Annotated in this window: 115 protein-coding genes (1 of these 115 running past the window's edge); 23 read left to right on the top strand and 92 right to left on the bottom strand. The window is 57.4% G+C overall.

Translation table 11 applies throughout. The annotated features are described in order from the left end of the window. A protein-coding gene (locus tag EL26_RS07710) for a DUF4132 domain-containing protein (protein WP_038086310.1) crosses the window boundary here: on the bottom strand, positions 1-554 show its 5' end (the start). The gene continues 1,126 nt to the left of window position 1, outside the view; the window shows 554 of its 1,680 coding nt (coding positions 1-554); the start codon lies at positions 552-554; its stop codon lies off the left edge, out of view. 62 nt (positions 555-616) lie between these two features. Beyond that, entirely contained in the window at positions 617-1,456 is an 840-nt protein-coding gene (locus EL26_RS07705) for an SGNH/GDSL hydrolase family protein (protein WP_038086307.1), read from the bottom strand. Between the two features lie 64 nt (positions 1,457-1,520). Between EL26_RS07705 and EL26_RS07700 the strand changes: the two genes are divergently transcribed. Further along, positions 1,521-2,480: an ABC transporter ATP-binding protein gene (locus EL26_RS07700; RefSeq protein WP_052036115.1), complete on the top strand. Its 960-nt coding sequence runs from the start codon at positions 1,521-1,523 to the stop codon at positions 2,478-2,480. Then, on the top strand, positions 2,473-3,465 hold the full coding sequence (locus tag EL26_RS07695) for an ABC transporter permease (RefSeq protein ID WP_038086306.1): 993 nt from the start codon (positions 2,473-2,475) through the stop codon (positions 3,463-3,465). Before EL26_RS07700 ends, EL26_RS07695 begins: the two co-directional genes overlap by 8 nt. 78 nt (positions 3,466-3,543) lie before the next feature. Here the strand turns inward: EL26_RS07695 and EL26_RS07690 are convergent, their stop codons facing one another. The 3 genes from EL26_RS07690 to EL26_RS07680 form a co-directional block, all read right to left on the bottom strand. Then, on the bottom strand, positions 3,544-3,954 hold the full coding sequence (locus tag EL26_RS07690) for a hypothetical protein (protein WP_038086304.1): 411 nt from the start codon (positions 3,952-3,954) through the stop codon (positions 3,544-3,546). A gap of 93 nt (positions 3,955-4,047) precedes the next feature. After that, entirely contained in the window at positions 4,048-5,451 is a 1,404-nt protein-coding gene (locus EL26_RS07685) for a PAS domain S-box protein (RefSeq protein WP_152559199.1), read from the bottom strand. 165 nt (positions 5,452-5,616) lie between these two features. Then, positions 5,617-6,429: an HAD family hydrolase gene (locus tag EL26_RS07680; protein WP_038086303.1), complete on the bottom strand. Its 813-nt coding sequence runs from the start codon at positions 6,427-6,429 to the stop codon at positions 5,617-5,619. A gap of 310 nt (positions 6,430-6,739) precedes the next feature. On the opposite strand from EL26_RS07680, the gene pckA reads away from it, so the two are divergent. The 3 genes from pckA (at position 6,740) to EL26_RS07665 (ending at position 9,616) form a co-directional block, all read left to right on the top strand. Then, positions 6,740-8,326: a phosphoenolpyruvate carboxykinase (ATP) gene (gene pckA, locus EL26_RS07675; protein WP_052036125.1), complete on the top strand. Its 1,587-nt coding sequence runs from the start codon at positions 6,740-6,742 to the stop codon at positions 8,324-8,326. 148 nt (positions 8,327-8,474) lie between these two features. Further along, on the top strand, positions 8,475-8,918 hold the full coding sequence (gene mscL / locus EL26_RS07670) for a large conductance mechanosensitive channel protein MscL (RefSeq protein WP_038086402.1): 444 nt from the start codon (positions 8,475-8,477) through the stop codon (positions 8,916-8,918). Positions 8,919-9,061: 143 nt separating this feature from the next. Next, the gene (locus EL26_RS07665; RefSeq protein WP_038086302.1) at positions 9,062-9,616 is read left to right on the top strand and encodes a CBO0543 family protein; all 555 of its coding nucleotides are present in this window, start codon (positions 9,062-9,064) and stop codon (positions 9,614-9,616) included. 59 nt (positions 9,617-9,675) lie between these two features. Here the strand turns inward: EL26_RS07665 and EL26_RS07660 are convergent, their stop codons facing one another. Beyond that, positions 9,676-9,900, bottom strand: a complete 225-nt coding sequence (locus EL26_RS07660; RefSeq protein ID WP_038086300.1) for a carboxymuconolactone decarboxylase family protein — start codon at positions 9,898-9,900, stop codon at positions 9,676-9,678. A gap of 54 nt (positions 9,901-9,954) precedes the next feature. Then, positions 9,955-10,194, bottom strand: coding sequence for a carboxymuconolactone decarboxylase family protein (locus EL26_RS07655; protein ID WP_038086298.1), 240 nt, complete (start codon positions 10,192-10,194; stop codon positions 9,955-9,957). A gap of 122 nt (positions 10,195-10,316) precedes the next feature. Between EL26_RS07655 and EL26_RS07650 the strand changes: the two genes are divergently transcribed. Genes EL26_RS07650 through EL26_RS07640 form a run of 3 tightly spaced genes read left to right on the top strand, consistent with a single transcriptional unit; the run spans position 10,317 to position 13,352 of the window. Beyond that, the gene (locus EL26_RS07650; RefSeq protein WP_038086296.1) at positions 10,317-11,342 is read left to right on the top strand and encodes a DUF262 domain-containing protein; all 1,026 of its coding nucleotides are present in this window, start codon (positions 10,317-10,319) and stop codon (positions 11,340-11,342) included. 1 nt (position 11,343) lies between these two features. Next, complete coding sequence (locus EL26_RS07645; RefSeq protein ID WP_038086294.1) at positions 11,344-12,477, top strand: DUF3696 domain-containing protein; 1,134 nt, start codon at positions 11,344-11,346, stop codon at positions 12,475-12,477. Beyond that, complete coding sequence (locus EL26_RS07640) at positions 12,474-13,352, top strand: hypothetical protein (RefSeq protein WP_038086292.1); 879 nt, start codon at positions 12,474-12,476, stop codon at positions 13,350-13,352. The genes EL26_RS07645 and EL26_RS07640 overlap by 4 nt, the downstream gene beginning before the upstream one ends. Positions 13,353-13,373: 21 nt before the next feature. Here the strand turns inward: EL26_RS07640 and EL26_RS07635 are convergent, their stop codons facing one another. Next, positions 13,374-14,627, bottom strand: coding sequence for a glycosyltransferase family 2 protein (locus tag EL26_RS07635; protein WP_038086290.1), 1,254 nt, complete (start codon positions 14,625-14,627; stop codon positions 13,374-13,376). Between the two features lie 93 nt (positions 14,628-14,720). Between EL26_RS07635 and EL26_RS07630 the strand changes: the two genes are divergently transcribed. After that, complete coding sequence (locus tag EL26_RS07630) at positions 14,721-15,395, top strand: HAD family hydrolase (protein ID WP_038086288.1); 675 nt, start codon at positions 14,721-14,723, stop codon at positions 15,393-15,395. Positions 15,396-15,478: 83 nt separating this feature from the next. Here the strand turns inward: EL26_RS07630 and EL26_RS07625 are convergent, their stop codons facing one another. The 8 genes from EL26_RS07625 to EL26_RS07585 form a co-directional block, all read right to left on the bottom strand. Then, the gene (locus tag EL26_RS07625) at positions 15,479-15,919 is read right to left on the bottom strand and encodes a DUF350 domain-containing protein (RefSeq protein WP_238546076.1); all 441 of its coding nucleotides are present in this window, start codon (positions 15,917-15,919) and stop codon (positions 15,479-15,481) included. Positions 15,920-15,941: 22 nt separating this feature from the next. Next, positions 15,942-17,195, bottom strand: a complete 1,254-nt coding sequence (locus EL26_RS07620; RefSeq protein ID WP_038086286.1) for a glutathionylspermidine synthase family protein — start codon at positions 17,193-17,195, stop codon at positions 15,942-15,944. A 35-nt stretch (positions 17,196-17,230) separates the two neighbouring features. Then, positions 17,231-17,698 (bottom strand): hypothetical protein, encoded by a 468-nt coding sequence (locus EL26_RS07610; RefSeq protein ID WP_052036113.1) that lies wholly within the window; start codon positions 17,696-17,698, stop codon positions 17,231-17,233. A gap of 5 nt (positions 17,699-17,703) precedes the next feature. After that, positions 17,704-18,156 (bottom strand): hypothetical protein, encoded by a 453-nt coding sequence (locus EL26_RS07605; RefSeq protein ID WP_038086284.1) that lies wholly within the window; start codon positions 18,154-18,156, stop codon positions 17,704-17,706. Between the two features lie 150 nt (positions 18,157-18,306). Further along, entirely contained in the window at positions 18,307-18,825 is a 519-nt protein-coding gene (locus tag EL26_RS26425) for a methylated-DNA--[protein]-cysteine S-methyltransferase (protein ID WP_038086282.1), read from the bottom strand. Between the two features lie 388 nt (positions 18,826-19,213). Next, a complete protein-coding gene (locus EL26_RS07595) occupies positions 19,214-19,702 on the bottom strand; it encodes a DUF1453 family protein (RefSeq protein WP_038086279.1) in 489 nt (162 codons plus the stop codon). Positions 19,703-19,879: 177 nt separating this feature from the next. Beyond that, the gene (locus EL26_RS07590; protein WP_038086277.1) at positions 19,880-20,599 is read right to left on the bottom strand and encodes a response regulator; all 720 of its coding nucleotides are present in this window, start codon (positions 20,597-20,599) and stop codon (positions 19,880-19,882) included. A gap of 7 nt (positions 20,600-20,606) precedes the next feature. Next, the gene (locus EL26_RS07585; protein ID WP_052036112.1) at positions 20,607-21,821 is read right to left on the bottom strand and encodes a sensor histidine kinase; all 1,215 of its coding nucleotides are present in this window, start codon (positions 21,819-21,821) and stop codon (positions 20,607-20,609) included. A 49-nt stretch (positions 21,822-21,870) separates the two neighbouring features. Here EL26_RS07585 and EL26_RS07580 point away from each other — a divergent pair, with 49 nt between their 5' ends. Then, positions 21,871-22,095 (top strand): heavy-metal-associated domain-containing protein, encoded by a 225-nt coding sequence (locus EL26_RS07580; protein WP_038086275.1) that lies wholly within the window; start codon positions 21,871-21,873, stop codon positions 22,093-22,095. Between the two features lie 98 nt (positions 22,096-22,193). Here the strand turns inward: EL26_RS07580 and EL26_RS07575 are convergent, their stop codons facing one another. After that, positions 22,194-23,948, bottom strand: a complete 1,755-nt coding sequence (locus EL26_RS07575; protein WP_038086387.1) for a UbiD family decarboxylase — start codon at positions 23,946-23,948, stop codon at positions 22,194-22,196. Positions 23,949-24,140: 192 nt separating this feature from the next. Between EL26_RS07575 and EL26_RS07570 the strand changes: the two genes are divergently transcribed. The 4 genes from EL26_RS07570 (at position 24,141) to EL26_RS07555 (ending at position 26,192) form a co-directional block, all read left to right on the top strand. Beyond that, positions 24,141-24,425 (top strand): hypothetical protein, encoded by a 285-nt coding sequence (locus EL26_RS07570; protein ID WP_152559198.1) that lies wholly within the window; start codon positions 24,141-24,143, stop codon positions 24,423-24,425. 37 nt (positions 24,426-24,462) lie between these two features. Further along, entirely contained in the window at positions 24,463-25,209 is a 747-nt protein-coding gene (locus EL26_RS07565; protein WP_038086271.1) for an AAA family ATPase, read from the top strand. Positions 25,210-25,388: 179 nt separating this feature from the next. Then, positions 25,389-25,685 carry a hypothetical protein gene (locus tag EL26_RS07560; RefSeq protein WP_052036111.1) on the top strand — a complete coding sequence of 99 codons (297 nt, stop codon included), beginning with the start codon at positions 25,389-25,391 and terminating at the stop codon, positions 25,683-25,685. Further along, entirely contained in the window at positions 25,686-26,192 is a 507-nt protein-coding gene (locus EL26_RS07555) for a hypothetical protein (RefSeq protein ID WP_152559197.1), read from the top strand. Positions 26,193-26,359: 167 nt separating this feature from the next. Here the strand turns inward: EL26_RS07555 and EL26_RS25890 are convergent, their stop codons facing one another. The 3 genes from EL26_RS25890 to EL26_RS07550 all read right to left on the bottom strand — a co-directional run bounded on the left by EL26_RS25890 (position 26,360) and on the right by EL26_RS07550 (position 27,227). After that, positions 26,360-26,488, bottom strand: coding sequence for an FDLD family class I lanthipeptide (locus EL26_RS25890; protein ID WP_193789824.1), 129 nt, complete (start codon positions 26,486-26,488; stop codon positions 26,360-26,362). 79 nt (positions 26,489-26,567) lie between these two features. Continuing rightward, the gene (locus tag EL26_RS25885) at positions 26,568-26,684 is read right to left on the bottom strand and encodes an FDLD family class I lanthipeptide (RefSeq protein WP_193789823.1); all 117 of its coding nucleotides are present in this window, start codon (positions 26,682-26,684) and stop codon (positions 26,568-26,570) included. 252 nt (positions 26,685-26,936) lie between these two features. Then, positions 26,937-27,227, bottom strand: coding sequence for an antibiotic biosynthesis monooxygenase family protein (locus tag EL26_RS07550; protein ID WP_038086266.1), 291 nt, complete (start codon positions 27,225-27,227; stop codon positions 26,937-26,939). A gap of 133 nt (positions 27,228-27,360) precedes the next feature. Between EL26_RS07550 and EL26_RS07545 the strand changes: the two genes are divergently transcribed. Together EL26_RS07545 and asnB are read left to right on the top strand one after the other, a co-directional pair. After that, complete coding sequence (locus tag EL26_RS07545) at positions 27,361-27,921, top strand: DJ-1/PfpI family protein (RefSeq protein WP_038086264.1); 561 nt, start codon at positions 27,361-27,363, stop codon at positions 27,919-27,921. 202 nt (positions 27,922-28,123) lie between these two features. Continuing rightward, entirely contained in the window at positions 28,124-29,968 is a 1,845-nt protein-coding gene (asnB, locus tag EL26_RS07540; protein ID WP_038086262.1) for an asparagine synthase (glutamine-hydrolyzing), read from the top strand. Between the two features lie 46 nt (positions 29,969-30,014). Here the strand turns inward: asnB and trhA are convergent, their stop codons facing one another. The 20 genes from trhA to ccpN all read right to left on the bottom strand — a co-directional run bounded on the left by trhA (position 30,015) and on the right by ccpN (position 53,432). Continuing rightward, positions 30,015-30,668 carry a PAQR family membrane homeostasis protein TrhA gene (trhA, locus tag EL26_RS07535; RefSeq protein WP_038086260.1) on the bottom strand — a complete coding sequence of 218 codons (654 nt, stop codon included), beginning with the start codon at positions 30,666-30,668 and terminating at the stop codon, positions 30,015-30,017. Positions 30,669-30,730: 62 nt separating this feature from the next. Then, the gene (locus tag EL26_RS07530; protein ID WP_038086258.1) at positions 30,731-31,513 is read right to left on the bottom strand and encodes a pirin family protein; all 783 of its coding nucleotides are present in this window, start codon (positions 31,511-31,513) and stop codon (positions 30,731-30,733) included. Positions 31,514-31,603: 90 nt separating this feature from the next. Beyond that, entirely contained in the window at positions 31,604-32,698 is a 1,095-nt protein-coding gene (locus EL26_RS07525) for a Ger(x)C family spore germination protein (protein ID WP_038086257.1), read from the bottom strand. After that, positions 32,695-33,795, bottom strand: coding sequence for a GerAB/ArcD/ProY family transporter (locus EL26_RS07520; protein ID WP_038086256.1), 1,101 nt, complete (start codon positions 33,793-33,795; stop codon positions 32,695-32,697). The genes EL26_RS07525 and EL26_RS07520 overlap by 4 nt, the downstream gene beginning before the upstream one ends. Beyond that, positions 33,795-35,336 carry a spore germination protein gene (locus tag EL26_RS07515; protein WP_038086255.1) on the bottom strand — a complete coding sequence of 514 codons (1,542 nt, stop codon included), beginning with the start codon at positions 35,334-35,336 and terminating at the stop codon, positions 33,795-33,797. The genes EL26_RS07520 and EL26_RS07515 overlap by 1 nt, the downstream gene beginning before the upstream one ends. A gap of 112 nt (positions 35,337-35,448) precedes the next feature. Further along, positions 35,449-36,522 (bottom strand): DNA glycosylase AlkZ-like family protein, encoded by a 1,074-nt coding sequence (locus EL26_RS07510; RefSeq protein ID WP_038086253.1) that lies wholly within the window; start codon positions 36,520-36,522, stop codon positions 35,449-35,451. Between the two features lie 104 nt (positions 36,523-36,626). Then, positions 36,627-37,457 carry an aldo/keto reductase gene (locus EL26_RS07505; protein WP_038086251.1) on the bottom strand — a complete coding sequence of 277 codons (831 nt, stop codon included), beginning with the start codon at positions 37,455-37,457 and terminating at the stop codon, positions 36,627-36,629. Between the two features lie 118 nt (positions 37,458-37,575). After that, on the bottom strand, positions 37,576-37,833 hold the full coding sequence (locus EL26_RS07500) for a hypothetical protein (RefSeq protein ID WP_038086249.1): 258 nt from the start codon (positions 37,831-37,833) through the stop codon (positions 37,576-37,578). 69 nt (positions 37,834-37,902) lie between these two features. Further along, positions 37,903-39,042, bottom strand: coding sequence for a Nif3-like dinuclear metal center hexameric protein (locus tag EL26_RS07495; RefSeq protein WP_052036110.1), 1,140 nt, complete (start codon positions 39,040-39,042; stop codon positions 37,903-37,905). Continuing rightward, positions 39,029-39,727, bottom strand: coding sequence for a tRNA (adenine(22)-N(1))-methyltransferase (locus EL26_RS07490; protein WP_038086247.1), 699 nt, complete (start codon positions 39,725-39,727; stop codon positions 39,029-39,031). Before EL26_RS07490 ends, EL26_RS07495 begins: the two co-directional genes overlap by 14 nt. A 68-nt stretch (positions 39,728-39,795) precedes the next feature. Next, positions 39,796-40,143 carry a YkgJ family cysteine cluster protein gene (locus EL26_RS07485; RefSeq protein WP_038086245.1) on the bottom strand — a complete coding sequence of 116 codons (348 nt, stop codon included), beginning with the start codon at positions 40,141-40,143 and terminating at the stop codon, positions 39,796-39,798. Positions 40,144-40,156: 13 nt separating this feature from the next. Further along, positions 40,157-41,407, bottom strand: coding sequence for an MFS transporter (locus EL26_RS07480; protein WP_038086244.1), 1,251 nt, complete (start codon positions 41,405-41,407; stop codon positions 40,157-40,159). 290 nt (positions 41,408-41,697) lie between these two features. Continuing rightward, entirely contained in the window at positions 41,698-43,338 is a 1,641-nt protein-coding gene (locus tag EL26_RS07475) for an AMP-binding protein (RefSeq protein WP_081857047.1), read from the bottom strand. Positions 43,339-43,567: 229 nt separating this feature from the next. Beyond that, the gene (locus EL26_RS07470; RefSeq protein WP_038086242.1) at positions 43,568-44,707 is read right to left on the bottom strand and encodes an acyl-CoA dehydrogenase; all 1,140 of its coding nucleotides are present in this window, start codon (positions 44,705-44,707) and stop codon (positions 43,568-43,570) included. A gap of 154 nt (positions 44,708-44,861) precedes the next feature. Further along, positions 44,862-45,725 carry a hypothetical protein gene (locus EL26_RS07465; RefSeq protein ID WP_038086240.1) on the bottom strand — a complete coding sequence of 288 codons (864 nt, stop codon included), beginning with the start codon at positions 45,723-45,725 and terminating at the stop codon, positions 44,862-44,864. A 110-nt stretch (positions 45,726-45,835) separates the two neighbouring features. Beyond that, entirely contained in the window at positions 45,836-46,981 is a 1,146-nt protein-coding gene (gene rpoD, locus EL26_RS07460; protein WP_038086238.1) for an RNA polymerase sigma factor RpoD, read from the bottom strand. A 34-nt stretch (positions 46,982-47,015) separates the two neighbouring features. Then, positions 47,016-48,896 (bottom strand): DNA primase, encoded by a 1,881-nt coding sequence (gene dnaG / locus EL26_RS07455; protein WP_038086236.1) that lies wholly within the window; start codon positions 48,894-48,896, stop codon positions 47,016-47,018. Positions 48,897-49,303: 407 nt separating this feature from the next. After that, positions 49,304-51,946 (bottom strand): pyruvate, phosphate dikinase, encoded by a 2,643-nt coding sequence (gene ppdK / locus EL26_RS07450; protein WP_038086234.1) that lies wholly within the window; start codon positions 51,944-51,946, stop codon positions 49,304-49,306. Position 51,947: 1 nt separating this feature from the next. Then, the gene (locus EL26_RS07445) at positions 51,948-52,766 is read right to left on the bottom strand and encodes a pyruvate, water dikinase regulatory protein (protein WP_038086232.1); all 819 of its coding nucleotides are present in this window, start codon (positions 52,764-52,766) and stop codon (positions 51,948-51,950) included. A gap of 15 nt (positions 52,767-52,781) precedes the next feature. Continuing rightward, entirely contained in the window at positions 52,782-53,432 is a 651-nt protein-coding gene (ccpN, locus tag EL26_RS07440; protein WP_274518874.1) for a transcriptional regulator CcpN, read from the bottom strand. A gap of 178 nt (positions 53,433-53,610) precedes the next feature. Between ccpN and EL26_RS07435 the strand changes: the two genes are divergently transcribed. Together EL26_RS07435 and lgt are read left to right on the top strand one after the other, a co-directional pair. Beyond that, complete coding sequence (locus EL26_RS07435; RefSeq protein ID WP_038086230.1) at positions 53,611-54,030, top strand: EamA family transporter; 420 nt, start codon at positions 53,611-53,613, stop codon at positions 54,028-54,030. A gap of 76 nt (positions 54,031-54,106) precedes the next feature. Further along, positions 54,107-54,916, top strand: a complete 810-nt coding sequence (lgt, locus tag EL26_RS07430; protein ID WP_038086229.1) for a prolipoprotein diacylglyceryl transferase — start codon at positions 54,107-54,109, stop codon at positions 54,914-54,916. A 77-nt stretch (positions 54,917-54,993) separates the two neighbouring features. Here the strand turns inward: lgt and EL26_RS07425 are convergent, their stop codons facing one another. From EL26_RS07425 to EL26_RS07345, 18 genes are all read right to left on the bottom strand, one after another. After that, the gene (locus tag EL26_RS07425) at positions 54,994-56,163 is read right to left on the bottom strand and encodes a hypothetical protein (RefSeq protein WP_038086227.1); all 1,170 of its coding nucleotides are present in this window, start codon (positions 56,161-56,163) and stop codon (positions 54,994-54,996) included. An 89-nt stretch (positions 56,164-56,252) separates the two neighbouring features. Then, the gene (locus tag EL26_RS07420; protein WP_052036109.1) at positions 56,253-56,750 is read right to left on the bottom strand and encodes a DUF4342 domain-containing protein; all 498 of its coding nucleotides are present in this window, start codon (positions 56,748-56,750) and stop codon (positions 56,253-56,255) included. Positions 56,751-56,774: 24 nt separating this feature from the next. Next, on the bottom strand, positions 56,775-57,530 hold the full coding sequence (recO, locus tag EL26_RS07415) for a DNA repair protein RecO (RefSeq protein WP_038086225.1): 756 nt from the start codon (positions 57,528-57,530) through the stop codon (positions 56,775-56,777). Positions 57,531-57,551: 21 nt separating this feature from the next. Continuing rightward, positions 57,552-57,707 carry a YqzL family protein gene (locus EL26_RS26660; protein ID WP_152559202.1) on the bottom strand — a complete coding sequence of 52 codons (156 nt, stop codon included), beginning with the start codon at positions 57,705-57,707 and terminating at the stop codon, positions 57,552-57,554. Positions 57,708-57,830: 123 nt separating this feature from the next. Then, positions 57,831-58,769: a GTPase Era gene (gene era / locus EL26_RS07410; protein WP_038086223.1), complete on the bottom strand. Its 939-nt coding sequence runs from the start codon at positions 58,767-58,769 to the stop codon at positions 57,831-57,833. Then, positions 58,741-59,160 carry a cytidine deaminase gene (locus EL26_RS07405; RefSeq protein ID WP_038086221.1) on the bottom strand — a complete coding sequence of 140 codons (420 nt, stop codon included), beginning with the start codon at positions 59,158-59,160 and terminating at the stop codon, positions 58,741-58,743. Before EL26_RS07405 ends, era begins: the two co-directional genes overlap by 29 nt. Before the next feature lie 12 nt (positions 59,161-59,172). Next, positions 59,173-59,661 carry a diacylglycerol kinase gene (locus tag EL26_RS07400; RefSeq protein WP_052036108.1) on the bottom strand — a complete coding sequence of 163 codons (489 nt, stop codon included), beginning with the start codon at positions 59,659-59,661 and terminating at the stop codon, positions 59,173-59,175. 7 nt (positions 59,662-59,668) lie between these two features. Beyond that, positions 59,669-60,166 carry an rRNA maturation RNase YbeY gene (gene ybeY / locus EL26_RS07395; RefSeq protein ID WP_038086219.1) on the bottom strand — a complete coding sequence of 166 codons (498 nt, stop codon included), beginning with the start codon at positions 60,164-60,166 and terminating at the stop codon, positions 59,669-59,671. Positions 60,167-60,207: 41 nt separating this feature from the next. After that, positions 60,208-62,307, bottom strand: a complete 2,100-nt coding sequence (locus EL26_RS07390; protein ID WP_038086217.1) for an HD family phosphohydrolase — start codon at positions 62,305-62,307, stop codon at positions 60,208-60,210. A 50-nt stretch (positions 62,308-62,357) separates the two neighbouring features. Further along, positions 62,358-63,320, bottom strand: a complete 963-nt coding sequence (locus EL26_RS07385; protein ID WP_038086216.1) for a PhoH family protein — start codon at positions 63,318-63,320, stop codon at positions 62,358-62,360. Positions 63,321-63,367: 47 nt separating this feature from the next. Then, positions 63,368-64,576, bottom strand: coding sequence for a sporulation protein YqfD (gene yqfD, locus EL26_RS07380; RefSeq protein ID WP_038086214.1), 1,209 nt, complete (start codon positions 64,574-64,576; stop codon positions 63,368-63,370). A 3-nt stretch (positions 64,577-64,579) separates the two neighbouring features. Further along, positions 64,580-64,888: a sporulation protein YqfC gene (gene yqfC / locus EL26_RS07375; RefSeq protein WP_238546075.1), complete on the bottom strand. Its 309-nt coding sequence runs from the start codon at positions 64,886-64,888 to the stop codon at positions 64,580-64,582. Positions 64,889-65,032: 144 nt separating this feature from the next. Next, entirely contained in the window at positions 65,033-65,680 is a 648-nt protein-coding gene (locus EL26_RS07370; RefSeq protein ID WP_038086212.1) for a hypothetical protein, read from the bottom strand. Positions 65,681-65,690: 10 nt separating this feature from the next. Further along, entirely contained in the window at positions 65,691-66,692 is a 1,002-nt protein-coding gene (gene floA, locus EL26_RS07365) for a flotillin-like protein FloA (RefSeq protein WP_038086210.1), read from the bottom strand. A 27-nt stretch (positions 66,693-66,719) separates the two neighbouring features. After that, on the bottom strand, positions 66,720-68,066 hold the full coding sequence (locus tag EL26_RS07360) for an NfeD family protein (RefSeq protein WP_052036107.1): 1,347 nt from the start codon (positions 68,064-68,066) through the stop codon (positions 66,720-66,722). Positions 68,067-68,193: 127 nt separating this feature from the next. Beyond that, on the bottom strand, positions 68,194-68,637 hold the full coding sequence (locus EL26_RS07355; RefSeq protein ID WP_038086208.1) for a GatB/YqeY domain-containing protein: 444 nt from the start codon (positions 68,635-68,637) through the stop codon (positions 68,194-68,196). 16 nt (positions 68,638-68,653) lie between these two features. Continuing rightward, entirely contained in the window at positions 68,654-68,830 is a 177-nt protein-coding gene (gene rpsU / locus EL26_RS07350) for a 30S ribosomal protein S21 (protein WP_038086206.1), read from the bottom strand. Positions 68,831-69,081: 251 nt separating this feature from the next. After that, positions 69,082-70,293, bottom strand: coding sequence for a class I SAM-dependent rRNA methyltransferase (locus tag EL26_RS07345; protein WP_038086204.1), 1,212 nt, complete (start codon positions 70,291-70,293; stop codon positions 69,082-69,084). Positions 70,294-70,352: 59 nt separating this feature from the next. On the opposite strand from EL26_RS07345, the gene EL26_RS07340 reads away from it, so the two are divergent. Continuing rightward, positions 70,353-71,288 (top strand): Na/Pi cotransporter family protein, encoded by a 936-nt coding sequence (locus EL26_RS07340; protein ID WP_038086202.1) that lies wholly within the window; start codon positions 70,353-70,355, stop codon positions 71,286-71,288. 191 nt (positions 71,289-71,479) lie between these two features. Here the strand turns inward: EL26_RS07340 and deoC are convergent, their stop codons facing one another. After that, complete coding sequence (deoC, locus tag EL26_RS07335; RefSeq protein WP_038086365.1) at positions 71,480-72,145, bottom strand: deoxyribose-phosphate aldolase; 666 nt, start codon at positions 72,143-72,145, stop codon at positions 71,480-71,482. Positions 72,146-72,445: 300 nt separating this feature from the next. On the opposite strand from deoC, the gene EL26_RS07330 reads away from it, so the two are divergent. Further along, positions 72,446-73,240: a coiled-coil domain-containing protein gene (locus EL26_RS07330; protein WP_038086200.1), complete on the top strand. Its 795-nt coding sequence runs from the start codon at positions 72,446-72,448 to the stop codon at positions 73,238-73,240. A 108-nt stretch (positions 73,241-73,348) separates the two neighbouring features. On the opposite strand, the gene mtaB is transcribed toward EL26_RS07330, so the two are convergent. The 8 genes from mtaB to hrcA form a co-directional block, all read right to left on the bottom strand. After that, positions 73,349-74,728, bottom strand: coding sequence for a tRNA (N(6)-L-threonylcarbamoyladenosine(37)-C(2))-methylthiotransferase MtaB (gene mtaB, locus EL26_RS07325; RefSeq protein WP_038086198.1), 1,380 nt, complete (start codon positions 74,726-74,728; stop codon positions 73,349-73,351). Between the two features lie 4 nt (positions 74,729-74,732). Continuing rightward, positions 74,733-75,476 carry a 16S rRNA (uracil(1498)-N(3))-methyltransferase gene (locus tag EL26_RS07320; protein ID WP_038086196.1) on the bottom strand — a complete coding sequence of 248 codons (744 nt, stop codon included), beginning with the start codon at positions 75,474-75,476 and terminating at the stop codon, positions 74,733-74,735. Between the two features lie 18 nt (positions 75,477-75,494). Next, complete coding sequence (gene prmA, locus EL26_RS07315) at positions 75,495-76,430, bottom strand: 50S ribosomal protein L11 methyltransferase (RefSeq protein WP_038086194.1); 936 nt, start codon at positions 76,428-76,430, stop codon at positions 75,495-75,497. Between the two features lie 151 nt (positions 76,431-76,581). Further along, complete coding sequence (dnaJ, locus tag EL26_RS07310; protein WP_038086192.1) at positions 76,582-77,697, bottom strand: molecular chaperone DnaJ; 1,116 nt, start codon at positions 77,695-77,697, stop codon at positions 76,582-76,584. A gap of 17 nt (positions 77,698-77,714) precedes the next feature. Further along, positions 77,715-79,550, bottom strand: coding sequence for a molecular chaperone DnaK (gene dnaK, locus EL26_RS07305; RefSeq protein ID WP_038086191.1), 1,836 nt, complete (start codon positions 79,548-79,550; stop codon positions 77,715-77,717). Between the two features lie 88 nt (positions 79,551-79,638). Continuing rightward, entirely contained in the window at positions 79,639-80,193 is a 555-nt protein-coding gene (grpE, locus tag EL26_RS07300; protein WP_052036106.1) for a nucleotide exchange factor GrpE, read from the bottom strand. Positions 80,194-80,218: 25 nt separating this feature from the next. After that, on the bottom strand, positions 80,219-81,766 hold the full coding sequence (locus tag EL26_RS07295; protein WP_038086189.1) for a TCP-1/cpn60 chaperonin family protein: 1,548 nt from the start codon (positions 81,764-81,766) through the stop codon (positions 80,219-80,221). Between the two features lie 99 nt (positions 81,767-81,865). Then, a complete protein-coding gene (gene hrcA / locus EL26_RS07290) occupies positions 81,866-82,909 on the bottom strand; it encodes a heat-inducible transcriptional repressor HrcA (RefSeq protein ID WP_038086187.1) in 1,044 nt (347 codons plus the stop codon). A gap of 209 nt (positions 82,910-83,118) precedes the next feature. Here hrcA and EL26_RS07285 point away from each other — a divergent pair, with 209 nt between their 5' ends. Then, positions 83,119-83,322 carry a hypothetical protein gene (locus EL26_RS07285; RefSeq protein ID WP_038086184.1) on the top strand — a complete coding sequence of 68 codons (204 nt, stop codon included), beginning with the start codon at positions 83,119-83,121 and terminating at the stop codon, positions 83,320-83,322. 61 nt (positions 83,323-83,383) lie between these two features. Here the strand turns inward: EL26_RS07285 and EL26_RS07280 are convergent, their stop codons facing one another. The 9 genes from EL26_RS07280 to EL26_RS07245 all read right to left on the bottom strand — a co-directional run bounded on the left by EL26_RS07280 (position 83,384) and on the right by EL26_RS07245 (position 93,242). Continuing rightward, positions 83,384-84,361, bottom strand: coding sequence for a PD-(D/E)XK nuclease family protein (locus tag EL26_RS07280; protein WP_052036105.1), 978 nt, complete (start codon positions 84,359-84,361; stop codon positions 83,384-83,386). Positions 84,362-84,464: 103 nt separating this feature from the next. Then, positions 84,465-84,617 (bottom strand): hypothetical protein, encoded by a 153-nt coding sequence (locus tag EL26_RS25390; protein WP_161780678.1) that lies wholly within the window; start codon positions 84,615-84,617, stop codon positions 84,465-84,467. Next, complete coding sequence (locus EL26_RS07275) at positions 84,601-84,837, bottom strand: heavy-metal-associated domain-containing protein (protein ID WP_038086182.1); 237 nt, start codon at positions 84,835-84,837, stop codon at positions 84,601-84,603. The genes EL26_RS25390 and EL26_RS07275 overlap by 17 nt, the downstream gene beginning before the upstream one ends. Positions 84,838-84,852: 15 nt before the next feature. Then, complete coding sequence (locus EL26_RS07270) at positions 84,853-85,344, bottom strand: helical membrane plugin domain-containing protein (protein WP_038086180.1); 492 nt, start codon at positions 85,342-85,344, stop codon at positions 84,853-84,855. Beyond that, positions 85,319-88,300 (bottom strand): formate dehydrogenase subunit alpha, encoded by a 2,982-nt coding sequence (gene fdhF / locus EL26_RS07265; RefSeq protein WP_038086178.1) that lies wholly within the window; start codon positions 88,298-88,300, stop codon positions 85,319-85,321. The genes EL26_RS07270 and fdhF (EL26_RS07265) overlap by 26 nt, the downstream gene beginning before the upstream one ends. Positions 88,301-88,393: 93 nt before the next feature. Then, positions 88,394-89,179, bottom strand: coding sequence for a formate/nitrite transporter family protein (locus EL26_RS07260; RefSeq protein ID WP_038086176.1), 786 nt, complete (start codon positions 89,177-89,179; stop codon positions 88,394-88,396). A gap of 43 nt (positions 89,180-89,222) precedes the next feature. Beyond that, entirely contained in the window at positions 89,223-89,696 is a 474-nt protein-coding gene (locus EL26_RS07255) for a helical membrane plugin domain-containing protein (protein WP_038086175.1), read from the bottom strand. A gap of 3 nt (positions 89,697-89,699) precedes the next feature. Beyond that, a complete protein-coding gene (gene fdhF / locus EL26_RS07250; RefSeq protein WP_038086173.1) occupies positions 89,700-92,678 on the bottom strand; it encodes a formate dehydrogenase subunit alpha in 2,979 nt (992 codons plus the stop codon). A 201-nt stretch (positions 92,679-92,879) separates the two neighbouring features. Continuing rightward, a complete protein-coding gene (locus tag EL26_RS07245; protein ID WP_038086171.1) occupies positions 92,880-93,242 on the bottom strand; it encodes a Na-translocating system protein MpsC family protein in 363 nt (120 codons plus the stop codon). Between the two features lie 81 nt (positions 93,243-93,323). On the opposite strand from EL26_RS07245, the gene fdhD reads away from it, so the two are divergent. Next, positions 93,324-94,124, top strand: coding sequence for a formate dehydrogenase accessory sulfurtransferase FdhD (gene fdhD, locus EL26_RS07240; protein WP_038086357.1), 801 nt, complete (start codon positions 93,324-93,326; stop codon positions 94,122-94,124). Between the two features lie 12 nt (positions 94,125-94,136). On the opposite strand, the gene EL26_RS07235 is transcribed toward fdhD, so the two are convergent. The 9 genes from EL26_RS07235 to gpr all read right to left on the bottom strand — a co-directional run bounded on the left by EL26_RS07235 (position 94,137) and on the right by gpr (position 104,791). Then, positions 94,137-95,513, bottom strand: coding sequence for a molybdopterin molybdotransferase MoeA (locus EL26_RS07235; protein ID WP_038086169.1), 1,377 nt, complete (start codon positions 95,511-95,513; stop codon positions 94,137-94,139). A 7-nt stretch (positions 95,514-95,520) separates the two neighbouring features. Beyond that, positions 95,521-96,534 carry a GTP 3',8-cyclase MoaA gene (gene moaA, locus EL26_RS07230; RefSeq protein ID WP_038086167.1) on the bottom strand — a complete coding sequence of 338 codons (1,014 nt, stop codon included), beginning with the start codon at positions 96,532-96,534 and terminating at the stop codon, positions 95,521-95,523. A gap of 156 nt (positions 96,535-96,690) precedes the next feature. Next, positions 96,691-97,839 (bottom strand): radical SAM family heme chaperone HemW, encoded by a 1,149-nt coding sequence (gene hemW, locus EL26_RS07225; protein ID WP_052036123.1) that lies wholly within the window; start codon positions 97,837-97,839, stop codon positions 96,691-96,693. Between the two features lie 5 nt (positions 97,840-97,844). Then, entirely contained in the window at positions 97,845-99,152 is a 1,308-nt protein-coding gene (locus EL26_RS07220; RefSeq protein WP_152559195.1) for a tetratricopeptide repeat protein, read from the bottom strand. Positions 99,153-99,250: 98 nt separating this feature from the next. Beyond that, on the bottom strand, positions 99,251-101,059 hold the full coding sequence (lepA, locus tag EL26_RS07215) for a translation elongation factor 4 (RefSeq protein ID WP_152559194.1): 1,809 nt from the start codon (positions 101,057-101,059) through the stop codon (positions 99,251-99,253). An 86-nt stretch (positions 101,060-101,145) separates the two neighbouring features. Beyond that, entirely contained in the window at positions 101,146-101,517 is a 372-nt protein-coding gene (locus EL26_RS07210) for a DUF3679 domain-containing protein (RefSeq protein WP_038086161.1), read from the bottom strand. Positions 101,518-101,585: 68 nt separating this feature from the next. Next, a complete protein-coding gene (spoIIP, locus tag EL26_RS23565) occupies positions 101,586-102,842 on the bottom strand; it encodes a stage II sporulation protein P (protein WP_052036104.1) in 1,257 nt (418 codons plus the stop codon). Between the two features lie 142 nt (positions 102,843-102,984). Beyond that, positions 102,985-103,590 carry an AMP-binding protein gene (locus EL26_RS07200; protein ID WP_038086159.1) on the bottom strand — a complete coding sequence of 202 codons (606 nt, stop codon included), beginning with the start codon at positions 103,588-103,590 and terminating at the stop codon, positions 102,985-102,987. A gap of 202 nt (positions 103,591-103,792) precedes the next feature. After that, a complete protein-coding gene (gpr, locus tag EL26_RS07195; RefSeq protein ID WP_038086353.1) occupies positions 103,793-104,791 on the bottom strand; it encodes a GPR endopeptidase in 999 nt (332 codons plus the stop codon). A gap of 210 nt (positions 104,792-105,001) precedes the next feature. Between gpr and rpsT the strand changes: the two genes are divergently transcribed. Further along, positions 105,002-105,265 (top strand): 30S ribosomal protein S20, encoded by a 264-nt coding sequence (gene rpsT, locus EL26_RS07190; RefSeq protein ID WP_038086157.1) that lies wholly within the window; start codon positions 105,002-105,004, stop codon positions 105,263-105,265. Between the two features lie 115 nt (positions 105,266-105,380). Here rpsT and EL26_RS07185 read toward each other — a convergent pair whose 3' ends face one another. The 7 genes from EL26_RS07185 to EL26_RS07155 form a co-directional block, all read right to left on the bottom strand. Continuing rightward, a complete protein-coding gene (locus EL26_RS07185) occupies positions 105,381-106,166 on the bottom strand; it encodes a C1 family peptidase (RefSeq protein ID WP_038086153.1) in 786 nt (261 codons plus the stop codon). 143 nt (positions 106,167-106,309) lie between these two features. Then, positions 106,310-106,588 (bottom strand): alpha/beta-type small acid-soluble spore protein, encoded by a 279-nt coding sequence (locus EL26_RS07180; protein ID WP_038086151.1) that lies wholly within the window; start codon positions 106,586-106,588, stop codon positions 106,310-106,312. A gap of 36 nt (positions 106,589-106,624) precedes the next feature. Further along, positions 106,625-107,677, bottom strand: a complete 1,053-nt coding sequence (holA, locus tag EL26_RS07175) for a DNA polymerase III subunit delta (protein ID WP_052036103.1) — start codon at positions 107,675-107,677, stop codon at positions 106,625-106,627. Positions 107,678-107,734: 57 nt separating this feature from the next. Beyond that, positions 107,735-108,241: a hypothetical protein gene (locus EL26_RS07170; protein ID WP_038086150.1), complete on the bottom strand. Its 507-nt coding sequence runs from the start codon at positions 108,239-108,241 to the stop codon at positions 107,735-107,737. Positions 108,242-108,326: 85 nt separating this feature from the next. Next, positions 108,327-110,063 carry a SagB family peptide dehydrogenase gene (locus EL26_RS07165; protein ID WP_038086148.1) on the bottom strand — a complete coding sequence of 579 codons (1,737 nt, stop codon included), beginning with the start codon at positions 110,061-110,063 and terminating at the stop codon, positions 108,327-108,329. A gap of 35 nt (positions 110,064-110,098) precedes the next feature. Next, positions 110,099-112,126, bottom strand: coding sequence for a TOMM precursor leader peptide-binding protein (locus EL26_RS07160; protein ID WP_038086146.1), 2,028 nt, complete (start codon positions 112,124-112,126; stop codon positions 110,099-110,101). Beyond that, positions 112,123-114,021, bottom strand: a complete 1,899-nt coding sequence (locus EL26_RS07155; protein ID WP_038086144.1) for a hypothetical protein — start codon at positions 114,019-114,021, stop codon at positions 112,123-112,125. Before EL26_RS07155 ends, EL26_RS07160 begins: the two co-directional genes overlap by 4 nt. Positions 114,022-114,275 lie beyond the last annotated feature (254 nt).

Genomic DNA, 114,275 nt, shown 5'->3' with positions numbered 1-114,275 from the left:
GCGCGCTCCAACAGGTCGCGTCCTTTCTCGTCGCCCCAGAGGTAGACGGCATAGACCGCGCCGTCGCGGACATGCTTCAATCGATGGAAGATCAGCGGCCCCACTTGGGTGTCCAGTTCGCGGTGGTTGACCAGAAGCTCCGCCGCTTTCTCCCGCACGGGACGCGACTGGTCGTGCAGGTATTCAATCAAGACCGGCGCAAACGACGCCCCCTCTTGCGCGTAGATCAAATCGAGCATCTCCCCGCGGTCGCCGCGCATGATGTGCCCGAGCCGATCCAGCGCGGAATGCCCGCCCATGCGGTACAAGAGCTGAAACATCCTCTCACGCGTCGCTTTGACGAGGTGCGAGCGCAAGTAATAGTCTTGGCGGGCGACGTCTTCCCAGAGATCGTCGTGCTGCGGATCGTTCATGTCGATCTCCGGCAAGGCGGACAGCACCGTTTCACTGCCGGGTTGCAGTTGCAGATAAGATTTGCACGGCTCGATGAGCTCTGCGGGAACGCCTAACTCTTCGAGCCAGTCGAGAATTTGACTGGGAATTTTGACTTGCATGAGAACCACCTTTCACACGCTAGAAAAAAAGCATGCTCCCTGACGCGAGCATGCTTCCTCGTTTACAAAATCGACTTCGGCAACGCTTGCAGCATGCGTTCCGCCATCTGGTCATACCCAAGCTCGTTCGGGTGGAAATGGTCGCCGGAAAGCAGACGGTCGGTGTTCCACTCGAAGATGTCAAACGTCGGAACGACTTTCGCATTCGGATACTTCTGAACAATCGCCAATTCGTTCTCGTTCCAACCGTCCAGCAGTTGGTTCATCCGCGCGGGGTCCTCCACCACGCCTTCAAACGGGTTGTAGAGGCCGACGACGAGAATCGGCGCATCGGGGTTCGCTTTGCGCACGGAGGTCAAGATGCCGTCGAGGTTTTTGGAGTAGTGATCTTGCGCGGCGAGGAATTTCGCTTCGTCGACTTTGCCCGAGGTGATGATCTGCGAAACGTCGCCGACAGAGTGCGTCATGTCGTTGCCGCCGATCGAGATCAGGATCAACTTGGCGTCCTTCAAAATCGACTGCGTGCCGGCGCTTTGCACCGATTTGAGCAACTCCGGCGATTCAAGGCCGGAAACGCCGAGGTTTTGGATGGAAACTTTACGGCCAAGCTTGTCGAGCTTGTCCTTCAGGTAGCCGACATAGCCTTTGCCGTTTTTGTCCCCGACGCCCTTGGTAAGCGAGTCACCGAGGGCGACAACAGGGTAGGTTTGCGTATTCACAGCAGATGCGGCGGCGGTCGTCGCGTCCTGCGGAGTCGTGTCATTCGATGGATCGGTCAGGTCGGCGGCAGAGGACGTGCCTTGCGGGCCGACGATCGCCATCACGAATCCGCCTGCGAAAACCAGAGCGCTGAGCAAGGCCAGCGTCGAGACGATTCGCCACGACCAAGATGGTTTTTTCAAAGGTCTTGCCACCTCCTTCACCTTCCTAGTGTAGCACAAAAACGGTACAATAGGAGCAAGACTCATGAACTCTCGAACTGAGGTGTTTCTCTTGACCCGTACATCCCCCGCCGTCGCGCTCTCCGTCCAAGGATTGCAGAAGACGATCGGCAAACGCACCATCATTCGCAACGTTTCGTTCGACGTGCACCAAGGCGAAGTGTTCGGCTTTCTCGGCCCGAACGGCGCGGGCAAAACGACGACGATCCGCATGATCGTCGGCCTCATCGCACCCACCGCCGGACGGATCTGCATCGGCGGACATGATGTGCGCAGCGAATTTATTGAAGCGATGCGCAACGTCGGGTGCATCGTCGAGAACCCGGAACTCTACAAATACATGACCGGCTGGCAGAACCTCGAACATTTCGCCGCCATGCTCGGCGACGTCACCGACGAGCGCATCCAAGAAGTCGTGCAGCTCGTCAAGATGGACGCCCGCATTCATGACAAAGTCAAAACGTACTCGCTCGGCATGCGTCAACGCCTCGGCATCGCGCAAGCTTTGTTGGGCCGCCCGAAGCTGTTGATCTTGGACGAGCCCACCAACGGGCTGGACCCGGCGGGCATTCGCGAACTGCGCGAGTTCATCCGCAAACTCGCGGCAGAGGAAGGCTTGGCGGTGTTCGTCTCGTCGCACATGCTCGCGGAAGTGCAGATGATGTGCGACCGCGTGGCGATTCTCTCCGGCGGCGAGATCGTCAAAGTGACCTCTGTGGAAGAGATCGTCGCGAACGGCGTCAACCGCGTGGAATGGAACGTGGAACCGGTGGAGACGGCACGGCGCGTGCTCGCAGAAGCGCTCGGCGCGGACAACGTCCAGCAGATCGCCGCGACCAAACTGATCGCGTCGCTCACGCAAACCGAAACTGCCTCTCTCAATGAAAAACTGATCGGGGCCGGGGTCTCCATCTACAGCGTCACCGTGCAAAACCAATTGGAAGAACTGTTCTTGGAAATCACGGGAGGTGAGTCGATTGCGTAACCTCCTCGCCCTCACCCGCAATGAAACGCTGAAAGTCTTGCGCAAACGGCGATTCTTCGTGGTGATTTTGATATTGCTGATCTTGATTCCGACGTTTGTGTACGGGCAGTACACGACGGAGCAACGCCTGCTCGCCAAAGTCGGCACCACCGATTGGCGCGCACAACTTCAACAGCAAATCACCGATCAAGAACACCGCATGCAATCGCCCGCTCTGCCCGATGAGCAGAAGAAGATCATGCAACTGCAAGTTGAACAGCAGAAATACTACCTCGACCGCAACATCAACCCGAAAGCGACCGGCGCGACGACGTTCACCCGCTTCTTCATGCAGTACGGCGTCTCGCTGTTCCTGCCGTTGCTCGTCATCGTCATCGCCACCGACATCGTGTCGAGCGAGCATTCCGAAGGCACGATCAAACTGTTGCTCACCCGCCCCGTCAAGCGGTGGAAGATCTTGCTCTCGAAGTACCTGACGCTGTTGATCTACACCACGCTGACCGTCATGATCACGATGGTGGCGTGCTACGCGATCTCCGGGCTGTTCTTCGGCTTCCAAGGATGGGACGCGCCGATGTTCACCGGATTCCAGATCTCCGGCGGCACGTTTGACGCGTCGCAAGTCAAAGTCCTGCCGCACTGGCAACTGTTGCTGATGAACTACGGCCTCGGCTGGATTTCCACGATCGTCGTCGCCACGCTGTCGTTCATGGTTTCCGTGCTCGTGCGCGGCACGGCGGCCGGGATGGGCGTGATGCTCGCCGTCTTGATCGGGGGCAACATCCTCGTGCAACTCGCGGCCGATTTCCCGATTGCGAAGTACATTTTCACGTCGCACCTGCGTTTGACCGACTATGTGAACGGCACGCCGTTGCCGATTCCCGATGTCACGCTGCCGTTCTCGCTGTGCATCCTCGGCCTCTGGTTGGTCGGCGGCTTGATCGTGTCGTTCATTACGTTCACCCGCCGCGACGTGTTGGCGTAAGAGACGAAGCTCCTCAAAAAAAGGCGCATCCTCCCGCGAGGATGCGCCTGCTTTTCTTCTGCGGCGTTGCGGATTCGTTTATTCGTCCGGCAGTTCTTCGCACGTCACCGTCACGAAGCGGTTGCGCGGCGCGATCACCACAGCCCGCGTGCCGGAGATGTCGGCGGCGAATTCAACAAAGTCTTGCCCGATGCGAATCAAACTCCCGCTCTTCACGCCAAGGCCCGGCGAGAGTCCTTCCACCCGCACGATCGCCGTCACGGGCGTCACCTCAGCGGGCGGCACGATCACCGTCGCAAAAAAAGGCCGATCAAACCGCACCGTCAAATCCATCACGTAAAACTTATTCGAGCGCACTTCGCGAATCGGCGCCGCTTCAAAACTGCCGGCTTCCGATTCGACCAGCACCAAACGGCCCCGCAGTTGGGTCAAACGTTCTTGCAGGGTGATGCTCTCCGGCAACGGACAGCCGGGAATCCTGTCTGCCATACCTGGAAGACCTCCTGTGTGAGATTCCGCATTCCCTACAACATAGGCGAAACAACCGCCTCGCGTGCATGTCTCCAAACCGTTCGAAAAATACTACAACGGCAACCAAATTCCGACGGTCGTGCCTTTGCCCACTTCACTCTCCACCCGCACTTCGCCTCGGTGGTTCTCGATGATCTGTTTGCAAACCATAAACCCCAAGCCCGTGCCATTTTCCTTGGTGGTGAGAAAAGGCTCGCCCAACCGCGCCAGCACGTCCGGCTCGATCCCGCACCCAAGGTCTGCAAACGCCAAGTGCGCGCGATGACCGTCCCGGCGCAGAACAATGTCGATGCGACCGCCGCAGGGCATCGCTTCAAGGGCGTTTTTGAGGAAATTGATGAACACTTGCTTCAATTGGTTACTGTCGCAGTTCATCTCCGGCAAGCCCTGTTCGAGATCGGCGGTCAATTCCACGTTGCGCAAGTTCGCAAGTGATTCAAACAGCGTCACGACTTCCTGCACCAGCGAAGCGAGTTCGCGTCGCGTCATCTGGTTCGCCTGCGGTTTGGCGAGGACCAGCAATTCGTTGGTGATCCCCTCGATGCGGTTCAACTCCGCGCCCATCACCTGCAAATAGTGCGGGTTGAAGCTCGCACCGCCCTCCATCAGTTGCACGAAGCCTTTGAGCGCGGTCAACGGGTTGCGGATTTCGTGCGCGATCCCCGCCGCCAACTGTCCGGCAATGGAGAGTTTTTCCGCTTGGATCAAGCGTGTTTGTGTCTTCTTGGCGTCGGTGAGATCTCGGGAGATGCCGTGAATCGCCACGATGACACCGTCGCGTTTTTTGATCGGCGAGAGGGTGACCTGCACATCGAGCAAATGCCCGCTTTTGTGCAATTTGACCGTCTCGAACTCGACATACGGCACCGCTTGGTTGAGGATCGCATCAAAGTGGCGGTACACTTCTTCTTGCAGTGCCCCGGGCGGCGTCACGGGAACTTTACGTCCGATCAATTCTTCCCGCGAATATCCGAACATCGACACGAACGCATCATTCATTCGAAGAATCGTTCCGTCCACATCAAACATCCCCATCGCTTCCCGACTGTGGCGAAACACCGCTTCGAGCAGTTCTTGGGTCTCGCGCAGCTGTTCCAGCGTCTCTGCGTCAGGCGTTTCTTCCACCACCCGCACCATCAGAAAGAAAATGACCGACCCGCCGCCTTCGCTCGCCGGAATCAGCGTGCAATGCGCGTCCCCGCGACCGGGTGCCGTGCCGAGCAGCGACGCCCGTCCGTTCTGCGGCGTTTGCTCCCATTCGGCGCGCATCATCCAATCGCGCACCTTCTCCAAATCCTCGGGCACGAACAGCTCTTCCAAGCGGGCTCGTTGCCCGATCTCCGCTTGCGCCGCGCGGTTGGCTGTCAGCAAAGCACCTTGAGCGTCGACCGTCCATGTCGGGTCCGGGTGAAATTCAAACAATCTATTGGAATGTGTCGTTGTGTCTGTCGTCATGTCCGTACCCCATTCAAGGTTGATCGCAGGGAGATTCGACGTCTCCACTGCTGTTGCACAGTTTTATTATGCGTCACGCCCCCTTAAATGTCCTCTTTTTTCAACAGCTGTAACAAATAAAAAAAACCTATACAGAGAAACTCTGCATAGGTCACGTTCGTTTCCTTACGAAGCGGAAGGCTCTTGGCGGTCTTCCAGCAAGTAGTAGATCGCTTCGGCGACGCCGGCTTGGTTATCAGGCGTTGTGACATAGTCGGCGCAAGCGCGCACTTCCGGCACGGCCCAGCCCATCGCGACGCCGAATCCGGCCCACTCGATCATCGAGAGGTCGTTGAAATTGTCACCCGCCGCCATCACTTGCTCGCGCGGGACGCCCCATTGTTCGCAGAGTGCGCGCAACGCTTCGCCCTTGGTGCCCAGAGGATTGAGGATCATCACTTCCGGAATGCCGTCGGCGTACTTCGTGATGTTGAGAAGAAAGCCGTCGCCCTGTTTGCCGAATCGCTCCCGGAGCAGCGCGACATTGCGCTCGCCCTTGGTGTAGATTTGATACGGGGCTTCCGGAAGTTTCGCCGCCATGTTCCGGACGATGCGGTCTTCGGCGACCGGCGCGTTCAACAGCGGGTCGGTGTCCCGGTTGTTCCAGACCTCCTGCCCGACATAGACGCGGATGGAAATGTCCTGCTCGTCGCAAAATGCACAGACGTCGCGGGCAAAGTCCATCGGCATGCGGTGCATCCACAGGTCCTCCCCCGTCCGACCGTCGACCACCCGCGAACCGGAAGAGACGATCACAGGCGTCTGAAGCTCCAGTTCCTTATAGAAAGCCTCCGTTCGGCCCCACCCGCGCGCGGTGGCGATCACGACCCGGATGCCTCGCTCTTGGGCAAGTTGCAACGCTGCTTTGTTCTCAGCTGGAATTGACTTATCCGGTGCTAACAACGTCTCGTCTAGATCCACTGCAATCACACGAATCATACCGTCTCCTCCTCTCCCCATTCTCTCAAGTCGAACAGGGAACTTCATTATAACACAGCATTCGACTTTGTGAACACAACTTAACTTAAAAACGACATCCTTTTCGAAATAGAACAAGCCCGACAAAAAACCGCCAAACTTTTTTTCCAAAAAAGGTGTTTCCGCTTGTCAGGCATTGTGTTATACTCAAGGCAAATAGTATAGCTCATTATGCGTTGAGTGCGGAACATTCCTTGCTCAGCAAACGATTATAGGAACATACTTACGGAAACCTCGAAACGGAAAGGATTTGACTCCTCCCATGACCACCATGAAAACCGCAACTGCCGATCTGCAAACGATCTTGGACAACACCGCGACTGTGCACTACAACCTGTCTGTCCCGATGCTTGTCGAAGAAGCTGTGAAAAGCGGAGATGCGATCCTCAGCAGCACCGGCGCGCTCAGCGTGACCACCGGCAAGTACACCGGCCGTTCCCCGAAGGATAAATTCATCGTCCGCGATGCCCTCTCGGAAAACACCGTGGCATGGGGCCCGGTCAACCAAGAGTTCTCCCCGGAGAAGTTCGACGCGCTCTACAACAAAGTGACCGAGTACCTGAAAACCAAGCAGGAACTGTTTGTGTTCGACGGGTTTGCGGGAGCTGACCTCCAGTACCGCCTGCCGATCCGCGTGATCAATGAATATGCATGGCAGAATATGTTCGTGCATCAACTGTTCATCCGCCCGACGGAGGACGAGTTGAAAACCCATGCGCCGCAATTCACCGTCATCGCCGTGCCGAACTGCGTGGCGGACCCGGCTGTCGACGGCACGAATTCGGAAGCGTTCATCGTCGTTTCGTTTGAGAAGCGCGTCGTGCTGATCGGCGGCACGCACTATGCGGGCGAGATGAAGAAATCGATCTTCTCCGTCATGAACTTCCTGCTCCCGGCGCAAGGCGTCATGCCGATGCACTGCTCGGCGAACATCGGCGCAGCGGGCGACGTGGCGCTGTTCTTCGGTCTCTCCGGCACCGGCAAAACCACGCTCTCCGCAGACCCGAACCGCCGTCTGATCGGCGATGACGAGCACGGCTGGACGGACAACGGCGTGTTCAACTTCGAGGGCGGCTGCTACGCGAAGACGATCAAGCTCTCGCAGACCGGCGAACCGGAAATCTGGAACGCGATCAAGTTCGGCACCGTGTTGGAGAACGTCGTCGTGGATCAAGAGACCGGCGTGGCGGATTACGACTCGGCTGCTCTGACGGAAAACACCCGTGCGGCGTACCCGCTCGACTACATTCCGGGCGCGGTGTTCCCGTCGATCGGCGGTCATCCGAACGTGATCGTGTTCTTGACGGCGGACGCAACCGGCACCCTGCCGCCGATCGCGCAACTGACGAAGGAACAAGCGATGTACTACTTCCTCTCCGGCTACACCTCCAAACTGGCGGGCACGGAGCGCGGCGTTACCGAGCCGGAAGCGACGTTCTCCACCTGCTTCGGCGCACCGTTCCTGCCGCTGCAACCGACCGTCTACGCGGAACTGCTCGGCCAGAAGATCGAAAAGCACGACGCGAAAGTCTACCTCGTCAACACCGGCTGGACCGGCGGCGCGTACGGCACGGGTTCCCGCATGAAACTGGCGTACACCCGCGCGATGGTCACCGCTGTGATCGAGAAGCAACTGGACAGCGTGGAATGGGTGAAAGACCCGATCTTCGGTCTCTCCATCCCGACCCAAGTGCCGAACGTTCCGGCGCACGTCCTCAACCCGCGCAACACGTGGGAAGACAAAGGCGCGTACGACCAAGCGGCGCTCGCGTTGGCTGGCCGCTTCGTGAAGAACTTCGAGAAGTTCGGCTCTGTCTCGGACGACATCAAGTCGGCGGCACCGAAGACTGCGCTGTAAGTCATTTTTTGAAAAATAGTATTGAAAAAGCACCGGGCCCAAGCGGGTCGGGTGCTTTTTTTTGCTTCTACTGACATAAAAATACTAGTTTTGGCGAATGCTATGGCAACCAAAAACCAAGAAGGGGGACTCGGGTATGATGAAAACCATGCTCAAAGAGTTTAAGGAGTTTGCCCTTCGCGGCAATTTGATCGATTTGGCGATCGGTGTGATCGTCGGCGGCGCGTTTCAGAAGATCGTCACGTCGCTGGTCAACGACGTGATCATGCCGCCGATCGGGATGTTGGTGGGGCGGGTGGATTTCTCCGACCTGTTCCTGTCGCTGGACGGCGGGCATTACGGGTCGCTTGCCGAAGCGAAGAAAGCGGGCGCCGCGACGCTGAACTACGGCCAATTTCTCAACAACGTGCTCGATTTCCTGATCGTCGCGTTCGTGATCTTCCTCGTCGTCCGCCAGATCAACCGCCTCAAACGCAAAGAAGGCAAACCGGTCACCACCAAGGAGTGCCAGTATTGCCTCAGCACCATCCCGCTGAAAGCGACGCGGTGCGGGCATTGCACCTCGGAGCTGGACGAGCATCCGGTGGCATAGTGTGTTTGGCAAGTGAAAGCCCTGGCACGAAGTCAGGGTTTTTTCTTGCGATTCTTGGACAACAGTAGTAGGAAACGGCTGTGCGAGACCTCTGGTTTTCGCGGCAGCCGCACGATCGGAATCTTTCCCAGGGAGAGAGCCTCATGTACACTGCGCAATACCCGACGTTTTCCCAAGTCCAAGAAATCCGCAAACAATTGCGCGATGCCGAATACTCGCATTGGTTGCATCATGACTTGTTCTCGTTCAACTTTTGGCTGCTGCTCGTCGTGGCGTTTGCGCCTTGGTGGCTTTGGTTTCGCTTGCGGGATCGCAGCCGCTCGTTTGAATTGCTGTATTTCGGGTTGCTGCTCGGGATGATCTCCACGTTTCTCGATGCACTGGGCACCAATCTGCTGTTGTGGGGCTATAAGGACCAGATCTTCGGAGTTCCACCGCCGCTGTTTCCTGCCGATGTCACGTTGATGAGCGTGCCCTTCATGCTGATCTACGAGAAACTGCCCGCGTGGAAAAACTTCACCATCGCCGTCGTGTTGCTCTCCGCCCTGTACGCCTTCGTCAGAGAACAATTGTTGGAATGTCTTGGCATCTATGAGTTGACCCATTGGAAACACATCTACTCGTTCCCGATCTACATCGCACTGCCCTGTTTCGTGAGATGGATGACCGTCCGCCTTCGAAGCGGCACGGCGCGGTAAGCACGACCCGTCTGCAAGAAAAAATCCCTGGCACACAGCCGGGGCTTTTGCATGTTGGCTTAGAACTCCACATCGAGGAAGCGATTGACGCGCCCCGTGCCGAGGAAGAACCCGATGCACATCGTGATCTCCACCACTTCCGAGTCCGAGAGATGCGCTTGGAGAATCGCGTACACCTCGTCCCTTCCGCTCAAGTCGTTGGCGGCCATGAGATCGACGAGTTGCAGGGCGGCTTTGTGCCAATCGGGGAGGTCGGAGGCGCGGTAGTCGTTGGCTTGTTGCAATTGCTCTTCCGTGAGACCAAATTCAGTCTTGACCCAAGACGGGCGTGCCGTGCTTCAGTACACGCACTCGCCGACGGTGGCGGCTCGGTAGCGAAGCATTTCCTTAAGCACCGGATTGACCGTACCCTTGTTCCACAGCGCGCTGTAATACGCGGAGAACGCCTTGGCCAGCTCTTGGTTGTGCGCGTACGTGCGCAACATGTTCGAAGAGCCGGAGTTCGCTTCGGAACGGGCAAACGCCGCTTGCAGGTCTTGTTCTACTTGCTCGTTGGTGACAGGCTTGATGATCGACATGGCTATCCCTCACTTTCTGTTGCTCTGCTTCTAGTATTGCACGGGATGTTTTTACTATCAAACAAGGAAATGGACATGGTTTTACAGAATAACAAGGCAAGGTTATAGAAAGGGGATGCTACATGTTTTTTTTCTTTTTTCCAGAAGATAGTGTCCGATATACGAATCAACAAATCTCTATATACCATGTAATAGAGCGCATTCGCGCAAATGAAATCAACCTATACCCTCAATTTCATCGAATGCTAGTATGGAATCAGAACCAGCAATCAAAGTTAATCGAGTCACTGCTCATGGGCATTCCATTGCCTCTTTTTTACGTAAACGAAGAACGTTGGGGAGAATGGGATGTGCTCGATGGCGTGCAACGCTTAATGACTATTTTGCGTTTTGTAAATGGTGAGCTTGTATTGAGCGATGCAAATTATCTTAGCGAACTTAGAAATATTAGATTTCAGGATTTACCCGATCGACTCCAACACCGTTTCATGCACACCACATTAAACTTTGTGGTAATTGATTCACGCACAAGTGATGAACTAAAGATGGAAATGTTCCGGCGAATTAACACGGGTGGCACTCTACTTACTGAATTCGAGGTTATTTATTCCAATCTTTCATCAGAAGCACGAAACTTTCTTTATGACTTGTCTACTGATGATCTATTCATGTTCATGACACCAAATCTATCCGAAAAACATTTCAGACGAGAAGAATTAGTCTATTATTTCTTGGTTTTAATATCAAGGTATAATAACGAAACAAAGGAACTTGATCTATCAAATAACATGAATGCTGAATTGAGGATGTTTGCCGGATATATAAATGACGCTCTTTCTTTCAATCAAAATTCCTGGAGAGAACTATTTACTAATGCTCTAACTAACAGTAAAACATATCTAGGAGCCTATGCTTTTGATGACCCTATTACGAAGCGATTTCGAAAATCTCTATTTTTAATCATTTCAGTTGTTATGTCTAATTTGGATGTCCGTTACCTAAAACAGATAGGATTTAAAGAATCCTATCTACGCAAATTATCCACTGATCGACAATTTGCTGATATTATGTTGAAATGGAGCCCTCGTAGATCTCAGATTTCAAAACAAATTCTTTTATTTACTAATTTCCTAAAGGAGATGATGTAGTATGTTACGAACTTTACACATAAGTAATTTCAAATGTTTTAACGATCAGTCGATTGGGTTTGCACCTGTAACCGTCCTGGTTGGCGCGAACGGGGCTGGAAAGTCTTCAGTCGTGCAATCCTTATTAATAGCCCGTCAAACTCTCGAATCTGCCGCCAAACATGAAGATGTACTAGAAGTGGAATTAAACGGCGCTTATGAATTGCAATTGGGAAATGCTGCCAGTATTTTTACGAATCAGGCGCAACCGCTCATCCGCCTGACAATGACAGACGAAAAGCAACTCAAAACCAACTTCGAGTTCACTTTCGATGGGCATAAAGAGACTCACATTCTCCAAGCAACTCTCTCAACACAAGATAAAAATCACGTACCACTTGCGGGGTCATTTCGTTATCTTCACGCTGAACGTTTTGGACCACGTAAATCATTAAACATGGCCCCCTCGTCGCGAATTGATGTTGGTTGCCAAGGAGAGTACGTATCACATGCCATATTCTTGGCTGACAGATCAAAACGGACAATACATAACCAATTAATCCTTGCTAAACAATCTACGCAATTTTCTCATCATGTAGAATCGTGGATGCAGTTCCTGTTCCCTGATTTACAGTTATCATACCAAACACTACATGATCAGAATTTAGTTCAAACCCTATATAGCAACAGCATATTAGATCAACTCTATACCTCGCCTACGAACACTGGATTCGGAATCAGCTATACACTACCAGTTGTAGTAGCCGGTCTTTTACTTTCTACCGAAGATTCCCCTACACTTCTAGTCGAGAATCCAGAGGCACATCTTCACCCTCTTGGGCAATCTCGAATGGGAAGGTTTTTGGCTGCTCTTTCAACGGCTGGTATTCAAGTAATTGTCGAAACACACAGCGAACACGTAGTCAACGGGATGAGAATCTTTATGGCTGGTACAGACCAACATGATGATTTCAGCATCCAATTCTTCGCTAAGTCACCTAAAGGAGTTACTGTTGAAACCTTAAAACTCTTACAAAATGGAGAGCTTTCGCACTGGCCGATCGGATTTTTCGATCAAGAACAGGAAGACCTCAAAGAACTACTGCAAATTAAGCGAAATAGAAATAAGATCAAACGCGAGGAGAACCGCGAATGAGCCTAACGCTGTGTTTTGAAACCACTTCCTTTGCACAGGGAGCTAAACTGCCTGATCTTCATGCCCGATTAACTGAATTGTACGAAGTTTCAACTTCCGCTCGCCTTTACGGAGATGAATTTTTCAAATGTGAGGATATCTATGGTATACCCTTTGATGGTAAGACTGAGTTGGCAGATTGGATGTATGACAACAGCACGGGGAATAACGTAGGAGAGCGAAAACTGCTCACGCAGCTTATTGATAGGACTCCATCTATGGAGTCTTCAGAATATCAAACTTTTTGTGCAGAGGTCGGATCTGGTTCTAGTAGCCAACAAGTTGCGTTAGTATTTCTGAGGATCCCTCATCAACAATATGCTTTGCATGTAACTACGATTCATGAGCTGATCATAGCTCATAGACATTACTTGATTAATTGCCCTGATATCGAGTCATTTTTGGAAGAAGTGAAGTTATGTTTTACAAACTTGTTCTTCCATGACAACGTTGCAGACTCGTTGAAAACCCTAAGTAAGCCATTCGAAGATTACAAATATGAGATCATCCGTCACCTCACGGCATTAAACGATCAGTTCCCGTTTGTTGTTCAACAAAATCCAAAACAGAAAATGGGAGTTGTATTAAAGGCATTCCAATCACTAACACAAATCGCCGCCTCTATGGAAGGAGTGGGAAATAAAAGTTCAGCAGCTAAACGTTTTGAGTTTGAATTTAAAGACGCAGACGGAACTCCAGTAAAAATTATCTGTGAACCGCATACCAAATTCGAATTGGATATGAAACAGAGGTTTGATCGACTTTATTTCTTTCAAGGACTTCCGGAAATTGAGGAAGGAAAAATTTTAATCGCACACATCGGAAAACACCTCTAGTTGCAAAAAGGAGCAGACGCCCTATCGCGTCTGCTCCTTTTTAAGTTCCTTCAGCGAATAAAAAGTCCCCCGCCAATAAATCCCGCCCCGCCGGAGCGTCAGGTACGTAGAGCGCAGGAAGATGAACAGAAACAACAGCACCGTCAGCGGCAGTGCCACGACCTCAAGCCCGGAGTAGGACGTCATCTTGCGCGTGTACAGCAGGTAGATCGCGATGTTGCAGACGACGGAGACGAGGAACAGCCACCCCTCCCAGCCCGGCAAGAACAGCGCAAGAAACGGCAGGAAGAAAAAAACCACCTGTCCCACCGTGGCGACGAGCACCATCCAGAGCGAGTAGTTCAGCCCGGCAAACAGGTTTTTCTCCAACCCCCGCATCGCGTCGCCCACACTCGGGTACCACTCGACTTGCAGCAGTTCCGGCGAGATGCCCATGCGCTGCTTCAACCGCGCCTGCTTGATCTTCATCCCGAGCATCAAGTCGTCGTCCGGGCGCATCGCGATCGCGCGGTGCGTGCCGACTCCCTCATACGCCGAGCGCGTGAGGAAGTTGAACGCCCCGATGCCAAAGCCCTGCTTGTGCTGGCGGTCGTCGTTCGGCTTCCACGGCCACTTCAACAAACACAGCGAATACAGAAAAAACTGCACAAACGCCCGCAGCCAAAAACGGTTCGCCACCAAGAAAGGCGACACCGTCAGATGATCCAACTTCAACTCCTGAAAAAACGCCATCGCCGACCGCAGGGCAAACGGCGAAAACCGCACGTCCGCGTCGGTGAACAGAATGTAGTCGCCCCGCGCTTGCAGGTAGCCTTCGTAGAGCGCGTGGTTTTTACCGAGCCACCCGTCGGGCAGGGTTTCGATATGTACGACTTCAAAGCGCGTCACAGCCCCGCTGGATACGGAGCTTTTGGTCGATTGCCGCGTTTCAAACTCAGTTCCGACGTGCGCCTCGACAAGCTCGCCTCCACTGTGCTCTTCCTCCCATTTTCGCTTCACGTCTTCCATCCGCTCCCCCGTTGCGTCCTCCGAGCGGTCGTTGACGGCGATGATCTCCAAGCGCCCGTACTGCTGAGCGAGCAGCGTCTCCAGCGTCTTGGCAATCGACGCTTCCTCTTCCTTGCCAGCCACGATGACCGACACGAGCGGCTCGTCCGCCAGCGGGCTCAGCACTTTTTTCAAGCGCGGGACTTTGGGGAGTCCGGCGAGATGGAGGAAGAGCATCGGTACCCAATAAAAAACGACGAGAACCGCCAATATCTGGTAAACAATCATAGTAAAACTCCCTTTCCGCACCTTCTCTTCCCTTTACTATAGCATACCGGTATGGTGTAAGATGGACTCGTGAGCAAGAGAGGGGGACTCGGAGTGATCCAAGCTGTGGTATTTGACTGTGACGGATTGATCATTGATACAGAGACGCCGTGGTACCGCGTGATGGCGGAGTTGTACGAAGAGCGCGGGCAGACGCTTGGGCTCGATCTCTACGCCCGCGTGCTCGGGACAACCGATGCGGCGTTTGATCTGATTGCCTATCTGGAAGAAGTGTCCGGCGCGCCGGTCGACCGCGACGCCGCCCATGAACGCATGCGCACCCGCCATGCCGCTCTGATGCGGGAAGAAACCGTCCGCCCCGGCGTCGAGGACTACCTGCGCCATGCGAAGGAACTGGGCTTGCGCATCGGCCTCGCGTCAAGCTCCCAGCGCGTCTGGGTGGAGAAGCATCTGCGCGACCACGGGTTGTTCGACTACTTCGACGTGCTCCGCACCGCCGACGATGTGCAACACGTCAAACCCGACCCGGAATTGTACCTCAGCGCGCTGGAAGCTCTGGGCGTTGCGCCGGAGCACGCCGTCGCGTTTGAAGATTCGCCGAACGGCACCCGCGCCGCCGTCGCCGCCGGAATGTTCTGCGTCACCGTGCCGAACACGCTGACGGCGCAGATGCCGTTTGACGAGTACCACCTGCAAATCCCGTCGATGGCGGACGTACCGCTCCCCGACGTTTTGGCAAAACTCAACGAAACCAAATCCAACGCGTAACGTAGTCAAAAGGGACGGCCCAAACGGGCGCGTCCCTTTCTTCCTAAATGCCTCCGAGCAACTCAACGGAAGCGTTCTTTTTTCTAGTACGAAATCAACGCCGCCATCAACAACCCCGTCGCAATGCTCAAACGCGACGAGAAGATCCCGACCGCCACGTTGCCTTTCGGAATCTCGGCGATCACTTTAAACGGCGTGAACAACTCGAACAGATAGAACACCCCCACTTGGAACACCGTGCCGATCACGCCCCAGATGACGAGGTCGACCAGCGAGACCGAGTGATAGATCGCCGACGCCATTACGATGGCGAGGCCGATCACTTTGCCGCCGAGGTCGTTTGCAGCCGCTTTGCCGGCGTTGACTTTTTGCGGATCATCGGTTTTGGAACCGTCGGCGATCAGTTTGAATTCCTTATAAGGCGTGGTGAACGCAAACACCAACAGCCCGAACCCCATCAGGGGCAGCGTTACCACCAAGTACAGCAAAAAGTTCAAAAAGCTTTCCCATTGCATCTCCAACATTCCTCCAATTCCTCCCCGCTGTCTAGTCTGGTTGTGTCACACCCACCGGGAGATAGTACGAGAGATTTCCCGTGATCTTGCCGCCGACGCGCGCCACAATCGCCGACGCCTGCCCGTCGATCAGAAACGACCCCCACAGCAGATGCCCGTCATACGTCCCGCGCAACGTCTCCACGGAAATCGACTCCAACTCCACCCGCTGTTGATAGATCATCGGTTGCTCCCAATAATGTGCTTCTTGGTCCTGCTCTTCCGCTTGCCCGTCGCGAGTCCACAACACCACGCCGCCGCCCTCGCGCCCGAAGATCGGTTTCGTCACATACTCCGACTCGCCCAGAAAGCGGTTTTCCAGATACGTCGGCAGCATATACCGCGCAATCGCCTCATGCTCCTGTTCGGTAAAAAACTCCCCTGTCTCGTGCAGGTTCCAGATCAGCGCTTGCAGGGCTTTCGTCTGCGCGATGAACCCCTGCGGCGGGTTGATCACCGCAAGTTTCCGTCGCGCGATCAAGTCGAGGACGCGCGCGCCCGTAGGAAAACCTTCCTCATCGCACTCTTCCGCCAATTTCTCCAACGCGTGCAGACGGTACAGCACGTCGATGCGGTGCAACTCCCACTCGTCGCCGAACGTTTTGTACGCCGCCAACTGGTCATCGTAATAGCGCAGGTCGGCAAGCGGAATGAACTGTCCGCGCAAACCCGACTGCTCCAGCAGGTACTTCGTGGTGCCGGCGTCTTCGTCGTGCCAATCGAGCGCGCTGAAATAGACTTCCTCCACGGGATAGCCCAACTCCGCATAGCGTGCGAGAAGCCGCCCAAAGCCGTCGCGCAGGTGCTGCACCATCCCGCGGTTCGGGTCCTCGACGCCGAAGTGCTCGCAGACCCGGCCGTTGACGTGAAACGCTTCCACAATGGAAGTCGGCGTGTCGCTGTTGAATTCCAGCATCTTGAGCCCCTGCGAGGTCGACGCGAAGTCGAAGCGGCCGACCAGCGTGGTCACATCATCCGCGACCGTAACGCGCACGGCTCCGAGTGCCGCTTCCGGAATGCCCAGTTGCAACAGCAACTCATCGGGCGCCTGCTGGACGATGCCCGCGACTTTATGAAAAATTCGGCCCAACGCTTCCGTCGCCGCCGCCAGCTCTTGACGCTGTGCTTGTGAAATCGTATGGAACGAGGCGAGCGCATACTCCTCGCCGTACATCCAATCCCAGGTAAAAACCCCCTCTTCACGCAAGGGTCCGTAGATCAAATCCCGTCGTGCCGCGTACTCCACACCCTCACTCCTCGTCTGAAACCCGAACTGTTGGATTACGAACTGCTCGAACCGCCGGACGAGCCGACGCCCGATTTGCCGCTCGACACGCCGCCGCTGGAACTGCCGCGTCCGATGACGCTGCCGGTTCCGCTGGAACTCGACGGCGGTTTCACAGACGAGGAACTGCCGGAGCCGGACGAAGACGAGCTCGACTGCCCCGACTTGCCGGAGGACGACGAACCGCTGCTGTAGCCGGAACTTCCGTACGACTTACTGCTCGGGTAATGCCCGGAACGGTAGTACGTTTTGTGTCCGCCGATGTAGATAAAGTTCGAGTGGTCGGCCGGATAATTGTTGTCGTCGCAGTATCCGTTGTTGTCATCGTCCCGGCAGACGTCCTGTTGCGAGTACCTCGGTTGGCTGGAACATCCGCAACCGGCCGTCACCGCAACGGCCGTCGCTGCGAACAGGCCGACGAGCATGGTGGTTTTGTTGATTTTTTTCTTCTCGTTTTGCTCCATCCCCGTCACCCTCCCATTGGATTTCCTGTGGCGTACCACACGTACACTTTGCGGTCCTCGTCGATCTCCGCCGAGGTTTTTTCCCATTCTTTGCCGTAGAGGTACAGAAACTGGCTTTGCATGTGCAAAAGCGCTTCCATTTCATCCCGAAATTCATACGTGTGAATCACCGGGTAATAGTCCGTATCTTCCTTATATTCACGCAGTTCGATGCGGATCGTCTTCCACTCGGCTTTTTGCGTGGGGTCGACGATCTGTTCGTCTTCGGCGAGTTGCACATAGATCACGTACACGCCGGCGTCGATGGCGGTGGACGTTTTTTCGTAGATCTTGCCTTCCTTGACGAAGTAGTCGCAACACATGCGCGTGGCGATCTCCGCTTTGCCGATGCGGTCGTAGTAGTATACGACCGGGAAGCCGTTTGCTTCGTCGAACAGGCGGTACTCCAGACGTGCCATCCGGGAATCCCTCCTTTTTTATCATTGATAAATGAATATACGTAAAAAACGAGATAAAGTTCCAAACTATTTTATCACAGAAATGACAAAAAGCACTCCGCCTGATTCAGGGCGAAGTGCTTTTTTCTAGAAGGACGGCAGGTTGGTTTGTTACAGCAGAGCAGCATGCCCCGCTTCGAACGCCAACATGTTTTTCTTGGACTCGATGCCGCCTGCTGCGGAGAAGCCGGTCATCGCGCCCGACTTGCCGACGACGCGGTGGCAGGGGATGATCAGCGAAACCGGGTTCGCCCCGCACGCACCGCCGACGGCGCGCACCGCTTTCGGGCGGCCGATGGCGGTGGCGATGTCGAGATACGATCGGGTCTCGCCGTACGGAATGTCGTACAGCGCCTTCCACACCGCCACTTGAAACTCCGTCCCGCGCAAATCAAACTCCACGTCAAACTCGAAGCGCTTTCCCGCGAAATACTCCCGCACTTGCTGCGTCTCGCTCGCCAAGCGCTGCGGGTCATGGATCAGCACCGCCCCCGGCTCTTTCTGCCGCACGCGTTCGCTGAAATACGACTCGTCCTCGCCCGCCAGCGTCGTCACCAGCAGCCCTTTGTCCGTTTTCGCCAAATAGTACTGGTTGCCCGCGTTCTCCACGCGATCCCAATAGACGTTCATGCGCCACGCTCCCTCTCCGGTTTCACTGCCCTATTCCTTCGCCTTATGTCAAAAAGATCCCTTCCTCCAGTGGAGAACGGGATCTTTTTTCGAACATCCTCTGCTATTTGCGAGTCTTTGCGGCGGTGTTGCGTAGATTCTCCAGGTGTGCTTCGCCGAACTCAAGTTGCTCTTGCTTCGTCATACGACCTGCGCGAGACTTCTCGGTCAGCCAATCCAGACGCTTACGTTCACTTCTGGTCATGTTGGAAACACCTCTGGTTCTAGTTTGCACCGTCATGCCTCCCTTAGCCGTGTCGGCTTTTTCCTAATCGGTTTATATCCGTATTATATGAGGGTAGACGTTTGGGAGATGTCCGTTTTTTCAATTCTTCATCGAATCTTCATCTTAGTGGCTCAGCCAGGAAGACGCTTGTTTCGGGTAGCGCAGGCAAACCATGATGATGCGGCCGAGCATGAGACCTGCGATGGAGAAGAGGAACGGAACCATGAAGTTGTTGCTGTCAAACGAGAACAGATCCGGCGTTGCAATCAGAGCGGACATGCCGTATTTGAGACCGTAGCGGATCGGAATCGAGACGAGCCAGAGGCCGACAGATGCGATCGAGCCGGCGATGTACCAGACGCCGCCTTCTTGGAAGACGCGGACGAACTTGCCTTGGATCATGCCGACGATCAAGCCGAGCACGGTGCCGACGAAGAGCGTGACCCAGTCGCCGACGGCGATGCCGGGGATGCTGGCTGCCGTGTACATGCCGAACAGCAAGACGAGCAGCGGGAGGAAGAACTGGCGGGCGCTCAATTGGCGGCTGCGCAGTTGCGCCCGGATGACGACGAGGAAGATCAGCAGTGCGATGACGAGAGTTTTCATATCCATTTTGGTAACACCCCTTGGTTGTGATGGTTTGTTTTACGGATTTCGTTGATCTCTATGGCTTTATTGTAAGCGGGATCGAGAGTGGCGGAATCTACCAAGGGGTTGATCTTGCAAGTAAAAAAGCGGTCTATCCAGAGATAGAGACCGCCGATTTTTACACCTGTGGATGTATGGAGACTACTGCACGAGTCGATTGCGGAGGGCCACGACAACCGCTTGTGTCCGGTCGTCGACGCCGAACTTCTGGAGGATGCGGTGCACATGGGTTTTGACGGTGCCTTCGGAGATCGTGAGCTTTTGCGCGATTGCGTCGTTGCGCAGGCCGTACGCCATCTGTTGCAGCACGTCGAGTTCCCGCTCGGTGAGCGGTTCGAGCAGTTGGAAGTTCGACGCGATCTGCCCGGCGGGGGGTGTCGGTTCCGTTTTTCTCGAAGCAGTTTCGGTTTGCGCGGGCGGGGCGGACGATTGCGACGAAGCCAGCATCTGCCCGAGCGCTTGCGCCGCCGTCGCCGTGCGGTAGATCGCTTCGCCGCGCTGCGCCGCCCGGATGACGTCGAGCATCTCTTGCGCGTCGGAGTCTTTCAAGAGATAGCCGACCGCTCCGGCGCGGATGCCTTCGAACACGTACTCGTGCACGTCGAACGTGGTGAGGATCACGACTTTGGTCTGCGGCAGTTGCGCGATGATCTCGCGGGTCGCTTCGATGCCGGTCTTGATCGGCATCTGCACGTCCATCAGCACGACGTCCGGCTGCTGCTCCAACACGACGCGCACCGCTTCTTCTCCGTTCTCCGCTTCGCCCGCCACCTGCATGTCCGGCTGGACGTTGATCACGTAGCCGAAGCCTTGGCGGATCATCTTCTGGTCGTCGACGAGCACGACGCGGATTTTTTCCATTTTGCTGTCACTCCCCTTGCTGTGTTGGATTCGGCACGGTGCAGGTCACTTCCAAGCCGTGCGGTTCGACGGGTGTACACGCAAGCGTCCCGCCCGCCGCTCTGATGCGCTCTTGCATCCCGGTCATGCCGAATCCCGGCACGATCACGTCGCCCGGTTTCACGGTTCCGTCGTCGCGGACCGTCAGTTGCAAGGCAGGATGTGAAAGGTCGGTTTTTTCCGAAATTTCAACCGAGAGGCGGGAAGCTCCAGCGTGGCGGACGGCGTTGGTCACCGCTTCTTGCAACACCCGATAGAGCGTGACCGTCGTCTCCGTGGAGAGATCGAGCTCTTCCGGTGCTTCGAAGGTGCACGTCAAGTGCGTGTGCGCTTCGACTTGCGAGACGAACGCGCGCAGAGACGTCACGCCGGCAACCGACTTGTCATCGGCGAGCGCATGGACGGACGTGCGAATTTCGCCAAGCGAGGTGCGGGCGACGTGCAGCATGTTGCCGACCATCTCCTTGACTTCCGGCTTGGCGTCGGAAGTCAGATATTGCAACGCCTGCAGTTGAACGATCAACGACGTCAAGCTGTGCCCGAGCGAATCGTGGATGTCGCGGGCGATGCGCGTGCGCTCTTCGAGCACGGCGTGCTGCATGCCTTTGACGGTCGCTTCTTGGAGTTCGGCGTGGGCTTTTTGCAGCTCTTCCAAGTGTTGGCGGCTGACTTCGTGCGCTTCCCGGCGCAGGCGATATCCACGTAAGCCGATGTAGACCGACACGATGCCGACGAGCAGACCCAAGCGGTCTTGGAGCGTCGCGCCGTAGAGCTCTTGCAGGACCATCACTTGCAAACCGACCAGCGCGGAGAGCAGCGCGGCAAACGGTCCGGGCACGCGGATGGCGTAAAACCCGATCAAAAACAGATAGAGCATCACGCTCCACCAGCCCGCGTGAAACCCGAACACGTTAAGGTCGGTGGCGACGGAAATCACGAGAGTGACGCCCCAGATCTGCGGCTTCGTCCGCCACTTGTCGGCGAACCAGAACACCCCGTAGTACAGGAGGATCAGCACGGCGCTCATCAACTGCTGCCCGACGGTTCCGTGCACCACGTCCCGATATGCAAAAAACGCCATCGCCAACGCCACCAGCGTTCGTCCGGTCAACAAACGGTCGGTGACGGTGTCGAGAGCGAGCAAGGCGCGTTTGATCACGTTGCGGCACAACCTTTCCAGCATATTCCCCCTCATTATAGCGCATCTTAGTCCGTGAGGGGGGTGGCTTTTCATGTCCATCGCAAACATTCTGATCCGCAAAGCCGCAGCCGATGAGGTCCGCAGTGTTTCGACGGCGCTCAACGCCCTGTCCGGCGTGGAGCGTGCGGTGGTCGATTTGAGCACCAACCGCATATCTGTGGAGTTCGAAGACGACGTGGTGAACTTGAACCAACTGCGCAAGACGGTTCAAGCGCATGGGATCGACGTGTTGTCGGAGTGGAAGGAGCCCTTCTAAGCGCACTCCAAAATGCGCACAAAAATACCCCGCGGCCTTACACCGCCGGGGTATTTTTGGTGCCTTTTTTGCGTTGCGGGGGTTCCAAACGAGAACGCTTAGTATTGTTTTTTTCCGAAGTACTCCGTCCAGCGCGCCGACACTTTGGAGTCGATGTCCGGGCGGGTTTCCACTTCGTCCGGGTACCACGGCTTCATGCGGGCGTCGATGACGATCGGCAGCTTGTACGCGACATGATGGCGCACGAGATCCGCTTCGGCGTAGATGTCGTGCGACGGATCGAAGCGCGTAAACGTCGTCCAGAGGAACGAGCTTTGCGCTTTGGCGACGCTTGCGTCGTCGACGAGGAACACCACCGGCCACTCGCGCAGATCGTCCGCATGCTGTTGCACGATGCGCGCGCCGAGTTCCGGGTCTTGCTCGTACGCTGCGCCGGAGACGCAGAGACAGCCCTTGCAGAACGCTTGGATTTTGTCGACGAGCGGCAAGTCGCGGCCTTTGTACTCGGCGGGCAGTTGGCGAATCGGATCGCCGACGCCAAGCAGGATGCCCTTGGAGCCTTTGTTAAACTGGCGGCCGGTGTAGTCGAGCGTGTCGTTCGACGTGTTGCCGATCACGAACAGGTCGGTCGCCGGATCGAAGCGCTCCAACACTTGCTCGAACGTCTCGCGGAAGTTCGCCAGTTCCACCGGCTTGTCCGTCAGAATCAGGAATTTCGTCAGGGTCAACTGCCCTTCGCCCAAGATGCGGAACGCGTGCGCAATCGTCTCGCGCTTGTAGCTTTCGCGCACAACCGCCGCGGCGAGCGCGTGGAAGCCGGTTTCCGCGTACGTCCACAGATCGCGCACGCCCGGCATCGCCAGCGGGAACGCCGGCGAGAGCAAGCGCTGCAGGAAATCGCCGAGGTAGTAATCTTCTTGCACCGGTTTGCCGACGATCGTCGCCGGGTAGATCGCGTTCTTGCGGTGATAGACGCGGTCGACGTTGAAGACCGGGAATTCATGAGCCAGCGAGTAGTAGCCGAAATGGTCGCCGAACGGTCCTTCCATCCGCCGCACATGCGGCGGGACTTTGCCGACCAGCGCGAATTCCGCTTCGGCGATCAACGGGTACTTCCCGCCTGCCGGATCGGCGGTGACGGGGAGTTTCTCACCGAGGATCAGTGACGTGAGCAACAGTTCCGGCAGCATCTCCGGCACCGGCGCGATCGCGGATGCGATCAACGCGGGCGGGCCGCCGAGGAACACGGTGACGGGCAATTCTTCGCCGCGTTGCTCCGCTTCGAAGTGATGGAAGCCGCCGCCCTTTTGAATTTGCCAGTGCATGCCGGTCGTTTGGTCATCGTAGACTTGGACGCGGTACATGCCGAGGTTGTGGTCTTTTTTGTTCGGGTCGGGATGTTCGGTGTAGACGAGCGGCAGCGTGACGAACGGGCCGCCGTCTTCGTGCCAAGACGTGAGCACCGGCAGTTCGCCAAGCTTCGCGGGCGAATCGACATGGTCGAGAATCGGCGCTTTGTCGCGGCCGACGTTCTTGGTGCCGACTTTCAGCAATTCGAGGAACAAACCGCGCTCGCCCCAGAGTTTGCCGAGCGTGGGCGGCACGAGTTTATGGGTGAGTCCGACGACTTCCTTCATTAATTGCTCCGGACGCGGGCCGAACGCCAAATCGACGCGGCGGATCGTGCCGAACATGTTCGAGAACACCGGGTACTGGCTGCCCTTGACGTTGGTGAACAACAGCGCCGGGCCGCCCTCGGCGATGACGCGGCGGTGAATTTCCGCCAGCTCCAGATACGGATCAACTTCCGCCGTAATCTCCACGATGTCGCGCTCTTGGCGCAATGTATCCATAAAAGCACGTAAATTTCGATGCGGTTGCACTTTTCAATCTCTCCTATCAAAAAGCAGTCTATCCTATTGTACCACACCGTCGACTCTCGCCAAGAGAACCCTCCCTTTGTCTGCAAAAAATCATCCGTGTCAATGTATAGATTCAATTTTTTAAATTTGACGATTGTTTCTTTTGCGGAAGGAAGCGGTTTTTTGCAAGCAGGCACGTGCCCGCGAATGACCTCTTTTTTGCAAGCCCTGCAACAGCTGTTCTTTCTCCTCCGGCTCCAGCCGTGTTTCCGCCATCGGGAAGAGGTTTTGCTCTTCCTTGTGGAAATGATCGCGGGGGAATTTCACCTCGCGGATGCGGTGTTGACCGGCGCGATGCTGGCTGTTTTTCTGTCATCGAATTTGTTTTTACAGGCGTTGAAATCGCCGCGCCGCCGCCGTTGCCGTCAGCCTGCTGTTCGCGCTGCGCAAATCGGTAGTGTATGCTAGAGAGTAGAATCTCAACCATTTGGAGGGCGCTGTCCATATGTTTCTACGCGATGTCACCGTTGTCAAACCGGGAGAACTCAACCCAACCTCCTACCCTTTTTCCATTCCGGCGATTCGAGAGTTGGAGACGTTAGACCTCGCCAACGCTGTCACGTTTTTCGTCGGGGAAAACGGGTCGGGAAAGTCCACGTTGTTGGAGGCGATCGCCTATCAGTGCGGATTCAATACGGCCGGCGGCGGGAGAAACAACATCGATCATGATGTGGAGGCGGCGGAGGCCTCTTTGGGAGATCACATTCGGCTATCGTGGTTGCCCAAGATCACGCAAGGGTTCTTTTTTCGGGCGGAGAGTTTTTATCACTTTGCGTCGTATTTGGACCTCTTGGCGCGGGAGGACCCCACGTTCAACTACAGCGGATACGGCGGCAGGTCCCTGCACAAACAATCGCACGGCGAGTCCTTCCTGTCGTTGTTTCAAAACCGATTCGGGCACAAAGGCATCTACCTGTTGGACGAACCGGAAGCCGCGCTGTCTCCGGCGCGGCAGTTGGCGTTCTTGCGCATCCTCCACCAATTGGTGTCGGCGGGCAAGTCGCAATTCATCATCGCCACGCATTCGCCGATCTTGCTCGGGTTTCCAAACGCGAAGATCTATCAGTTCTCTTCGACAGCCATCGAGAGCGTGACGTATGAAGAGACGGAACATTATCAGATCACGAAATCGTTTCTGACGAGAACGGAGTTGTTCTTGGAGGACTTGTTTCGCGAGGAGGACAAAGACTAACGAAACAGACAGGCTTTCTCTCCCCAAAACCTATCGAACCACAAAACCACTTGGCCCGCAGCCAAGTGGTTTTTTCGATTCCGCAATCGTTGAATATCGAAACCAACGTATCCCCTAGCAATCAGTCCAATCAAGTCCCCTTCCAATTTCATATCTATGGATGGAAAGGAGACTCTGATATGAAACAAAACCCGTCTGTACAACCAACAGACGCGATGACGAATTCCGCAAACATGGCCTTTCGCGTCCCCGTATTTTTGAGCCACCCCAGTATGCTGAACAATGTCCAAACAGAATTTCTACATCAACTGATCCGAAAGCTGGAAAAAGCGCTGCTTTTCCCGCGCACTCTCCCCGACACGGAGCAATCCCCGGAAAAAACACTCACCAGCGTACGTCGCTTGGTTCATATCAGAAATGGATTGCCGGAATTCCAATACCGTTGCAATTCGCATGACGACTTGAGGTGTTCCTGAATGCCAAATCCCAACTTGAATTTAAAACCGGGCGAATGCGTAGGCGTTGTGTTCAAACAGGGAAATGTTTGGATGGTTCACGACGGCGTGTTGAACACCCCGATCGCCAACGGCAACAACCCCCCGAAAACGGTGTCGATTGTCCATTATGTGGTCAACCAAACCAACGGTCATTTGGTTCGCCAGTCCAACCGCACCTTGAAAAACGTAAAACAAGTGCTGCGCACCCCGAGTAACCCGACGTTTGCTTTGAAATGTCCGAAGACAACCCATCCGAATCTGCACGTCGGCGATTGCGTTGTCGTCAAAATCAAGGTGCCGAAAACGAAGACAACCCCCTCCGGATACGATGCCAAAAACGGCGTGCTGGCCTGTTCCCTGCAAAATCGCTTGCATCCAATGGGGAAGGTGTGGATTAACCATTGGAAGATCATCAGCCCTAGCTCACCAAGGGTGTTTTTGGTAACCACTCGCTATCCCAATGCGCAATTCGTTCGAAAAGCTTGATAAGAGCGCTTAACTCGGCTCGCCACGGAACGAAAAACCACCCTGCCATCGGGAGGCGGAGTGGTTTTTTCGTATACAGTGTTATTGCTACCCCTTTCACATGTCCCGATTCAGAACAGGTGAGGGTCCTTGCAAACGACGAACGGCAGGATGATCCAGCAAGCCTCCTACATATCTGCAGGTTTGCAAGAGGAGAGCGAGAAACACAGCGCTCCTGTCCAAAGGGGGACCACACTTGCGCCAACTTCGCTAACGGTTGAATTTACTTGAACATCGAGATCAAAGATGTTTTCCATTCGAATCCGCCTCCTATAGGTTCATACTGTCCAGGGTTGCATGTCTTCGTTTGGTGAGTGCGGTGATGGCTCGTGCAAACTACTTTCCGTCTTGATAGCAGCCGACCATCGTGCAAACACACGACCACGTGTTCGCTTGAACTACATGCGACGAGGTTTGATGTACTTGAACGTCGAGATCAAACAGTTGACTCAATGAAAACACCTCCTTCAGATTCAGAGTACCAAGGGTGTATGTCTCAGTTGTTAGGCGAGTTCAACTTTGTTTATGGGTACTTCTAACCAATCTTAGTCTATTATAACTCAGGTAAAACCATAATTTCAAGATAAATAAGAAAACTATGATATCAAGTTAAAAAACTTCAAACCCATCCCGCAACCAGCCGTGTTCAGGATCGTCTGCTCCGTCGAAATAAAAAAGACATCCTTTCGGATGCCTTTTTGACAATTACGACGAAAACTTCACGTTGTACATCCGCAGATCGCCCTTCACCGGCGAGTTCGGGTTGGCGTTGGCGTGAGCCTTGGAGAACGCATCCGACTCCACCCACGCTTTAAACGCAGCCTCGCTCTCCCACTTGGTGTAGACGACCAACTCGTCGCCCTCGGTCGGGGTGAGGAACAGGTACTCCAGGCAGCCCGGAACTTGGCTCATGCGCTCGCCCGCCGTAGCGAAGCGGCCTTCGAGGTGCTCGCGGTATTCGGCAGGGACGGTCAGGCGGTTCATGGAAACGAACATAGGTATTAACATCCTCTCTCATCAAAGGTTGATTCTCTCCTCGTCATCGTATCACATTGAAAAGAGGATTGCGCGTTCTGTCACAGAATGTTACCTAATATATACCAAGTACCGACACTCAGGAGGTTTTGTCGTGAAAGTCGTCCTCTTCGCGTTTGACCGATTTACAGACATCGACGTATTTCTCCCGTGGGATCTGTTGAATCGCGCCTCCAACTACTGCCGCGGCGACTGGCAGGTGCAAATCGCCGCCTCCAAACCGCACATCACATCCGTTTCCGGCCTCACCATCCCCGTGCACGCCGATCTCTGTGCACTCGAAACCGCCGACGCCGTCCTCATCGCCAGCGGCCCGGGCTTGCAAACACTCCTGCAAGAATCCGACGAGTTGAACGCGGTTCGCGCCCTCAACCCCGAACGTCAATGGCTTTCCTCGATGTGCTCCGGCGCCCTGCTCCTCGCGTCCGCCGGCCATCTCACAGGAAAAAAAGCCACCTCCTACTACACCCGTGCCAAACAGCTCGCCTCCTACGACGTCGAATTCGTCAACGAGCCGTTCGTGCTCGCAACCCCCAAGATCGCCACCGCCGGAGGATGCCTCGCCGCCCTCGACCTCACGCGCTGGCTGCTCTCCGAACTCCTCAGCCCCGAAATCGCCGACAAAGTCCTCCGCGAAGTGCAACCCAACGGCTGACGGCTAAGAACCACGCCGCAGCCTCCTCCCTCCACGAACCCCCCCCATCCCCGCAGCCCCTCCTCCCCTCCCAAAATAACGAAATCCGCAACATAGACAACCCTCCCCGCATATCGTATCTCATGCTAGGCGAGTGTCTGTTCCCCGTACTCATGCGGGAACTGTCTCGACGTGAATCCATAGGGGAGGGGAACGCGTAACTATGTGCGGAATAGCTGGTTGGACCGATTGGAAACTGGACCTCACCCAACAGAGTGCCGTCCTGGAGGACATGGCGGAAACCCTGTACAACCGAGGACCGGATGCCGGCGGGATTTTTTTGTCTGCGCATACCGGATTTGCCCATCGCCGGCTCGCCGTGGTGGACATTACCAACGGACAACAACCGATGAGCCGTGTGCAAGGAGATCACACGTACACCTTGGTCTACAACGGAGAGCTGTACAATACCGAAGACATCCGCCGCGACCTGCTGGCTCGCGGCTATACGTTTCAAGGTCACTCCGACACCGAAGTCTTGCTTACCTCGTACATCGAATGGGGGCCTTCCTGCGTCGACCGTTTCAACGGAATCTTCGCGTTCGCCGTCTGGGACCCCAAGGAACAAACGCTGTTCATCGCCCGCGACCGCCTCGGCGTCAAACCGCTTTTCTACGCCGAACGCGGAGCCGGGCTGCTCTTCGCCTCCGAACTCAAAGCGCTGCTGGCACACCCGGCCGTCGAACCGGTCGTCGACGCGGAAGGCCTCGCCGAAGTGTTTGCCATCGGCCCCGCCAAAACGCCGGGCCACGGCGTGTTTCAAGGCGTCCACGAACTGAAACCGGGCCACTTCCTGCAATTCAACCGCAACGGCCTCAAGATCACGCACTACTGGAAGCTGGAGAGCTTTCGACATGAAGATGACTTCGACACCACCGTCGCCAACGTGCGCGCTCTGCTCCAAGACGCCGTCGAACGCCAACTGGTCTCGGACGTCCCGATCTGCACGTTTCTCTCCGGCGGCCTCGACTCCAGCATGATCTCGGCGTTTGCCGCCCAGAAATTCGAACGCGACAACCTCGCCCCGCTCCACACCTTCTCCATCGACTACAAAGACAACGACAAAAACTTCCGCAAGAGCGACTTCCAACCGGACCCGGACGCGCCGTTTGTCGTTCGCATGCAGGAATTCCTCGGCTCCGAACATCACAACATCGAAATCGACACCCCGCAACTCGTCGAAGCGCTGCAAGCCGCGATGTTCGCCCGCGATTTGCCGGGCATGGCGGACGTCGACTCCTCGCTGCTCCTCTTCTCGCAGGAGATCAAGAAGGAAGCGACCGTCGGCCTCTCCGGCGAGTGCGCCGACGAGATCTTCGGCGGGTATCCGTGGTTCTACCGCGAAGAGATGGTCAACGCCGGCACGTTCCCGTGGTCGCGCAACAAAGCCGACCGTGCGGCGTGGCTCTCCAAGGAATGGAGCGAGCAAATCAACATCGAAGAGTACGTCCAAGACCGCTACCACCAAGCACTCGCCGAAGTGCCGCATCTCGACGGGGAAACTGCCGCCGAACGCCGGGCGCGGGAAATCTCCTACCTCAACCTGTTCCGCTGGATGCCGACGCTCTTGGACCGCAAAGACCGCATGACGATGTACGCGTCGCTGGAAGTGCGCGTGCCGTTTTGCGACCATCGCATCGTCGAATACATGTGGAACGTCCCGTGGGAGATGAAATACTACCAACAACGGGAAAAAGGCCTCTTGCGCAAAGCCCTCGAAGGCGTGCTTCCGGACGACATTCTCTACCGCAAGAAGAGCCCGTACCCGAAAACGCACAACCCGAACTACTTCGCCGCCGTGCGCGACATGGTGCTCGGCGTGCTCGACGACAAATCGTCGCCGCTGCACCAACTGATCGACGTGAACACGGTCCGCGAGATCGCCAAAGCGAACGACCCGAACTTCGTCAAACCGTGGTTCGGCCAACTCATGGCGGGCCCGCAACTGTTCGCCTATCTGGCGCAAGTCGACACGTGGCTGCGCAAGTACAACGTGCGCATCGTATAAAAAAAGCTCTTGGTGCCGGATCGGTACCAAGAGCTTTTTGCATTCCTTATTGCATCGCCGCGATAAAAAACGCCACCATCACGAAGTGCAGCACGCCTCCCGCCGACACGAACATGTGCCAAACTTCATGGAAGCCAAATTTCCCGGGAAAGAAATCGAGTTTTTTCGTGCCGAAGATCACAGCGCCGATCGTGTACGCGATGCCGCCGAGGAACATGAACAGAATCGCACCCGTCGGCAGCGTTTGAAACAACTTCACAAACGGCACGACGGCAATCCAACCCAGCGCCACGTAGATCAACGTGGAAATCCAGCGCGGGATGTGCATGAAAAACAGCTTCAACACCATCCCAAGCCCCGCGAGCCCCCAGACGACGGAGAGCATCGTCACTTGCCACGCGCCGTGCAAACCGTACGCAAACACAGGGGTGTACGTGCCCGCGATCAACAAGAAGATCGAGATGTGGTCAAACTTCCGCAGCCAGAGTTCCTTTTTCGGAGTCGTGCGGATCGCGTGATACAATCCGCTGGCGAGGAACAGGACGATGAGACTCGCCCCATAGATGATCAGGGAGGACAACTTGCCTGCTGTCTGTTCGGAGTATCTTGCCACCAAGTAAATCAACCCAACGACCGCTGCCGCCGCGGTCAACAGATGCGACCAGGCGTTCACCGGCTCTTTCACTCGCAACCACCGCACGAGATCAAACCTCCTCGATAGAACTTTAGTTACCTAAAGTCTAACTGACTGTGGAGTCTAAATCAAGCGTAAAATTCGCGGACATGGCGGTAATCCGGGTACGGCAACACGGACGGTACGAGGATGAGCATCACGCGCGCCGGTTCGCCGTCGGCGGCGGTGACGGTGACGCGCTCTGCGGACTCCGCACCATACACCGCGAAGATCCGATGCCCCACACGGGTCGGTTCCTTTTTTTCATCTTGCCAAACGGTGTTGCCTTCGACGACCAGCGCGGTCAACGAGTAGCCCGCGGGCACCTCTTTGGAAAACGACGCCCCCGCCTCCAGCGTCACGTCCCACATCTGCGCGTCCGCGACGAGTTGCACGGGCGACTTCCCGCCGATGACCGTCTTCACGGTCGCGCCGTTCTCCACGACAGCCGGGAACTCGTCATGTTCAAACTGCGCGTACGTCGGCGTGCGCTTCACCGCTTCGCCCGTGAACGGCTCAAACCAGATCTGGAAGCCGGTCGTGTTCGCTTCCATCGTCTCCGCGTGATACGCTCCGCTCCCCGTCTGCATCACTTGCGCGCCGCCGCCTTGCACGGTGGAGTGCGTGCCGAGCGAATCCTTATGCCCGCCGACGCCGCTCATGAAGTAGGTCACGATCTCAAAGCCTTTGTGCGGGTGCATCGGAATCTCGCCAAATTCGCGCGCCGAAAACCACGCCCAGTAAAACAGCGTCCCCACCCGCTTCACCGCCGACCCTTCGCCCGGAAAGCCGATCGGCTTCTGCTCCACGATCTTCCCTCCGTCAAAAAACCCCACTGCTTGCTGCTCCGGCGTGTACAGTTGCAAAGCCATTTCCAACATCTCCTCTCTCTATCTAAACTTACTTTTAGTAAGTTGCTTATCATACAGCCACTATAGCAACTCTCCCCTCCTTCTGTCAACTCACTCCAACGTCCCGATCGATTCGAGTTTTACATCCGGCTTGATGCGCACGTCCGCTTTGGAAAACGCCTCTCCCCATTTGTCTTGCACCGGTTTCCACGCGTCGTACTGGTAGGCGCGCGCATAAAGACCGAAGCCAAACGGATCGACGGCGTCTCGTTGGCACTTTTTGACCAAAGCGGTCATCTTGGTTTGCATATCGTCGCTGATTTGCTTCTCCAGTTTGGAAGTCAAATTGTGAAAGGTGGCTGACTTGTTCGAGGAAGTGAGCACAGCCTTGCACTTCATGCTGATCTCAAATCGAAACCGTCCTTGGACGTAGTTGGATTTGACCTTCACCTTGGCAGAGCGAATCATCATCGCGATCACGTCGTCCGGCGTTTGCGTAACGTAATAGACCTCCCCCTTGGCGCGTCGTTGCAGCATGAGCAGCAGCGAACTTTCTTCCAAGGACAGATGATCCGCATACCCGCCGTTCTCGCTCAGCAAAGCGACTCCGGTGACTTTGATTTCTTCCTTGTCTTTTTTGACTTCGGAGATCGCAGCCGTGAGCGCCCGGTCTTTGATCTGGCGGCGAAACTCTTGCAAGTTGGTGGAGACGGTGACGCTTCTTTGGTTCGCCGTTTCGATCAGTTTGTGCATGTGGATCGCCAGCCGGGGCTTGTCTTTCGGTTGAAACCGGAAGACCTCGTTCACCGGACCGTCCACGAGAATCACATGCGGCGTCGCCGATTGCTTGGGATCGCGGTAGAACAGATCCAGCAGGTCGGCCCAATCCTTTCGCTTTTCTACAAGCCGCTTCCCGATCAAGACCGTTTGGTTTTTTCCGGCCAGCGTAATCCCCGTGAGAATCGCGTCCAACTTCGGACGCGCCCAGCCCACCGTCACCGTTTTGACGCCCCCGGTCTCCGACTTCTCCTTGGCCTCCTTATAAAAAACCGGACTTTGCGTATAGACGACGAAATTTTCGTCCTCATCCAAATCCATCCCCAGCATCAAGACCAGCGAGATGTCTTCCAAATTCAGTTGGTCGTAACAGCCGGAAGACGTCACGAGGGACAACAGCAAAACGATCGCCCAGACTTTCCGCTTCATGACGCACCTCCCTTGCGCACTTTTGCGCGCAGCCCGTCATACCCCCACAGAAACAGCGGAAACAAAAACGCCGCATAAAAACCGATCTTCCCCAGCACCTTCTCCAACGTATCAACCTGTTCATACGTCGGGGTAAAAAACACACTGATCAGCACCACGACCGCCAACACGACCCGCAGATGCGGCCGATGATCGGCACGGTGAAACAGTTGACTCGACCCCAACAAGCTGCAGTATAAATTGAACACCCACACGCGCGACAGCATGAACAGATACGCGATCAAGAAGATGATCTCAAACCGCTCCAAAAACCGAAATTCGATCACTTTGACCACTTTCAACACCGGGAACGAATACGAGGTCAGATCGTCCGGTGAAAAAAACACCGTGCAGACCCCCACCGACACCCCGTAGATCAGCAACGTGAGCAGATTGGCGCCGATCACGCACGGAACGGCTTTTCGGGGATTCTTGAGAAACGGGTACAGCACGAACACCGTCTCGAATCCGACAAAGGACATCGTGGTGGTTTGAACCGCGCTCAAGATCGGCTTCCACCCGTCCTTCAGCACGGGCAAGAAGTTCAACCATTCCCCGTGCCCAAAGGGGATCAAGTAGACGATCAACAACCAGATCGCGCCCCAAAACGTCAGCTCCGAATACCTTCCCAACACCCGGACTTGGTTTTTCGCAAGCGTATAGATCGGCAACGCAAACAGCAACACCACTATAACGAAGGGGGTCTTTGGCAACAGTTCGATTTTGATCACGAAGACGGACGCCAGCAAAGTCACCCAAAACGTAAAAGCATAGTAAAGCGCATACACCACATGCAACAACTTGCCGATCACGGCTCCGAACAAGCGGGGCAACAAATCGTAGAGAGTGCTGTCGGGGTGTTTTTTTAGCACCAGCACGATCAACAGGCTGGACAGCAGAGCGAAAGCCCACCCGATCAACAAGGAAATCCAACCGTCTGTCCCCGCGATTTTCGCCAAGTCTCTCGGCAATGAAAAAATCCCGATGCCCACTTGCGCACCGTGGATCATAAACATGAACTGCATCGGCGTGATCTCGTTAAACTGGTATTTTTTCATCAACCGTCACCCTCTGGATGGCTGGGTCCTTGCCTTGTTTCTTGCACAGGTCTCGCGCTCAAGGGGCGTTTGTCCATCTTCCAGAGCGGCAGACGAATGATCGTGTCTTTCCAATCGGCAAAACGCAAGGGCGAGATCGAGGCGAAATACGGCACGCCCAGCGACTCCAACGCCACCAAATGCCCGATCAACACCATCATGCCCACGCCGACTCCGACCAGTCCAAACAGCGCCGCCATGATCATCATGGGAAAGCGGATCAAGCGAATCGCGGACGACATGTCGTAATTGGGGATGATGAACGACGCGAGCGCCGTCAGCGAAACCACGATCACCATGATGTTCGAGACGATCCCCGCCTGCACGGTCGCTTGCCCGATCACGATCGCCCCGACGATCCCCACGGTCTGTCCGATCGGAGCGGGCAAGCGGACGCCCGCCTCCTTCAACATCTCCAGCGTGAGTTCCATGATCAACGCTTCCAGAAGCGGCGGAAACGGCACGTTCCCTCTCGATTCTCCGACCGACAGCAACAGTTGCAACGGGATCACTTCATACTGAAACGACGTCACGCCGATGTACGTCGATGGCAAGAAAATCGTCACGAAAAAAGCCATGAACCGCAAAATCCTCAAAAAGCTGGCAATCTGCCACTTGATGCTGTAATCATCGACGTTTTGAAAAAAAGAAGCAAACGATACCGGACAGATGATCACGGCGGGCGAGCGGTCCACGACCACCGCCAACCGGCCTTGGAGGATTTGCGACGCGACGGTGTCGGGTCGCTCGGAGGTGATAAACTGCGGAAACGGCGAGTACGGATTGTCCTCGATTAACTCTACCAGTTCGCCGGAGTTGAGAATGGAGTCCACGTTAATTTTTTGCAGACGGTCTTCCAACTCCCGCAACACTTCAGGTTTCGCGACATCCGCTAAATACAAGATGCTGACCTGGGTCGTTCCCCGCGCTCCGATCCTGTGCACTTTGATTTTCATTTCCCGGTTGTCGATGTAGCGGCGGACGAGAGCGATGTTCTGACTGCCCGTCTCGATAAAACCCTGATGCGAGCTTTTCAACGACGCTTCCAGTTGCGGGTCTTCGATCGCCCGCTGCGGCCAGCCCCGTGTGTCGAACAGATACGCCTCCGCTTGGCCGTCGACCAGCAGGAGGCTGAGCCCGCTGAAGAGCGACGATTCCACTTTGGACCAAGAGGATGCCGTGTTGACTTGGCCGACCGTGACGATGCGCGGAATTTCCGTCTCGACCGTCTCTTCGTGCATCAGCGCTTGCAACACGTTGTTGTTGATCGCATTGCGGTCGGTCAACCCGTCGAAAAAAGCCAACACCGCTTGCGCCCCGGTCGCTTTGACGGTAAACGGCCGCACGATCAAATCGGGGATGTCACGAAACATCGTTTGCAAGTCGGTCATCGATTCGGACAGTCGCGAAGAAATCTCTTTTTCGTCCCGAGGCGGAGGCATGCGGTCGGTCTGCGCGTTCTTTTTTTTGGAGTTGCTTCGAAGCCATTTTCGAATCCCCATCGGTTGTGCTCCCTGTCTTGGCAAATAAATGCACCTATTTCCCTCTAGTTTGCGGACAACCGGAGTTCTTATGCCTCTCACGCTTACAAAAAAAGAACCTGATCCTCCGGGGTCAGGTTCTCACGTTCGCAAACAGAAAGCGATGCAGCCGATCCAACAACAGATCCAACTCCGGCTGGCGAGGTTCGCCGCGCCAGATCAAGCGTTGGATTTGCAGGGTCTTGCTCTTGCGCTCCGCTTTTAGGTCGACGGTGCCGACGATCTCGCCTTGCATCAAGATCGGAAGCGCGAAGTACCCGAATTGGCGCTGGTCTTCCGGGAAGTAGCTCTCCAAGCGGAAGTCGAGGTCGAACAGCGCTTTCACCCTGGGTCGGAACCAGATCAAGTTGTCGAACGGCGAGAGCAGCGTGCTGTGCGCGGGCGGCTCGGCGAGGGACGGGCTGTGCAGGAGTTCGAGGTCTTCCTCCAAGATGTAGCTCCCGTCGTCGAGTTCGCGCACGTCGGGGAGGTGTTCCAACGCTTGTTTCACAACGCCGGTTTTGAAGCGGAAGTAGTCGGCGATGTCCTTGATCGTCGCGGCTCCCATCGCTTGCAGAGCGAGCCGGGTGTAGCGGCGGAACGTCTCTTCGTGCGGCACGGGTTCCACCGGTTGCTGAAGCCCGTAGACTTTCTGGAATTTCTCGTTGCGCGTCACCGCAACATACCCTGCGCGCCACAGTTGGTCGAACGCCCGGCGCACAGGGCTCATCTGCCACGTGCCGAGCTTTTCCGCCGGGCCGCCGACCAGATCGGTGACGTGCTTGCCGTGGACGGAGCCGCGCTCTTCCAGCGTTTGCAGGAGCAAGTCGTGCAACTCGCTTCGCTGCAACTTCGCGCGGGTCGCGTCCATCCACGATTGGAAGTACGGGCGCTCTTCTTCAGGCAAAATCGAGAGGGCATGCAGGTACAACTCGAAGATCTCGCCCTGCTCGTACCACTCCAACAGCCACTCTTCACGGAATTCGTGCATGCGCGACCAGAACACCAAGTGCTGGCTGCGCGTGACCACGCTCATCGTGTCGAGCTGGACGAGCCCCAAACGGCGGAGGATTTGCATCGCTTCGTCCTTCGTCGAAGCGGTGGGCGTGTGGTACAGACCTTGCTTCCAGAGATTGAGACGGATGACAGCATCACGGTCGAGTTTCATGGTGCAAAGACCACCTTTTGGTCGAGTTTTTTGATGTAGACGCAAAATCGGAAAAAAAGGAACCGCTCCGCAGACTCGCGGATAGGTTCCTTTTTTCACAAAGTTTAAAAGTCGAAGTTGTCCGGGTCCGGACCGAAACGACGGTCTTCGTTCAACCCGTTCAGCGCCGCCATGTCGTCCGGCGACAGTTCGAAGTCAAACACGTCCGCGTTCTCCGCGATGCGGGCCGGGGTGACCGACTTCGGAATCGTGACGACTTCGTTTTGCAGGTCCCAACGAAGCACGATTTGCGCCGGGGACTTGCCGTATTTTTGCGCCAGTTGCGTGATGACCTCGTGGTCGAGGTTCCCTTGCATCAGCGGGCTCCACGCTTCCAGTTGGATTTTCTTCTCGCGGCAGAACGCGCGCAGTTCCTCTTGGCTCAAGAGCGGATGGTACTCGACTTGGTTGACCGTCGGGACCGCTTCTGCGTCCGCCAGCAGGTCTTTCAAATGATGCACATGGAAGTTGGAGACGCCGATGGCACGGACTTTGCCGTCCTTGTACAGCTTCTCCAGCGCGCGCCAGGTGTCTTTGTACTTGCCTGCGACCGGCCAGTGGATCAAGTAGAGGTCGAGGTAGTCCAGACCCAGCTTCTGCATGCTCTCGTCAAACGCCGCCAGCGTGGACTCGTAACCTTGATTCGAGTTCCATACTTTGGTGGTGACGAAGATTTGGTCGCGCGGGATTCCGCTGTCACGCAGGGCGCGGCCGACGCCTTCCTCATTGCCGTAGATCGCCGCGGTGTCGATGCTGCGATAACCCGCTTCCAGAGCGGAGAGCACCGCTTTTTCCACTTGGCCCTCTTCGGTGACTTTCCAAACGCCAAGGCCCAGCCACGGCATCTTCACACCGTTGTTGAGGGTGGTCGTGTCTTGCAAGGAATGGATCGCCATGATATGTATGCCCTCCTCGTTTTACATGTGTGCACCCTTTTAGTATACCAAAAAAAGGCACTCTTGCTGCAACCTGCGTCACAGTCCGAATGCCTTTTGTTTTTTGCTGCTGGAGAACTTACGGATACAGCGTATCTTTGCGGTGCTGCGGAATTTCGTTGTGCTTGCGGATGCGCTTGGACGTGCAGAAGTTGCATTCGGTGACCACCCGCTTCTTCTGCTCGCCCGCCAACTCCGTATAGACCACTCGCTGCATGATCCGCCCGCAGTCGGGGCATTTGGTGATCGTCAGCATGAATTGCATGAACGAATACGCGTATATGAAGACCAAGAAAGCTCCGAGTATCGCAATGGCACTAACCAGGATTGAAGCCATGCTCGTTCACCCCCACACCCAATACATATGGGGATGTCCGAGAAAACATGTCTTGCTCTTCGGCTTGCCTTAGATGAACCGGAACGGCTCCGTATTGGTCTGTGAGACGAGAATTTCCGTGTCAAACCCGTACTGCCGCATCTTGGCTTCGAGGTACGCGCCGATGCTTGGCAGAATCAATTTTTCCGTGTTATGCCCCGGATCGACCATGCACAGCCCTTCTGCGGCGGCGTCTTGGGCGTAGTGGTAGCGGATGTCGCTGACGACAAACGCGTCCGCGCCTTTTTTCAGCGCGTCCGGGAAGTACTCTTCGCCCGACCCGCCCCAGACGGCGACACGGCGAATCTTGCGGTCCAAGGGTCCGACCACGCGCACCGCCGGCACTTCAAACTGCTGCTTCACGAACTCGGCAAACTGCGCCAAGGTCATCTCTTCCACGAGATCGCCCACACGCCCGACGCCGAGCTCTTGGCCCATGATCTCCAGCGGGTAGAGGTCGTACGCGACTTCCTCATACGGATGCGCCTGAAGCATCGCGGCGATCACGTGGTCTTGGATGCGCTCCGGCACGACCGTCTCCAAGCGGATTTCGTTGACACGCTCAAGTTGCCCTTGCTCGCCGATGTACGGGTTCGTGCCCTGTTGCGGAATAAAAGTCCCCGTGCCCGGCGTGTTGAACGTGCAGTGGCTGTAATTGCCGATCCAGCCCGCCCCGGCGTCGCCGACCGCTTGGCGCACCGCTTCGTGGTGCGTCTCCGGGACGAAGACGACGAGTTTTTTCAAACGGGTGTTGTGCACGCGGGTCATCACTTCCGTGTTCTCCAAGTGCAGACGCGACGCGAGGATGTCGTTGACGCCGCCCTCGGCGATGTCGAGGTTGGTGTGCGCGACATAGACGTTCAAGCCGTTGGCCAGCAGTTTTTGCAGGCGGCGTCCGTACGGCGTGTCGGTGCGCAAGGTCTGCACCGGACGGAAGATCATCGCATGGTGCGCGATGATCAAGTCGACGCCCTTGGCGATCGCTTCGTCGATCACGCCGTCGTCGTTGGAGTCGAGCGTCAGCATCACTTTGCGCACGGGACGGGACGGGTCGCCGACTTGCAGGCCGACTTTGTCCCACGACTCCGCAAGCGACAACGGCGCCATCTCTTCGAGCGCCGCCGTCACTTGGCGGACGGTGGCGAAGTTTTGTTGATCAGGATTGGACATGGTTTCGTACCTCCTCCAGTTGCGCGCGCCGCGCGAGCAGCTCAACCTTTCGGGCGAGGCCGTTCTCGGTCGGGGTCTTCTCGATGGCGGCGAGGGCGCGGCGGATCTTGCCTTGTTCGTACTCCACGCGGTCGACGACGAGCGGGTGTTTGCGCGCGAGGTTGAACGGGCCGAATTCAAGTTCCATCTCGTCGGTGATGTTCATCTCGCCCCGCTCGGCGACGATGATTTCGTAGAGGCGTTCATCTTCGGTGAGAATGTCTTCGTCGATGATCTTCCAGCCGTGCAGTTGCAGCCACTTGCGGACGCGGTCGCTGTCCCCCTGCGGCGAGAGCACCAGCCGGGAGACGCCGGGCAGTTTGTCCTTGCCCGCTTCGAGGATTTCGCGGATGTTGTAGCCGCCCATCCCCGCGATGGTGATCACGTCGACTTCGCCCGGTTGCAGGACGGCGAGACCGTCGCCCTTGCGCACGGAGATGGAGTCGGCAAGGCCGTGTTCCCGGACGTGGCGGTCGGCGCCGCGAAACGGGCCTTCGTTCACTTCGCCGGCGATCGCGGAGAGAGCGACCCCTTTTTGCACGAGGTAGATCGGCAAGTATGCGTGGTCGCTTCCGATGTCCGCCATTTTGACGCCGGACGGGACGTTTGAAGCGATGCGTTCTAAGCGTTCAGAGAGATTGATCAAGAGAAATCACCTTATGTATGGAATGGTTGCTGTACTATTATAAACCATTCGCCCTGCTCGGAGCCTTCTTATTTGAAATCCTTCCACGTAAAATCCTCGCTGAGGATGCCAACAGGTGCTTCTGCAGCGCTCCAATTCGCTTTGACGGCCGCTTCCGGCTTGCGGAAACAGACCAAGTTCTTGTGCAGGCCGAACGCGCGGCAGATCGCCGGACGCACGGAATGGATGCCGCAGCGGTCTTTGTCCTGATCGAAAAAAATACACGTTCCGAAAAAGCGCTTCTGCCCTTCCAACTCGGCGCGCAGTTTCGGAGGCATGGACTTGATTTTTTTCTTGATCTTCTTGAGCTCTTGTTCGGTCACGGGAACCGGGCCGCAGCACAACCCGCGGCACCCTGTGCAGGGGAGAGTTTCCATTCGATCGTACCTCCTACTTGGATCCAGAGATTTTTCCGTACGCGCGCACCGACGGAGCAAACAGCGCGAGCAGGGCGGCGCATGCTTCCAACAGACCGCCGTAGAGAAACACTTGATGCGCGTTGACCTGGTCGATCAGGAACCCGGAGAACGCCTGCGAGATCGGGATCATCCCGCCCATCGCCAGCATCATCACGGAGATGACGCGCCCGAACAACTCCTCCGGGATGATCGATTGGTTGACGCTCGGTGCGAGGATGTTGATCGCCGTCGTGGTCACGCCGGTGAACGCCAGCACGACCGCCGCAACCCAGACGTTGTGCACCCAGAACAGCGAGAGCACCGCGAGCCCTTCGAGCAGGCAGGCGGTCAAGTTCATCTGCGGCGTCGGGCGTTTGATCATCCACAGCGTGAACACCACCGCTCCGATCGCCCCGCCGATGCCGATGCCGGAGCTCATGATGCCGAATCCCTCCACGCCCGCGTTCATGTCGGCGGCGAGAAACGGCAAAGCGACGGTCAGGACGCTGATGCCCGCGTTGACCAGCATCGCGGACGAGATCGAGACCAAGAGCAGCGGCGTGCGCAAGACGTACTGGAGCCCTTCGCGCAGGTCGGCGGTGAAGGAGGGCGGCTCTTTTTTCGCGGCGGGGGGTTCCGTTTCGCTTTTGCTATCAGCCGGAGGCCGCAAGCGAACCAAGTTCAACAGCCCGAGCGACAGCACAAACATCGCGGCAATCGTGCCGTAGAGAAGTTGCCCGCCTCCCAAGCCGATCAGAAACGAGCCGACGACCGGGCCGACGATGACTGACACTTGCCCGGCGACCATGAGCAGCGAGTTGGACTGCGTGTAGTACTCTTCCGTCACCAAGCGTTGGCGGGCCGCCGAAGCAGTCGGCATGAAAAACGCGTCCACAACCCCGAACACCGCGGCGAGCACGTCCAACATCCAGACGGAGAGCGACGAGTTCGCCGAGACGATCATCAACAGTCCCATCATGACGGCGCGGGCGAGCAACGACACTTTCATCAGCCGCATCGGGCTCATCCGGTCGACCAGCACGCCGCCGAACAGCATGAACGCCGAGCGCACCGCACCCATGATCAACAGAAACGTCCCCATGATCACGCCGGAATGAAACGTCTGCGTGATCATCCACGAAACGCCGACGGTGAACACCAGATCGCCAAGCGCGGAAGCCCATGCGGCCAGCCAATAGAACAGATAACTGCGGTTTTGTAAAATCGCCAAACTGACTCCCATGAAGCAACACTCCTGTAGTTGCGGCCTTCGCATGAATCAAACTTGATAAGAGTTTCCTAATTCGTGAAACTCTGGGACTTCTCCTGCGTAGAAACAGGAGAAAGGAGGGCTGACTTTGGAACGTGTACCCGATTCAGGTTGGAACAACTGGCTGGAAGTCACCAAAGGCGTGATGGAGGTCATCGGAAGTTTCTTCGTAGCTCTCTTCTAACAACATCAACAAGAACATCAGCAGGAAAAAAAGACCCTCTGCGCCACACTTCGCCTGTGGACAGGGGGTCTTTTTACCCTTACGCGAGGTTCAGCTTCTCAACAGCCTGTTCGCGCAGCTTGAACTTCTGAATCTTGCCCGATGCGGTCATCGGGAATTGCTCGACGAACTCGAAGTAGCGCGGAATCTTGAAACGGGCGATCTTGCCGTCGCAGTACGCGCGCAGTTCCTCGACGGTCAGCGCGGCGCCTTCCTTCAAGATCACAAACGCCGCCGCTTCTTCGCCCATGCGCTCGTCCGGCACGCCGACGACTTGCACGTCGAGCACCGCCGGGTGCGCATACAGGAATTCCTCGACTTCGCGCGGGTAGATGTTCTCTCCCCCGCGAATGATCATGTCCTTGAGACGGCCCGTGATCTTCACGTACCCGTCCTCGTCCATCGTCGCCAAGTCGCCCGTGTGCAACCAGCCCTCCGGATCGATCGCCGCTGCGGTCGCCGACGGGTTTTTGTAATAGCCTTTCATCACGTGATATCCGCGGGTGACCAGCTCCCCCTGCACGCCGCGCGGCACTTCGTTCGTCGTGCCCGGCTCCACGATCCTCACTTCGACGTTCGGCAGCGCGTAGCCGACCGTCGAGACGCGATGCTCAATCGAGCAGGTCGTGCGGGTTTGCGTGATGACCGGCGAGGACTCCGTCTGTCCGTACGCGATCGTGACTTCACGCATGCCCATCTTCTCGACAACCGCTTTCATCACTTCAATCGGACACGGAGAGCCTGCCATGATGCCCGAGCGCAGCGACGTGAGGTCGTACTTGTCGAAGTCCGGGTGATTCAATTCGCCGATGAACATCGTCGGCACGCCGTAGAGCACCGTGCAACGCTCCGCCGCGACGGTTTGCAACACTTCCAGCGGATTGTACGCAACGACCGGCACCATCGTCGCGCCGACCGAAACGGCGCCGAGCGTCCCCATCGAACAGCCGAAGCAATGGAAAAACGGCACCGGAATGCACATGCGGTCGTTCGGGGTAAGGTTCGTGCACGACACGACGTTGTGCGAGTTGTTGATCAAGTTGTTATGGGTGAGCATGACGCCCTTGGGGAACCCGGTCGTGCCCGACGTGTACTGCATGTTGATCACGTCGTCCGGCTCCGTCGTCGCTTGGCGTTCGATCAACTCCGCGTCCGAAACGTCGAGACCCGCTTCCATGATGTCCGACCAGTTGTACATGCCGGGGTATTTTGTGTCACCGAGGAAGATGACGTTTTTCAAATAGGGCAAACGAGCGCTTTCCAGTTGGCCCGGTGCACAGTCGCGCAATTCCGGAATCAAGTCATAGAGCATCTCGATGTACGAGGTTCCCTTGAATTCTTCCATTAAGATCAGGGTCGTCGAGTCGGATTGACGCAAGAGGTACTCCAGTTCATGCACGCGGTACGACGTGTTGACGGTGACCAGCACAGATCCGATCTTGCCGGTCGCAAACTGCGTGATCACCCACTCCGGGTAGTTCGTCGCCCAGATCGCGACGTTCTCTCCCCGTTGCAGGCCCAGCTTCAGAAAGCCCTTTGCGGCTTGCGAAACGACTTCGTGGAATTCCCGGTAAGTGTATCGCAAACCTCGGTCGTGATAGACGAGGGCCTCGTTGTCAGGGTATCGGGATGTGATCTCATCGAGCAAGTTGCCAACGGTGGTGTTCATGATTTCCGCCATGTGCGCTCTCTCCTTTTCCTCGTACAAGTACAGAAAATTCTCTATTATCTATTCGCGTTGGATTCTGAGAATTCCTGTCGCCCTCGTTGGAAGAAAAAAGGAAAAAAAAAGCGACCCTCGGCGGGCGCCGAGGGTCTCGTGTGTGTGTGGTGTTGCTTGCTAATCGTCACATCCGAACAAATGGATAGTGGTTATTCGCCACTATAGATTATACACAGAATAGCGAAACTTAGCAACCAATTTGTCGAGCGATGACGATGCGTTGGATTTCGGAGGTGCCTTCGCCGATTTCCATCAGCTTCGCGTCGCGGAAGAAGCGCTCCACCGGGTATTCCTTCATGTAGCCGTAGCCGCCGTGGATCTGGATCGCTTGGTCGCACGCGCGCATGCAAATTTCCGATGCGAACAGTTTCGCGATCGCGCCTTCCTTGGTGAACGGACGGCCTTGGTCTTTCAGCCAAGCGGCTTTCAGGACGGCGGTGCGCGCCAGTTCGATGTTCATCGCCATGTCCGCCAGTTTGAATTGGATCGCTTGGAACTTGGAGATCGATTGGCCGAACTGCATGCGCTCTTGCGCGTACTTCAGCGATGCTTCATACGCAGCTTGCGCGATGCCGACCGACAGAGCGCCGATGGAGATGCGGCCGCCGTCGAGCGTGACCATGAACTGCTTGAAGCCCATGTTCTCTTCGCCGATCAAGTTTTCACGCGGGACGCGCACGTCTTCCATGATGATCTCGGCGGTGTTGGAGCCCTTCAGACCGAGTTTGTCATACGGAGTGGACGTGCGGAATCCCGGGGTGTCGGTCGGGATGATGAACGACGAGATGCCCTTGGTTCCTTTGGACTTGTCGGTCACCGCCGTCACGATGCAAACGCCCGCGTAGGTCACGTTGGTGATGAAGCACTTCGAACCGTTGATCACCCACTCGTCGCCGTCGAGCACCGCCGTGGTTTGCGTGCCGCCTGCGTCGGAACCTGCATTCGGCTCGGTGAGGCCGAACGCGCCGAGGATTTTGCCGGACGCCAACTGCGTCAGCCATTTGTCCTTCTGCTCGGCGTTGCCGAAGTAGTAGAACGGAGAACAACCGAGCGATACGGCCGCCGCATAGGAAAGACCGTGCGAACCGGACGCTTTGCCGACTTCCTCAACCGCCAGCGCGTAGGAAATCGTGTCGCCGCCTGCACCGCCGTACTCTTCCGGAATCGGCAGACCAAGCATGCCGAGCTCGCCCATTTTCATGAAAGTTTTCAGCGGGAACTCGCCGGTTTTGTCGACGTGCTCCGCTTCCGGCAGGATTTCTGCTTCTGCGAAGTCGCGAACCATGTTGCGGATCATCAGTTGGTCTTGAGTCAAATCGAAATTCATCTGGGTTCCTCCTCGTGCGTAGATGCGAATCCCTGACCGACCAGTTGGTAGGTCAAGCTCAAAAGAAAGCCCCGCCCTTGAAAGCGTATACACTTGGGAACGGGACTGAATGAGTACACATTCATTATTCGTACTTTCATTATATACAGAGAACTCACATCGTGGCAACATCGAGTTTCGATACCCACTTGCGTAAATCAACACGAAACACGATCAAGAGCGTGATCAACACTGCCAATTTCAAAAACACAATCCCCTGCACAAACAGATCCGTCTGCATCCCGTACAACATCATCCGCGCATCGGGGCCGAAGATCGCCACCACCCCGAACAGCAAAAACATCGGAGCCACATACACGCGGTTTCGTCCCAACGCCACGCTCAGCAGCACGAGCAGCGCAAACGGGATGATCCAATACAAATGCAAGAGGCTGTACGACGCCGTGCCCGGATGTCCGAATTCCTCCAAGAAATTAAAGTAGATCAGCAGCAACCCGGCGAGCCCCGCCCCACCGATCAAACGGGTACGCCCGATCCCCCCGATCAACACCCAGAGGAAAAAAACGACCATCATCACACCGAGCAGAGCACCCCGGTCTTCAGCCGCCCCGTTCGCCCAGAGGGAATAATATCCATCTACCGCCACCAAAAACGCGCCCGCTCCCAGCCAGCCAAGCCGAGCCAACGGGTTTTTTCGCCCTTGTCTGCGTGCCAAAAAATAGGGGAGAATTGATACGATTGTCAGGATGGCAATTTGCATTGGCGCTGGAAACCATGTAAAATTAAAGACAACAACCAAGCACACCAACAACACAGCCAGACCCACCAGCACACGGTTCAGCGAATGACTCAAACGACCGCTGACGAAGCCCTGCTCGGACTCTGTCTGTTCACTGGAAAACGACTCTCCCTCACCGTAGAGGTTCATTAAAAAGTCGCAATATTCTGCCGGAAGCAATTTACTGGTGCGCCAGTGTTTGATCTCTTGCAGGATTACGCGTTTCTGTTCTTGATTCACAGGGGGTCCTCCTCCTACTGTTGCCCATCCAAACAAAAACAAAACAAACCGTTACACCCTGATTGTAAAACAAAAGGCACCCACTGAAAAGTGAGTGCCGGTAAAGTTCCTTATTCAAGGAAGTCCTTCAGACGTTTACTGCGGCTCGGATGGCGCAGTTTGCGAAGCGCTTTGGCTTCGATCTGACGAATCCGTTCGCGGGTAACCCCGAATACCTTGCCGACTTCCTCAAGCGTGCGGGTACGGCCGTCATCCAGACCGAAACGCAGGCGCAACACGTTCTCTTCGCGCTCGGTGAGCGTGTCGAGGACGTCCTCCAACTGTTCTTTGAGCAGTTCGTACGCTGCTGCATCCGCCGGAGCGAGAGCGTCTTGGTCTTCGATGAAGTCGCCGAGGTGAGAGTCATCCTCTTCGCCGATCGGCGTTTCCAGAGAGACCGGCTCTTGCGCGATCTTCAAGATCTCGCGCACTTTGTCCGGGCTCATGTCCATCTCGGCTGCAATCTCTTCGGCTGACGGTTCGCGGCCGAGTTCTTGCAGGAGCTGACGTGAGATGCGGATCAGCTTGTTGATCGTCTCGACCATGTGCACCGGAATCCGAATGGTGCGGGCTTGGTCGGCGATCGCACGGGTGATCGCTTGGCGAATCCACCACGTTGCGTACGTCGAGAACTTGTAGCCTTTGTTGTAGTCAAACTTCTCAACCGCTTTGATCAACCCCATGTTGCCCTCTTGAATCAAGTCGAGGAACAGCATGCCGCGGCCGACATAGCGCTTGGCAATCGAGACGACGAGACGCAAGTTCGCTTCCGCCAGACGACGTTTCGCTTCTTCGTCCCCTTCTTCGATCCGCTGCGCCAGTTTGATCTCTTCTTCCGCAGAAAGCAACGGCACACGGCCGATTTCTTTCAGATACATCCGTACAGGGTCGTTGATCTTGATCCCCGGCGGAACGCTCAGGTCGTTGAGGTCAAACTCTTCCTCTTCAAGGCCGCCCTTCGGGCCGTCCTCGTCGTCATCCTCATCCGCGTCAAAGCCAGGATCTTCGTCCGACTCGTTAATGACCTCAATGCCTTGCTCAGACATATGATCAAAAAATTCGTCGATCTGATCGGAGTCTTGATCGAACGGCGAAAGTTTGTCCATGATCTCGCTGTATGTGATCACGCCGCGTTTTTTGCCAATGTCCACAAGGGATTGCTTGACTTCCTCAAGCGTGAGAGCTTGTGCTTCTCCGTCTTTCACGTTTTTCACCATCCCGACCCCTCCTTCCCCTAAGGAGTATTCACCTTCATGATTGAGTTGTTGCTTGTTTCAGGGCTGAGATGAGGGCCTGTATACGTTTCACTTCGTCACTGGCTGCCCTCATTCCTTCCCAGTCCATCCGATTGCCACAATCGATGGCCTGCTGTTCGAAACGTTTCAACTCGCGTTCCAGGTGGAAAGCCCGGATCCGTTGGATATATTCGTTAACAAATTCAGGACGTCTGTCCAACTCGTCAACTTTGAGCAAGAGCTGGGTGGCCAGCTTGATCAACTCGCGGTCTTCAAGCCCTGAGAGAAACCTCTGCGGGTCGGCCTGCTCATGCTCGGCGTAGTACGCATAGAGATGAGCGGCGAGCGCCAAGTGTTCATCTACAGAAAATTCGTCAGCCAGCTCGTCTTGAACTTGTCTTGCTACCCCTTCATCGATTAACATATGAGTAAGGAGTATGCGTTCAGCTACGATATGTGCGGGCAACGGCGCGTTCGTCTTGCCAAACCTGGCAACGCTCACTCCATCCGCATTATTTCTATTAGTATTCCACTTCCTGTCTGGTTTATCCCCGAGAGGCGCGCTTTTCTTCGCCAGCTTAACCTCTTGATCGAGTGTTTCAACCGAGACGCCGAACTCTTCGGAGAGTTCTCGGAGTTGCTTTTCCATCTCCATCGGCGACGTCACTTCCGTCAAGACCGTGGCGATCACGGCTTTCAGGTAGTCTTCGCGTCCGACTTCTGTGGAGAGGTTGAAATCTTTGCGCATCGCGAGCACGCGGAATGTGGTCATCGAAGAGGCATTGTCTTGAATCGCTCGGACGAAAGCGTCCTTGCCGTACTTCTTGATAAATTCGTCCGGGTCCAACCCTTCCGGCAGCGTGGCGACCCGCGTCTTGACGTCGGCGTCCTTGACGACCTCCGCCGAGCGCAGAGCTGCTTTCTGTCCGGCCGCATCGCCGTCGAACATCATCACGATCTCCTGCACGTTGCGCTGGAGAAGTCTGACGTGATCGTGGGTCAGCGCCGTTCCCAAAACTGCCACCACGTTCTGAACTCCGGCTTGTGCCGACGCGATGACGTCCATGTAGCCTTCGAGGACGAGCACTCGACCCTCGGAGCGCATGCTGGAGCGCGCGCGGTGCAAGTTGTAGAGATGCCGGCCCTTGGAGAACAACGGCGTCTCCGGCGAGTTCAGATATTTGGGACCGCCGTCCTTGTCTTTGCTCAGCACCCGTCCGCCAAACGCAATCACTTTGCCTTGGGCGTCGTGGATGGGGAACATGACTCGGTGACGAAACTTATCAAAGTATCTCCCCTTACCATTCTGCGCTTCTGACAATAACCCTGCTTCGAAAAGCAACTCTTCCGCAAATCCGCGCTTGAGCAGAAATTTGCGCAACACGTCCCAAGCATCTGGCGCATACCCAAGTTGAAACGCTTCGATCGTCGTGCGGGAGATCCCGCGCTCTTCCAGATAACGAAGCCCAAGTTTGCCGTGCTCGGTGTCCATCAGGATGTAGTTGTAATACTTCGCTGCAAGTTCGTGGGCGCGGAGCATTTCCTTGCGCCGTTTGTACTCTGGAGACTCCACATCTTCCATCTCTTCGGCGGGGAGCGCGATGTTCGCCCGCTGAGCCAACCGCTCGACAGCTTCCTGGAACGTGATCCCTTCCTTCTCGATCAAAAAAGTGAAGAGGTTCCCGCTGGCCGAACAGCCGAAACAGTGATAGAGTTGCTTGTCTTGAGATACATGAAACGACGGAGATTTCTCGTTGTGAAACGGACAAAGTCCGGTGTACGAGTTGCGTCCGGCCTTCCTCAGTCCAACGTATTCCCCGATGACGTCCACAATGTCGAAATGTTGGCGTACTCGTTCCACAATTTCTTCCGGAATCCGCCTTCTCAACTTGGTCATCACCCTTCATGTCTGTCGGTCTTCCCGAGTACGATTAGATATTCGCCAACGTTCTACAATATCCTTCTGCACCCTCGACACAATTTTGACATAGGGTGACTCTCTCAGAACAGCACCGTAACGTATTCTACGGTTTCTTTGGAATTCCTTCTGACATTTATCCGTTCGGACACAATTCGACAAAATTCTTGTCTGCCCTGTCACAAATACAGCCCTAGTATGGACGCGGGTCTTAGGAAATATTCCCCGCTGCTACCGCATTTGCAACGGTTTGTCAAGACGAAATCTGATCTTCCCTAATATGTACGCTGCTTCTCTCAAAAAATCCTTCTTTCCCTGAAACGTTCACAAATTATGAAAACCCCTGCTTGCGCCGCAGGGGTTTTTTTGATCTTCGAATACTTGCATTAAGAATGGCGGATGGTAGCGAGCGCCGCCGCCAAGCGGGCGATCGGCACGCGAAACGGCGAGCAGGATACATAGTCCAGCCCCGTCCGGTAGCAGAAGTCGATGGAATGCTTCTCGCCGCCGTGTTCGCCGCAGATGCCCAGTTTCAAACCAGGCTTCACGGTGCGGCCCTTCTCCGCCGCCACCTGCACCAATTGGCCGACGCCGTTTTCGTCGAGCACTTGGAACGGGTTCTCCGGCAACAGTTTGCTCTGCAAGTAGTGATGCAGGAACTTGCCCTCCGCGTCGTCGCGCGAGTAACCGAACGTCGTCTGCGTCAAATCGTTGGTGCCAAACGAGAAAAAGTCCGCTTCTTCCGCAATTTCATCGGCCGTCAACGCCGCGCGCGGCACTTCGATCATCGTGCCGACGAGAAAGTCAAAACGGTGACCCGTCTCTTCCATGACGCGCTCGGCGGTCTGGAGCACCAACCGGCGCATCTCTTTGAGCTCGTTGACGTGGCCGACCAGCGGAATCATCACTTCCGGAATCGCCGCAACGCCTTCTCCTTGCAGCTTCGCCGCCGCGAGGAAGATCGCCCGCACCTGCATCGCGTAAATCTCCGGGAAGGTGATCCCCAGACGGCATCCGCGATGGCCGAGCATCGGGTTGAACTCGTGGAGGGCACGGACTTTGCGGATCAGGTTTTCTTTTTCCCGCAGCACGCGGCGCTCGACGCCTTCGGTGAGGCGCAGTTTCGTCAACTCCACCACGAGGTCTTCCAGATTCGGCAAAAACTCATGCAGCGGCGGGTCGAGCAGGCGGATCGTCACCGGCAAGCCCTCCATGCTGCGCAAGATCCCTTCAAAGTCGCTCTGCTGCATCGGCAACAGCTTCTCCAGCGCGTCCATCCGCTCTTCAAACGTCTCGGCGAGAATCATCTCCTGCACGATCGGCACGCGGTCGGACGCCATGAACATGTGCTCCGTGCGGCACAGCCCCACGCCCTCCGCACCGAACTCGCGGGCTTTTGCGGCGTCCTCCGGGTTGTCGGCGTTGGCGCGGACGGAAATTTTCCGCACATCATCCGCCCATTGCAGCAACAATTTGAATTCAGGAGACAGTTCCGGGTCGATCAGCGGCACGTCGCCCAAGATCACGCGCCCGGTGCCCCCGTCGATCGAGAGCAGATCGCCTTCTTGCAATTGGACGTCGCGGACCGTTACTTTTTTGGCTTCGAGGTCGATGCGCAGTTCTTCGCAGCCGCAGATGCACGGTTTGCCCATGCCGCGCGCGACAACGGCCGCATGCGACGTCATTCCGCCGCGCGACGTGAGAATGCCCTCTGCCGCGACGATGCCGTGAATGTCGTCCGGCGTGGTTTCCGGGCGCACGAGGATGACGTTCTGTCCGTCGCCCGCCCATTTGTCGGCGAGGTCGGCGTCGAAGACGATCACGCCGGAAGCGGCGCCCGGCGAAGCGGGCAGACCGGTCGCGATGACGTTGAGTTTCGCGTTGTCGTCGATGCGGCGGTGCAGAAGCTGGTCGAGCGCTTCCGGGTCGACGCGCTGCAGAGATTCTTCCTTAGTAAGTATGCCTTCGTTGCAGAGGTCGACAGCGACTTTAACCGCCGCGTGCGCCGTGCGTTTGCCGTTTCGCGTTTGCAAGATGTACAGCTTGCCGCGCTCGACGGTGAATTCGATGTCTTGCATGTCTTTGTAATGCGCTTCCAGACGCTGGCAGATGTCGCTGAATTCGCGGTAGACGTTCGGCAGCACCGCTTCGAGCGCCGAAATCGGCTGCGGCGTGCGGATGCCGGCGACGACATCCTCGCCTTGGGCGTTGATCAGAAATTCGCCGTACAATTCGCGCTGTCCGGTCGACGGGTTGCGGGTAAACGCCACGCCGGTGCCGGAATCGTCGCCCAAGTTGCCGAACACCATCGACTGCACGTTGACGGCGGTGCCGAGGTGGTCGGGAATTCGATTGATCCGGCGGTAGACGATCGCGCGTTGGTTGTTCCACGATTTGAACACCGCTTGGATGGCGAGGCTCAATTGCTCTTGCGGGTCTTGCGGAAACGGAGAGCGCGTCTCCTTGATCACGAGGTTTTTGTAGGATTCGATGACGGTTTTCCAGTCGTCGGCGTTCAGTTCCGGGTCGTGCTCGACGCCGCGCGCGTGTTTGACATCCTCCAAGATCTGTTCAAAAAAGTAATGGTCGATCCCGAGCACCACGTCGCCGAACATTTGCAGGAAGCGACGGTAGCAATCATACGCAAAGCGGGCGTTGCCCGTGAGTGCGGCGAGCCCTTCGACAGTCTGGTCGTTCAACCCCAGATTGAGCACGGTGTCCATCATCCCCGGCATCGAAAAAACCGAACCGGAGCGCACCGAGACGAGCAGCGGGTTGGCGGCGTCGCCGAAGCGTTTGCCGGTGCTTTGCTCCAACAGGGAAAGCGCGTCGGCGATTTCCGTCTGCATGCCGTCCGTCAGCTTGCCGCCGTTTTCGTAATAGCCCTTGCACGCTTCCGTGGAAATCGTAAAACCCTCCGGCACCGGCAGTCCGGCGCGCGTCATCTCGGCGAGGTTCGCCCCCTTGCCCCCCAACAGTTCCTTCATCCCTGCGTTGCCCTCGTGAAAAAGGTAGACATATTGGCTCATGTTACCCGCGGCCTCCTCGTTTGATGATGTCCATGATGATGCTGGCGGTCTCTTCCACAGCTTTGTTCGAAACGTTGATCACTGGACATCCGATTCTCTTCATGATCTTCTCGGCGTATTCGAGTTCCAAGAGAATGCGTTCATGTGCGGCATAGTTGGCTTGTGAGCGCAGGCCGAGCGCTTTCAGACGCTCGGTGCGGATCAAGTTCAATTCATCCGGCGAGATCGTCAACCCGATCACTTTGCGCGGGTTGACTTCAAACAGTTCCTCCGGCGGCGCCACTTCCGGCACCAGCGGCACGTTCGCCGCTTTGAAGCGCTTATGAGCGAGGAACATCGAGAGCGGCGTCTTGGACGTGCGGGAGACGCCGATCAGCACGACATCGGCGCGCAACAGTCCGCGCGGGTCTTTGCCGTCGTCGTACTTGACGGCGAACTCGATCGCTTCCACGCGGCGGAAATATTCGTCGTCAAGTTGGTGCACGAGGCCCGGCAAGTTTTTCGGGCTCTGGTTGTTGATCTTCGAGAACGCCTGGATCATCGGGCCGAGGATGTCGACGGCGATGACGCCGTGATGATCGGCTTCGCGCAGCAGCGCCTCCCTCATCTCCGGCAACACGAGCGTAAAGCCGATCAGGGCGTTGGATTCCTTCGCCGCCTGCACGACTTCGCGAATCGGTTCAAAATCGTCCACATACGCGATGCGGCGGATCTCCACGCGGCCGCCGTGAAACTGGCTGGCAGCGGCGCGAACGACAAACTCGGCGGTTTCACCGACGGAATCAGATACTACGTAAACAATCGGCAACTGTGGCGTCATGGGTTCGCCTCCTCATCACACTTCTCGGTTTTCGCCAAGCTCGACAAACACTTTGGCGATGGTCGTCTTGGTAAAGCGGCCGATGACTTCGAGGTTGCGCCCCGTTTCATCGAGCGGCCGCACCACCGGACAGGAGTCGATCTGGTATTCAATCAATTTCTTCGCCGCATCGTACACGGTGTCGTCCCCCGTGACGGTCACGATGTTCGGCATCCGCGTCATCGCCAGCGACACCGGCACTTCGCGGGTGTCTTGGTTGCCGATGGCGACCTTGAGCAAGTCTTTGCGCGAAACGACGCCGACGAGTTGCCCGCCTTCGCGCACGACGAAGAGACTCCCCACATCTTCCATAAACATCGTGACGATCGCGTCATACACCGACGTGTTCTCGGCGATGTTGATCGGCACGGCTTTGTATTCGCGAACCAGCATCTTGCGCAGTTGATCGCCGAAGATCTGGCCGGTTTTCTTGCCGGCATAGAAATACCCGACGCGCGGACGCGCTTCGAGAAAGCCCGCCATCGTGAGGATCGCGAGGTCCGGGCGCAGCGTCGCGCGCGTGAGACCCAACTGATCGGCGATCTGCTCCCCGGTGATCGGCCCTTCCGCACGGACGATGTCTAAAATCTGCTGTTGACGTTTCGACAGTTCGATGGTGCACACCACCTTTGCACACTAAAATGTGACATACTGATAAGTTCGAATGAGCTATATAGTATATACTATATCGCACTCTGCCCATTCCTGCCATGCTTCTTCCGACCAATTTCACAAAAAATTTCATGCTCCGCTCCCCCCTTGGGCATACCAAAAAAACAAACTTGGCACAGGAAGGAATGGTTGTATGAGTTGGTTGATCATGGCTTTGCTGTCCGCTGTGTTTGCCTCGTTGGTGGCGATTCTCGGCAAGATCGGCATGAGCGGCGTCGACAGCAATTTGGCGACGGCGATCCGCGCCGTCGTGATGGCGGTGGCGAGCGTGGTGTTCGTCGCGTTCACCGGATCGCTTGGCAAAATCGGGACCGTCGGGTGGAAGCCGCTTTCCTTCATCTTCTTCTCCGGTCTGGCGGGAGCGGCTTCCTGGATGTTCTACTTCGGGGCGCTGCGCCTTGCCCCCGCTTCCAAAGTGGCGCCGATCGACCGGTTGAGCGTGGTGTTCACGCTGATTCTCGCCGCCCTGTTCCTCAAAGAGAAAGTCAACCTCGGCATCGTCGCCGGCTGCATTCTGATCGTCGCAGGCTCGATTTTGATTGCGCGGGCGTAATCCCCGTCCCTTTTCTTCTGGGCAAAGGTTGGTTACAATGGAGGCAACTACCTATGAGCCTTGGGAGGAATGAACGTTGCATGTAATCCTGTTTCATATCGGCAGCTTCGAAGTGAGATCGTACGGCACGATCGTCGCGATTGCAATCTTGTTGGCCTGCGGTCTGACGATGTATATGGCCAAGCAAGAGCGCAAGTACGAAGAGCACGTGCTGGGGCTGGTGATCTGGGCGATTGTCGGTGCGATCATCGGAGCGCGGTTTTGGCAGGTGTTTTTCTTCGAGTGGCATTACTACTCGACGCACTTGAGCGAGATGTTCGCAATCTGGAACGGCGGCATGTCGATCCAAGGCGGCTTGGTCGGCGGCTTCATCGGCGGCGGGCTGTACACCTACTTCAATAAGATCCTGTTCTGGGAGTTTGCCGATATCGCGGCACCGGGCATCATCCTCGGACAAGCGGTCGGCCGCATCGCCTGCCTCCTGAACGGCGACGCGTTCGGCTCTCCGACCGGCAGCAACTTCGGCCTCGTCTACCCGCCGGGCACGTTTGCGTACGATACATACGGCGACCAACCGCTTTGGCCCGCCGAAGTCTGGGAAGGCCAGTGGGACTTGATCGTGCTGGCGTTGCTCTTCCTCATTAAGATGCGCAAAGTGCCGACCGGCTACCTGTTTCTTTTTTACAACATCCTCTACTCGTTCGGGCGGTTGATGCTCGAATTCCTGCGCGGCGACACCGACCGTTTCGCCGGCCTGACCGCCGCGCAATGGACGTCGCTGATCGTGATCGTGCTGGCGCTTGGCTGCATGGTGTACCTGCGCCTGCGCCCGGCAAAAAACAGCCAGCCGCGCGGCGATAAGCAAGAAGAACCCACGCCTGCGTAACCAAATTCCATCCTCGCAACATCAAAAGGAGCTGCCCAAGCGGGTGGCTCCTTTTTTCGTACCAGATGTTGGACACCTTAGTCAAGCGGAATCCGAACGGTCAGCTCCGACAAGTACTTGCGCTGCGGGCGGTCGCGGGTGGAAATTTTAAACGTGAGACCTTGGTCAAGCGGCAGACGCGAATACTCGCGGGTGAACGTGTACAGTCCGTTTTTGACGGAGGCGGGCTGTGCGAACGGGTCGAGTTCGAGGAGCTCGCGGTCTTGCTTGTCGAACGCGCGAAGCATGCCAAGCGTCATGAACGGGTCGTCCGAGCGGACTTGAAATGTAAGGCGCGTGCGGTCGGAAAGGGATTCTGCGCCTGTGAGCGTCGCTTCTTGGCCCGGCCCGACATCGAGTTTGGCAGGCAGAGTTTTGCCGTCCCACGGAGTGGTCCGCAAGATCTCGTTCTTCGGCGACATCTCCTCTCCTGCTGCGACGGTGTAGGGAAGCAGCACCAATTGTTTCGGAGGCTCTGCGTAGAGGTTGAACACCGCCGTGGTCTGCAACACCCCTGCTTCCCCGCTCCAACTGCTCGCGAGGAGGGTCTGCAACTGACGGCCCTGCTCGTCTTGCAGCTCCACCCCGTCGATCCGTACACTGTTGCTGCCGACCGGAGTGACGGTTTGGTATTTCACGACCCCCGCTTCTCGTCCGATGCGCGCGTCGGAGACGGTGAAGCGCAGGTCACCTTGTTTTTTCTGGTCGTTTGGATGCAAGTCGGCGCGGGGTGCTGCGGTTTTCCCGCCGTTGAGTTGGAAAACCCACGGCCCTTCGACTTCGCTCACCTTCGCGAGCGTGACATCCACGCGAAATTTGTCTGCCACTTCGTCGGTGGAAATCACTTGCAAAACACCGGATGCGGTGCGCCCCGCGACCGGTTCGCGGCGAGACATCACCCCTCCGTTGATCGATTTGCCGTTGATCTTCACTTCCGCGCCGTCGAGCGACACCGATTCGCTCAGATCGCGATTCGCTTGAATCGTATACGGCAACGTCAAGCGCACGCCGTCGTATTGCGGTGCTGCAAACGACACGGTGATGCCGTTGACTGTCGCCGTGCTCGTCTCCGGGGTATACACCTGCTGTACGGGCACAACCGCGGGCTCAGGCGACGATTGCTTCGGTTCGCGCCACGCGGAAACGCTGATCGCCAAGCCAAACGCCAAAACCGTAACGATGACGAGACTCCAACTCTTTTTGCTCATGGGATGTCACCTCCATTCTACCTTTTTCCATTTCTACGTGAAAAAGCCTCCTTCGTTGCAGCAACGAAAGAGGCTTTTTGAGAAAAAAATTACGAGTTCACAGGGGCCGGAGCGGGCGTTTCCACAATTTCTTCGTGGTGCACGTTCATCACGCCGGGTCGATGTCCGGTGTTCACTTCCGGACCGGTGCTGCTTTGCAACGGTCGCTTGTCCCAGACGAGCACGTACTTGCCGGCCATCGCCGCCACTGTGGCGATCAACGTGATATACGGAAACAGCATCGCGCCCACGGCACCCACCGCTGTCGGAATCGTGAACACGGTGCGCCCGTTCTTCAAGACGCGAATCTTGGTGCATTGCCCGGCGCGCACGATCTCTTGGATTTTGTCCCAGAGTTCGTGGCCCATGACGGTCACGCGCTCCTCGATCATCTCGACGACATCCGGTTTTCCTTGGGTGTTCTCCATCTCGATCAGCGCTTTGACGACGTTGCCGCCATTGCGTGCCAACACTTCCTGTGCGCCCGCGTAGCTCAAGTTGCAGCGCTGGCGCAAGATGTCGATCTTCTCAAGCGTCGGTTCGGTCATTGGAATCACCTCTCCTCACAAGGACTAGAAATCGAGTTCGTATTTGTGAAGTTGATCCAAAAACGTCCGGGTGCGCAGCTGCACACCGCTGTGCTCGTCGTAGTAGTGCCGCAGCACTTTGTTCATCTGCCGCCGGACATCGGGGCCGACGTTGATTTCGCCGAGCCGCCGCACGTCCATGTGTTGAAAGATCTGCAACAGGCGCAGCGTGGCAGGCTTGATCCAGACGGCCCGCTGGTCTGCCGCATGGCAGTCGCCGCAAAGCGGCCCGCCGTTGGTGACGCTAAACCGAATCGACGATTCCACTTCGCGCCCGCAGTTGGCGCAGTGGAACAACTCCGGGCGGATGCCCGCCAAATCCAGCATCTTGACTTCAGCAAGCCTTGCCAGAATCTCCGGGTCTTTGCCGTCGGCGAGGTAGGAAAGCAACGTCAGCGCGAGCAGAAAAATCCCCGCCGACGGTTCGCGCTCTTCTGTAAACCGCTCGATCAATTCCATCAGGTACGACGCATACGCCGTCTTGAACAAGTCCTCTCGAATCTTGCGAAAGGAATCGATCAAATCCGCCTGTGCTACGGTTCCCATCCCCCGCTCGGAGATCATGAGCAGGTAGGTGCCGTATGTAAAGGGCTGGGAGATCGATCCTAGCTGGCTGGAGGGCTTTTTGGCACCTCGCGCCATCACGGCGATCTTCCCATACGTTTCGGTCAAGAGCGTCAGGATTTTGTGGCTCTCTCCATAGTCAATCGTCTTCAGCACGAGGGCATCGACTTTTTTCATGAAAAGGCACTTCCCAAGAACTCAGTCGGCGACCGCTTCCCCTTCCGGTTGCGGCAACGCACTGTCGGTCTCGTTTCCTTGGGTGCACCCGCCGCAAATGCTCTGATGCTCTTTATAGAGTAAGTAGGCATCAATCTCACCTGTACTTTCGAAATATCGCCACGAGAAATCACGCATGTAGCTCATCCCTTTCGTTCCAAAGTGAGGGTGCCAAACATTGTAACCCTAGAGTTCGCAATCCGTCTCTACCCTATACTATGGAATTGATGGCAGTTGTGCGCCGAACAAGTGTCCCGTGGCTTACTCTTCGGTAAAGCCAAAGTTGCGCAACATGTGCTCGCGGTTGCGCCAATCCTCCTTGACTTTCACCCACAGTTCGAGGTAGACCTTCGACCCCATCAGCCGCTCGATGTCGTGGCGGGCGAGCTGCCCGATCTTCTTGAGCAGCGAGCCTTGCTTGCCGATGATGATCGCTTTCTGCGTGTCGCGCTCCGTGTAGATCGCGGCGTGCACGACGAGCATGTCCTTCTCTTCCTTGAACTGCATGCGCTCGATTTCGACGGCGATCGAGTGCGGCACTTCTTCGCGGGTGTGGTGCAGGCACTTCTCGCGGATCAACTCCGCGATGATGAAGCGCTCCGGATGGTCGGTGACCATATCGGGCGGATAGTAGTATGGACCCTCCGGCAACTGAGCCATCAAGTTGTCGATCAACGGCTTGACGTTGTCGCCCGTCTTCGCGGAAATCGGAATGATTTCGGCAAAATCATACTCGTCTTTGTACGACGCGATGATGCCGAGCAGGGTCTCTTTTTCCACGATGTCGACTTTGTTGATCAAGAGGTAGACCGGCGTGTTCTTGACTCTCTTGAGGATTTCGATGATGTACTCATCGCCTGCGCCCTTGGGCATCGTGGCGTCGACGAGGAACAGCACCGCTTCCACGCCGTCGAGAGTGTCGATGGCGGTCTTGACCATCTGCTCGCCGAGTTTGTGCTTCGGTTTGTGGATGCCGGGCGTGTCCATGAAGATGATCTGCCCGCGCTCGTTGGTGAGCACGCCGGAGATGCGGTTGCGGGTGGTTTGCGGCTTGTCGGACATGATCGCCACTTTCTGACCGATCATGTAGTTCATCAGCGTCGACTTGCCTACGTTCGGCCGGCCGATGATGGCGACGAACCCGGAATGGGTGACTTCCGGGGTTTGGGTGTTATCCGTTTGCTTTGTTGACTGACTCATCGAGATCCTCCTTTAGAAAAGCGAAGGGCAGCAATTCGCCCACAGTGGTTTCTTTGACATCGTTGTTCAGGTTGGTCAGCACGACCGGGGTGTTCGGGTCGCAAAACTCCGCCATCACTTGGCGGCACATGCCGCACGGCGAGCACGGACCTTCCGTGTCGGCGATGACGGCGATTTTCTTGATCATAGGCTTCCCTTCCGAGACCGCTTTAAAAATCGCGGTTCGCTCGGCGCAGTTCGAGAGACCGTACGAAGCGTTCTCGATGTTGCAACCGGTGATCACGCGGCCGTCTTCGAGCAGCAAAGCGGCTCCGACCGGGAATTTCGAATACGGCACATACGCTTTGTCACGCGCCGCGCGCGCCTGTTGAATCAGTTGTTGTTGATCCATCGTCCACTCACCTCATGTTTGGTTGTTGCGCTTAAAACGCACGTAGGCCCGCCAAGAGATCAAAAGCAGCACCAAGAGTCCCAGCGGAATAAACGAAACGTAATACGTCATCCAGCCGGTCGTTTGCCAGTGACGCGGCTGCAAAGGAAAGAACTTGTCTGTAAAGACAAAAAAACCGACTATCACCGCATGGACCGCCGTGAGCAAGACGGCGGCCGCCGCCACGTCTTTGGCGATCTTCGCGAGCGGATGATAGTCGCGGGTGACCAGGTCAACGACCGCTTCAATCGCTGTGTTGAACAGCTCGGCGGACACCACGAGAACAATCGAGAAGAACAAGTAGATCAGTTCGAGCTTCGACAGATCGAGGAACAGTGCCAGCAACATCGCGAAAAACGCCACCACGAAGTGGATGCGCATGTTGCGCTGCGTGTTCAGCGTGTGCATCATGCCCTCGATCGCGTACGAAAAGCTCTTCAGCAGCTTGCCAAAGCCGGACACGACGGGCTCACCCCCGGGTGAAGCCCGCAGATTCCAAGATGGTGTCTTGGCGGCCAAACATCTCCTTCTCGTCTTCGGGCGTCATGTGGTCATAGCCGATCAAGTGCAGGAAACCGTGCACCGTCAAGAAGGCCAGTTCGCGCTCGAAGGAGTGACCGTAGTCGGCCGCTTGGCGCTTGCAGGTCTCCATCGAAATGATGATGTCGCCGAGCGTGTTGTCTTCCTCGGTCTCATCTTCTTCGTCGAAGATGATCTCCATCTCGTCGTCCTCGCCTTCAAGCATCGCAAACGAAAGTACGTCGGTCGGCGCGTCCTTGCCGCGGTAGGTGCGGTTCAATTCGTGAATCGACTCGTCATCGACGAGCGACACGACGACTTCGCCCGCCTCGATGCCTTCGTGCGCGGCTGCGGCACGGATCGCTTTGGTGATCAACTCTTCGGCGTTGAACGGGTACTCTTCTCCAATCTCGTCGATGACGTCGACGAGGATTTTCTCTTCGGACATGGGTGTCGTCTCCTTCGGGTCTGGTCAAGTTCTGTTCTCGGTCAGTTCGATTTCGGGAGTTCCGGGTACTCGATGCGGGCATGGTAGATGCCGTTGAGCGTGCGCAAGAACGCGTCGCTGACTTTGTCGAGGTCTTTGAGCGTCAAGTCGCACTCGTCCAACTGCCCGTCGTTGAGGCGGTCCTTCACGATCTTGTGAATCACCGACTCGATACGGTTGGGCGTCGGGCGGTTCATCGCGCGCACCGCCGCTTCGACCGCGTCGCAGAGCATGACGATCGCCGCCTCCTTGGACTGCGGTTTCGGACCCGGATAACGGAAGTCGTCCGGCTGGATCGAGCCGCTTTTGTCCTGTTCGAGCGCTTTGTTGTAGAAGTACCAGAGAATCGTCGTGCCGTGATGCTGTTCGCAGATGTCGCGAATCGGCTTTGGCAACCGCGCTTCCTCCTGCATCTCCAAACCGTCGCGCACGTGCGACGTGATGATCAAGTGCGAGAGCGTCGGCGCAATTTTGTCATGCGGGTTGTCCTTTGAAAGTTGGTTCTCGATGAAGAACAACGGCCGCTTCATCTTGCCGACGTCGTGGAAATACGCGCCGACCCGGCAGATCAGCGGATCGGCTCCGACCATCTCCGCCGCCGCTTCCGCCAAGTTGCCGACGATCAGCGAGTGGTGATACGTGCCGGGCGCTTCCATGAGCAGTTTTTTCAACAGCGGGTGGTTCGGGTTGGAGAGTTCCAAGAGCGAGATCGGCGTCAAGATGCCGAACGTGCTCTCCAAGAACGGCAAAAGCCCGATCGTGATGATCGCGGAGAACACGCCGTTGATGATCCCGTAGAGCAGCGATTGCAGATACGGGCTCAGTTCGTTGCCGGTCGACGACGTCAACGCCTGCATCGCGGAGATCGTGATCAAGTTGCACCCGGCAATCAAGAAGCCGGCGCGCATGATCACCAAGCGGTGCTTGACCCGGGAGACGGCAAACGTCCCGACGAGACCGGAGATGAACGACGCGAACACATATTGAAACGCGAGGTCGAACGCCACTCCGGTCAACAGCGCAAACAAAAACGAGAGCATGATTCCCAACTGCATGTCAAACAGAATCGTCACTAACATCGTGCCCATCGCAATCGGGGTCAAATACCCGAGATTGGGAAACCCGAGCGGCGTGAACAACGTGATGACCTTGATGCCAAGGCCCGTCACCAAGATGATGATCGACACGCACAGCAACAGCAAGTTGTTGCGCGACAGCTTGTGGCGGGTCATCTCGATGTAGGAGCCCAGCACCAGCATCCAGAGCGCGATGAGCCCGGCAAACCCGAAGTACATCCGGTAGTTCGGGCGCTTGGAGAGCAGTTTCAGGTCTTCAAGCTTGTAGAGCGTGTCTTCGTCGATGCGCTCGCCCTGTTTGACGATGATCTCGCCCTTGTTGATCTGCACCGGCAGTTTGCTCTGCGCCGCCTCTTCCCGCTTCTTGGAAGTGGCCTCTTGGTCGTAGATCATGTTCGGGTGGATCACCGGCTGGACGAATTCCTTGACGATCAGCCGGCCTTCGCGGTCGAGGTCGGCGTACGCGAGCTGCGCGTCGAGCTTCGAGCCCATGCTCGGCAAGTTGTCGTCGGTGATGTTGTCGGAGTAGATCTTCTGCGTGACGCGGGTCGCTTCTTTCTTAAACGAAGCCAGCGTGTCCGGGCTTTGCTGCAAAAGCTTCGCAAGCGTCTCATCGGACACGGTGATCGGCGGGTGGAGGTTCTTGAACGCCGCGAGCTTGTCCGCTTCCTTGATATTCGGATCGGTTGCGACTTTCTGCACGGTGTCCAGGAACGTGTTGATGCTCTGGTACGCTTTATCCTCCACTTCGATGTCGCGGTTAAACTGCGGCCCGACTTCCTTGCGGGCCTCGTCTCGCAACTTCTTCGTCGCCTGTGTGTCGATCGCGTCGGTCGGCGCCTTGATCGTCTTCCCCGCGATCGATCCGACTTCGTAGTTGAACCGCTCGGGCAGCACGTTGCCGAGGAAGAGAAGGTAGAGCAAGGCGGCTAGGACGATGTAGATTGAGACCCGAAGCGCGCGGCTTTTCCGCAACTCCGGGCTCAATGTGATCTGGCGAATATGTTTCAGCAGATTGCTCCTCATAGAAATCCTCGTCTCCTTACGGTCAGCCTCTCCCCATACGCGGGCTGGTATTACTCGTCGGCGTGATCGTACGCCTGGATGATTTTCTGGACGAGATGGTGACGGACGACGTCTTGCTCACTGAGGAAGATGAAGGAGAGATCCTCGACGTTCTTCAGCACGCGGATGGCGGAGTTGAGACCGGACTGTTTGCCGCGCGGCAAGTCGATCTGCGTCACGTCCCCGGTGACGACCATCTTGGAGCCGAAGCCCAAGCGGGTGAGGAACATCTTCATCTGTTCGGGCGTGGTGTTCTGCGCTTCGTCGAGGATGACGAAGCAGTCTTCGAGGGTCCGGCCGCGCATGTACGCGAGCGGCGCCACTTCGATCAGGCCGCGCTCCATGTATTTCGTGGTGTTCTCTTGGCCGAGCACATCGTACAGCCCGTCGTAGAGCGGGCGCAGATACGGGTCGACCTTCTCTTGCAGATCCCCCGGCAAGAACCCGAGGTTCTCTCCGGCTTCGACCGCCGGGCGGGTCAAGACGATGCGCTTGACTTCGTTTTTCTTGAGCGCCTGCACCGCCATGACGACGGCGAGGTAGGTCTTCCCCGTCCCCGCAGGACCGACGCCGAAGACGATGTCTTTTTTCTTGATTGCGCGTATGTAGTCCCGTTGGCCCAGCGTCTTGATGCGAATCGACTTGCCCTTGACGGTGGTGGCGATCTCTTCCGAATACAGTTCGAGCAATTCCTCCGCCGCGCCTTGCTTGGCCAGTTTGATCGCATAGGCGATGTCGCGCTCCTTGACTCCCTGCCCCTTGCGAATCAACTTCAAGAGCGTGTCAAAAAGCGACTCCAGCGTCACCAGCTCTTCCGCCGCACCCGTCAAGGTCAACTCCACCCCGCGCGCGTGAATCTTCGCGGTGAACTCTCCCTCGATCTGCTTCATATGGGTGTCATGCGGACCGAACAACAGCGTGGCTTCGTTGTTATCCTTCAAGACGATCTTCTTCGTGACCCATTGATTGTTCAATAGAGGATTCCACTCCTTCTGCTGAATTCGATTTATATAGGATGCCCTTATTGTTTCTTCGCTTGTGGATCGGCCGGAGGTTGCGGCGAAAATTCCTGCGGTTGACCGATCTCCTCTATTGCCTTGTTCAGGATGGATATCTCTAACTTACCATCTTTCAATTCTTTCCGCAAAACATTTTGACTCTCCACGATGCCATTTTTCCCCACTTTGGTCAGAACATCGCTTTTCGCAAACTCTTTGGCGAGGTCGAGCGCTTCCGCTTCGGTGAGTTCGGCTTTTTGCGTTTGCGTCTCTTTGTAGGTGGCGTGGCGGTACTGAATCGGGAACGTGAACGAACCGATCGTGAGCGCTTTGTCGTCGTTGACGGTCTCCATCTCTTGAAACGGAATCTGGCCGTAGCCCCAGATTTGCACGGGGTGACCCCAGAACGTGAGGAAGTGTTTTTCGACGGAATTGCCGGTGTACGACTTGCTCTCGGCGGAGAGCGGAATCGACAAATCGCTTCTGTACCACGTTTCCGCTTTGACGATGCCCGACGCGTGCACCGACTTGTTGCCAAGCGAGCCGTTGATCAGGACTTGCCCGACTTGTACCACTTGACCGCGCACGACGGCCGCTTTGCCCTTGTGCACAAAGATCTCGCGGATCGTCGCTTTTTTCGAAGAGACGACGTTTTGCGGGTTGGTCGGCTGCGGGGTGGTGCCGGGGATTTTGTCGACCGCTTGGATCGTGACTTTCGTGCCTTGCACCTGCACTCCAACCCAAGCGAGCTGCGGCAGTTTGTCCAAGAGCTGCGCCTGCAAGATATCGGTATCCGGCAGTTTGCCCTTCCACGCACCCTTGTAAATCCCCACTTCCTTGGCGACTTCCTCCACCGTCTCCGGCGAGACGCGCTTGAGGTCGCCCGTCACTTCGATGTTCCAGATCATCGAAGTGATCACGTAAAACGCCACCAGAAACGTCAGGGCGCCCGCGAGGAAGAACTTCCTCCTCCACGCGCGCCACGCCAGAAAGGGGATGCCGAGTTTGCGTTCAAAGTGGATGCGCGAGCCAGTTTCGCGCAAGATCGAGCGCAATCGCTTGACGTCGTCGCGGTGCATGCGCAGACGGTACGTATTTCCCTTGGTCTGACGGATTTCCCACAACTCGATGCCGGATTGCGTGGCCCGGTTTAACATCTCGGGCACACGGTCTCCGCGCACGCTTACCACCACATAGCCTCGCCAAAAATCCAACAGCCATCTTCCGAGCATGCCTCAGATCCTCCTGTTACGAATAGTCGGCTCGTGTAGATATTTAATGCCGCTGATACTGCCTTCGATGACCACTTCGGTGGGAAAAATATGCTTGATCACAAGTTCCTTGCCGTTGACCAGCAGTTGACCTTCCGTCAACGCGAGGCGCAGGAGGTCATCCTGAAACTCGACGATGCCGCGATAATTTTCCACGTACAGCTGCAGGCCGCCGATGAGGGTGATTCGCGGTACATTCAACACCGAATCTTTGGGCACATCGAGCAGATCGGCCGCCAATTTCTTCATGCGTTGACGCCAAGAAGCGCGCACAGACTCACCCTCCTTCTGCTAAAAATCTATGCGGTTCTTCTCACATGTATGGCTTTTGGACGAAAAAAAGACCCCTGCGCGCAAGCCTGGTGCCCGCGCGAGGGGTCGTTTTTCTCCTATGGGGTCCTGTGAAGCGAAAAGCGGTTACCGGCGGTTGCCCGGCTTCCACGGACGGAGCGACCGCGGAGGGTCGAGGGCTTCCTTGAGGAGCATCGCTTGCAAGAGCGACTGCCGGTTCATGCGCAGAGGATGCTTGGCGCGCTCCGGCGCAGGCGCTTCATCAAGGCGCGAACGGCGCACGTGCAGGGACTCGTGCACCGTTTCGTGCACGACGTCGCGGCGGGACTCTTGGAGTACCTCCAAATCCATATGGACGGACGGTTGCACCGGCTCGATCCAGTCTTCGTCGTCATGCGCTTCCGGATCTGGGGTGCGGGTGCCCGAGCGGGCGTCTTGGCGCACTCCGGCGCTTCTGTCGGCGCGCTCGTTCGTGCCGGATGACCAGCCGCCGGACGACGGGGACTGTTTGCCGAAGATCCACTCATACGCGGACTGCTCCTGATACGGGCCGGTTTCCGAGGAGGATGAAGTTTCTGTCTGCGTCGCAACGGGCGGTGGCGTTGGATTCGGAGTTTGCGGAATTTGCGAAGTCCGCGAAGGCAACTGCCTTCCCGTGCTCGGCGGATGTCCGGCCCGCTGTCCGCCCTGACGGTTGCTCTTCGACTTGCCGATCGCGCGGATGACGTTGACGATGAAGCCGATGATGACTATGATCGTCCAAAGTGCGGACATGGAAGATCACCTACTTTTTCGTAATGTCCTTGATCGGCTCGTCGTCATCGCCGACTTTGGCGAGCGCTTGGCGCATGTCGGTGTCGGCGTTGAGGTTCTGAAGGTTCAAGTAGTCCATGACGCCCAGCTTCCCGCCGCGCAGCGCTTCCGCCATCGCGTGCGGCACTTCCGCTTCCGCTTCCACGACTTTGGCGCGCATCTCTTCGACGTACGCTTTCATCTCTTGCTCGCGGGCGACCGCCATCGCGCGGCGCTCTTCCGCTTTCGCTTGGGCGATGCGTTTGTCGGCTTCCGCTTGGTCGGTTTGCAGCTGCGCCCCGATGTTTTTGCCGATGTCCACGTCGGCGATGTCGATGGAGAGAATTTCAAACGCCGTCCCGGCATCAAGCCCCTTGGACAGCACCGTCTGGGAAATTGCGTCCGGGTTCTCCAAGACGTTTTTGTGCGATTCGGCGGAACCGATCGTCGTCACGATCCCTTCGCCGACGCGGGCGAGAATCGTCTCTTCCCCGGCGCCCCCGACGAGGCGGTCGATGTTGGCGCGAACCGTCACGCGGGCGCGCACTTTCACTTCGATCCCGTCCTTTGCCACCGCCGCGACGATCGGCGTTTCGATGACGCGCGGGTTGACCGACATCTGCACCGCTTCCAAAACGTTTCGTCCCGCGAGGTCGATCGCCGCCGCGCGTTCAAACGGCAAGTGGATGTCGGCGCGCTCGGCCGCGATCAGCGCGTTGACGACGCGGTCGACGTTGCCGCCTGCGAGGAAGTGACTTTCCAGTTGGTTCGTGGAGATCGGCAACCCTGCTTTGTGCGCTTTGATCATCGGGTTGACGATGCGCGACGGAATGACCCGGCGCAAGCGCATCCCGATCAAGTTGAAAATCGAGATGCGAACTCCGGCCGCCCACGCGGAAATGTACAGCGCAACCGGGATGAACGTGAAGATGACGGCCAACACGATCAGGCCGAGCGCGATGAGGACCAACAATCCGACAGTAGCTGCGTCCATGTAAAAAAACACCCTTTCCCTCAAACTTTACTCTGTTTCCGGCACTCTCTGAATCACCGTATTGGGCTCGCTCTGCTTCGCTTTGACGACGATGCGCGTGCCTTCGATCAGCACGATCTGCACGTCCGTCTCCACCGGCACAAACGCCCCGTCGCTGACCACATCAAACCGCTGCCCGTTAAAAACGGCCGTGCCTGACGGGCGCAGCGGCGTCACCGTGCGGCCGATCTGGTAGAGCATGTGGCGCAAATTGCGGCCCGGCACGTACCCTGCCGCTTTTTCCTGCGCGTCTTTGTGGATCAAGCGGTTCCAGACGCCGAGATGCCCGAAGTACTTAAACAGCACGCCCATCACGACCGCCGCCAGCGCCATCGCGATCAGCATGACTTTCAATCCGTACGTCGTGTCGTACGCCGCCATGACGACGGCGGTGCCGATCGAGAGCACGCCGGCGGTCCCGAGGATGCCGAATCCGGCGACGAAGATCTCCGCCACCAAGAACACGATCCCGGCGAGGAACAGAATCACCGCTTCCCAACCGGCAAACCCGGCGACCATGCTGCCGAAGAAGTACAACCCGAGACACCCGGCCCCGATCAGCCCCGGCACGAGGTGACCGGGCAACAGCAACTCCGCTCCCAGCCCGATCAAGCCGACGATCAAGAGCAACGGGATCACCGAAGGCTTGGTGACGAAGCGGGCGATCTTCTCCGCGAGCGACGGCTGGAAGTTTTGAATGGAGAATCCGTCGTAGCCGTAGTGTTTCAACGCATCTTGAAGCGTCGGGTACAGCCCGTCGGCGATCTTGTGGTCGACCGCCTGCTGAGCGGAGAGCGACACGAGTTCGCCGCGCTCTTTCACGCCGGGGATTTCCGTGTTGCGGTCGACCATGCCGACCGCGAGCTTCTCATCCCGCCCGTGAAACTCCGCCGCCGCCGTCATCTCCGACCGCCAAAACGCCACCACTTTCGGATCGACCGTCGATCCGTCCGTGTTGCGCACTTCGGCGGCGCCGATCGTCGAGCCGGGGGCCATCGCGATGTGCGTGGCGTTCATCGCGAGATACGCCCCCGCGGAAATCGCTTGCCCGCGAATGTAGGCGATCACCGGCACTTTCGACGAGCGGATCTGATCGGCGATGTCCACGGCGGCGTCGATCCGCCCGCCCAGCGTGTTGATGTCGAGCACGATCGCCTCGGCGCCGCTTTGGTCCGCTTCTTGAAACGCGTGTTGAAGCGTCGCCGCCAACCCGGTTTCAATCTCGTTTTGCACCGGAATCACAAAAACCGACTTCTCCGGCTCCGCTTGCGCAGGCAACACCACAAACGACGCCAAGCAGAAGATCAAGAGGAGGACAACCCGAAACCATCTCACACGAGGGAACCTCCCTTCCCAAAGTAGTCGTTCCTACCTTCTACTACGCACAAGAGAGGAAAAAGTTTCAACAAAAAATCTATTAAAAAACCATGCACCCAAACGAGTGCATGGTTTCTAAGCTTTTCTATTGAAGCTCTTGTGAGACCACTTGGTTCACGAGCTTGCCATCCGCACGGCCTTTCACCTTAGGCATGAGAGCTGCCATGACTTTGCCCATGTCAGCCTTGCCAGTTGCGCCTGTCGAAGCGACGACTTCCTTCACGATCGTTCGGATTTCATCCTCGGACAGTTGCTCCGGGAGGTACTCAATCAAGACGGCAATCTCGGCTTGAGTGTCCTCCACCAGGTCTTGACGACCGCCAGCTTCAAAAGCTTGGAGGGAATCGCGTCGTTGTTTCAGTTCGCGATTCATGATGGTGATGATGTCCTCGTCGGAGAGCGGTTTTTGCGAATCGATCTCCTGATTCTTCATCGCCGTCCGAATCATGCGAATAACCGACAAGCGGACTTTATCCTTGTCCTTCATCGCCTGTTTCATGTCATTGGTAAGACGTTCGGTTAAACTCATGACTCAAAGGTCCTCCTTAGTATTTCTTCTTCTTGCGGGCAGCCTCGGACTTTTTCTTGCGGGCTACGCTGGGCTTTTCGTAATGTTTGCGTTTTTTGACTTCCGCGAGGATGCCATCCTTAGCGGTTGCACGCTTAAATCTACGAAGTGCGCTATCTAAAGATTCATTTTTACGAACCTTGACTTCAGACATTTGATTTCCCTCCCTCCGCCAAGCAACATCAGCCGAGAAAAACATACGGCAAATAACGAGAATCCGTCAGAGAACATTATAATATACCAAGTAAAACTATGTCAACTGAGGGACCCAACGAAGTACCCAATCATTATAAGCCAACAGCAATGAAAAGTAAAACACTCTTCTGCCTGTTGTTCTTCTTTGGCACTCCAATACTTCGATGGGGAGATCGCTTTCTCCTCCCGCGTCCGGATGTTTTCCATCAATTAGCGGCGGCTTCGGACTTCAAACACCGCAAATTTGAGGTAGTTGTTCTCCTCCATCCCGTGTAATTTAGGATGGTCCTTGCCGGCGGTGCGATATTCCACCAGCCGCAAAATTTTTCTGGCGTCCAGCGCCGCGTCGGCGATCGTTTCGAGGAACAGATCGGGGTGCATATGGTACGAGCAGGACGCCGTGACGAGGAAGCCGCCTTCCTTGACCAACTTCATCCCGCGCAAGTTGATTTCCTTATACCCGCGAATCGCGCCCGGCACGGCGCCTTTGTTTTTGGCAAACGCCGGCGGGTCGAGGATGACGACGTCCCACTGCCGTTTTTCCCGCTCCCATTCGCGCAGCTGTTCAAACGCGTCCGCCACGACGAACTCGAAATCGGCTTTGTCTTCAAATCCGTTCAACTCGACGTTGCGAATCGCCGTGTCGATGGCGTGCTCGGAGATGTCGAGCGTCGTGATGGTCTGTGCGCCGAACGCGGCGGCGTGCACCGTAAACGAGCCGGTGTGCGAGAAGCATTCCAAGACGGACGCTTTCCCCGCTTCCCCCTCCACGCTTTGTTTGACGAGGTCGCGGATGCTCGCGCGGTTTTCGCGCTGGTCAAAAAAGTACCCGGTCTTCTGCCCGCCGACCACGTCGACGAGCATTTTCAGACCGTTTTCTTCAATCACCACATCGCCTTCCAATTCCCCGTGCAACAGGCCCGTGCGCTCTTCCAAGCCTTCCAGTTTCCGGACGCTGACGTCGCTGCGCTCGTAGATCGCTTTCGGATTCAGCACGTCCTTGAGGGCGTTCAGGATCAACTCTTTGCGGACCTCCATGCCCAAGGACAGAATTTGCAGGACAAGCACGTCGGCGAACTTGTCCACGACGAGGCCCGGCAAGAAGTCCGCTTCGCCGTAGATCAGGCGGAACGAGTCCGAATCCACGAAGCGGCGGCGGTAGTTGTAGCACTCCTGCACGCGCTTCGTAAAAAACTCCTGGTCGATCTCCTGCCCCGGCGTGTACGTCATCACGCGCACGGTGATTTGCGATTTCGGGTTGTAATAGCCACGGGCGAGGAACGCGCCGCGATGGTCGTGCACATCGACGATCTCGCCCGGCTCTGCTTCGCCTTCCATACGGTCGATTTCGTTGTTGAAGACCCACGGGTTTCCTGCTTCGAGGCGCTTTTTGCGCTTTTTGTTCAAAATGATGGTTGCCATAGAAGTTGTCTCCTTCGCATACACGTTAGTATGTGAGTTTGTCCCAGGAGGTGGAACGTATGCTGTGGAAATCCCTGCTCTTGCTGGGATTGGGCTTGGGCGGGTTTCTCGCCGGGATGTGGATCATGCGGACCGGCATGGAGCGCATGGCGGTCGACCGCCTGCCGCAGATCATCAAACGCTTTGTGAAAACGCCGACCCGCGGGTTGCTGACCGGAACGGTGTTGACGGCGTTGATTCATTCCAGCGCCGGCGTGACGATCATCTCGATCGGGTTGGTCAGCGCCGGCGCGATGACGTTTGCCGATTCGCTCGGTGTGATTCTCGGGTCGAATGTCGGAACGACGGTGACGACGCAAGTGCTGTCGATCGGCGTTTCGCAACTGTTTCTCCCGGCAATCATCCTCGGCGTGATTCTGTCGGTGTTCCTGCGCGGGAAGTACAAGTACATCGGCCTCGCGGTGCTCGGGTTCGGCGCGATCTTCTTGGCGCTGGAGCTGATCGAGCGCGCGCTGGCTCCGCTCTCCGGGATGCCGTGGTTTCGCGAGGTGTTGGCGTATTCGTCCAACCACCCGCTGCTCGGCGTCTTGGCCGGAGCCGTGTTGACGGCGCTGATCACGTCGAGCACGGCGACGACGATGCTGACGATTGTACTGGCGTCTCAAGGGTTGGTCGATCTGGACGGCGCGATTGCGATCATCATCGGCAACAACATCGGGACGACGGTCACGTCGGTGATCGCCGCCATCGGCACGCCGCTGGGCGCCAAGCGGGTCGCCCTCGCGCACGTGATCTTAAACGTGCTGGGCGGTGCGGCGTTCCTGCCGTTCATCAGCGGGTTTGCCGCGCTGTGCCGCTGGTTTGGCGGAGACATCGGCGTGCAGGTGGCGACTTCGCATCTGCTGTTCAACTTGATTTCGTCGCTGGCGGTTTGGCCGTTCACGAAATGGTTTGCCAAGCTGATCTGCTGGATCATGCCGGAAAAAAAAGCATAGGCACGCACGCGCTCTGCACAAAGCTCTTCTGCTGCTCCTATGGTGGCTTTGTCAGACACAATGCGTCACGAATCGTAGAAAGCTCTCGTTCGCTTGGCGGTTGGGAGCTTTTGGTTAAGCAGGCGTAGAGAATCTGGTTATGTAGGGAGCTCCCGATCCTTTGGCGGACGGGAGCTTTTTTCTTATGTGCCTTAGTAGTTCTCTTGGGAGACTTGTCCTTGGACGATGGCGACGCCGGCGGAGCAGCCGAGACGGTCGGCGCCTGCTTCCATGACCGCTTTGGCGTCGGCAAGCGAACGGATGCCGCCCGATGCTTTCACGCCCGTGTTCGGGCCGACGACAGCGCGCATGAGCGCGACGTCCTCTGCCGTTGCGCCGCCGGTCGAGAAGCCGGTGGACGTTTTGACGAAATCGGCACCTGCGGCGACCGTGAGCAAGGACGCGATCGCTTTTTGCTCGTCGGTGAGCAGCGACGTTTCGATGATCACTTTGGTCAGCGTGTTCGGGACGGCGTCGACGACCGCTTTGATCTCTTCGTAGACCGCTTTGATGTCGCCGGCGCGAAGCAGGCCGTTGGAGATGACCATGTCGACTTCGTGCGCGCCGTTTGCGACGGCGTTTTGGGCTTCAAACGCCTTGACTTCCTTGGTGTTTGCGCCCAGCGGGAACCCGATGACGGTGCAGACTTTCACGTCGGTGCCCGCGAGATTTTTGGCGCAGCGGGCGACGTAGACCGGGTTGACGCAGACGGAGGCAAACTTGTATTGTGCGGCTTCGGCGCAGAGTTTGTCGATCTGCTCCGGGGTGGCTTCCGGTTTGAGCAGGGTGTGGTCGATGATCGAAGCGACTTTCTCCACCGGGATTTGGGTGAAGGTGCCGGTCGGTTCGTGGGTAAAGCCGATCGCGTCGCGGACGGCGGCGCGTGCAGATTCGATGATTTGTTGCATGCAGGGTTCCTCCTAGCGTTAAAAACAGGTGGTAAAAACGAGAGGTGTTGCCACAATCTTATTCACTATAGCATATTTTGCCCAACAGCAGAGGTTGAGAATCCGGGGAATTCATTTAAGGGCTAGGCAAGGGTTTTGAAGTTGTGGTAACGTTTCAAATGCGGACAAGTTATTACGCAGTTGAAGAATTGAGAGAGGATGAGAAACCCGATGCAACCCAACATCGAGACCCAACTGTCGGAGATGAACCAAATTCTGCGCGTGCTGCTGGAGCGTTCCGAATACCAGGGCGCACAGATCACAGGGCTGGACAAACGGATGGAGCGGATGGAAGCAAGTCAATGCCGCATGCAAGGTCAAATTGACGGCCTTTCCATTCGAATGGACAACTTCGAAGAGAAGATCGAAAGCAGGTTAGACCAGTTCGAAGCCAAGATGGAAACCCGGATCGAACAGTTTGAAACCAAGATGGAAAACCGGATGGACCAGTACGAGGCTAAGATGGAAACTCGGATGTGCCAGTTCGAAGCCGGGATCTATGATCGGATGGATAAGTTTGATAATCGAATGGATAAATTCGAAGGACGAATGGATCGGTTCGAGGTCAAGATGGACAAGTTTGAGACGAAGATTGATCAATTGGAGACTAATCAGAACCAGTTACAAGAAGACATAGCGATCATCAAGCATGTCATGGTCACCAAGGACGACTTGAAAGAAGCGGTGCAAACCGCCGTCCAAGACGCGGTGAAGGGCTTGTTCGAAAAAGATCCCCTTCGCGAGATCGTCGGAGTGGTGCGGGAGATGTCGGAGGATTGGAACACGATGGTCGGGATGGTGCTCGAACACGACCATGACGTGTACGAACTCCGCCAATCCGAAGAGTTCACCCTGCACAAAGTCTACCAACACGAAGAGATGCTCCACGAAGTCCGTCTCAGCCAAAAACAACTCTGGAAACGCTCCAAACAACAAAACCGCCTCATCCACCAACTCTCGAAATAACCCCTCGTCGCCCGTCGCTCTTCGTCCCCTACTCCATCTGCACGTAAAAAACACAAAAAAATCCCCCGCACAGTCTCCTGTCCGGGGGATTCATTCGTTTTTACCCTCTTACAGCACTTCCAACTCCATCGCGCCCGCAAACGGGCCTTCCTCGATCGGAGCCGCCTGTTTTTCCGTGAAGGTCAGGCGCTCCACGAACATGCCGTTCGACACTTCCGGACCGGCTGCGTCGAGGCGCACGGCGCACACTTCGCCGAGCAGTTCATCGCCGCCGTCAAACGCGACTTTGATGTAGTTGTCGGTGTACCCGATCAACTGCCCGTTCTCGTCGCGCTCTTCCGGAATCACTTCCAACACATCGCCCAAGAAACGAGTCGAGTATTTCACTTGCAGCGTGTTCGCCAACTGAATCAGTCGGTTCACGCGCGCTTCCTTCTCGCGCTCGGTCAGTTGGTCCTTGTACTTCGCGGCCGGCGTGAAGTTGCGGCGGGAGTACGGGAAGACATGCAAGTCGGCAAACTCCTGGTCCTTGATGAAGTTGTACGTGCATTCAAAGTCTTCGACCGTCTCGCCCGGGAAGCCGACGATCACGTCCGACGTGATCGCCACATCGCCCAACGCCCCGCGCACTTTGCGCAGCGCTTCCGCAAACTCCTCGATGGTGTACTTGCGGTTCATGCGGTCCAACACGCGGTTCGATCCGGCTTGCAGCGGAATGTGAAGGTGACGAACGATCTTCTTGGAGTTCGTCATCACTTCGATCATCTTGTCATCGAGCTCCGACGCTTCGATCGACGAGATGCGGATGCGGCGCAGGTCCGGCACTTTCTCTTCCAACTCGCGCAGCAGGTCGGCGAGGTTGTAGTTCTCCAAGTCGTCGCCGTACCCGCCGGTGTGAATCCCGGTCAGGACGATCTCGTAATAGCCCGCTTCCACCAGTTTCTTCGCTTGGCGGATCACGTTCTCCGGCTGACGGCTGCGAATGAAGCCGCGGGAGTACGGGATAATACAGAACGTGCAGAAGTTGTTACATCCTTCCTGAATCTTCAGCGACGCGCGGGTGCGGTCGTTGAAGTACGGCACGTCCAATTCCTCGAACTCGCGCTGTTTGCGAACGGAAGACACCACTTTAAACGGGTTCTTCTCCTCTTGCGCGCGTTCCACATACTCCAGAATCTTCTCCCGACCCTGCGTCCCGATGACGAGGTCAACACCCGGAATCTCCAAAATTTCATCCGGTGCCACCTGTGCGTAACAGCCCGTGACAACGATGGTCGCGTCCGGGTTGCGGCGAATCGCGCGGCGGATCATCTGGCGGGATTTCTTATCCCCCGTGTTGGTGACGGTGCAAGTGTTGATGATATAGCAGTCGGCCATGTCCTCAAAATCCACTTGCGTCCAGCCTTTGTCATGGAACAGATGCCAGATCGCTTCGGTATCATACGAGTTGACTTTGCAACCCAACGTGTGAAAAGCAACGGTGCTCATTCGTTCAACCTCCCATCTCGCCATAGTGATAGTAAATGCAAGTCGCGGCCACCAAACCGGCCGTTTCCGTGCGCAATATACGAGGTCCGAGCGTCACGGGCAACGCCCCTTTGCTCAGAGCCGTTTCAATCTCTGCATCGGCGATGCCGCCCTCCGGCCCGATCAGCACGCAGATGTGCCGGGCGTCGGGAGCGTCCGCCAAAACTTCGCGCAAGCTCCTTGCTTTTTCTCCTTCGTAGGGTACGACTACGAGGTCGAATCCGTCAAGAGAGCTCATCACTTGTTTGAAACTCATCGGTTCGCCAATCGACGGGATCAAGTTGCGATGGGCTTGCTCCGCCGCTTCTTTGGCGATTTTCTGCCAGCGCTCGCGGCGCTTGGCTTCCTTCTTGGCGTCGTACTGCACGACGCAGCGCGCCATGTCCACAGGCAGGAAGCGGGCGATCCCGACTTCGGTGCCCTTTTGGACGATCAACTCCATTTTATCACCCTTGGGCAGCCCTTGCGCCAAGGTAATTTTTACTGCGGGTTCCGGAGATTGGGCGAGCTCTTCGACGATGTTCGCCTCGACGGAACTGTCGCCGAGGTCGGTCAGCTCCACGCGGAAGGCGCGGCCGAGGCCGTCACAGACGATGACTTCCTCTCCCGCTTCCATGCGCATGACCCGGACGATGTGCTTGACATCGTCCCCCGTGATCGTGACGCGTCCGTCCGCGATTGCGTCCGGCTGTACGAAATACCGTTGCACAGAGGACCCCCCTTTGTGTTACGCCAGTTTGGCGACGAAAGCGACCCAGTCGTCTTCCGTGATTTTGTCCACAACCCGGAACCCTTGCGCTTCGAGCTCCGCGCGCACGAGGTCGGCTTTTTCGGAAATGATGCCCGACGTGATAAACGTGCCGTCCGGTTTGAGCACCTCGCGCGCGGAGGCGACCATCAGCAAGATGATCTCGGCGAGGATGTTGGCGACGACGATGTCAAACTTCTCGTCGACGCCCTTGAGCAAATCGTTGGCGCGGACGGTGATTTTGTCCGCCACCTGATTGAGTTCGACGTTCTCTTGCGCCACTTGCACCGCCACCGGGTCGAGGTCGAGAGCGAGCACGCTTCCCGCCCCCAGTTTCGCACAGGCGATGGAGAGAATCCCCGTGCCGCAGCCGACGTCGACCAGCGTGTCGCCCGGTTGGATGATCGTATCCAACACGCGGATGCACAAGTTCGTCGTCGGATGCGTGCCAGTGCCAAACGCCATGCCGGGGTCGAGTTCGATCAACACTTCGCCCTCGCGCGGAGTATATTCTTCCCACGTCGGCTTGATCGTCAAGCGGTCGGTCACTTGCACCGGGTGGTAGTATTTTTTCCACTCGTTCGCCCATTCTTCCTCATCGGCGATGCGCACTTGCACCGTCGCGGGACCCGGGGCGATGCCGAGCTCCTGCAAGCCTTTGAGGTCGCTTGCAATCTGCTCTTTCATCTCGTCCTGCCAGATCTCCAGCGCCACATACGCCTTCACGCGCACGCCCGATTCCGGAAAATCGGCCGGGTTCAGCCCGTAAATTTCGCCATAGCGGTCTTCCCACGTGCGGGTCAAGTCGTTGCTGTCTTCCAGCACGACACCGTTCGCCCCGTATCTCTCCAAAATCGCCGACACCGCCTCCACTGCGTCCGAGGAGGTCTCCACTTGCACTTCCGCCCACTGCATCTATTTTCCCCCTTTGGGATCATTCGACCATTTTTGACAAGCATTTTTTTGACATGCAAAAGTAAAAATACCATACCTGCAAAAATAAATCCACAGGTGATAGGATGCCCGCAAACCGCGGGTTCCTACCCTGTGGATTTTTGATAAAAACTTAGCGCAGCAAGTCTTTCAACTTGTCGAACAGCGTGCGTTGCTGTTCGTGGGTTTCTTCGCCCATCGTCGAGGCCAGATCGCGAAGCAGTTCTTTTTGTTTGTCGGTGAGCGACGTCGGGGTGACGACGACGACGCGCACATACTGGTCGCCCCGCATGCTGTTGCGGTTGAGCATCGGAATGCCCTGCCCGCGCAGGCGGAACTCCTTGCCGGTCTGCGTGCCTTCCGGGATGCGCAGCTTCACTTTGCCGTCGATGGTCGGCACTTCGATCTCGTCGCCAAGCGCCGCTTGCACGAACGTCAACGGCACTTCGCAGTGCACGTCCGAACCCTCGCGCTCGAAGAAATCGTGGTCGCGCACGACGATGACGACGAACAAGTCGCCGGCCGGCCCGCCCTTGGTGCCCGCTTCCCCGGCGCCGGAGATGCGGATGCGGTTGCCCGTGTCAACGCCCGCCGGGACGTTGACTTTGATCTGACGACGGCGGCGGACTTTGCCTTCACCGTGACAGCTGCCGCACTTTTGCTCGATCTTCTTGCCGGAACCGCCGCACGTGCGGCAGGTCGTCCGGTTGACCATGCGGCCGAGCGGCGTGTTGACGATCTGTTCCTGTTGCCCGCTGCCGTTACAAGTCTGACAGGTGGAGACGTTGGTGCCCGGTTTCGCGCCGGAGCCGTTGCAGGTGTCACACTCTTCCCAACGGGGAATCTCGATCGTTTTCTCGACGCCGAACGCCGCTTCCTTGAACTCGACTTGCATCTGGTATTGCAAGTCTTGCCCGCGCTGCGGACCGTTGCGTTGGCCGCGGCCGCCGCCTCCGCCGAAGAACATGTCAAAGATGTCTCCGAAGTCGCCGAACCCGCCGCCTCCGCCTCCGCCCCCGAACTGGTTCGGGTCTTGGTGGCCGAAGCGGTCGTAGCGGGCGCGCTTGTCGGAGTCGGACAAGTTCTCGTACGCTTCGGTGACTTCCTTGAACTTCTCGCCTGCGTTCGGGTCTTCCTTGTTCACGTCCGGGTGGTATTGGCGCGCAAGTTTGCGATACGCCTTTTTGATCTCCTCGGGGGAGGCTTCTTTGCCGACCCCGAGGACTTCATAATAATCTCGTTTGCTCACGAGCGCTCACTCATTTCTTATTTCTTGTCTTCGTCCACGACGGTGTAGTCTGCATCGACGACATCGTCTTTGCCGCCGGCGGTTGCACCCGCGCCTGCTCCTTCAGCTGCTTGTTGCGCTTGTGCCGCTTGCTCGTAGAGTTTCACGGACAGCTGTTGCACGATGTTGGAGAGCTCTTCGGACTTGGACTTGATGACTTCGACGTCGGTGCCTTCGAGCGCTTTTTTCAGCTCGTCTTTGGCGCTGTTCGCTTTGTCAACTTCCGCTTGGTCGACTTTGCCTTCGAGGTCCTTGAGGGTCTTCTCGGTTTGGTAGACGAGCGAGTCTGCGGAGTTGCGGATTTCGACTTCTTCGCGGCGCTTCTTATCGGTGTCCGCGTTCGCTTCCGCTTCTTTGACCATGCGGTTGATTTCGTCGTCGGAGAGGCCGGTGTTCGACGTGATCGTGATCTTGTGTTGCTTGCCGGTGCCAAGGTCTTTCGCGGAGACGTTGACGATGCCGTTGGCGTCAATGTCGAAGGTGACTTCGATTTGCGGGACGCCGCGCGGTGCCGGCGGGATGTCGGTCAGTTGGAAACGACCGAGAGTTTTGTTGTCGCGGGCGAATTCGCGCTCGCCTTGCAGAACGTGGATGTCAACCGCCGTTTGGTTGTCTGCCGCCGTGGAGTAGACTTGGGTCTTCGAAGTCGGGATCGTGGTGTTGCGCTCGATCATGCGGGTCATGACGCCGCCCATCGTTTCGATGCCCAGGGAGAGCGGGGTGACGTCGAGCAGAACGACGTCTTTGACTTCGCCGGTGAGGACGCCGCCTTGGATTGCTGCACCGATGGCAACGACTTCGTCCGGGTTAACGCCCTTGGACGGTTCTTTGCCGGTCAGTTTCTTCACCGCTTCGACAACTGCCGGGATGCGGGTGGAGCCGCCGACGAGGACCACTTTGTCGATTTCGTTGAGGGAGAGGCCGGAGTCTTTGAGCGCTTGGCGGGTCGGAACCATGGTCGCTTCCACGAGGTCTGCGGTCATCTCTTCGAACTTCGCACGGGTCAAGTTGACTTCCAAGTGTTTCGGGCCTTCTGCGGTCATCGAGATGAACGGCAGGGAGATGGTGGTTGCGGTGACGCCGGAGAGTTCTTTTTTCGCTTTTTCCGCTGCGTCTTTCAGGCGTTGCATCGCCATCTTGTCTTTGGAGAGGTCGATGCCGTTTTCTTTCTTGAAGGTGTCGACGAGGAAGTCGATGATTTTGTCGTCGAAGTCGTCGCCGCCGAGTTTGTTGTTGCCGGAAGTTGCCTTCACTTCGAATACGCCGTCGCCCAGTTCGAGGATCGAGACGTCGAACGTACCGCCGCCGAGGTCGTAGATGAGGATGGTTTGGTCTTCTTCCTTATCCAAGCCGTACGCGAGCGCTGCTGCGGTCGGCTCGTTGACGATGCGCAGAACTTCCAGACCGGCGATTTTGCCTGCGTCCTTGGTCGCTTGACGCTGGGAGTCGTTGAAGTACGCCGGAACGGTGATGACCGCTTGGGTGACGGACTCCCCGAGGTACGCTTCTGCGTCAGACTTGAGCTTTTGCAGGATCATCGCGGAAATTTCTTGCGGGGTGTATTCTTTGCCTTCCACGGTTTCTTTGTGGTTGGTGCCCATATAGCGCTTGATGGAGATAACGGTGTTGTCCGGGTTGGTGACCGCTTGGCGCTTCGCGACGTCGCCGACGAGACGCTCGCCGTTTTTCATGCCGAGAACGGACGGAGTGGTGCGGTTGCCTTCCGCGTTCGGGATGACGACAGGTTCGCCGCCTTCCATAACTGCTACGCAAGAGTTGGTGGTGCCAAGGTCAATACCGATTACTTTAGACATGTAATTTCCCTCCTGTAGGATCTATGAGCTTCTATATAGATAGGAAAAAAGGATTTGGCAAACTCAATGAGGCTGAATGAGTAACGGATTACTGGCTGACTTGCACCATCGCCGGACGGATGACTTTGTCCTTGAGCTTGTAGCCCTTGCGCATCTCCATCACGACGGTGCCCGCCGGATGGTCCGGCGACTCCACTTGCATGACGCCCTCGTGGAAGTTCGGGTCAAACGGCTGTCCGACCGATTCGATCGGCGCGAGGCCGTAGTTGCCAAGCGCGGTTTGCAGTTGGCGGTAGACCATCTCCACGCCGGTGAGCAGGGTTTTGACGTCGGCGTTGTCGGCCGACTTCATCGCCATCTCGAACGTGTCGAGCACCGGAAGCAGTTCTTCGATGATGCGGGTGTTCGCATACGCCGCGAACTCTTCCTTCTCTTGACGGCTGCGGCGGCGGAAGTTGTCAAAATCCGCCTGGGCGCGCAAGTAGCGACCCTTGTAATCGTCCGCTTCCGCCGTCAGTCGCTGCACTTCCGCCAGCAACTCTTCGCGGGTGCGGGTATCTTCAGCGCCGTCCGCCTCGGCCGCTTGGGCTTCGGTTTCGACCGCTTTTTCTTGGACGGTTTCGTCCATACGGTTGTCTTCCATCTTTCGGAACCTCCTAAGAAATCCTCTATTCTTCGTCATCGCTGTGATCCTTCATGCGAATGATCGTATGAATGCGCATGATCGCCACCGTAACTTCTCCGGCTGCGCGCAACGCGTGCGTTTTCACCAGCGTCGGGTCGTAGATGCCGTACTCGACCATGTCGCTGACGCTGCCGTCTTCGCAGTTGATCGCCAGCGAATCACTGCCGAGTTCGACCTGCGCGACGTTCGCTTCTTCGACTTTCTCCAACGGGTTGAACCCGGCGTTCTGGACGATTTGCGTCATCGGTTTGCGCAGAGCGCGCGCGACCGCTTCAACGCCGAACCCGGTCATGCCGCGCACCGTTTCGCGCATCTTCTCCACTTCGCGGGCCGTCCAGAGTTCCACCGAACCGCCGCCGGGCACCACGCCGCCCCGGACGGCCGCTTGCACGGACGACGCGGCGTCGCGGGCGATGCGAGAGCGCTCGCCGACCACTTCTTCCGTCGAGGCTCCGACGAGGATCGTGGCGAGCGGCTTGCCGTAGCCTCCGACGATGCGGATCGTCTCCATCCGCTCGTCTTCCACGACCGACTCGGCACGCCCGAGGAAGCGGTGCAGCTCTTCCGGCTGTTTGGCGATTCCCGTCCGTTTGATCGGACGGGCGCCGGTGTGCTCGGCGATTTTGCGCAGGTCTTTGGACGCCACGCGCTGGACGATCATCACGCCCGCTTCGCCGAGCACCTCTTCGGCGACCGGCGAAACACCGCGGTCGGTGAACACGACGTTGATGCCGAGCTGGGGCAGAGCGGAGATGTGTTTGCGGAACTCTTCCTTATAATGGCGGTAGAGTTGGAAGCCCGCTTCCGTGCCGAGCGCTTCGGAATCGATCTCTTCCGGCTCCAGCGCGTCGTCGACGATCAGAATCTTGGCTTCCAGAACAGAGGCCGGCATCTGCGGCGACATGCGCTGCTTATTCAAGATCAGCCCTTGAAACACCTCGCTCTGCGCTCCGACGCTCGACATCACATGATCGGACAGCCGATACTGCGGGTCGCGCAGTTTTTCGAAGCCGATCAAGTGTGCCGCTTCCGTGACGAGGTGCGCGATGTCATCATGCTCGCGACCGGCGACCATCGCCACTTGATACAGCACGTCTTCGCCGAGAAAATCCAAGGAGCGGGCGCGGCTTTGCAAGCGTTCCACCGCGTAGTGGACGCCGGACGCGATGCCCTCGATGACGCGGGTGACAGGCACGCCGCGCTCCACTTGCGCCACGCCTTCATTAAGAAGAGCCGCCGCCAACAGCGTCGCGGTCGTCGTGCCGTCGCCGATTTCCTCTTGCTGGGCCGATGCGACGTTGATCAGCATCTTGGCCGCCGGGTGGGTGACTTCCATCCGGTTCAGGATCGTCACACCGTCATTCGTAATAATCACGTTGCCGCGCGTGTCGACGAGCATCGTGTCGAGCCCCTTGGGGCCGATCGTCCCTTCGACGGCGGAAGAGATCGCGCGCACGGCGGTCGCGTTCGAATAGAGCGCGGCCAATCGTTCGTCGGCTTCCTGCGGCTTCTGACTGGAGGACTGACTCATCCGGCATAACCCCCATCGATCTTATGTAAGAGGAGCGTACACTCCCCTGATCGTTCTACGTTCTACGAAACTACCTCTTCAAGTATGAACAGGAGGTTGTTATTTATTCAGTTGGGTCAAAATCTGAGACAGCGTCGTCGAGAATTGATTCAAGGTGTGAATCACCCGCCCGTATTCCATGCGCGTCGGCCCCAAAACGCCGATCGAACCGACCGGAATCCCGTCGATGGTATAGGAGGCGGTGACCAAGGAACACTCGTGAATCGTCTCGATCAAGTTCTCGTGTCCGATGCGGACTTGAATCCCTCCGGATGAGGTTGTCCCCTCCAGCATCCGAACCAGCTTCTGCGTCTGCTCAAACATGTCCAACAGCGGTTTCAGCTTCTCGACATCGCGGAATTCCGGTTGGTTCATGATCCGCGTGGTGCCGCCGAGGTAGATGCGCTGACCGCCCGTGCCGTCGTCTTCCGGCTCGACCATCTGATTGAACAGCATCATCGCGCCTTCGAACTGTTCGGAGCAGCGGCGAAGTTCGTCCGCCACTTCGGTGTGCAATGCGGATTTCAGCTTGTGCAACGGCACTCCGACGAGCTTTTGGTTCAGCAAGTTGACGTAGTGCGCAATCGCTTCGGGCGGCACGCCTTCCGGAATCGTGACTTTGCGATGCTCGACATGCCCGGTGTCGGTGACCAGAATCGCCACCGCCATTCGATCGCCGTAGGGCTGAATCTGGATGGAGAGCAGTTTGTCCGTGAACACTTTCGGGCCGAGCACGATCGCCGTGTAGTTGGTTAAGCCCGACACGATCGAAGCGGTCTGCTGCACGACTTGTTCCATCTCGTCCAAACGGTTGAGGAGGCCGGAGCGCAGGTTTTGCACGTCTTGAGCTTCTCCGTTGTCCGCGTTCATGAGGTGGTCGACATAGAAGCGGTAGCCCTTCTGCGAAGGGATGCGTCCGGCGGACGTATGCGGCTGTTCGAGATAGCCCAACTCCTCCAGATCGGCCATCTCATTGCGGATGGTCGCCGGCGAAATCGACATGTCCGGTCGCTTGGAGATCGTGCGCGAGCCAACCGGTTCCGCAGAACGAATATAATCATCGACGAGAATTTGCAAGATGACTTTCTGGCGATCGGTTAACACAGAGCACTCCCTCCTTCGTCGCTTTGTTAGCACTCGATGACCACGAGTGCTAAGTCTAGATAAAATGTAGCAAAACCGAGTTGCCGTTGTCAACTTCCGGCGTTTCAAAAACGAAATTTAAGCAGACAAATTTGTTCACTTTTTTGTCACAAACCATTCCCTTCCGTCATATAAAATGTTAGAATATTGTCAAAAGGGGGACGATTCAGATGAAAAAGATCTTTGTGTTGTGGTTGACCTTGAGCTGTCTGTTCGCGCTGTGCAACGTTGTGGCCTTGTCAGGGCAAGTGGATTGGACGACGGCCTCCATACTCAAAGTCGGCGCTCCCTCGTTGCTCTATATGTTCCTTCCGGCCGTCGTCATCGGTCTTGTCTTAGAAGTCGTTCAACGACAAAAGAGTCAACAAGTATAAAAAACTTGGTCCGGCACTCGCCAGACCAAGTTTTTCTTTGTGTATCTGTAGTATCGGGTGGTTATCCTGCTTGTTCCGCGCCTGGCGCTGCTTCGTCTGCCGCATCGAGCAGCGTGCGGTCTTTGAGTTCGCAGAGCTGGCGGTAGTTGCAGTACATGCAGGAGCGCGGGTTGGCGGCTCCCTCGAAGTCGAGGCGGGAAAGCGGTTGGTTTTGCGCCGGATCGTGCAGGTAGGATTTCATCTCGGCGGTGGACGAGACGATCTTCTCCTCGACTTGCTCCAAGTTCGCTTCTGTGACGTACGTTTTGCGGCACTCGCCCGTCAACAGGTACTCCGTGCGAATCTCGATTTGCGAAAGCGGCACGCCGGCTTCGCGGTGCAGGTAGTACGCGTAGAGGTAGAGCTGTTCCTCGATGCTCTCGTCCTCTTGCCCCGTCTTCCAGTCGGAGATGATGTAGCGGTCGCCGATGCGGTACAGCACGTCGAGCTTGACGTAGACTTTCTCGCCGCGCACGTAGATCGTGTTCAGCTTCTCCATTTCCAAAATCTCAACGCGCGGGTCGGTGGTGATCTCGCGCATCGACTCGCTGTCGAGCAAGTTGGTCAAGCAGGTTTCCATGCGCTCCTTGATGATCTGGACGATGCGCTTGGGCAGTTGGTGGTAGTAGTACTGCTCCACCAACATCTTGCGCTTCTTGGGCGCGGCTTGCCATTGCTCGATGTCCTTGGACTCCAGCACCGCTTGGTTCATCATGTTGCGGATCTTCGTAAAAAGTTCACTGTACGAAAACAGGTGGTTCTTCGCCTGAAACTGCCGGATGTGCATGTCGGCCGCTTGGTGCAGCGCATCCCCGAAGACGAGGAACAAGTTCGCCATCTGCTTCAAGCGGTACGTCTCTTGCTGCTCGGGTGCTGCGTCGCGCAGCCAGCCGTTGTGCGAACCGTAATAATGGTAGTAATACCTCCGAGGGCACTCTTGAAACAGATGGTCCCGCGAATGCGACCAAGACCACTCGGGGTAGGGGGTAATCTGAAACATGGAAGCACAAACTCCTTTGTCTTACAAGCTCAAGTGCTTCCATTGTACTATATCAAAAAGCATCTGCGGCACATCGGCTGCAGATGCTTTCTTTTTTTCAGAATTACCACCAACGGCCGGTTCCCGACGCGTCGTCCGACTGCCGGTCTTTGCGGCAGTTCTCGCAGACGTTCAGCGTGTCCAGCGACATCTCCGTCCCCGTCCCCGTCTCCGGCTCGCCGTCGCTCTTGCCGCACAGTTCACAGACGTTGGCCATCCGACATCCTCCCCTCCACGACGCCGAATCCTTGGTCGATCAGCGCTTGTTTCAGATCTTGGTACGAGGCGGCGCGCTCGTCGTAGCGGAAATTGACTTCCGCCTTCTCGACGTGCAGGTTGACGTCTTGGATGCCCCAGACGCCGCGCAGGGTTTCATCGACCCGCTTGGCGTCGTCCTCGCCCTTCATTCCTTGCAGAATGAACTTTCCTGTCGCCATGCCCTCACCTTCCCTCTAGTGAACTCGGTTTTGCTCCAACCCGTCGCCCATGCCGCGCAGGAAATTCATCAGCACGCCGAGCGACGACTGCACGCCGGGTTCGCGCATCTGCTTGACCATGCCCCAGAGGCCGGGACGCTCGTTCCCTTCCGGCGCTTCCACCGCCCGGTCGATGCCTGTGGAGACGGCGCCGAGCATCGCGTTCAACTTGTTCGGGTCGACGCCGGCGAGAAACTGCAGCGCGCCCATGCCGTTTTTGATGATGTGTTGCGCGCCGGATTTGTTGAGTTGGTTGATGCCGATCCTGCTGATTTTGTGACGGTTTTTGAGAAATGCGTCTGCCGCTTCCAAAAAACCCCCTCGGTGCAGGTCGCCCAGCATCTCCATGAACAGGAGGAGCGCCTCTTTGTTCTTGGCGGCGCTGCTTAGAATTTCTTGGATGGCTTGTTCTCGCTCTTCCACTTCGTTGGGAACGGATGCCTCAATGTGTGTGATGGCTTTGGCCACTGAAATCACCTCCGTCGATCGCTTCCGGGATCGGGATGTAGTCGGAACGCTGCCACTTCGCCTCGACCCGCACCCCGATCTGCGGAGTCCGGTGCCCGAAGCGGTGGTTGTGCATCGGAAGCGGCTGCTCTCCGTTCTTCTCCAAGATTTCCATCTTGACGCTCATTTCCTTGTAGTTCGGCGTGTGCGTCACTTTGTCATGGTACGACGAGGTCAAGCGGTTGATCGCCGATTCCGCGTCGCGCGAGTTCATCGTCAAGTACAGTTCCTTGCCGCGCACCGTGTCGGTCACTTGCACGCGAACTTTGACATGCCCGTACGGCGAAGTCAAGCGCACCAGCGCGCCCGACTCGATGCCGCGCTCCCGGGCGAGTTCCGGCGAGACTTCCAGCCATTCGCGCGGCACTTTGTGCGTGATCCCCTGGGAGCGGTACGTCATGTTGCCTTCGTGGAAGTGCTCCAAGAGACGGCCGTTGTTCAAGTGCAAGTCGTACTCTTCGTTTGGCTTAAACATCGGCTCGTGCTCTTCCAGCGGATACAGACGCGCCCGGCCGTCCGGGAACGCAAAGCGCTCCGTGTAGAGCAACGGCGTGTCGGTGCCGTCCGCTTCGACCGGCCACACCAGCGAGTTCCAGTCCACCAGCCGCTCATAGGAGACCCCGGCAAAAATGTTCGCAAGCGTCGCCGCTTCCGCCATGATATCGCTTGGGTGCTCGTACTTCCAATTCGCGCCGAAGCGGTTGGCGACCAGTTGGATGATCTGCCAGTCCGGCTTGGAATCCCCGAGCGGCTTCAACGCTTGGTAGAAGCGTTGGATGCGGCGTTCGGTGTTGGTGAACGTGCCCTCTTTCTCCAAGCTCGGCGCGGCGGGAAGCACGACGTCGGCGTACCGGGCGGTGCGGGAGAAGAAGATGTCCTGCACGACGAAGAAGTCCAGTTTTTCAAACACGCTCTCGACGTGGTTCGAATTCGAATCGACGAGGCTCATCTCTTCGCCGAACAGATACAGCGCTTTGAGTTTGCCGTTGGTGACGCCCTCGATCATCTGGTGGTTGTTCAGACCCGGCTTCGGCGACAGCGTCACGCCCCACGCTTTTTCGTACTTGGCGCGGACTTTCTCGTCCTCGACCGATTCATAGCCCGGCATCCACGCCGGCATCGTGCCGAAGTCGCACGCGCCTTGGACGTTGTTGTGCCCGCGCAACGGGTACGCCCCGGCGTTCGGACGGCCGAAGTTGCCGGTAACCAGCAGCAGGTTGGCGATCGCCGTCGAGGTGTCCGTGCCCATCGAGTGCTGCGTAACCCCCATCGCCCAGAGGATGCAAACCCCGTCCGCTTCATGGATCATGGTGGCAATTTGGATGAGTTGTTCGCGGGTCATGCCCGTTTTTTCCACGGCGTAGTCGAGTGTGAACTTCTCCAGTGACGCCACGTATTGCTCAAACCCGTTGACGCGGGCGAGGATGAACTTCTCGTCGTGCCAGCCTTGGTCGAGGATGTACTTGGTTACCGCCGAGAGCCACACCAAGTCGGTGCCCGGCTTCGGGCGGATGAACAGGTCGGCGCGCTCGCCCAACTCGTGCTTGCGCAGGTCGATGACCATCAGCTTCTGTCCGCGCAATTTATGCGCGCGCTTGATGCGCGTCGCCAGCACCGGATGCGATTCCGCAGGGTTCGCGCCGATGACGATGACAAGTCCGGCGTTGGCGATGTCCTTGACCGTTCCGGCGTCGCCGCCGATGCCGACGGTGCGCATCAGGCCGGACGTGGCGGGCGATTGGCAGTAGCGCGAACAGTTGTCGATGTTGTTCGTGCCCATCACGGCGCGGGCGAATTTCTGGAAGATGAAGTTTTCCTCGTTGGAGCATTTCGAAGACGCGATGTACCCGATGGAGTCCGGGCCGTACGTGTCTTTGATCCCGCCGAGTTTTTCGTGGATCAAGTCGAGCGCTTCGTCCCACGTCGCTTCCACGAACTTGTCGCCCTTGCGGATCAACGGTTTCGTCAAGCGCTCTTCGGAGTTGATGAAGTCCCAGCCGAACTTGCCTTTGACACAGGTTGAGATCTGGTTGACCGGGGCCTCGTGCTGCGGCTCGATCTTGAGGATTTTGCGCCCCTTGGTCCAGACTTCAAACGAACAGCCGACGCCGCAGTATGTGCAGACGGTCTTGGTGCGCTTGATGCGGGAATCGCGCATCGCCGATTCGATCTCCGAGATGGCGAAGATCTCTTGGTAGCCCGGCTCCACCGCTTTGGTCAGGTCGATCATCGGGAGCAGGAGGTCGTTCGGAATGTTGGTCAAGTACCCCGCCTCGCCGAGCATCGTTTTCTCCATCAGGGCGTTGCACGGGCAGACGGTGACGCAGTGCCCGCACGACACGCAAGAGGATTGGTCGATCGGCGAGCCGCCGTCCCAGAGCACGCGCGGGTTCTCCATCGTCCAATCGATGGAGAGCGTTTCGTTGACTTGCAAGTCTTGGCACGCTTCCACGCAGCGCCCGCAGAGGATGCACTGATCCGGCTCATACCGGTAAAAAGGGTGCGTCGTATCCTGCGGGTAGGGTTTCGGTTTGAACTCGTACTTCTGGTGTTCCACTTGCAGATATTCGGCTGTGTTGTGCACGGTGCAGTTGCCGTTGTTGTTGTCGCACACCGTGCAGTACAGTTCGTGGTTTTTCAAAATGCGCTGCATCGCTTCCAATTGCGCCGCTTGCGCCCGCTCCGAGATCGAGTTGACGACGATGCCCGGCTCGCACTTGGTGATGCACGAGCGCTTCAATTCTCCGTCGACTTCCACCATGCAGGTGTCGCACGATTGGATCGCGCCAAGACTTGGGTGGTAGCACACGTGCGGGATGTAATACTCCTGCGCCTGCGCCGCTTCCAAGATGCTCTGCCCCGGCTCAAACGAAAACTCGCGATCGTTGATGCGCAGGGTCTGCTTCTGTTCTTCCATTGAAGTCACCACCTCGATTTGGCTTTATCTCCCACCAGTATCCGCCCAAAACAAAAAAACCATCCGTGAACGGATGGCTTTTTGTCGAGAGGTTTACTGTTTCGCTTCGACGCCGCGCAAGTATGCCAGATAGTAGATCCCGGCGACCATGACGGCTCCCCCGACGGCGTTACCGAGGAACACCGGCACGAAATTTCCGAAATATTGCCCCCATGTCGCTTGCCCGGCGAAGATCGCGGCGGGGATTACGAACATGTTGGCCACGACGTGCTGGAACCCGATGGCGACAAACCCCATGATCGGGAACCAGATGCCGAGAATTTTGCCGCCGACGGTCTCCGAGCTGTAGGCAAGCCAGACAGCCATCGCGACCATCCAGTTGCAACCGATGGCCGACACGAACGACTGGCCGAAACTCTCATCGAGTTTCGCGTGCGCTACCGCCGCCGTTTTGGTCAAAAAAGCACCTGTCTCCGTCAAGCCGACGACGTGTCCGAAAAAATAAGCCACAAACAGCGCGCCGATAAAGTTCATCACGGTGATCCACACCCAATTGGCGATCACCTGCCCAAACGTGATTCGGCGGGCAAACCAAGCGATCGGCACCGCCATCATGTTTCCGGTGATCAGCTCTCCGCCGCCGATAATGATCAAAATCAATCCGAGCGGAAAGACCGCCGCCCCCAAGAAGCTGGCGAACGATCCCCATTCCTTCGGAAGACTGGCAATGACACGGATGTCAAGCAAAAAACCGAGGGCGATAAACGCTCCGCCCAAGAAACCAAGGACGACCAAGCTGAGTGGAGGAAGTTTCGCTTTGCGTTCTCCGGCTGCGACAGCGAGTTCTGCGATTTGTTGCGGTGTATGATAGTTCGACATGGGCTACCTCCAACTCAAGTTTTGATTAGCATGTGCGAGACTGCTAGATTTTTTCCCCGAAACCCTTTAGGAAACCGATGGCAAGGGAAAGCGCGCGGTTGACGGCGGGGTCGCGCAGGGCTTTGACCAGTTCGAAGATGCCGATTTTTTCGTCCTTCTCCAACACGTCCGCCGCCCGCTCCATGCCGTTCACGACGCCGCTCATCACTTTTTTCGTCGCGTCGGTGTTCAGTTGGCCGATCGCGCCGGCGACTTCCATCACGTTGTTGATCGTGTTGGTCATCGCCGGTTTTTGCAACTGACTTACGGCGATCTTGGCGACTTGCTCGCGGGATTGCAGCAGCGCCGTCACCAGTTCCAGCGCGCCGCTGTCATGAAGCTCGCGCACCAGCTGGAGGCTTTGCTGCACGGCCGCTTGGTTTTCCGTCAAGGACTGCGCCAGCTCGTGCATCGATTGTTGTTGACGCTCTTCGGGCGTCGGTTCGTGTTTGCGGACGATTCGAATGGGTTTGGCCATGCGTTACACCTCCGAGAGTTCCTGGTTGAGAAGTTGCTTTTGCAGTTCCTGTGTCGCCTCGTCGAGCGGGCGGTAGTCAGAGCGCTTCCACTTGCGGTGCACTTCCACGCCCTGTTGCGGATTGCGCTTGCCAAACCGCGAGTTGACGCGGGGCAGCGGACTTTGCCCGCGCGGGATGAGCACTTGCATGCGCACATACGTCTGTTTGTACGCCGGCGTGTTCGTGCGCAGATCGTGACCCGCGCCCGTCAGCAAGTTGACGGCGGTCTCGTCGCTCACGGAATTCATCGGCAAGTACAGCTCTTTGCCGCGCACGCGATCGGTGATCAAGACGCGCAGACGCACCGCGCCGTACGCCGATTCCAAACGCACGGTCGCGCCGTCCTCGATGCCGCGCTCCGCCGCCAATTCGGGCGACACTTCGAGGAACGTGTCCGGCACTTTGTGCTGAATCCCCGTCGACTTGTTGGTGAGGTTCCCTTCGTGGAAATGCTCCAAGAGGCGTCCGTTGTTGAGCAGCAAGTCGTACTCCTCCGTGGCGGTCAGCGGCGCCACATAATTCAGCGGCGCGAGCACCGCTTTGCCGTCCGGCTTGGCAAAACCGTCCGTGTAGAGCAGCGGCGTGTCGGTGCCGTCAGCCGTCACCGGCCAGAGCAAACTCTTGAAGCCTTCCAAGCGCTCGTAGGACACTCCGGCAAAAATCGGTGCCAGGGACGCCACTTCGTCCATGATCTCGGACGGGTGCTCGTAGTTCCAGTTCGCACCGAGCGCGTTGGCGACCCCCTGGATGATCTGCCAGTCCGGGCGGGAGTCGCCGAGCGGCTTCATCACTTGGTACAAGCGCTGGATGCGTCGTTCGGTGTTCGTGAACGTGCCTTCCTTCTCCAAGCTCGGGCAGGCGGGCAAGATCACGTCCGCATATTGCGCCGTACGGGTCAAAAAGAGGTCCTGCACCACGAAAAATTCCAATTTTTCCAACGCCGCTTGCACATGGTTGGCGTTCGCGTCGACCCACGCCATGTCCTCGCCCATCAGGTACATGCCTCTGAGCGTTCCGTTGTGCATCGCTTCGACCATCTGGATGTTGTCTTTGCCGCGCGTGCTCGGCAACTCCGTGCCCCACGCCTTCGCGAATTTCTCGCGGACGGGTTCATCCGACCAGAATTGATAGCCCGGCATCCAGACCGGCAGCGTCCCGAAGTCGCACGCGCCTTGGACGTTGTTGTGCCCGCGCAGCGGGTACGCCCCGGCACCCGGACGTCCGTAGTTGCCGGTGATGAGCAGCAGATCGGAAATCACCGCCGACGTCTCGCTGCCGCCGCAGTTTTGCGTGACGCCCATCGCCCAGGCGATGCAGGTGCCGTCCGCGTCGCGGATCATCTCCGCGATCCGGATCATCTGCTCTTGCGAAAGTCCGGTGATCTCCGACGCCGTCGCCAAGTCATACGGCGCAAGCGACGCGCAGAACTCCTCGAAGCCGTTCACTTTCGCCGCCAAAAACTCGCGGTCCTGCCAGCCTTGGTCGACGATGTACTTGGCGACTGCGGAGAGCCAGATCGCGTCGGTGCCTTGCTTCGGGCGGATGAACAGGTTGGCGCGCTCCGCCATTTCGTTTTTGCGCAGGTCGGCGACGATCAGCTTTTGCCCGTGCAGCTTCTGGGCGCGTTTGATGCGGGTGGCGAACACAGGATGCGCTTCCGCAGGGTTCGCTCCGACGATGATCACAAGCCCGGCGGTCGCAAGGTCGTGGATCGACCCGGCGTCGCCGCCCAAGCCCACGGTGCGCATCAAGCCGTCCGTCGCGGGCGACTGGCAGTAGCGGGAGCAGTTGTCGACGTTGTTCGTGCCGATGACGGCGCGGGCGAGTTTTTGCATGAGGAAGTTTTCTTCGTTGGTGACTTTCGACGAGGAGATGAACCCGAGCGCGTCGGCGCCGTGTTGGTTTTTGATCTCGCCGAGGCGTCGTCCGATCAAGTCGAACGCTTCCTCCCACGTCGCTTCCACGAACTCGTCGCCCTTGCGGATCAACGGCGTGGTCAAGCGCTCTTCGGAGTTGATGAAGTCCCAGCCGAACTTGCCTTTGACGCAGGTGGAGATGCCGTTGACCGGCGCGTCCGGGGTCGGTTGCACTTTGAGAATCTTGCGGCCCTTGGTCCACACGTCAAACGTGCAGCCGACACCGCAGAACGTGCAGACCGTTTTGGTTTTTTTCGTGCGGGTGTCGCGCAGCGCGGACTCCACTTCCGACACGGCAAAAATTCCGCTGTACCCCGGCTCCACTTCCTTGACGATGTCGATCATCGGCAAGAGCAAGTCCTGCGAGATGCCGGACATGAACCCCGCCTCGCCGAGCATCGACTTCTCCATCAGCGCGTTGCACGGGCAGACCGTCACGCAATGCCCGCAGGAGACGCACGACGATTCGTTGATCGCCACATCTCCGTCCCAGACGACGCGCGGGCGGTCGCGTTCCCAGTCGATGGAGAGCGTTTCGTTGACTTGCAGGTCTTGGCAGGCTTCCACGCACTGCCCGCAGAGGATGCACTGGTCCGGGTCGTAGCGGTAGAACGGATGCGACAGGTCCACTTCGTAGGGTTTCGGCTTGTATTCGTACGTCTGGTGCTCAATTTGCAACAGTTCCGCCGTGTTATGGACGCGGCAATCGCCGTTGTTGTTGTCACAGACGGTGCAGTAGAGCATATGGTTTTCCAAGATGCGGTTCATCGCTTCGGTCTGCGCGGCTTGAGCGCGTGCCGACAGCCGCTCTATGTTCATCCCCGGCTCAACCTGTGTGGCGCAGGCGCGCAAGATGCGGCCGTCCACTTCGCACATGCAGGTGTCGCACGTCTGAATCGGCCCGAGGTCGGGCTGGTAGCAGATGTGCGGATGTTCCAGTTCTTGTTGCAAAAACACTTGGAGCAGGGTCTTCCCGGTCTCGACTTCAACTTCCCGCCCGTCGATCCGTATCGTACAGGTCTCCATGCTTCGTTCCCCCCCGATGTCTTCTCACGATGTGCACAAACATGCACAAATAAAAAACTCCATTACAAATCAGCCTCTTCATCCTGTTGCGTGAATGAGTGCTGGTTCATAATGGAGTAGCAGCAAGCACCTTCGTACCTGCGAAACCAATCCTGGTTGTGTTGGGTTGCGTTTGTTTTTTTATTATAGGCACGGCTCGGCCTAGCTGTCCAGACCCAATGGGCGGTCAAACACAAAAACGGTCATCGCCGTGTCGAGATCGACGTTGAAATCATTGAACAGCGTGACAAACTTGGCGTTGACGACCCCTTCCAGCGCAGCGACGACGTGCTGCTCTTCGTAGATTTTTTTGATAAACGCCGTACGGGTTTGGTGGATCATCCGCTTGCCTTCTTCCGATTGGCCCATGAATTTTTCCAAGTTGGTCATGTTGCCTTTCATTTCGGAGATCGCCCAAGGGCCGACGAAGCGGGTGATGATCTCTTCCGGGCCTTTGCCGGTGTGTTTTTTGCGAATTTCGCGGACGACGTTGGAGAATTCGTGCGCGATGCGGGATGTGCTCATCCGTCTCACCTGCCTTTGACATTTTCGTGGTGCGGAGTAAAATAGTGGGCAATCCATTCTGTGAAGAAAGTGGTGAGTCCTCTGTTGCCGATTTCAACAACACGTACCGTCCTCTCGTACCGCAAGGGCGAACTCCAAGAGGTGCAAGACATCGTCGTCACCGAGTTTCCCGTGACGATCTTCCTCAACGACGAGGAGTTTGCGACGGTGGTCTGCACGCCGGAATACATGGAGGACATGGTGGTCGGGTTTTTACATTCGGAAGGCGTGCTGCGGTCGTATGAAGACATTCGCAGCGTCACCGTCGATGAATCGCAAGGGTTTGTCTATGTGGAGACAGACAAACTGGTGAAGTTGAACACTCGACTGTACAACAAGCGCTACATCACGTCCTGCTGCGGAAAGAGCCGCCAGAGCTTCTACTTTTTCAACGATGCGCGGACGGTCAAGACGATGAAGGAGCAGAACGTCACGCTCACGGTGGACGACTGCTTCCGGTTGATGAGCGAGATGCAAGCGGGTGCCGGACTGTTTCAAGAGACGGGCGGCGTGCACAATGCCGCGCTTTGCGACCGAAACGGCGTGCTGTTGGCGCGCACCGACATCGGGCGGCACAACGCGCTGGACAAGCTCTACGGGCATTGCTTGAAAAACGGCATCTCCGTCGCCGATAAGATCGTGGTGTTCTCCGGGCGTATTTCCTCGGAAATACTGCTGAAAGTCGCCAAGATCGGCTGTGAAGTCGTGCTCTCGAAGTCGGCACCCACGGAGTTGGCGTTGGAGATGGCGGACGAGTTGGGCATTACGGCGGTTGGGTTTATCCGCCATGAAACGTTGAACGTGTACACACATCCGGAACGCATACAAAACTCCCGTTCGTGAAACGGGAGTTTTTTATAGTGCGGTCGGCAAACGCAGGGCGGTGACGAGGTCGCCGTCCGAGACGCCGCCGCCGGGCGGGATGACGATCAGGCAGTCGGATTCCTTGATCGAAACGGTGACGCTGGAGCGATCTTGGCCTGCGGGTTCCACGTAGATCATGCCGTCCGCGAACGTTGTCTTGGCGCGCAGGTAGCGGGCGTAGATGTTCGCTTTCGGGTAGTCGCCGCGCAGTCGTGCGGTGAACGGAGCGGGCAAGACGTTGCGGCGGGCTTGCAGGGCGTGGAGCACGGGGCGCACGAACAGTTCAAACCCGACGAAGCACGCGCCGGGATTGCCGGAGAGCGCGCATAAAAAAACGCCCTGACGCACAGCCGCGCTGGTGACGCTGCCGGGTCGCATCTCGACTTTTTGGAACAGCAGGTTTCCGTCCCACGTGTCGAGGAGGTCCGCCATGATGTCAAAGTCGCCGACGGAGACGCCGCCGGACGTGAGCACGACGTCGGCGCGGGTCATCCAGTCGCGGACGATCGTGCGGGCTTGGTCCACGTCGTCCGGTACGGATTGGAGCGCCATGACTTCCGCTCCCGCCGATTCGACGAGGGCGGCGAGCATGACGCGGTTGCTGTTGCGAATCTTGCCCGGTTGGAGCGGGTCTTCCACGGCGAGCAGTTCCGAGCCGGTGGTCAAGATCGCCACGCGCGGGCGTCGGACGACCGGGACGGTGGAGAAACCGAACGTCGCAAGCAGTGCCGCCTCGCCCGCTTGGATGGTGCGGCCGCGCTCCAAGAGCAACTCGCCCTCCGACATTTCTTCGCCGATTTGGGAAACGTTGCGGCCCAAGGGGACTTCCTTGAAGATAAAAGCGTAGGTTTCTTGCACATGATTCACGTTGCTCGTAGCATTCATGCTAGTAGCGTTCGTGCTCGTTGCGTTTGTGCTCGTTGCGTTCGTGTTCATTGCGTTTGTGCTCGTTGCGTTTACGGGAACGGTATCGCCTGTATCATTTTTTTCGACCACACGCTCTTCCGTCATTTCAAACATGACCACGGTATCTGCGCCATCGGGAAGCATCGCCCCGGTCATGATGCGGGCGGCTTCTCCGGGGCCGATGGGCAGCGCGGGAACCGCGCCGCAGGGAATCAGTTGGTTGACCCGCAGGACGGCGGGTTGCTCCGGCGTGGCTCCCTGAATGTCGGCGGCCCTCACGGCATAGCCGTCCATGCCGGACTTCACAAAGTGCGGCACCGGATGCGTCGCCCGCACATCCTCCGCCAGCGTACGCCCAAAGCTTTGCAGAAGCGGCACGCGCTCCGCTTCCAATTCCTTCACATGGCGCAACAACAACTTCTGTGCCGTCGCCACCTCAACTGTCGGTCGATTGAACTTCATGATGCCGTCATCCGCCTATATAAGACATTTCAATTTTGTTGCGCGCCGCTTGCGTGCCTTCCATCCGCTCTTCCGAATAGCGGTCGCCGCGCGCGTTCCAAATTTCCGATATCCTCGCCGCCAAGTCCGCTTCCGTCAAGCTGTCTCCGCCGGTTCGCATGAAATCGCGCAAATCATGTCCGCTGCCCGCAAACAGACACGTATAAAACTGCCCGTTTGCCGACAACCGCGCCCGCGTGCACGTCGAGCAAAACGCTTCCGTCACCGAGGAGATAATCCCGATCTCCTCCTCACTCCCGATGTAACGAAACCGTTTCGCCACCTCGCCAAACTCCAGCGGTGCGACGGGCTCCAGCGGCATCTCCGCATGTATCCGCTCAAAAATCTCCCGCTTCGAGATCACCTGATCCAACTTCCACCCGTTCGAATTGCCCACGTCCATAAACTCGATAAACCGCACCGTATGCCCCGTCCCGCGAAAGTGACGCGCCATCGGCAGGATGTCGTCTTCATTGACGCCCTTCTGCACCACCGTGTTGATTTTCACTTTCAACCCGGCGCGTGCCGCCGCTTCGATGCCGTCGAGCACCGCCCGCACAGAGATCCCCCGTCCGTTCATCTGCCCGAACCGCGCGTCCTCAAGCGAGTCCAGCGAGATCGTAATCCGCTTCAACCCCGCCTCCCGCAACGCGTCCGCATATTTCGGCACCAAAATCCCGTTCGTCGTCAGCGCCACGTCCTCAATTCCGGGAATCTCGTGCAAGCGGGCGATCAACTCCGGCAAGTTCGGGCGCAAGAGCGGTTCGCCGCCGGTCACGCGCAACTTCCGCACGCCAAGCCCGGCAAACACCCGCGACAGTCGCACGATCTCGTCAAAGTCCAACAGTTCCTCCCGCGCCAGAAACGGGTAGTCGTTCCCAAACACGTCCGGCGGCATGCAATACCGGCAGCGCAAGTTGCAGCGGTCGGTCACGGAAATCCGAAGGTCGCGCAAGGGTCGATTCAATTTGTCGGCAATCATCAGCGCACCTCGCTTTTGTTGTTATGAAGTATAGCCCCATCTTCCCTAGAAAAAAACTCCACCAAAAACAATCCCCGCCGGAGTTCCCTCCGTTGGAATTTGATTTTGGTGGAGTAGCTTCCAGCACATCACGGTACTTTCAACCAATCCAATGGGTTATTCGTCACCCAAAAACGCCGCGTACACTTCGTTCGCCAGGAAGATCCCCTCCGGCGTCAAGCGCACGCCGACGTCGTCGACGGTGAGCAACCCTCGTTCTCGATACTTGGCAATCGGACCTGCGAACACGTCCAGCATCTCGGTGCCGTGCTTCTCCCGAAACCGTGCAAACGTCACGCCTTCGAGCAGGCGCAGACCGAGGATCATCGTGTCTTCGCGCTGCATGACTTCGGTGATCTCTTCCGTGTCCACCACCGGACGCTTGCCGCCGACGGTGGTCTCGATGTACTGCGGCACGTCCTTCTGGTTGATGTAGCGAACGCCCCCTACATAGCCGTGCGCGCCGGAGCCCGCCGCCAGATAAGGTTCATTGCGCCAATACACTTGGTTGTGCCGCGAACGGTGTCCCGGTTTCGCGTAGTTCGAGATCTCGTACATCTCGTACCCGTTGCTTCGGAACGTGTCCATCACGAGTTGGTACATCTGCACTTCGTCTTCTTCCGGGGGGAGGATCAACTTGCCGCGCTCGTACCACGTGTAAAACGGCGTGCCTTCTTCCACTTTCAGCGAGTACGCCGACACATGCTCCGGCCCGAGTTCGATCAACGCTTTCAGCGTGCTTTGCAGCGTCTCGACCGTCTGCCCCGGCAACCCGAACATCAAGTCCAAGTTGATCGAGTCAAATCCAGCTTGACGCGCCAGTTCCCACGAGCGGTATACCGCGTCGCGGTCGTGCAGGCGTCCGAGCTTGACGAGCAAGTCGTTGTCAAAACTCTGCACGCCGAAGCTCAAGCGGTTGACCCCGCCGTCCTTCAACACGTGCAGCTTGTCCAAATCGACCGTGCCCGGATTGGACTCAACGGAGATCTCCACCCCGTCCGCCATGCGGAAGTGGCGATGCAGCATCTGCATCATCCGCTCACTTTGCCGCGCATCAAAAATCGTCGGAGTCCCGCCGCCAAAAAACACCGTCTGCAGCGGCTCGTGTTGATACGACGCCGCCACAAGTTCCAATTCTCGATCCAAGCCGTCCAAGTAGCGGTCCATCACATCAGACGTCGAGACATAGGAGTTGAAATCACAGTAGTAGCACTTCGACGCGCAGAACGGGATGTGAACGTACAACGACGAAACTTGTTTGTTCACCAGCGTCACACCACCATGCGGATCGACTCGATCGGCGATTCGATCTGGAAGCCGAGGCGCGGGTTGTTGATGTTCTCGCCGACCTTCAAGAGGTGCGCCCGCTCTTGGTAGTAAGCGATCAGCTTGTCCACTTCCGCTTGATCGACTCCTTCCACGCGCTCCAAGATATGATATTGCACGACTTCCGGCGGCACTTGCATCGCCGGGCGCGGGGTACGCTCGCCGTTTTCGTGAATCAGCATCGTCTCTTGCCACGGCAGACGGCTCGCTTGGTCGAGGTAGCCGATGATGTCCGGGCAGACCGGCGCTTGCAGCGTCCAGCCCAGCGAGAACGCAAACAAAGTCACGTTCGGGTTATGCGACATGTGCTCCGCCACCACGCGCACTTCATCCGACCACGACGTGAACAGGAAGCCTTTATTCGTGGTGTTTAGCTCTTCGCGCGGCACGAGCGGGATGCCGGTCATCTCCGAGAAAGCGAATGCGATCGGTGCCACGTCCATGCTCGCCGGGATGATGTAATCGTACTGCGGGAAGCCGGGCACTTCTTCGATCAGGCGCTTGAGCGTCACGAGAATCGTCGCCACGTTCAGCCAGCCGTAGTTGATGAACACGAACCGGCCGTTGAGGTTTTCGTTCGCTTCGCCGAGATCCTCGTCCGACGTGCGCAACAGCGGCGTGCCGTACTGCACGAAATGCCAGTCGCGCAGGTCTTTCGGCGGGAACGCTTCATAGCGGGTGACCATGTCGCGCAAGATGTTCAGCATCACCGGCTCTTGGTTATGCTTGGCGTACTCCGATTCCATATAGGGGAACAGTGCCTTCGCGCCCTCCACGTCGCGCGAAAGCAACGAGGTGTAAGCGACGTAGAACGCCGTGTTCGGGCTCGGGGAGTATTCATACGCCGTTTTGAAATGCTCCAGCGCGTCTTCCATGCGGAATTCCTTCAGCAGCGCATACGCCAATTCAAACGTCGCGTTCGCCGCCATCGGCACCAGTTCGATCGTCTTGCGCAGCGGGTTGATCGCCGAGCCGAACAGGTTGTCTTTGAGCAGGGCTTGGGCGACGGCGTAGTACGCTTCCGGGTCGTCCGGGTTCATCGCCACTTTTTCAAACAGCTCCGCCGCCGGCACGCGGTCGAGCATGCGCAGGACGAACGCATAGCGTTGGTAGACGCGGATGTCGAACACTTCCAGCTTGAGGCAGGTGTTCAGCACTTCCTGTGCACGGTCGTACAAGTCTTCGGCCATGCAGTCTTCTATATGTTGCAACATCTGTTGAAGTTGCTCTCTTTGCTTTTCTTCCTTGGACACCAACGTAAGTCCCCCTCTATCTACATCCAGATAGAGTTTATTGTACCATAAAAAAACGTCCCTTGCGCGCATTGGCGGCCGGGACGCTTTTTCCGTGCTTAGTCGATTTTCAGAACCGCCATGAACGCTTCTTGCGGCACCTCGACGGAGCCGACTTGCTTCATGCGCTTCTTGCCTTCTTTTTGCTTTTCGAGCAGTTTGCGCTTCCGGGAAATGTCGCCGCCGTAGCACTTGGCGAGGACGTTCTTGCGGATCGCTTTGATCGTTTCGCGGGAGATGACTTTGTTGCCGATCGCCGCTTGGATCGGTACTTCGAACTGCTGGCGCGGGATCAGCTCTTTGAGCTTCTCGCACAGCGATTTGCCGCGCGCGTACGCTTTGTCCTTGTGCACGATGATCGACAGGGCGTCGATCGCTTCGTTGTTGAGCAGAACGTCCATCTTGACCAGTTGCGACGGACGGTAGCCGATCAGTTCGTAGTCAAACGACGCATAGCCTTTGGTGCCCGACTTCAGACGGTCGAAGAAATCGTACACGACTTCGGTCAGCGGAATCTCATAGATCAGCGTGACGCGGTTTTGGTCGAGGTAGTTCATCGTCTGGAACAGGCCGCGCTTCTCTTGGCACAGCTCCATGATCACGCCGACGTAGTCCTTCGGCACGATGATCGACGCTTTGACGTACGGTTCCTCGATGCGTTCGATGCGCTGCACTTCCGGCATGTTCGACGGGTTGTCGATCTCGATCATCGTTCCGTCCGTCTGGTAGACATGGTAGACAACCGACGGCGCGGTGGTGATCAGCGTGAGGTTGAATTCACGCTCCAGACGCTCTTGGATGACTTCCATGTGCAGAAGCCCGAGGAAGCCGCAGCGGAAGCCAAAGCCCAATGCGGACGAGGTTTCCGGTTCGTACTTGAGCGCGGCGTCGTTGAGTTCCATTTTTTCCAGCGCGTCGCGCAGGTCGTTGTATTGGTTGGTTTCCACCGGGTAGAGGCCGCAGAACACCATCGGGTTGATCCCGCGGTAGCCCGGAAGCGGCTCGGAAGCCGGGTTCTCCACCAGCGTGACGGTGTCGCCGACGCGGGTGTCGCGGACGTTCTTGATCGAAGCGTGGAAATAGCCGACATCGCCGACCATCAGCTCATCGACCGCCACCATGCGCGGCGAGAGTTTGCCGACTTCGACGACTTCGTACTCCGCGCCGGTCGCCATCATGCGCACCGTTTGTCCGGCTTTCAGCGAACCGTGGATGATCCGCATCTGGACGATAACGCCCTTGTACGGGTCGAAGTAGGAGTCGTAGATCAGCGCTTGCAGCGGCGCGTCCGGGTCGCCGGTCGGTGCCGGGACTTTCTCGACGATCTGCTCCAAGATGTCTTGGATGCCGATGCCCGCTTTTGCAGACGCCAGCACCGCGTCCGACGCGTCGAGCCCGATGACGTCCTCGATCTCCTGCTTTACGCGCTCCGGTTCGGCGGACGGGAGGTCGATTTTGTTGACGACCGGGAGGATTTCCAAGTTGTTCTCCAGCGCCAAGTAGACGTTCGCCAGCGTCTGCGCTTCGATGCCTTGCGCGGCGTCGACGACGAGCAGCGCGCCTTCGCAAGCGGCGAGCGAGCGGGACACTTCGTAGGTGAAGTCGACGTGTCCGGGCGTGTCGATCAAGTGCAAGATGTACTCTTCGCCGTCCTTGGCTTTGTAGTTCAAACGCACGGACTGCAATTTGATCGTGATCCCGCGCTCACGTTCGATGTCCATGTTGTCGAGCAACTGATCTTGCATCTCACGCGAAGAAATCGCGCCTGTATATTCAAGAATGCGGTCCGCCAACGTGGACTTCCCGTGGTCAATGTGTGCGATAATCGAGAAGTTGCGGATCTTCTCCTGTCGTTTTCTTGCGTCCATCTTCAAGATGTCCCCCTTCTGAGACCATACATGACACGAATTATATCAAAAAAAAGACCCCAGCGCCATTGCGCCGGGTCTCAAATTTAATTCGAAGTAAACGCGCCTGCAAGTGAATCCAAAACCTTCTTGGCTCCCGTCTCCATCCATGTCCCGATGGAGATCGAAGCGGAGTCCATCCCGCTGCCGACGGTGCTTTGCTGGCTTTCCAGATCGCGGCTCAATTCTTGCGACCACGCGGGCTTCGTCGCTTTGACGTCCTTGCCGAGAATTTTCAGGTCGACGTCGCCCTGGTCGTTTTTGACGACGAGGGCTTCTTTGTCGTCGGTGCCGACCAGCGAGTTGACCCCTTTCTCCGCCGTGGAGATGCCGAAGATGATCATAAGTGCCAGCATCACGACCAACACGCCGTACACCGCCGACTGCTCCACCATCGACTTCAAGTTCAGACCCTTCATGGAACTCCCAACTCCTCTACCGTGAGTTTGCTATCCAGTATGGTCAAGGAAAAAAGAGGCGATACCCCCTAGTTCCCCGTGCCCGCTTGCTTTTGTTCTTGGCGTTTCGCGGCGTCTTGTTGCTGTTTTGTCGGTTGTTCCGCCGAGACTTTCACTTCCGGCGAGAGCGCGTCGATGTCTTTCAGGTATTGCGCGATCACGTCGGCGAGCACTTTCGCCGTGCGTTTCTCCTCTTCCAGCGAGTTGCCCGGCCCCCCGATCTCGATCAAGACCATGTTCGGGTCGAGGTCTTGGTTGTAACGGGTGTCGTATGGCGCGGGGCCTTTCATCCAAACGCCTTTGGAGAGCGTCGGGTACTTGGCTTTCAGGTACTCGTGGAGCTTGGTGGCGGTCGCTTGGTTTTTTTCCGCGTGCGGGTTGTTGCCGCCGCCGACGATGAAGTAGACCATCGAATAGTCCACCCCGTTGATCGTGGTGGTGGTTTTTTCCCGCGGGAGAGAGTCACGGTGAATGTCGAAGATCAGCTGTAAGTTTTTGTGCTCGCTGAGCACCTTCTGGATCGTCGGGCGCGAGAAATCGTAGGCGTTGTCAAAATCGCCGACCGACCAATAGTCGACCAACGTTTGCAGAGTAGGCACGCCGTCTTTCTCCAATTCATCGCGCATCGCGCCGCCCGCTTGCTCGATGTTGAGCTTGGCGTCATACGCGTTGTCCGCTTTCGTGCCCGGCTTCAGATCCGGCAAGAACGACTCGCGGTTGTGCGAGTGGTAGATGTAGACCAGCGGCTCGTTGTTGTTGACCGGCGGCTTCTCGCTGTCGTCCGCCTTCTCGCGCGGCTTGGCGTTTAAGTTCGGCGGCGGAGCGTCCTTGGAGGCGTGCTCGTCGGACGGCGGCGTCGTGTAGCTCGGGTCGGGCGTCAGCAGCCGAAAATCGCTGACCGCCATGCCCGGCACTTGAAACCCGAGCATCGTCAGCGGGTTGCCGGCGTCGATGTCGGTGAACAAGTAGAGCAACATGTTGCTCAACCCCTTGGGCGACGCGCTGGAATCCGCCAGCGTCGGCGTCGGCGCAATCGAGGCGTACATCGGCAGCTCTTGCGACATCACGCCGCTTAAAGAGTGCGCCGAAATGCTGTGCAAGATGCGCCCCGCCAAGCCTTTGCTCGATCCTCCCGCGATCAACTGCACGGCAACAACGCCGATAAAAATGGAAAAAACCGACGTGGCAAGCCCCATCGTCACAATCGTGGTGCGCGCCTTCTGGCTGCTTAAGTTCAACGTCAGGGAGCGAAAGCGCCGCTTGCGCTCTTCGTTTCGGTTCTTCATGGCGACCGTCCTCCTTTGTTCTCGATGTCCCTACTCTATGAATCCCCGTTGCTAGATATGCCAACAAAAAAAGACCGCGTCCGCCAGGGAAACTCCAACGGCGGCACGGTCTCTTTTTCTATCAGTTTGAAGACGATTCTTGCTATTCGGCGGGCTGGAAACCAAGCGCCCCGACGAGCAAGGCGTCGTCCACGAGGCATTCGCTGTTGAGGAGGTCGTTGTGCGTGAAGAGGCGGTCGCTTGCCGTCTCGACATACGCCGCCGTCTCTCCGTGCACGCCGGCGTCTTGCCATTTGCCGCCGAGCTCAACCGGAACAGCGTCCGTTGCGACCCAGCGGACCGTCTTGAGCACCGAATCCGGGTGATCGCGCAGCACATCGCGAACGGAGTTCAACAAAAGCGACGTCGTCAGCACGACAGTCGGCTTCGCGAGGTCTACAGCCGCTTCCAAACCTCCCAAGTTGCGCATCTCGCGGGGAGCCGACACAGCAACGGCGACAGCGCCGGCGTACAGGCAGCCGAGCATGGACGTGAGATAGGCCGGACCTTGCGCGTAGAGCAGGAGCACGCGCTCGCCCTTGGCGCGAAACCCTTGGAGCAGCGCCCCGACGGCGCGGGCGCGCTCGTCGAGTTGGGCATACGTGGCCGATCCGAGCACTTCATTTGCGTTGTGACGGCCGATCGTGACGCGATCTCCCGGCCGTTCCTTGGCACGACGGCGAAGCAAGTCAACAAGCGTCTGTTCCATCCAACTTCCTCCTCAAAGGCTGTGGATCTCTGACATAACATAGATGATAGCCGGATTAAATTATTCTGACATAATTATACCAAATCGCTAAACTTCCAACAACATTTCTTTCAACTGTACACGTAAGATAAAAAAACCCGCCCAACCGCATCTTCCGCGGTCAGGCAGGCTTTGTTTTTTCCAAAAAGTTTTTCCCCTGCGACTAGTGTGTGTACATCGAAGCATCGTCCATCGTGATCGCTTCATGCAGCGCCACGTTCAACCCGTTGGCGAGCACGTTCGCCACGTCCTCGACGAACGTGTCGACCTCCTTGGGCGTGACCATCAAGTTTTGCCCGATCGGTTGGAGCAACTCGAAGATCAGTTGCTTTTTCTCCCGCTCGTCGAAGTTGCCGAACAGCTTGGTCATCGAGTTGCCCGGCACGTCCTGCTCCAAGCGGTTGACGATCAAATCCATCGCGTCGCTCGTGATCGTCACCGCGTCGACAACGGTCGGCACGCCGACAGCGATCACGGGCACGCCGAGGGACTTATTATTCAATCCCTTGCGCTTGTTCCCGACCCCGGCGCCCGGCGAGATGCCGACGTCGGCGATCTGGATCGTCGTGTTCACGCGCTCCAGCGATCGGGCGGCCAGCGCGTCGACGGCGATGACGAGATCCGGTTTGATCTTCTTGACGATGCCGTGCACGATCTCGCTGGTCTCAATCCCGGTGATGCCAAGCACCCCGGGTGCCACCGCCGCTACGGGACGATAGCCGCCGCCCTGCACGACCTCCGGCATGTGGTCATAGAGATGGCGGGTGACGAACAGGTTGTCGCACACCAGCGGCCCCAGCGAGTCGGGCGTGACTTTGCGGTTGCCAAGGCCGATGACGAGCACGGTGGATTCCGGCGTCAAATTGGCGAACGTGCGAAATTCCGCCGCCAACTTCTCCGAGACGCGGCGTTGCAGATCCGGGTCTTTGTAGCGCATGCCCGGCACCTCAAACGTCAGGTAGTTGCCCGGTACTTTGCCCATGATCTTGCCGCCCATCTCGTTTTGAATCGACATGCGGGTGATCTTGATCCCGTTGTCCTCTTCTTCGGAGAGATCGACGCCGGGGATGCTCCCGCCGTGCTCCGGCGAGAAAATCTGGTGCGCTTCCAGCGCCAAATCGGTGCTGACGCTGTACGAGTTCCAAAATTCCTCATCATTCATTTGCGTCTGGAGCGATTCTTGGCTATACTTGTAACGCGGCTCTTTGCCCACGTACTCCACCTCATTTCAGGCTAGTGTCTTGGAGTTAGGTTGGCTAAGAGTTTCTAAATTATGCAAGACGGTTAGATTCTTGCATTCTCGCACTAGCCATGATAAAATATCCAATGTCCTTTTTACTGGATATGCTCTCTGAACGGAGGTGAAATATAGATGCCGAACATTAAATCCGCTGTGAAGCGCGTGAAGACCACCAGCACCCGCACCCTGCGCAACGCTGCTGCGAAATCCGCTCTCCGCACCTCGATCAAAAAGTTCGAAGCAGCTGTAGCAGCAAACGACGCGAACGCAGGAACCCTGCTCAAGCAAGCGACCCGCGCTCTGGACAAGGCTGTGACCAAAGGTCTGCTTCACAAGAACACCGCTGCTCGTAAAAAATCCCGTCTGACCAAAAAGTTCAACCAACTTTCCGCGTAAGACGGTTTCCATAGGAGCTTCATGACTTTGGCGCCAAAGCGATGGAGTATTTCAGATGGAATGCGAGAAACGACCCAAGGAGATTCCCTGGGTCGTTTTTTTATTTCCGAATCCATTAGTGACCGGTCCACATGTCGAACACGATCGGGGATTGCAAGATCGGGTTGTAGTCCCACAGGCCGTACGGGAAGTAGCAATAGCCGCCCTCGCCCCAGCCTTCGCCCCACGAGTTGCGGATGATCACGTGCTCGTGTTCGTCGTCATAGCCGACGGCAAGCACCGCATGTCCGCCGAGCATCTGCTCCGTCTCCGCGTCCGGCATCGGGACGATGCCCGTCATCGCCACGTCCTTGCCTTCAAACGACTCGTACACCGCAAAGCCGATCACGACCGGCAGACCGTGCGCGAGGGCGGCTTTGAGCATCGAAAGCGAAGCGACGCGGTGGTACTCGCCGATGCGGTAGAGCGCCGCGTCCGCCTCCGCCTGTTTGGTGGGCTTGTCCTTGAAATGATCAATCGCATACGGGTAATCCGCCTCCGGGCAGACACCGATCTTATTCAACACTTTCATGCCGTCTCGGATCTGCGCGCCGGCATCTTCACCGAGCGACCCTTCGATCTCGCGTTCGTGCCAGTAGAGGAAGAGTCGGGAGAGCCGGGTGAACGGCTGACCGGAGCGCAGCAACAGGTACTCGCGCAGGCCGGACGCCATCGCGTTGGCGGTGCAGGAGCCGAGTTGGCCTTGGTCGACGACCGGCGAGCACTTGTCGCGCAAGTCGACCGCTGTAGGGAGTGTGTCGGGTGTGGTAAATACGGCGGTACGGAACATTTTGTCACGCAGGTCTACCGCATCGGGACGAACCGAATACTTGCGATTTACGTTGCTCATCAATTGACTCATGGAGACCACCGCCTTCGTAAAATTTTGTCGAATCAAGTCAAGTTATAATTACAATATAACTTGATGTCTCCATTATAAGCGAAAGCCTGTCACTTTGTACATATACTTTTCTGAATATTCTTATGAAAAAAAGAACCGCCGCGCTACGGTTGCGGGCGGTTCTCGTTTCGATGTTGTTCGTTGATCATCTGCATCTGGGCGAGGGCAATCAGTTTCTTCACCATCTGTCCGCCGATCGGCCCCCCGACTTTTCCGGCTTCGCGGGCGGTGAGGTTGCCGTTGTCGCCTGTGGTCAGCGGGATGTTTTGTTCCTTCGCCGATTTGAACTTCGCCTGTTCGGACGTTGTGTTCATCACTTGCGCTTTCAACTGTTGGAGCGCGTCTTGCGCGCCCGGCACGAGTGGTCGTCTCTTGCGCGCCATGTCGGGTCACCTCCCTCTCAGTAGGGAGTATCTCCGTCAGGCGCGTTGTCTACTCGCACCCGTCACTTTATGCGGCAGGCTCAGCAAAAACATCTCCAGCGCCGCCCGGTCTCCGATCTGTCCGGTTTTGATCTTGTAGTCAAGTTCAGCGAGATCAAACAGGAGTTTCTCCAGTTCTTTGACGCTGTAGCGCGCTCCTTGCTCTCCGGCGATCTTGGCGGGATACGAGTGCACGCCGAGCTGCTGGGCGATCTGGTTGATGTTGTAGCCGCGTCCGCTTTGGAGTTTGACTTGGAGCATCATCCGCACTTGGCGGGCGATCAAGAACAGGAGTTTGATCGGCTCCTCCTTGTTCTTGAGCAGGTCGTACATCATCCGCATTGCGCGCTCCATGCGCAACCGCACCACTTCGTCGAGAAACACGAACACGTTCTGCTCCATCGTCCGCGTCGCCAATTCGTCGACCGTCGCTTCGTCAATCGTGCCGCCGGGCCCCGCGTAGAGGGTCAGCTTCTCGATTTCGCTGCGCAACAGCCGCAAGTTGGTGCCGACGGAAAGCACGAGGCGGGCGATGCCGTCATGCGTGATCGAACTGCCTTGGCGCTTCACTTCGCCTGCGACCCATTCGCGGCATTCCGGTTCTTTGAGCGACGTGAAGGGGATCACCGCGGCTTTTTGCTGGGCGGTCTTGGTGAGCTTCTTGCGCTCGTCAAGCTTTTCGGCGAGCACGGTCAAGATCAGCGTTGAGTACGGCGCGGGGTTCTCCAAGTACGCTTGCAGCGCGTCCGGGTCGTGGTCGACGCGCGGCGACTTGGCAGACGTGAACGCGCCGCAGTTTTGGACGAGGATCAGTTTGCGCTCGGACAGAAACGGAACGGTCTCCGCTTCGTGAACGGCGAGTTGCACCGGCTGCTCGTCGTAGTGAAACCGCATGTAGTTGAAGTCGTCCACCCCTTGCGGCAGCGCGGTGTCTTGAATCCTCTGAACGAGGTCGTCAATCAGCAGCGCTTCGGTGCCGTAAAGCAAGTAAACCGGTTGGACGATGCCTTTTTTGAGTTCTGCTTGAATGTCGCGGATGCTTCGTACCATAGATTCAGGACTCCCTTATGCTAGAGTCGTCGTGCGTAAAGTCATCCGCATTGTACCTTACATCTGAAACGCGCACAAGAGAAGCGCGCCCTCTCTGGACGCTTGTGCGTACGGTTTCACCTGCAATCCCCGCACCCCCGCCTCGATTTCCCGCACATAGGGCTCGATGTGCGCGGGGATGATCTGTTCGTTCTCCGGCGAGAGGAATTTCAGGCCTTGGAGCGTCGCCCGCCCGAAGCCGGTGACGAGCAGGCCGCCGTCCAATCCCTCTTGGCGGATGGCGTGGCAAAGTTGGCCTTCGCTTACCTCGCCCTCGCAAAGCCAGACGATCACGTCGTTGCCCGCGAGCACTTCGGCGATGCGTTCGGCGTAGAGATACCCGCGCAGATCGCCGGAGAAGCCGACGATCATGCCGTTTCGCGTGCCGATTTCGTTTTTCATATAAGAAGCGACCGCCTGTGCGACGACTGCCGCTTGGACAAACGTCATTTCACGGGAGGACTCCCCGTACCACCCGTCTTCTTCACAAAAAAGCCCCACACTTCCCCATTGCGCAACTGCCATGTACTTCTTACCCCTCCTCGAACTTGGTTCCCACGATTTCTATATATAAGACAAATTTTGCGCAGTATGTGTGTTTGTCAGATCTCTATTCGTGCAAAAACCCCTGAAAGCGCGGATGCGGACGGTGCGGGCCGACGGGGATTTGCAGGAGGGTGCAACGGCTCGGACAGGTAGCGAGATCGTAGAGAGCGTCGCAGGCGGAGGTGTCGAAATCGAGCAAGGGATGGGCGTTGAAGCGAAGCGCGGTCGCGGCGACCGCCAAGCGGTGGAGGAGCAGTCCCGCCTCCATCTGCTGGATGCGGTAGCCGCGAAAGCCGTATGTGTCGGTGAGGTGCCCGCTTTCGCCCCCGATGTGCAGGCAGAACGGGGCTTGCGTCAAATTGACGTTCTCGGCGGAGAGGCCCTGTTGTAAAAATGAACGCGGGTCACCGGAGCGGGTGAGGTGCAGAGAGTGCGTGGCGGCGTTGTACGTGTAGGCACCGTCCGGGATGCCTTCGACGTTGGAGAGGCTGATGCAGAGGGAGAGGCGAGGTTTGATTGTCCAGTCTTCCAGAGAGATGAGCCCTTCTCGCGAAACTGCATCTCGCGCTTGGAAGTCGTTGCTCCTGACAGCTTGGAAGTCGAGATCGTGTACGTAGTTGAGCGAAGCACTCGCTTCCTGCAAGAGCGCCGCCAACTGCTCCTTCGTGACACCGCCAAGCACGAACGTCTCTCCCGGTGAGGTGCGGTTTCGCATGACGGCGGCGAGGTCGTAAGCGAGAGGTGTCGCACGTGGCAAAATCACCTCTTGACCGCTGCACGTTTGCTCGCTGGCAGCGGAGCGCTCGTTCATCAAATGACCCACACGGGGCCGGCGTACCTCCTGACCTGTTTGCGCTGGCGCAGCGTCGGCGGAGAAGGTGGTTTTTTCCTTGGCCGGGGCGTTCTTGAACTCTTGCGTGTTCTCCAGCATGGCGTACTCGTTCATGATCTGCAACAACGGGTACGGTTTGACCCATCGAGAGCGTTCCAGCGTCTGGTGGCATACCACCGGATACTCGCAAATGATATCCCCCGCGCAGGTCGGTTTGCTCGACGCCGACGCAGGTTTCCCAAACCACTCCTCCGCAGGCTTCACCGAGAGCGGAACCACCGCATAGACGCTCTCTTTCCACTCGCAAATCCCGAGCAGGTGGTTCACCGCCCGGTCGAGAAACCGGTAACACACCCCCGCCGTAAAACCAAACCGCTTCGCCGCCTCCAACGTCTGCCCCAGCAACACACCTGTATCCAACCCCTGCAACCGATACGCAAAGTTGTTGTACTTAAAAAAGTTCTTCCAAAACACCGTCGAAACCATCACCGCGCCAAAGCACTCTCCAACCTCCACCCGCTTCCCCAACGCACGCTTCAACGCTTCATCAAACGCCCCCTCGCGCACCAGCACGACCCGATGATGCGCCGCGTCATAATGGTACAACCCCTGCGGAACCTCCTGCGTCTTCAGATATACATAGACCTCGTTCGGATACAGCCCGCCGCCTGACGGAAAGCCCTTGCGAAACTTCATTCCGTACCCCGCGTCGCTTCCCGCCATCAACCCGTTCACAACCCACAAAAAATGACTCCACTCGCGAAGGCGCGGTGCCTGCGCTGTTTTTTCCGAGGACGGCGTGCAAGGGGGCAACGTCAGCGGCACGTCCGCCGACAGCGGGTAGGACGGCACGCCGCGGTAGAGCTTGTAAAGCAACGGCGAGTCGTCCCAATCGACACGCCAGCCCGGCGGGCGGATCATCCGCTCCACGTCATAGTGGAGCGCGTGCAGAAATTGTTCTGGTTTCATCGCACTCTCAACTTCCTTTTGGCTTGATGACTCCCTTACGGAAAGGGGTGCGGATCAGAGTTGAGCCCTTGGCGCGTCAGTTTTTTCTTGACATATCCCAGTTGCGCCGGGACTTTCAACACCCGCTCCAGCCCTTTGACGCGGATCAAATGATGTCCAAACGTCATCGGCAGCATGCCGGGAATCAGCACTTTCACGCACGAGAACCCGTTGCGCGCCACTTCCGGCGTGGTCTGGTTCACGACGATCACTTCCAGATTGAGGCGGCGAAACACGCCGAGCAGGTCGCGCACGTCGTCCGTCAAATCCGCCCGCTTCGCGCGGGGCGGGAACGCTTCTTGGATCGTCTGCATCGGACGGTCGGACTTCAGCAGGAAATCCAGCCGCTCCTCCGCTTCCGGCAAGCCGTACAGCATCATGTGGTCGTCCATCGCCTGCACCTTGGCGGAATCGCGGTACATCGCCAAGCACTGCTCGCGGTGGAATTCATACTTGCGGTCGAGGACGAGCATCATCCCGGCAAGTTCGTGCACGGCGCTTTTGACGGCGCGGATCGGGTCGAGGTGCGCTCCGGCGGCACAGATCAAGTTGAGGCCGTATGATTTGCGGTTTTTTGCGAGGGCGAAGATGCTCGGGATGCCGTTCTCCATCGTGGCGTTGTAGAGATGGAGGTCGTAGCCGCCGACGGTGCGAATGCGTTGGATCATCCACTGCAATTCCGTGTCTTGCATGCTCTCCAAGTCCAAGCGGGGCAGCGGCAGTCGGGCGTACCACGTCATGAGAAACGCATCCCGCTCCACCACTTCCAGCAGCCCGTACAAAATCGCCTCTTCCAAACTCCCGCCCAACGCGCACCCGTTGGACGTCTCGTACACGAAGCCGTCTCCCTGCCCCAAGCTGTAATACGCCAGCATCTCCGGAACGAGGATCGGGCGCTCGCGGTAGAACGAGTACCCCCACACCCAGTCCAGCGGGCGGTTCGGGTGATACTCTTGGAACGGGAAGCGGGGGCGGGCGTAGTTGTTTTTTTCATGCACGCCGACGCGCGCCGGGTTCAGCGCATGGGCGGCGAGGTGGCGGTAGGTGTCGCGGACGACGGTGCGCTTGGCGTGCGGAGCGACGCCGCAGTAGCGTTCCAACGCTTCGAGGATGCCGGTGATCTTGCTCTCGGCGTACGAGTGCGTGCGTCCGGCGGTGACTTCGTCGGTGTGAAGCAGCGGCAGGTTGAGGGTCATCGCGGCGAAGGGAGAGACGAGATCCAACTGGTCGCGGTTGAGAAAGCCGATGTTCGAATCGAGGTAGTCGCGGAGCAGGACGTCTTTGAATTCGTTCAAGGAGCGGGTGCGGTATCCGTTCGGGTCGAGTTTAGGGTTCGGTTGCAGGGTGATGCGCGCCGCTTCCGCCGAATCGTCCGGCCGACTGCCGCAGACGGGGCAGAGCGAATCGGGGAGCAGGAAATGACGGGTTGCGGTCAACGAGGCCATGTTCACGATAAAAACGGCACGGTCCAGCATCGGCTTTTGCTCCTGCAAGACTCTCCGAGCTTCGGCGGCGATCAGGTGCGCCATCTGCGAAAGCGCGGTGCAGGACGCCAACGGGTCGCGGTCTAAGCCGCCCTGCTCCTCCAAGAGATGCAGGATCGCCAACGTCTCTTCGCGTTCGTTTCCCGCGAGCAGCCGCCGCCAATCGGCGCAGCGCGGACAGCCCGGCGCATGCGGCACCACCAGCGGGCCGACCACGCCCTCTCCCAGTTGGACACAACCGCGCAGCCACGGGATGTTGGAGGATTCAAAAACTTCGTGCGCCCTGTGGTCGAGAGCCGGATGCCACGCGTCGTGGAGGAGGAGCGCGAGGGAGGGTTTTTGGTGAAGAGATGGATCTGAGTTGACGGGCTCCGACGCGGGCGTATCGGGCGTATCGGGCGCGTTTCCGATGGCGGCTGTGTCCGCCTCCCAAGTCGGCCAGTCCGTCAGGCGGACGATCCCACAGGCGCCTTCCAGCAAATCTGAGACATTGTCAGCCAACGTGCCGGTTCCGAAAATCCAGACGGTCTCTTGGCTCATGTGCTTTCCTCCTCTCTCAGCACCACTCCGACGACCTCGGCGACGACGTGGCGCAGAAACGATTCTTGCGCCAGATCGAACGCTTCCACCCGCTTGCCTTGCGCCGCCAACACGTCCAGCGCATGACACACCAACTCGGGGGTGAATCCGGCAACGCAGCCGGGAAACACGAGGCTCTGCGGCTCTTCCTCGTCGCTTTTCACAGGCGCCGCAAGAGGCGGCTCCTGCTCGCCCGCCGTCTTCAAGACAGTGTGTTGCAAGGCTGATTCCAACGCCATGCGCAACGCCAGCGTCCCGTTGAGCCCGATCCCCCAAAATTCGTGACCGCCCGTTTCCACGAAGACGGTCGGAAATCCGCAGACCTCGGGCCCTGCGCCAATGCGCGGTGCTCCGTTTGCAATCGCCAGCGCTTGCATCTCGAACTGACAGCGCTGATCCACAACCGTCAGCAACGACACCGAACGCGCGCAAAGCGCTCCCTCCCGCTGCCGATCTCCCAACTCCTCCTCCAAGCACTTCTGCAACGCCCTCCCGACCGCTTCCGCCATCGTCAGCCCGGCCCCGACGCCGAGGAATCCGTGCGCAAGATCCGCCCCCGCCACGCTTGCCCTGACATACTCCTCCAACCCAACCAGCCCGGACTCCAACCGGGCTTCTTCATGCGTCAGCCCGATGCAGACACGGCTCGGCAACAAACCCGCCAGCCCCGCAGATCGCGGGTCGACCGCTTGCACCCTGCATTGCGCCATCGGCAGCTGTTCCAACTCACCCTCTTCCCAGACGTGAAACACGCCGCAAACGGGCGACGTCAACTGGTGGAACGCGTAAAACCAACTCGCAGGCTCCCGCTCAGGTGCCGCTTCCTGCACGCGCGCGCCCAAGTCGGCGAAGGGACGAACCTCCGCCGTGCCCCCGCACGGATGCGGCACGAACCCGTGCCACCCGCCCTCCAACGTCTCCAAATTCAGCAGAAAAAACTCCTGCGCCCGCACAAACTCGCTGACGCCGCCCGCCGTTTTCATCAACTCCAACACCAGCACGTTGGCCAGCAGCGCTTCTGCAACCGACGACGGCGCGTGCAACGTCGGGTCGCGGCGAACCTCTTCTGCATGCAACCGCCGCCACGCCGACTCCCACGAGATCGCAAACCCCGGATGCACCATCGGCCCCGCCATGCCCGCCTGCTCGACAAACACCGCGGGGAGAAACGTCTTGCCCTGCTGCCTGCAGATCGCCTCCAACGCAAGAACCGATTCCGCCTCCCCGTCGCGCGTCGCATACAAAATCCAATCCGCCTCTGCCACCGCTTCTGCCAAGGGCACACTCACTTCCCGAAGCGCGGTCTCCGGGTCGGACGCCTGCGCGTGCGCGACGAGTTCTGCCAACCGAGTACGCGAAACAGGCTCGGAGTCGGTGAAGAGCACCTGCGTCTCCCGAAGTCCCGCCTGCATCAATGCCCCCGCCAACGCCGTCAGAAACGTTCCCGCTCCCACCGCCAATACGCGGGCTTCGCGGAACTCTTGAAACCGGCGCGCTCCCGAGCGCCCCATCACTTCCAAGAACTCAATCTGCCCGGCGTACGTCTGCAACACCGATTCCGGCAATTGATGCTCCAGGTCTTCGTTCACATCGCGCACGATGCCGTTTTCGTACAGCACTGCGGCGATTTCGCAAATTCGTTTTTGATGCGGCTCCGGCAGACTCTCCAGCAAATCGGCCAGCGTATGTTCGCCGTTGAAGAGCGGCATCAGTCGCTCCAGCCACGTCTGAACCTGCTCGCCCTGCATGCGAAACGAACCGGCGTGGTTGCGCACGTACACGCCGCCGTTTCGATCCGGCAAGAAAAACGTCCCTCCGGCCGCTTTCAAACGCATGGAAGGATGTAGGAAGTTCATGCTGCCTCCTCCGTTCCGTAGGGGAATGTCAAACGATGTATGCAAAAAGAGAAGAAGCCCCTGCACGACAGCCCAGAACTTGTCCGTACAGGGGGTATCCTTCTCAGGTAACACTATCGACGGAAGAAACCGCCGCCTCCGCCGCCGCCTCCGCAGAGACCGCCTCCGCCGCCTCCGCAACGTCCGCCGCCGCCTCCTCCGCACAGACCGCCGCCTCCGCCTCCGCAAGCACCGCCGCCTCCGCCTCCGCAAGC

This window comes from Tumebacillus flagellatus (genome assembly GCF_000714935.1).
In the GTDB taxonomy this organism is placed as follows: Bacteria; Bacillota; Bacilli; order Tumebacillales; family Tumebacillaceae; genus Tumebacillus; species Tumebacillus flagellatus.
Note: the sequence above shows the minus strand (reverse complement) of the source record. Positions and strands in the feature narration are given on the sequence as shown.

What these genes read in the sequence shown, in the direction of transcription:
- EL26_RS07585 (WP_052036112.1), bottom strand. Translation starts at nt 21,821, where the DNA reads ATGCTGGAAAGGTTGTGCCGCAACGTGATCAAACGCGCCTTGCTCGCT.
- EL26_RS07340 (WP_038086202.1), top strand. Translation starts at nt 70,353, where the DNA reads ATGCTGTGGAAATCCCTGCTCTTGCTGGGATTGGGCTTGGGCGGGTTT.
- EL26_RS07470 (WP_038086242.1), bottom strand. Translation starts at nt 44,707, where the DNA reads ATGAATTTCGATTTGACTCAAGACCAACTGATGATCCGCAACATGGTT.
- rpoD (WP_038086238.1), bottom strand. Translation starts at nt 46,981, where the DNA reads ATGGTGAAAAACGTGAAAGACGGAGAAGCACAAGCTCTCACGCTTGAG.
- EL26_RS07700 (WP_052036115.1), top strand. Translation starts at nt 1,521, where the DNA reads ATGAACTCTCGAACTGAGGTGTTTCTCTTGACCCGTACATCCCCCGCC.
- EL26_RS07185 (WP_038086153.1), bottom strand. Translation starts at nt 106,166, where the DNA reads ATGAGTCAATTGATGAGCAACGTAAATCGCAAGTATTCGGTTCGTCCC.
- asnB (WP_038086262.1), top strand. Translation starts at nt 28,124, where the DNA reads ATGTGCGGAATAGCTGGTTGGACCGATTGGAAACTGGACCTCACCCAA.
- EL26_RS07405 (WP_038086221.1), bottom strand. Translation starts at nt 59,160, where the DNA reads ATGGATCAACAACAACTGATTCAACAGGCGCGCGCGGCGCGTGACAAA.
- EL26_RS07485 (WP_038086245.1), bottom strand. Translation starts at nt 40,143, where the DNA reads ATGGAAACTCTCCCCTGCACAGGGTGCCGCGGGTTGTGCTGCGGCCCG.
- EL26_RS07645 (WP_038086294.1), top strand. Translation starts at nt 11,344, where the DNA reads ATGTTACGAACTTTACACATAAGTAATTTCAAATGTTTTAACGATCAG.
- EL26_RS07210 (WP_038086161.1), bottom strand. Translation starts at nt 101,517, where the DNA reads ATGAAGGGTCTGAACTTGAAGTCGATGGTGGAGCAGTCGGCGGTGTAC.
- EL26_RS07295 (WP_038086189.1), bottom strand. Translation starts at nt 81,766, where the DNA reads ATGAGTCAGTCCTCCAGTCAGAAGCCGCAGGAAGCCGACGAACGATTG.
- EL26_RS07445 (WP_038086232.1), bottom strand. Translation starts at nt 52,766, where the DNA reads ATGACGCCACAGTTGCCGATTGTTTACGTAGTATCTGATTCCGTCGGT.
- recO (WP_038086225.1), bottom strand. Translation starts at nt 57,530, where the DNA reads ATGAAAAAAGTCGATGCCCTCGTGCTGAAGACGATTGACTATGGAGAG.
- EL26_RS25890 (WP_193789824.1), bottom strand. Translation starts at nt 26,488, where the DNA reads ATGGAAAACATCTTTGATCTCGATGTTCAAGTAAATTCAACCGTTAGC.
- mtaB (WP_038086198.1), bottom strand. Translation starts at nt 74,728, where the DNA reads ATGAGCACCGTTGCTTTTCACACGTTGGGTTGCAAAGTCAACTCGTAT.
- EL26_RS07260 (WP_038086176.1), bottom strand. Translation starts at nt 89,179, where the DNA reads ATGTCGAACTATCATACACCGCAACAAATCGCAGAACTCGCTGTCGCA.
- EL26_RS07245 (WP_038086171.1), bottom strand. Translation starts at nt 93,242, where the DNA reads ATGAGCACATCCCGCATCGCGCACGAATTCTCCAACGTCGTCCGCGAA.
- spoIIP (WP_052036104.1), bottom strand. Translation starts at nt 102,842, where the DNA reads ATGAAGAACCGAAACGAAGAGCGCAAGCGGCGCTTTCGCTCCCTGACG.
- yqfD (WP_038086214.1), bottom strand. Translation starts at nt 64,576, where the DNA reads ATGCTCGGAAGATGGCTGTTGGATTTTTGGCGAGGCTATGTGGTGGTA.
- fdhF (WP_038086178.1), bottom strand. Translation starts at nt 88,300, where the DNA reads ATGGAAGAACAGAAGCAGACCCTGCGCATCAACGATCGCGAGTTTTCG.
- EL26_RS07170 (WP_038086150.1), bottom strand. Translation starts at nt 108,241, where the DNA reads ATGGCAGTTGCGCAATGGGGAAGTGTGGGGCTTTTTTGTGAAGAAGAC.
- EL26_RS07555 (WP_152559197.1), top strand. Translation starts at nt 25,686, where the DNA reads ATGCCAAATCCCAACTTGAATTTAAAACCGGGCGAATGCGTAGGCGTT.
- EL26_RS07610 (WP_052036113.1), bottom strand. Translation starts at nt 17,698, where the DNA reads ATGGAGCAAAACGAGAAGAAAAAAATCAACAAAACCACCATGCTCGTC.
- EL26_RS07155 (WP_038086144.1), bottom strand. Translation starts at nt 114,021, where the DNA reads ATGAACTTCCTACATCCTTCCATGCGTTTGAAAGCGGCCGGAGGGACG.
- EL26_RS07605 (WP_038086284.1), bottom strand. Translation starts at nt 18,156, where the DNA reads ATGGCACGTCTGGAGTACCGCCTGTTCGACGAAGCAAACGGCTTCCCG.
- prmA (WP_038086194.1), bottom strand. Translation starts at nt 76,430, where the DNA reads ATGCAGTGGGCGGAAGTGCAAGTGGAGACCTCCTCGGACGCAGTGGAG.
- EL26_RS07575 (WP_038086387.1), bottom strand. Translation starts at nt 23,948, where the DNA reads ATGGATACATTGCGCCAAGAGCGCGACATCGTGGAGATTACGGCGGAA.
- EL26_RS07520 (WP_038086256.1), bottom strand. Translation starts at nt 33,795, where the DNA reads ATGAAAAAATACCAGTTTAACGAGATCACGCCGATGCAGTTCATGTTT.
- EL26_RS07285 (WP_038086184.1), top strand. Translation starts at nt 83,119, where the DNA reads ATGAAAAAGATCTTTGTGTTGTGGTTGACCTTGAGCTGTCTGTTCGCG.
- EL26_RS07370 (WP_038086212.1), bottom strand. Translation starts at nt 65,680, where the DNA reads ATGTCCGCACTTTGGACGATCATAGTCATCATCGGCTTCATCGTCAAC.
- EL26_RS07680 (WP_038086303.1), bottom strand. Translation starts at nt 6,429, where the DNA reads ATGATTCGTGTGATTGCAGTGGATCTAGACGAGACGTTGTTAGCACCG.
- rpsT (WP_038086157.1), top strand. Translation starts at nt 105,002, where the DNA reads ATGCCGAACATTAAATCCGCTGTGAAGCGCGTGAAGACCACCAGCACC.
- dnaG (WP_038086236.1), bottom strand. Translation starts at nt 48,896, where the DNA reads ATGACCAAGTTGAGAAGGCGGATTCCGGAAGAAATTGTGGAACGAGTA.
- holA (WP_052036103.1), bottom strand. Translation starts at nt 107,677, where the DNA reads ATGGTACGAAGCATCCGCGACATTCAAGCAGAACTCAAAAAAGGCATC.
- EL26_RS07180 (WP_038086151.1), bottom strand. Translation starts at nt 106,588, where the DNA reads ATGGCGCGCAAGAGACGACCACTCGTGCCGGGCGCGCAAGACGCGCTC.
- EL26_RS07235 (WP_038086169.1), bottom strand. Translation starts at nt 95,513, where the DNA reads ATGAAGTTCAATCGACCGACAGTTGAGGTGGCGACGGCACAGAAGTTG.
- gpr (WP_038086353.1), bottom strand. Translation starts at nt 104,791, where the DNA reads ATGAATGATGAGGAATTTTGGAACTCGTACAGCGTCAGCACCGATTTG.
- EL26_RS07355 (WP_038086208.1), bottom strand. Translation starts at nt 68,637, where the DNA reads ATGAGTTTAACCGAACGTCTTACCAATGACATGAAACAGGCGATGAAG.
- rpsU (WP_038086206.1), bottom strand. Translation starts at nt 68,830, where the DNA reads ATGTCTGAAGTCAAGGTTCGTAAAAATGAATCTTTAGATAGCGCACTT.
- EL26_RS07345 (WP_038086204.1), bottom strand. Translation starts at nt 70,293, where the DNA reads ATGGCAACCATCATTTTGAACAAAAAGCGCAAAAAGCGCCTCGAAGCA.
- EL26_RS26425 (WP_038086282.1), bottom strand. Translation starts at nt 18,825, where the DNA reads ATGAACGTCTATTGGGATCGCGTGGAGAACGCGGGCAACCAGTACTAT.
- fdhF (WP_038086173.1), bottom strand. Translation starts at nt 92,678, where the DNA reads ATGGAGACCTGTACGATACGGATCGACGGGCGGGAAGTTGAAGTCGAG.
- EL26_RS07165 (WP_038086148.1), bottom strand. Translation starts at nt 110,063, where the DNA reads ATGAAACCAGAACAATTTCTGCACGCGCTCCACTATGACGTGGAGCGG.
- EL26_RS07625 (WP_238546076.1), bottom strand. Translation starts at nt 15,919, where the DNA reads ATGTTGGAGATGCAATGGGAAAGCTTTTTGAACTTTTTGCTGTACTTG.
- EL26_RS07565 (WP_038086271.1), top strand. Translation starts at nt 24,463, where the DNA reads ATGTTTCTACGCGATGTCACCGTTGTCAAACCGGGAGAACTCAACCCA.
- EL26_RS07690 (WP_038086304.1), bottom strand. Translation starts at nt 3,954, where the DNA reads ATGGCAGACAGGATTCCCGGCTGTCCGTTGCCGGAGAGCATCACCCTG.
- EL26_RS07255 (WP_038086175.1), bottom strand. Translation starts at nt 89,696, where the DNA reads ATGGCCAAACCCATTCGAATCGTCCGCAAACACGAACCGACGCCCGAA.
- EL26_RS07685 (WP_152559199.1), bottom strand. Translation starts at nt 5,451, where the DNA reads ATGACGACAGACACAACGACACATTCCAATAGATTGTTTGAATTTCAC.
- moaA (WP_038086167.1), bottom strand. Translation starts at nt 96,534, where the DNA reads ATGATTGCCGACAAATTGAATCGACCCTTGCGCGACCTTCGGATTTCC.
- EL26_RS07330 (WP_038086200.1), top strand. Translation starts at nt 72,446, where the DNA reads ATGCAACCCAACATCGAGACCCAACTGTCGGAGATGAACCAAATTCTG.
- EL26_RS07200 (WP_038086159.1), bottom strand. Translation starts at nt 103,590, where the DNA reads ATGGAACAGACGCTTGTTGACTTGCTTCGCCGTCGTGCCAAGGAACGG.
- pckA (WP_052036125.1), top strand. Translation starts at nt 6,740, where the DNA reads ATGAAAACCGCAACTGCCGATCTGCAAACGATCTTGGACAACACCGCG.
- floA (WP_038086210.1), bottom strand. Translation starts at nt 66,692, where the DNA reads ATGGACGCAGCTACTGTCGGATTGTTGGTCCTCATCGCGCTCGGCCTG.
- EL26_RS25390 (WP_161780678.1), bottom strand. Translation starts at nt 84,617, where the DNA reads ATGGCCAACGTCTGTGAACTGTGCGGCAAGAGCGACGGCGAGCCGGAG.
- dnaK (WP_038086191.1), bottom strand. Translation starts at nt 79,550, where the DNA reads ATGTCTAAAGTAATCGGTATTGACCTTGGCACCACCAACTCTTGCGTA.
- EL26_RS07435 (WP_038086230.1), top strand. Translation starts at nt 53,611, where the DNA reads ATGAGTTGGTTGATCATGGCTTTGCTGTCCGCTGTGTTTGCCTCGTTG.
- EL26_RS07275 (WP_038086182.1), bottom strand. Translation starts at nt 84,837, where the DNA reads ATGGCGACAGGAAAGTTCATTCTGCAAGGAATGAAGGGCGAGGACGAC.
- mscL (WP_038086402.1), top strand. Translation starts at nt 8,475, where the DNA reads ATGCTCAAAGAGTTTAAGGAGTTTGCCCTTCGCGGCAATTTGATCGAT.
- EL26_RS07390 (WP_038086217.1), bottom strand. Translation starts at nt 62,307, where the DNA reads ATGAGGAGCAATCTGCTGAAACATATTCGCCAGATCACATTGAGCCCG.
- EL26_RS07595 (WP_038086279.1), bottom strand. Translation starts at nt 19,702, where the DNA reads ATGGATATGAAAACTCTCGTCATCGCACTGCTGATCTTCCTCGTCGTC.
- EL26_RS07530 (WP_038086258.1), bottom strand. Translation starts at nt 31,513, where the DNA reads ATGGCTTTGCAACTGTACACGCCGGAGCAGCAAGCAGTGGGGTTTTTT.
- EL26_RS07480 (WP_038086244.1), bottom strand. Translation starts at nt 41,407, where the DNA reads ATGGGAGTCAGTTTGGCGATTTTACAAAACCGCAGTTATCTGTTCTAT.
- grpE (WP_052036106.1), bottom strand. Translation starts at nt 80,193, where the DNA reads ATGGAAGACAACCGTATGGACGAAACCGTCCAAGAAAAAGCGGTCGAA.
- lepA (WP_152559194.1), bottom strand. Translation starts at nt 101,059, where the DNA reads ATGGACGCAAGAAAACGACAGGAGAAGATCCGCAACTTCTCGATTATC.
- EL26_RS26660 (WP_152559202.1), bottom strand. Translation starts at nt 57,707, where the DNA reads ATGCGTGATTTCTCGTGGCGATATTTCGAAAGTACAGGTGAGATTGAT.
- EL26_RS07580 (WP_038086275.1), top strand. Translation starts at nt 21,871, where the DNA reads ATGTCCATCGCAAACATTCTGATCCGCAAAGCCGCAGCCGATGAGGTC.
- EL26_RS07280 (WP_052036105.1), bottom strand. Translation starts at nt 84,361, where the DNA reads ATGTTTCAGATTACCCCCTACCCCGAGTGGTCTTGGTCGCATTCGCGG.
- EL26_RS07635 (WP_038086290.1), bottom strand. Translation starts at nt 14,627, where the DNA reads ATGATTGTTTACCAGATATTGGCGGTTCTCGTCGTTTTTTATTGGGTA.
- era (WP_038086223.1), bottom strand. Translation starts at nt 58,769, where the DNA reads ATGAGTCAGTCAACAAAGCAAACGGATAACACCCAAACCCCGGAAGTC.
- ppdK (WP_038086234.1), bottom strand. Translation starts at nt 51,946, where the DNA reads ATGAGCCAATATGTCTACCTTTTTCACGAGGGCAACGCAGGGATGAAG.
- EL26_RS07160 (WP_038086146.1), bottom strand. Translation starts at nt 112,126, where the DNA reads ATGAGCCAAGAGACCGTCTGGATTTTCGGAACCGGCACGTTGGCTGAC.
- EL26_RS07495 (WP_052036110.1), bottom strand. Translation starts at nt 39,042, where the DNA reads ATGTCCAATCCTGATCAACAAAACTTCGCCACCGTCCGCCAAGTGACG.
- EL26_RS07505 (WP_038086251.1), bottom strand. Translation starts at nt 37,457, where the DNA reads ATGGCGATCCATTCCTTGCAAGACACGACCACCCTCAACAACGGTGTG.
- EL26_RS07515 (WP_038086255.1), bottom strand. Translation starts at nt 35,336, where the DNA reads ATGGGGATTCGAAAATGGCTTCGAAGCAACTCCAAAAAAAAGAACGCG.
- EL26_RS07425 (WP_038086227.1), bottom strand. Translation starts at nt 56,163, where the DNA reads ATGAGCAAAAAGAGTTGGAGTCTCGTCATCGTTACGGTTTTGGCGTTT.
- EL26_RS07510 (WP_038086253.1), bottom strand. Translation starts at nt 36,522, where the DNA reads ATGAAACTCGACCGTGATGCTGTCATCCGTCTCAATCTCTGGAAGCAA.
- EL26_RS07420 (WP_052036109.1), bottom strand. Translation starts at nt 56,750, where the DNA reads ATGACCGAACCGACGCTTGAGAAGATCGACATCTTGCGCCAGCGCTGC.
- EL26_RS07525 (WP_038086257.1), bottom strand. Translation starts at nt 32,698, where the DNA reads ATGAAGCGGAAAGTCTGGGCGATCGTTTTGCTGTTGTCCCTCGTGACG.
- EL26_RS07560 (WP_052036111.1), top strand. Translation starts at nt 25,389, where the DNA reads ATGAAACAAAACCCGTCTGTACAACCAACAGACGCGATGACGAATTCC.
- EL26_RS07665 (WP_038086302.1), top strand. Translation starts at nt 9,062, where the DNA reads ATGTACACTGCGCAATACCCGACGTTTTCCCAAGTCCAAGAAATCCGC.
- EL26_RS07500 (WP_038086249.1), bottom strand. Translation starts at nt 37,833, where the DNA reads ATGGCTTCAATCCTGGTTAGTGCCATTGCGATACTCGGAGCTTTCTTG.
- EL26_RS07640 (WP_038086292.1), top strand. Translation starts at nt 12,474, where the DNA reads ATGAGCCTAACGCTGTGTTTTGAAACCACTTCCTTTGCACAGGGAGCT.
- EL26_RS07655 (WP_038086298.1), bottom strand. Translation starts at nt 10,194, where the DNA reads ATGTCGATCATCAAGCCTGTCACCAACGAGCAAGTAGAACAAGACCTG.
- EL26_RS07650 (WP_038086296.1), top strand. Translation starts at nt 10,317, where the DNA reads ATGTTTTTTTTCTTTTTTCCAGAAGATAGTGTCCGATATACGAATCAA.
- EL26_RS07550 (WP_038086266.1), bottom strand. Translation starts at nt 27,227, where the DNA reads ATGTTCGTTTCCATGAACCGCCTGACCGTCCCTGCCGAATACCGCGAG.
- EL26_RS07590 (WP_038086277.1), bottom strand. Translation starts at nt 20,599, where the DNA reads ATGGAAAAAATCCGCGTCGTGCTCGTCGACGACCAGAAGATGATCCGC.
- ybeY (WP_038086219.1), bottom strand. Translation starts at nt 60,166, where the DNA reads ATGTCCGAAGAGAAAATCCTCGTCGACGTCATCGACGAGATTGGAGAA.
- EL26_RS07475 (WP_081857047.1), bottom strand. Translation starts at nt 43,338, where the DNA reads ATGGCGGAAATCATGAACACCACCGTTGGCAACTTGCTCGATGAGATC.